This is a genomic window from Vibrio sp. YQ_11, from assembly GCF_043103065.1.
Classification (GTDB): domain Bacteria; phylum Pseudomonadota; class Gammaproteobacteria; order Enterobacterales; family Vibrionaceae; genus Vibrio; species Vibrio parahaemolyticus.
In genome coordinates this window covers 57,672-173,014 of the sequence record NZ_JBICJM010000049.1, presented here as the reverse complement: position 1 = coordinate 173,014, position 115,343 = coordinate 57,672, and the positions used below count along the sequence as shown (strand labels likewise).

Annotated in this window: 111 protein-coding genes (1 of these 111 only partly in view); 64 read left to right on the top strand and 47 right to left on the bottom strand. The window is 45.7% G+C overall.

Annotated features, from left to right (window positions below; all coding sequences use genetic code 11):
- Together ACF8EG_RS21095 and ACF8EG_RS21090 are read left to right on the top strand one after the other, a co-directional pair.
- Positions 1–456, top strand: the 3' portion of a protein-coding gene (locus tag ACF8EG_RS21095) for a 2OG-Fe dioxygenase family protein (RefSeq protein WP_015296577.1). 201 nt of this gene lie to the left of the window's left edge; the window shows 456 of its 657 coding nt (coding positions 202–657); the start codon falls outside the window, past its left edge; its stop codon occupies positions 454–456.
- Positions 440–1,675, top strand: coding sequence for a cysteine desulfurase-like protein (locus ACF8EG_RS21090; protein ID WP_069505069.1), 1,236 nt, complete (start codon positions 440–442; stop codon positions 1,673–1,675). Before ACF8EG_RS21095 ends, ACF8EG_RS21090 begins: the two co-directional genes overlap by 17 nt.
- Before the next feature lie 92 nt (positions 1,676–1,767).
- On the opposite strand, the gene ACF8EG_RS21085 is transcribed toward ACF8EG_RS21090, so the two are convergent.
- A complete protein-coding gene (locus tag ACF8EG_RS21085) occupies positions 1,768–2,592 on the bottom strand; it encodes a DUF2797 domain-containing protein (RefSeq protein WP_025542344.1) in 825 nt (274 codons plus the stop codon).
- A gap of 349 nt (positions 2,593–2,941) precedes the next feature.
- On the opposite strand from ACF8EG_RS21085, the gene ACF8EG_RS21080 reads away from it, so the two are divergent.
- Positions 2,942–4,279, top strand: coding sequence for a GGDEF domain-containing protein (locus ACF8EG_RS21080; RefSeq protein ID WP_069505071.1), 1,338 nt, complete (start codon positions 2,942–2,944; stop codon positions 4,277–4,279).
- 374 nt (positions 4,280–4,653) lie between these two features.
- Here ACF8EG_RS21080 and ACF8EG_RS21075 read toward each other — a convergent pair whose 3' ends face one another.
- The 3 genes from ACF8EG_RS21075 to ACF8EG_RS21065 all read right to left on the bottom strand — a co-directional run bounded on the left by ACF8EG_RS21075 (position 4,654) and on the right by ACF8EG_RS21065 (position 8,845).
- The gene (locus tag ACF8EG_RS21075; protein ID WP_015296581.1) at positions 4,654–6,024 is read right to left on the bottom strand and encodes a DASS family sodium-coupled anion symporter; all 1,371 of its coding nucleotides are present in this window, start codon (positions 6,022–6,024) and stop codon (positions 4,654–4,656) included.
- A gap of 232 nt (positions 6,025–6,256) precedes the next feature.
- Positions 6,257–6,991: a vancomycin high temperature exclusion protein gene (locus ACF8EG_RS21070; protein WP_005462605.1), complete on the bottom strand. Its 735-nt coding sequence runs from the start codon at positions 6,989–6,991 to the stop codon at positions 6,257–6,259.
- 165 nt (positions 6,992–7,156) lie between these two features.
- Positions 7,157–8,845: an NAD-dependent malic enzyme gene (locus ACF8EG_RS21065; protein ID WP_005462599.1), complete on the bottom strand. Its 1,689-nt coding sequence runs from the start codon at positions 8,843–8,845 to the stop codon at positions 7,157–7,159.
- 214 nt (positions 8,846–9,059) lie between these two features.
- Here ACF8EG_RS21065 and ACF8EG_RS21060 point away from each other — a divergent pair, with 214 nt between their 5' ends.
- From ACF8EG_RS21060 to ACF8EG_RS21045, 4 genes are all read left to right on the top strand, one after another.
- Positions 9,060–11,414, top strand: coding sequence for a helicase-related protein (locus ACF8EG_RS21060; RefSeq protein WP_069505073.1), 2,355 nt, complete (start codon positions 9,060–9,062; stop codon positions 11,412–11,414).
- Positions 11,415–11,599: 185 nt separating this feature from the next.
- The gene (locus tag ACF8EG_RS21055) at positions 11,600–12,358 is read left to right on the top strand and encodes a phospholipase A (RefSeq protein ID WP_069505075.1); all 759 of its coding nucleotides are present in this window, start codon (positions 11,600–11,602) and stop codon (positions 12,356–12,358) included.
- A gap of 236 nt (positions 12,359–12,594) precedes the next feature.
- Positions 12,595–12,972: a hypothetical protein gene (locus ACF8EG_RS21050; RefSeq protein WP_005462601.1), complete on the top strand. Its 378-nt coding sequence runs from the start codon at positions 12,595–12,597 to the stop codon at positions 12,970–12,972.
- Positions 12,973–13,352: 380 nt separating this feature from the next.
- Positions 13,353–15,026: an alkaline phosphatase gene (locus ACF8EG_RS21045; protein WP_069505077.1), complete on the top strand. Its 1,674-nt coding sequence runs from the start codon at positions 13,353–13,355 to the stop codon at positions 15,024–15,026.
- Positions 15,027–15,105: 79 nt separating this feature from the next.
- On the opposite strand, the gene ACF8EG_RS21040 is transcribed toward ACF8EG_RS21045, so the two are convergent.
- From ACF8EG_RS21040 to ACF8EG_RS21010, 7 genes are all read right to left on the bottom strand, one after another.
- The gene (locus ACF8EG_RS21040; RefSeq protein ID WP_021449212.1) at positions 15,106–16,209 is read right to left on the bottom strand and encodes a phosphoribosylaminoimidazolesuccinocarboxamide synthase; all 1,104 of its coding nucleotides are present in this window, start codon (positions 16,207–16,209) and stop codon (positions 15,106–15,108) included.
- A 203-nt stretch (positions 16,210–16,412) separates the two neighbouring features.
- Positions 16,413–16,805 (bottom strand): cell division inhibitor SulA, encoded by a 393-nt coding sequence (locus ACF8EG_RS21035; RefSeq protein WP_005462595.1) that lies wholly within the window; start codon positions 16,803–16,805, stop codon positions 16,413–16,415.
- Positions 16,806–17,210: 405 nt separating this feature from the next.
- Positions 17,211–17,396: a hypothetical protein gene (locus ACF8EG_RS21030; protein WP_005462602.1), complete on the bottom strand. Its 186-nt coding sequence runs from the start codon at positions 17,394–17,396 to the stop codon at positions 17,211–17,213.
- Positions 17,397–17,573: 177 nt separating this feature from the next.
- A complete protein-coding gene (locus ACF8EG_RS21025; RefSeq protein ID WP_069494842.1) occupies positions 17,574–18,551 on the bottom strand; it encodes a J domain-containing protein in 978 nt (325 codons plus the stop codon).
- A 76-nt stretch (positions 18,552–18,627) separates the two neighbouring features.
- Entirely contained in the window at positions 18,628–19,287 is a 660-nt protein-coding gene (locus ACF8EG_RS21020; RefSeq protein WP_005495535.1) for an OmpA family protein, read from the bottom strand.
- 187 nt (positions 19,288–19,474) lie between these two features.
- The gene (locus ACF8EG_RS21015; protein ID WP_005462644.1) at positions 19,475–20,170 is read right to left on the bottom strand and encodes a DUF2786 domain-containing protein; all 696 of its coding nucleotides are present in this window, start codon (positions 20,168–20,170) and stop codon (positions 19,475–19,477) included.
- A gap of 212 nt (positions 20,171–20,382) precedes the next feature.
- Positions 20,383–21,063 carry a DUF3334 family protein gene (locus ACF8EG_RS21010; protein ID WP_005462648.1) on the bottom strand — a complete coding sequence of 227 codons (681 nt, stop codon included), beginning with the start codon at positions 21,061–21,063 and terminating at the stop codon, positions 20,383–20,385.
- A 264-nt stretch (positions 21,064–21,327) separates the two neighbouring features.
- Here ACF8EG_RS21010 and ACF8EG_RS21005 point away from each other — a divergent pair, with 264 nt between their 5' ends.
- Together ACF8EG_RS21005 and ACF8EG_RS21000 are read left to right on the top strand one after the other, a co-directional pair.
- Complete coding sequence (locus tag ACF8EG_RS21005) at positions 21,328–24,366, top strand: FAD-binding and (Fe-S)-binding domain-containing protein (protein ID WP_069505079.1); 3,039 nt, start codon at positions 21,328–21,330, stop codon at positions 24,364–24,366.
- A gap of 68 nt (positions 24,367–24,434) precedes the next feature.
- On the top strand, positions 24,435–24,896 hold the full coding sequence (locus tag ACF8EG_RS21000; protein WP_053816315.1) for an isoprenylcysteine carboxylmethyltransferase family protein: 462 nt from the start codon (positions 24,435–24,437) through the stop codon (positions 24,894–24,896).
- 104 nt (positions 24,897–25,000) lie between these two features.
- Here ACF8EG_RS21000 and ACF8EG_RS20995 read toward each other — a convergent pair whose 3' ends face one another.
- The 6 genes from ACF8EG_RS20995 to hutC all read right to left on the bottom strand — a co-directional run bounded on the left by ACF8EG_RS20995 (position 25,001) and on the right by hutC (position 32,438).
- Complete coding sequence (locus ACF8EG_RS20995) at positions 25,001–25,726, bottom strand: DUF3581 domain-containing protein (RefSeq protein WP_025552452.1); 726 nt, start codon at positions 25,724–25,726, stop codon at positions 25,001–25,003.
- Between the two features lie 270 nt (positions 25,727–25,996).
- Positions 25,997–27,532, bottom strand: a complete 1,536-nt coding sequence (hutH, locus tag ACF8EG_RS20990) for a histidine ammonia-lyase (protein WP_020840463.1) — start codon at positions 27,530–27,532, stop codon at positions 25,997–25,999.
- Between the two features lie 11 nt (positions 27,533–27,543).
- Positions 27,544–29,241: a urocanate hydratase gene (gene hutU / locus ACF8EG_RS20985; RefSeq protein WP_005462647.1), complete on the bottom strand. Its 1,698-nt coding sequence runs from the start codon at positions 29,239–29,241 to the stop codon at positions 27,544–27,546.
- Between the two features lie 84 nt (positions 29,242–29,325).
- Positions 29,326–30,348 carry a formimidoylglutamase gene (hutG, locus tag ACF8EG_RS20980; RefSeq protein ID WP_065771086.1) on the bottom strand — a complete coding sequence of 341 codons (1,023 nt, stop codon included), beginning with the start codon at positions 30,346–30,348 and terminating at the stop codon, positions 29,326–29,328.
- Position 30,349: 1 nt separating this feature from the next.
- Positions 30,350–31,600, bottom strand: coding sequence for an imidazolonepropionase (hutI, locus tag ACF8EG_RS20975; RefSeq protein ID WP_069505081.1), 1,251 nt, complete (start codon positions 31,598–31,600; stop codon positions 30,350–30,352).
- Positions 31,601–31,730: 130 nt separating this feature from the next.
- Positions 31,731–32,438 carry a histidine utilization repressor gene (gene hutC / locus ACF8EG_RS20970; RefSeq protein ID WP_024702683.1) on the bottom strand — a complete coding sequence of 236 codons (708 nt, stop codon included), beginning with the start codon at positions 32,436–32,438 and terminating at the stop codon, positions 31,731–31,733.
- Between the two features lie 248 nt (positions 32,439–32,686).
- On the opposite strand from hutC, the gene ACF8EG_RS20965 reads away from it, so the two are divergent.
- Positions 32,687–33,430 (top strand): sporulation protein, encoded by a 744-nt coding sequence (locus tag ACF8EG_RS20965; protein WP_020840467.1) that lies wholly within the window; start codon positions 32,687–32,689, stop codon positions 33,428–33,430.
- On the opposite strand, the gene ACF8EG_RS20960 is transcribed toward ACF8EG_RS20965, so the two are convergent.
- Entirely contained in the window at positions 33,425–34,420 is a 996-nt protein-coding gene (locus ACF8EG_RS20960) for a DUF3187 family protein (RefSeq protein ID WP_069505087.1), read from the bottom strand. The two genes, ACF8EG_RS20965 and ACF8EG_RS20960, sit on opposite strands and share 6 nt — an antisense overlap.
- A 483-nt stretch (positions 34,421–34,903) precedes the next feature.
- On the opposite strand from ACF8EG_RS20960, the gene ACF8EG_RS20955 reads away from it, so the two are divergent.
- On the top strand, positions 34,904–36,103 hold the full coding sequence (locus tag ACF8EG_RS20955; RefSeq protein WP_392419804.1) for a tyrosine-type recombinase/integrase: 1,200 nt from the start codon (positions 34,904–34,906) through the stop codon (positions 36,101–36,103).
- 40 nt (positions 36,104–36,143) lie between these two features.
- Here ACF8EG_RS20955 and ACF8EG_RS20950 read toward each other — a convergent pair whose 3' ends face one another.
- From ACF8EG_RS20950 to ACF8EG_RS20840, 23 genes are all read right to left on the bottom strand, one after another.
- Entirely contained in the window at positions 36,144–36,332 is a 189-nt protein-coding gene (locus tag ACF8EG_RS20950; RefSeq protein WP_225452527.1) for an AlpA family transcriptional regulator, read from the bottom strand.
- A 24-nt stretch (positions 36,333–36,356) separates the two neighbouring features.
- Entirely contained in the window at positions 36,357–36,554 is a 198-nt protein-coding gene (locus ACF8EG_RS20945; protein ID WP_392419802.1) for a hypothetical protein, read from the bottom strand.
- A gap of 38 nt (positions 36,555–36,592) precedes the next feature.
- Positions 36,593–36,961, bottom strand: coding sequence for a hypothetical protein (locus ACF8EG_RS20940; RefSeq protein ID WP_392419800.1), 369 nt, complete (start codon positions 36,959–36,961; stop codon positions 36,593–36,595).
- A 15-nt stretch (positions 36,962–36,976) separates the two neighbouring features.
- Complete coding sequence (locus ACF8EG_RS20935) at positions 36,977–37,213, bottom strand: Lar family restriction alleviation protein (RefSeq protein ID WP_392419798.1); 237 nt, start codon at positions 37,211–37,213, stop codon at positions 36,977–36,979.
- A 20-nt stretch (positions 37,214–37,233) separates the two neighbouring features.
- Positions 37,234–37,404 (bottom strand): hypothetical protein, encoded by a 171-nt coding sequence (locus ACF8EG_RS20930; RefSeq protein WP_392419796.1) that lies wholly within the window; start codon positions 37,402–37,404, stop codon positions 37,234–37,236.
- A 97-nt stretch (positions 37,405–37,501) separates the two neighbouring features.
- Positions 37,502–37,720, bottom strand: a complete 219-nt coding sequence (locus ACF8EG_RS20925) for a hypothetical protein (protein ID WP_392419795.1) — start codon at positions 37,718–37,720, stop codon at positions 37,502–37,504.
- Positions 37,701–37,937, bottom strand: a complete 237-nt coding sequence (locus tag ACF8EG_RS20920) for a hypothetical protein (RefSeq protein WP_392419793.1) — start codon at positions 37,935–37,937, stop codon at positions 37,701–37,703. Before ACF8EG_RS20920 ends, ACF8EG_RS20925 begins: the two co-directional genes overlap by 20 nt.
- A 10-nt stretch (positions 37,938–37,947) precedes the next feature.
- A complete protein-coding gene (locus ACF8EG_RS20915) occupies positions 37,948–38,559 on the bottom strand; it encodes a hypothetical protein (RefSeq protein ID WP_392419791.1) in 612 nt (203 codons plus the stop codon).
- A gap of 242 nt (positions 38,560–38,801) precedes the next feature.
- A complete protein-coding gene (locus ACF8EG_RS20910; protein WP_392419789.1) occupies positions 38,802–39,014 on the bottom strand; it encodes a hypothetical protein in 213 nt (70 codons plus the stop codon).
- Positions 39,015–39,032: 18 nt separating this feature from the next.
- On the bottom strand, positions 39,033–39,287 hold the full coding sequence (locus tag ACF8EG_RS20905; RefSeq protein ID WP_392419787.1) for a hypothetical protein: 255 nt from the start codon (positions 39,285–39,287) through the stop codon (positions 39,033–39,035).
- A gap of 37 nt (positions 39,288–39,324) precedes the next feature.
- Positions 39,325–39,813, bottom strand: a complete 489-nt coding sequence (locus ACF8EG_RS20900) for a hypothetical protein (protein WP_392419785.1) — start codon at positions 39,811–39,813, stop codon at positions 39,325–39,327.
- A 29-nt stretch (positions 39,814–39,842) separates the two neighbouring features.
- The gene (locus ACF8EG_RS20895; protein WP_392419783.1) at positions 39,843–40,586 is read right to left on the bottom strand and encodes a hypothetical protein; all 744 of its coding nucleotides are present in this window, start codon (positions 40,584–40,586) and stop codon (positions 39,843–39,845) included.
- Between the two features lie 2 nt (positions 40,587–40,588).
- Entirely contained in the window at positions 40,589–40,870 is a 282-nt protein-coding gene (locus ACF8EG_RS20890; RefSeq protein WP_392419782.1) for a hypothetical protein, read from the bottom strand.
- Complete coding sequence (locus ACF8EG_RS20885; RefSeq protein WP_392419780.1) at positions 40,871–41,773, bottom strand: exonuclease domain-containing protein; 903 nt, start codon at positions 41,771–41,773, stop codon at positions 40,871–40,873. It lies immediately after the preceding gene.
- A gap of 16 nt (positions 41,774–41,789) precedes the next feature.
- Positions 41,790–42,107, bottom strand: a complete 318-nt coding sequence (locus tag ACF8EG_RS20880; protein WP_392419779.1) for a hypothetical protein — start codon at positions 42,105–42,107, stop codon at positions 41,790–41,792.
- Positions 42,108–42,154: 47 nt separating this feature from the next.
- Complete coding sequence (locus ACF8EG_RS20875; RefSeq protein WP_392419778.1) at positions 42,155–42,493, bottom strand: hypothetical protein; 339 nt, start codon at positions 42,491–42,493, stop codon at positions 42,155–42,157.
- 10 nt (positions 42,494–42,503) lie between these two features.
- The gene (locus tag ACF8EG_RS20870; protein WP_392419776.1) at positions 42,504–42,722 is read right to left on the bottom strand and encodes a hypothetical protein; all 219 of its coding nucleotides are present in this window, start codon (positions 42,720–42,722) and stop codon (positions 42,504–42,506) included.
- Between the two features lie 392 nt (positions 42,723–43,114).
- Positions 43,115–44,080 (bottom strand): hypothetical protein, encoded by a 966-nt coding sequence (locus ACF8EG_RS20865; protein ID WP_392419774.1) that lies wholly within the window; start codon positions 44,078–44,080, stop codon positions 43,115–43,117.
- A 2-nt stretch (positions 44,081–44,082) separates the two neighbouring features.
- On the bottom strand, positions 44,083–44,340 hold the full coding sequence (locus ACF8EG_RS20860; RefSeq protein WP_392419773.1) for a hypothetical protein: 258 nt from the start codon (positions 44,338–44,340) through the stop codon (positions 44,083–44,085).
- Positions 44,340–44,984, bottom strand: a complete 645-nt coding sequence (locus ACF8EG_RS20855; protein ID WP_225452513.1) for a ParA family protein — start codon at positions 44,982–44,984, stop codon at positions 44,340–44,342. The genes ACF8EG_RS20860 and ACF8EG_RS20855 overlap by 1 nt, the downstream gene beginning before the upstream one ends.
- Positions 44,981–45,532, bottom strand: coding sequence for a PadR family transcriptional regulator (locus ACF8EG_RS20850; protein WP_392419772.1), 552 nt, complete (start codon positions 45,530–45,532; stop codon positions 44,981–44,983). Before ACF8EG_RS20850 ends, ACF8EG_RS20855 begins: the two co-directional genes overlap by 4 nt.
- A 559-nt stretch (positions 45,533–46,091) precedes the next feature.
- Positions 46,092–46,412, bottom strand: a complete 321-nt coding sequence (locus ACF8EG_RS20845; protein WP_392419770.1) for a hypothetical protein — start codon at positions 46,410–46,412, stop codon at positions 46,092–46,094.
- Positions 46,413–46,463: 51 nt separating this feature from the next.
- Positions 46,464–47,084: a LexA family protein gene (locus ACF8EG_RS20840; protein ID WP_392419768.1), complete on the bottom strand. Its 621-nt coding sequence runs from the start codon at positions 47,082–47,084 to the stop codon at positions 46,464–46,466.
- A 126-nt stretch (positions 47,085–47,210) separates the two neighbouring features.
- Between ACF8EG_RS20840 and ACF8EG_RS20835 the strand changes: the two genes are divergently transcribed.
- From ACF8EG_RS20835 to pheT, 51 genes are all read left to right on the top strand, one after another.
- Positions 47,211–47,402 (top strand): Cro/CI family transcriptional regulator, encoded by a 192-nt coding sequence (locus tag ACF8EG_RS20835; protein WP_392419766.1) that lies wholly within the window; start codon positions 47,211–47,213, stop codon positions 47,400–47,402.
- Between the two features lie 490 nt (positions 47,403–47,892).
- Complete coding sequence (locus ACF8EG_RS20830; protein WP_392419764.1) at positions 47,893–48,096, top strand: hypothetical protein; 204 nt, start codon at positions 47,893–47,895, stop codon at positions 48,094–48,096.
- Positions 48,093–48,962, top strand: a complete 870-nt coding sequence (locus ACF8EG_RS20825; protein WP_392419763.1) for a helix-turn-helix domain-containing protein — start codon at positions 48,093–48,095, stop codon at positions 48,960–48,962. Before ACF8EG_RS20830 ends, ACF8EG_RS20825 begins: the two co-directional genes overlap by 4 nt.
- Before the next feature lie 2 nt (positions 48,963–48,964).
- Entirely contained in the window at positions 48,965–49,645 is a 681-nt protein-coding gene (locus ACF8EG_RS20820) for a replication protein P (RefSeq protein ID WP_392419761.1), read from the top strand.
- Positions 49,646–49,849: 204 nt separating this feature from the next.
- Positions 49,850–50,098 carry a hypothetical protein gene (locus tag ACF8EG_RS20815; RefSeq protein WP_392419759.1) on the top strand — a complete coding sequence of 83 codons (249 nt, stop codon included), beginning with the start codon at positions 49,850–49,852 and terminating at the stop codon, positions 50,096–50,098.
- Positions 50,082–50,255 (top strand): hypothetical protein, encoded by a 174-nt coding sequence (locus ACF8EG_RS20810; RefSeq protein ID WP_392419758.1) that lies wholly within the window; start codon positions 50,082–50,084, stop codon positions 50,253–50,255. Before ACF8EG_RS20815 ends, ACF8EG_RS20810 begins: the two co-directional genes overlap by 17 nt.
- A gap of 26 nt (positions 50,256–50,281) precedes the next feature.
- A complete protein-coding gene (locus ACF8EG_RS20805; RefSeq protein ID WP_392419756.1) occupies positions 50,282–50,542 on the top strand; it encodes a hypothetical protein in 261 nt (86 codons plus the stop codon).
- The gene (locus ACF8EG_RS20800) at positions 50,539–51,015 is read left to right on the top strand and encodes a hypothetical protein (protein WP_392419754.1); all 477 of its coding nucleotides are present in this window, start codon (positions 50,539–50,541) and stop codon (positions 51,013–51,015) included. The genes ACF8EG_RS20805 and ACF8EG_RS20800 overlap by 4 nt, the downstream gene beginning before the upstream one ends.
- 57 nt (positions 51,016–51,072) lie before the next feature.
- Positions 51,073–51,264 (top strand): hypothetical protein, encoded by a 192-nt coding sequence (locus tag ACF8EG_RS20795; protein ID WP_392419752.1) that lies wholly within the window; start codon positions 51,073–51,075, stop codon positions 51,262–51,264.
- A 10-nt stretch (positions 51,265–51,274) separates the two neighbouring features.
- The gene (locus ACF8EG_RS20790) at positions 51,275–52,258 is read left to right on the top strand and encodes a DUF968 domain-containing protein (RefSeq protein WP_392419750.1); all 984 of its coding nucleotides are present in this window, start codon (positions 51,275–51,277) and stop codon (positions 52,256–52,258) included.
- On the top strand, positions 52,255–52,734 hold the full coding sequence (locus ACF8EG_RS20785) for a VRR-NUC domain-containing protein (RefSeq protein ID WP_392419749.1): 480 nt from the start codon (positions 52,255–52,257) through the stop codon (positions 52,732–52,734). Before ACF8EG_RS20790 ends, ACF8EG_RS20785 begins: the two co-directional genes overlap by 4 nt.
- Before the next feature lie 272 nt (positions 52,735–53,006).
- Positions 53,007–53,843 (top strand): TIGR02642 family protein, encoded by an 837-nt coding sequence (locus ACF8EG_RS20780; RefSeq protein ID WP_392419748.1) that lies wholly within the window; start codon positions 53,007–53,009, stop codon positions 53,841–53,843.
- A gap of 108 nt (positions 53,844–53,951) precedes the next feature.
- The gene (locus ACF8EG_RS20775; protein ID WP_392419746.1) at positions 53,952–54,752 is read left to right on the top strand and encodes a hypothetical protein; all 801 of its coding nucleotides are present in this window, start codon (positions 53,952–53,954) and stop codon (positions 54,750–54,752) included.
- A gap of 8 nt (positions 54,753–54,760) precedes the next feature.
- Complete coding sequence (locus ACF8EG_RS20770; protein WP_392419745.1) at positions 54,761–55,201, top strand: hypothetical protein; 441 nt, start codon at positions 54,761–54,763, stop codon at positions 55,199–55,201.
- Positions 55,202–55,263: 62 nt separating this feature from the next.
- Positions 55,264–56,967: a terminase gene (locus ACF8EG_RS20765; RefSeq protein WP_392419743.1), complete on the top strand. Its 1,704-nt coding sequence runs from the start codon at positions 55,264–55,266 to the stop codon at positions 56,965–56,967.
- On the top strand, positions 56,967–59,054 hold the full coding sequence (locus tag ACF8EG_RS20760; RefSeq protein WP_225452493.1) for a portal protein: 2,088 nt from the start codon (positions 56,967–56,969) through the stop codon (positions 59,052–59,054). The genes ACF8EG_RS20765 and ACF8EG_RS20760 overlap by 1 nt, the downstream gene beginning before the upstream one ends.
- Positions 59,055–59,185: 131 nt before the next feature.
- Positions 59,186–59,464, top strand: a complete 279-nt coding sequence (locus tag ACF8EG_RS20755; protein ID WP_225452492.1) for a hypothetical protein — start codon at positions 59,186–59,188, stop codon at positions 59,462–59,464.
- Between the two features lie 91 nt (positions 59,465–59,555).
- Entirely contained in the window at positions 59,556–60,077 is a 522-nt protein-coding gene (locus ACF8EG_RS20750) for a glycoside hydrolase family 108 protein (protein ID WP_392419808.1), read from the top strand.
- A 4-nt stretch (positions 60,078–60,081) separates the two neighbouring features.
- Positions 60,082–60,318, top strand: coding sequence for a hypothetical protein (locus tag ACF8EG_RS20745; RefSeq protein WP_392419740.1), 237 nt, complete (start codon positions 60,082–60,084; stop codon positions 60,316–60,318).
- A complete protein-coding gene (locus ACF8EG_RS20740; RefSeq protein WP_392419738.1) occupies positions 60,311–60,496 on the top strand; it encodes a hypothetical protein in 186 nt (61 codons plus the stop codon). Before ACF8EG_RS20745 ends, ACF8EG_RS20740 begins: the two co-directional genes overlap by 8 nt.
- A gap of 127 nt (positions 60,497–60,623) precedes the next feature.
- Entirely contained in the window at positions 60,624–61,226 is a 603-nt protein-coding gene (locus ACF8EG_RS20735) for a Gp49 family protein (RefSeq protein ID WP_392419737.1), read from the top strand.
- 129 nt (positions 61,227–61,355) lie between these two features.
- The gene (locus tag ACF8EG_RS20730) at positions 61,356–62,366 is read left to right on the top strand and encodes an ATPase (protein WP_392419735.1); all 1,011 of its coding nucleotides are present in this window, start codon (positions 61,356–61,358) and stop codon (positions 62,364–62,366) included.
- Positions 62,367–62,427: 61 nt separating this feature from the next.
- Positions 62,428–63,633, top strand: a complete 1,206-nt coding sequence (locus ACF8EG_RS20725; RefSeq protein WP_392419733.1) for a DUF4043 family protein — start codon at positions 62,428–62,430, stop codon at positions 63,631–63,633.
- An 11-nt stretch (positions 63,634–63,644) separates the two neighbouring features.
- Entirely contained in the window at positions 63,645–64,022 is a 378-nt protein-coding gene (locus ACF8EG_RS20720) for a hypothetical protein (protein WP_392419731.1), read from the top strand.
- A gap of 54 nt (positions 64,023–64,076) precedes the next feature.
- Positions 64,077–64,526, top strand: coding sequence for a hypothetical protein (locus ACF8EG_RS20715; RefSeq protein ID WP_392419729.1), 450 nt, complete (start codon positions 64,077–64,079; stop codon positions 64,524–64,526).
- Entirely contained in the window at positions 64,526–65,137 is a 612-nt protein-coding gene (locus tag ACF8EG_RS20710; protein ID WP_392419728.1) for a hypothetical protein, read from the top strand. The genes ACF8EG_RS20715 and ACF8EG_RS20710 overlap by 1 nt, the downstream gene beginning before the upstream one ends.
- Positions 65,137–65,766, top strand: coding sequence for a DUF6682 family protein (locus tag ACF8EG_RS20705; RefSeq protein WP_392419726.1), 630 nt, complete (start codon positions 65,137–65,139; stop codon positions 65,764–65,766). Before ACF8EG_RS20710 ends, ACF8EG_RS20705 begins: the two co-directional genes overlap by 1 nt.
- Positions 65,766–68,138, top strand: coding sequence for a hypothetical protein (locus tag ACF8EG_RS20700; RefSeq protein ID WP_392419724.1), 2,373 nt, complete (start codon positions 65,766–65,768; stop codon positions 68,136–68,138). Before ACF8EG_RS20705 ends, ACF8EG_RS20700 begins: the two co-directional genes overlap by 1 nt.
- 2 nt (positions 68,139–68,140) lie before the next feature.
- Entirely contained in the window at positions 68,141–71,107 is a 2,967-nt protein-coding gene (locus ACF8EG_RS20695) for a hypothetical protein (protein WP_392419722.1), read from the top strand.
- Positions 71,108–71,115: 8 nt separating this feature from the next.
- Positions 71,116–72,726 (top strand): hypothetical protein, encoded by a 1,611-nt coding sequence (locus tag ACF8EG_RS20690; RefSeq protein WP_392419719.1) that lies wholly within the window; start codon positions 71,116–71,118, stop codon positions 72,724–72,726.
- Positions 72,727–75,027, top strand: coding sequence for a DUF1983 domain-containing protein (locus tag ACF8EG_RS20685; RefSeq protein WP_392419718.1), 2,301 nt, complete (start codon positions 72,727–72,729; stop codon positions 75,025–75,027).
- Positions 75,028–75,089: 62 nt separating this feature from the next.
- Complete coding sequence (locus ACF8EG_RS20680) at positions 75,090–75,305, top strand: hypothetical protein (RefSeq protein WP_392419717.1); 216 nt, start codon at positions 75,090–75,092, stop codon at positions 75,303–75,305.
- Positions 75,306–75,314: 9 nt separating this feature from the next.
- Positions 75,315–75,701, top strand: coding sequence for a hypothetical protein (locus ACF8EG_RS20675; protein WP_392419716.1), 387 nt, complete (start codon positions 75,315–75,317; stop codon positions 75,699–75,701).
- Positions 75,702–75,704: 3 nt separating this feature from the next.
- The gene (locus tag ACF8EG_RS20670; protein WP_392419715.1) at positions 75,705–76,355 is read left to right on the top strand and encodes a hypothetical protein; all 651 of its coding nucleotides are present in this window, start codon (positions 75,705–75,707) and stop codon (positions 76,353–76,355) included.
- Positions 76,356–76,357: 2 nt separating this feature from the next.
- Positions 76,358–76,828, top strand: a complete 471-nt coding sequence (locus tag ACF8EG_RS20665) for a hypothetical protein (protein WP_392419713.1) — start codon at positions 76,358–76,360, stop codon at positions 76,826–76,828.
- On the top strand, positions 76,828–77,088 hold the full coding sequence (locus ACF8EG_RS20660; protein WP_392419711.1) for a bacteriocin: 261 nt from the start codon (positions 76,828–76,830) through the stop codon (positions 77,086–77,088). The genes ACF8EG_RS20665 and ACF8EG_RS20660 overlap by 1 nt, the downstream gene beginning before the upstream one ends.
- Positions 77,088–78,599 (top strand): ATPase, encoded by a 1,512-nt coding sequence (locus ACF8EG_RS20655; protein ID WP_392419710.1) that lies wholly within the window; start codon positions 77,088–77,090, stop codon positions 78,597–78,599. Before ACF8EG_RS20660 ends, ACF8EG_RS20655 begins: the two co-directional genes overlap by 1 nt.
- 127 nt (positions 78,600–78,726) lie before the next feature.
- Complete coding sequence (locus tag ACF8EG_RS20650; RefSeq protein ID WP_392419708.1) at positions 78,727–91,707, top strand: PLxRFG domain-containing protein; 12,981 nt, start codon at positions 78,727–78,729, stop codon at positions 91,705–91,707.
- A 410-nt stretch (positions 91,708–92,117) separates the two neighbouring features.
- Positions 92,118–94,046 carry a threonine--tRNA ligase gene (gene thrS, locus ACF8EG_RS20645; RefSeq protein WP_005490070.1) on the top strand — a complete coding sequence of 643 codons (1,929 nt, stop codon included), beginning with the start codon at positions 92,118–92,120 and terminating at the stop codon, positions 94,044–94,046.
- A gap of 3 nt (positions 94,047–94,049) precedes the next feature.
- The gene (infC, locus tag ACF8EG_RS20640; protein ID WP_071651979.1) at positions 94,050–94,601 is read left to right on the top strand and encodes a translation initiation factor IF-3; all 552 of its coding nucleotides are present in this window, start codon (positions 94,050–94,052) and stop codon (positions 94,599–94,601) included.
- Between the two features lie 119 nt (positions 94,602–94,720).
- Positions 94,721–94,915: a 50S ribosomal protein L35 gene (gene rpmI, locus ACF8EG_RS20635; RefSeq protein WP_005462620.1), complete on the top strand. Its 195-nt coding sequence runs from the start codon at positions 94,721–94,723 to the stop codon at positions 94,913–94,915.
- A 40-nt stretch (positions 94,916–94,955) separates the two neighbouring features.
- Positions 94,956–95,309 (top strand): 50S ribosomal protein L20, encoded by a 354-nt coding sequence (rplT, locus tag ACF8EG_RS20630; RefSeq protein ID WP_004727974.1) that lies wholly within the window; start codon positions 94,956–94,958, stop codon positions 95,307–95,309.
- A 244-nt stretch (positions 95,310–95,553) separates the two neighbouring features.
- A complete protein-coding gene (locus ACF8EG_RS20625) occupies positions 95,554–95,871 on the top strand; it encodes a heavy metal-binding domain-containing protein (RefSeq protein ID WP_020840470.1) in 318 nt (105 codons plus the stop codon).
- A 477-nt stretch (positions 95,872–96,348) separates the two neighbouring features.
- The gene (locus ACF8EG_RS20620; protein WP_005462617.1) at positions 96,349–97,158 is read left to right on the top strand and encodes a helix-turn-helix transcriptional regulator; all 810 of its coding nucleotides are present in this window, start codon (positions 96,349–96,351) and stop codon (positions 97,156–97,158) included.
- A gap of 323 nt (positions 97,159–97,481) precedes the next feature.
- Entirely contained in the window at positions 97,482–98,270 is a 789-nt protein-coding gene (locus tag ACF8EG_RS20615; RefSeq protein WP_005462636.1) for a TetR/AcrR family transcriptional regulator, read from the top strand.
- A gap of 201 nt (positions 98,271–98,471) precedes the next feature.
- Positions 98,472–100,850 carry an RND family transporter gene (locus ACF8EG_RS20610; RefSeq protein WP_069505089.1) on the top strand — a complete coding sequence of 793 codons (2,379 nt, stop codon included), beginning with the start codon at positions 98,472–98,474 and terminating at the stop codon, positions 100,848–100,850.
- Positions 100,851–100,874: 24 nt separating this feature from the next.
- On the top strand, positions 100,875–101,666 hold the full coding sequence (locus ACF8EG_RS20605; RefSeq protein ID WP_025818209.1) for an outer membrane lipoprotein-sorting protein: 792 nt from the start codon (positions 100,875–100,877) through the stop codon (positions 101,664–101,666).
- A gap of 15 nt (positions 101,667–101,681) precedes the next feature.
- Complete coding sequence (locus ACF8EG_RS20600; protein WP_069505139.1) at positions 101,682–102,854, top strand: hypothetical protein; 1,173 nt, start codon at positions 101,682–101,684, stop codon at positions 102,852–102,854.
- A gap of 174 nt (positions 102,855–103,028) precedes the next feature.
- Positions 103,029–104,174 carry a GGDEF domain-containing protein gene (locus ACF8EG_RS20595; RefSeq protein ID WP_069505090.1) on the top strand — a complete coding sequence of 382 codons (1,146 nt, stop codon included), beginning with the start codon at positions 103,029–103,031 and terminating at the stop codon, positions 104,172–104,174.
- A 285-nt stretch (positions 104,175–104,459) separates the two neighbouring features.
- Positions 104,460–105,443 (top strand): phenylalanine--tRNA ligase subunit alpha, encoded by a 984-nt coding sequence (gene pheS / locus ACF8EG_RS20590; protein WP_005385470.1) that lies wholly within the window; start codon positions 104,460–104,462, stop codon positions 105,441–105,443.
- 18 nt (positions 105,444–105,461) lie between these two features.
- The gene (gene pheT, locus ACF8EG_RS20585; protein ID WP_069490525.1) at positions 105,462–107,849 is read left to right on the top strand and encodes a phenylalanine--tRNA ligase subunit beta; all 2,388 of its coding nucleotides are present in this window, start codon (positions 105,462–105,464) and stop codon (positions 107,847–107,849) included.
- A 181-nt stretch (positions 107,850–108,030) separates the two neighbouring features.
- Here the strand turns inward: pheT and ACF8EG_RS20580 are convergent, their stop codons facing one another.
- A complete protein-coding gene (locus ACF8EG_RS20580) occupies positions 108,031–108,909 on the bottom strand; it encodes an AEC family transporter (RefSeq protein WP_069490526.1) in 879 nt (292 codons plus the stop codon).
- 546 nt (positions 108,910–109,455) lie between these two features.
- Between ACF8EG_RS20580 and ihfA the strand changes: the two genes are divergently transcribed.
- Positions 109,456–109,752, top strand: a complete 297-nt coding sequence (gene ihfA, locus ACF8EG_RS20575) for an integration host factor subunit alpha (RefSeq protein WP_005462650.1) — start codon at positions 109,456–109,458, stop codon at positions 109,750–109,752.
- A 119-nt stretch (positions 109,753–109,871) separates the two neighbouring features.
- On the opposite strand, the gene ACF8EG_RS20570 is transcribed toward ihfA, so the two are convergent.
- Complete coding sequence (locus tag ACF8EG_RS20570) at positions 109,872–110,645, bottom strand: phosphoribosylglycinamide formyltransferase (RefSeq protein WP_005462651.1); 774 nt, start codon at positions 110,643–110,645, stop codon at positions 109,872–109,874.
- A gap of 317 nt (positions 110,646–110,962) precedes the next feature.
- Between ACF8EG_RS20570 and ACF8EG_RS20565 the strand changes: the two genes are divergently transcribed.
- Positions 110,963–111,613, top strand: a complete 651-nt coding sequence (locus ACF8EG_RS20565; RefSeq protein ID WP_005480776.1) for a thiopurine S-methyltransferase — start codon at positions 110,963–110,965, stop codon at positions 111,611–111,613.
- Positions 111,614–111,714: 101 nt separating this feature from the next.
- On the opposite strand, the gene purT is transcribed toward ACF8EG_RS20565, so the two are convergent.
- From purT to ACF8EG_RS20545, 4 genes are all read right to left on the bottom strand, one after another.
- A complete protein-coding gene (gene purT, locus ACF8EG_RS20560; RefSeq protein WP_069505091.1) occupies positions 111,715–112,890 on the bottom strand; it encodes a formate-dependent phosphoribosylglycinamide formyltransferase in 1,176 nt (391 codons plus the stop codon).
- Between the two features lie 147 nt (positions 112,891–113,037).
- Positions 113,038–113,925 carry a cytidine deaminase gene (gene cdd, locus ACF8EG_RS20555; protein ID WP_069505092.1) on the bottom strand — a complete coding sequence of 296 codons (888 nt, stop codon included), beginning with the start codon at positions 113,923–113,925 and terminating at the stop codon, positions 113,038–113,040.
- Positions 113,926–114,289: 364 nt separating this feature from the next.
- Complete coding sequence (locus ACF8EG_RS20550; RefSeq protein WP_024701131.1) at positions 114,290–114,967, bottom strand: LrgB family protein; 678 nt, start codon at positions 114,965–114,967, stop codon at positions 114,290–114,292.
- A gap of 1 nt (position 114,968) precedes the next feature.
- A complete protein-coding gene (locus ACF8EG_RS20545) occupies positions 114,969–115,343 on the bottom strand; it encodes a CidA/LrgA family protein (RefSeq protein WP_005455074.1) in 375 nt (124 codons plus the stop codon).

The window sequence follows — 115,343 nt, the reverse complement described above, 5'->3', positions numbered from 1 at the left end:
ATCAACCGATTTCAGGGTGATGTCATTCGTCAATTTGAACCTATCGAGAAAGACATTTTAGCAAGTGAAGGCTTTCGCGAAATGTGTGCGCTATTCGTGAGCGCGAACCACCTTCCAAATGGTCAAGAAATCGAAATTCACCAGATTCGAATCACTGCATTAGATAGCGAAACGCAGGTCGCGCCAGAAGGTGTGCACCAAGACGGATTTGATCATATCGCGATGGTTGGTGTTGGTCGTCACAACATCATTGGTGGTGACATCATGCTATACAGCAGCCATAACCAAGCCCCATTTTTCCGCAAAGTATTAGAAAACGGGGAAGTGGCGATGTTGGCTGACAGCAAACTTTGGCACAACGCCTGTCCAATTCGTTCTGTGATTGATGACCAAGCAGGCCACATGGATGTCTTTGTATTAACCGCAACGGACAAACGTAATGAACTTCAATCTTAATCAAATCAGAGAACAGTTTCCTGCGCTGGCTCAGTATCATAATGACAAACCAGTTACGTTTTTTGATGGGCCAGGTGGCTCGCAAGTCCCTCAATCTGTGCTTGATTCAATGGTCGGCTACCTTGGGCGTTTTAATTCCAACTTGGGTGGGCATTACTTCTCTAGCCAAGCTACAGTCGATGCCATGCAGGGTGCGCGCGAGTCGGCACAAGCGCTATTGAATGCACCTTCGTCTGGTAATATTGTCTTTGGCGCGAACATGACATCACTGACGTTCCAGTTAAGCCGTGCAATCAGTCGTGATTGGCAAGAAGGGGATGAGATCATTGTCTCAGCGCTTGACCATTACTCGAACGTTTCAAGCTGGCAACAAGCAGCAGAAGACAAAGGAGCGGTAGTTCGCCAAGTTCGAATCAATGAAGCGGACTGCACTTTAGATCTTGAGCACTTACAAAGCCTGCTTTCAGAAAAAACACGTTTGGTTGCCGTGACATATGCGTCAAACACCACGGGATCGATAGTCGATATTCAGCGCGTAGTTGACATGGCGCACGGTGTTGGTGCTCAAGTTTATGTCGATGCCGTGCATTATGCTCCTCACCACTTAGTCGATGTACAAGCGCTGGGCTGTGATTTCTTAGCGTGTTCAGCTTATAAGTTCTTTGGACCGCATGTAGGTATCGCTTACGTGGCTGACCAATGGTTGCACAGCCTTCGTCCTTATAAAGTAGAACCGGCTACGAATATTGGTCCGGGTCGTTTTGAAACGGGGACACAAAGCTTCGAAGGCCTTGCTGGTGTTGCGGCCGCAGTGGAATATTTGGCTCAGTTTGGCGACAACGACTTACCACTTCGTCAGCGATTAGAACAAAGTTACGCGCTTTACAATCAACACGAACAGCGCTTAAGTGAGTGTTTTTTGCAACGACTCGACGCGCTAGAAGGTGTGAAACTCTATGGCATCGAGAGCGAAGATTGTCAGCAACGTACGCCGACGTTTGCCCTAACATTTGACAAGTATTCACCAGAGTTTATCGCTAAGACCTTAGGTGAGCACAATATCTGTGTTTGGAATGGCCACTTTTATGCACTTGGTTTGGTTCGTCAGCTTGGCATTGAAGAATCAGGTGGGGTCGTACGAATTGGTTGTATGCATTACAACACTATTGAAGAAGTGGATATGTTGTTTGATGTGCTAGAAAGCATCCTTGATGCTTAATCTCTCATCGCTCTGAACGAATAAAAACAAAAGCTCGAGCCAATGCTCGAGCTTTTTCTATCTAGGAAGTTTGTATAGCAAAGCAGACGTATCTACGCGCTTACTTCAACTTCGTAAGATGTAAATTTGCGGACGTTAATCACACCGGTATCAAAAATCAGATACTGACCTTTGATGCCTTGCAAAATACCAGTCACAACCGGGTTTTTGTCGAAGTTATGAGAGGTGATTTTCGTTGGGTGTTGCTGAACGGGGTAGCTAAGATCGGTAGTGGTTTCGCTCAGCACCTCGATGGCATCTTCACCAAATTGCTGTTTGATTTCAGCAATTTTGTCTTGTACAAGAGGGAGCAGTTCAGCAAAACGATCTTGTAACTCAATCGGTTCACCATCGCCTTTAAGCAAAGTGCGCCAGTTTGTTTTGTCTGCAATATGCTTTGCCAGTTCCACTTCAATCAAGCCTGAAATATGACGCGTTTTGACTTTGAAAATTGGCAGACCCTGAGTTGCACCTTGATCAATCCAACGTGTTGGAATTTGAGTGTGGCGAGTGATGCCCACTTTCAAGCTTGATGTATTTGATAGATACACGAAGTGATCCACCATACAGTTTTCTTCTCCCCACTGCGGTTCGCGGCATGTGCCTTGATCGTAGTGGCAAGTCTCTGGCTTCATGATGCACATATCGCAGCTCGCAAGCTTCTTCATACACACGAAACAGTGGCCTTGAGAATAGCTCTTCTTGGTTTTCTTACCGCATGAGCAACAAAAAATATTGCCAGTATGCGTCAACGTGAGTGTTTTACCGAGAAACGGTGACAAATCGACTTCTTCATCACCCACAGGAAGACGATAGCTGACGGCACCATCGAGAGAAGCACGCATTTTGTTTAGCGTACCAGTAGCAATTAATGACATGACATTACTCGTTATTGTGTTTTGCGACAGTATATAACGAAGTGCGCTCAAGATGCAGGGTTGACAGGGTTAATAACTGGCAATGTTTCCACAATGAATGACCATTGTTTCTCGTCGCAAAGCATGATGGTGCCTCGCTTGAGTGGTTGTGAATTGCTTCGCAAATAACAAGTAAGTCATCAAATTGGACGATTTTAAACCGTGATAACGGTTCAAAACGCGTTATCATGTATCGGAAATAAGAACCCAAGCCAAAAGTAATTTTGTTTCTTGATAAATGACTTTATTTGAAGTTCGAAATATCATTGAGTACACTGTGTTGTATATAAGTTAAGCAGGTCACTTGCCTATGAAGTGGATACACAAATTAATCTTCGCTCTTTCGATTTGTACGATCAGTTTAGTTGCTCTGTACAGTGTGTTAGGTGATACGCGTAAGCTCGTCATTACACCTGAACAATTCAATATTTATGCTACAAAAGATGCGAGCGAAGGTGGGCTAAGCTCGGCCGATATCACCTATGATGCGCAAAGCTTGGTACTCAATTGTGAGCTAAAAAAAAGCAGTTATGCTTGGCCGTATTGCGGTATCTCGGTTTATACCGATGTTGCGAAGCCAACGCATGGCATCGATCTTTCTAATTACCATACCATCCGATTAAAGCTTCATTATGAAAAGGCGGGAGATGGGCAAAACCCAAGCCATGACCTGCGTCTTTATCTGAGAAACTACAATCCGGAATACTCGAAACCGGATGATGAATACACTATCAAATACAATGGCATGCAGTTTTCTCCATCGAGTTTTAGTGAAACCATCGAGATTCCGATTAAGAACTTACAGGTAATGACGTGGTGGCTTGCGGATAACAAGGTCGATATTGGACATTCTGCGCCAGAGTTTTCGAACATTACGCGTATTGATATTGCCACTGGTTCGGGTGCTGCGCTTGGTCAGCACAAAATTGTGATTGATAAGATCGAATTTGAAGGTGCCTATCTTGCACAAGAAACGTTGTTGTTTGCTCTATTGTTTTCTTGGATGGCTTTAGGGCTGGCTTTCTCTCTGCATGAACTACGGAAAAACAGAGCGGCGTATGAAAAAGCGAAGCGTCGTCATCGTCATCTAGAAAAAGTGAATGGCACTTTGCGCGCGCAGAATTACGAATTTGCCGAGTTGGCGCACCGAGATGCGCTAACCGGAGCGATGAACCGTCATGCTGTACAAACTTGGTTAGAACAGCAAGCACGCCAAGTACGTTGGGGGCACTCGACGTTGAGCATCCTTTATATGGATTTAGATAACTTTAAGAAGATTAACGATAAGTTCGGGCATCAAATGGGGGATGATATTCTGCGTGAATTCGTCATGGTCGTTGCCAGTTCTATTGCACCTGATGACCGTTTGGTTCGTTGGGGTGGTGAAGAGTTTGTGGTTTTCTGTCCAGATACCAATATCGAACAAGCCGTGAAAAAGGCCGAGATGATACGCAAGAATGTCGCAAACCACTTGTGGGTTCATGGTGAGGCGCTTGCTTGCAGTATTGGTGTGGCCCAAATGCAAAATGAGCGGGTAACCGAGACCATGGCAAGAGCCGATGAAGTATTGTATCTCGCTAAGCGTAATGGTCGAAACCGCGTTGAGGTGAACTACGGATTGTTGAGTTGCCAAAAGAATGAGGCATAAATAGATAGCATGACGTTCTAGCGATTCACACTTTTCGTTTAAACGCGCCGTTGTACTGAGCTTATGAAAGCAAAGTATGACGGCTTTTTTGTGTCTACAGTTTGTGTTGGCAGGCTATTGAGTTCGATTGTTCATTGAAGCTGGTATGAGAGTTTGTTCAGGCTCTAAGAGTAAAGGTTGATTGAGCGCTAGGAATTCCCCCCTTTAGAGGGAAGAATGCAAAGTGAATCCGCCAATACGAGGTAAGAAAGAATAAAAAAGGTGGCCAACTGGCCACCAAGAGGGAAACTGCTGAACACCACTTTAGGGGAAGTTTGGGCTATCAATTCGATCACCGTGAACAGCAGTGTAGTGCTAATCGAGTCAGTGTTTCTTTACCAGAACAACCAAGCGAACAGTGTCAGTGCACCGATACAAGCAATGTTTAATACGAAGCCGATTCTCATCATTTCTTTTTGCTTGATGTGACCCGTACCGAACACAATTGCATTTGGTGGCGTTGCAACTGGCAACATGAAGGCACAAGATGCGGCTACCGCGATAAGCGCTGACAGAATCACTGGTGATAGACCAAGTGCTTCGGCAATGGTCGCGAACACTGGTACTAGTAACGCTGCACTTGCTGTGTTACTTGCAAACTCAGTCAAGAAGACGACAAAGGCAACCACAGAAAGGATAGTGAGTAATACACCTGCTTGCTCAAGGAAGCCAGTTAGGCTGTGCGCTAGGAAAACGCTGGTGCCTGTTGCTTTTAGAACGTTACTCAAGCAGATACCGCCGCCGAACAGGATCAGAACACCCCAGTCTGTTGTCTTTTCAATGTCCTTCCATTCGACTGCTCGAGATGCGCCTAGCAGCAAGATGGCACCAATCGCAACCAAGGTGTCGAATTTTGCAAAACCGCCAAGCATGGTGTTGATCGGCTTGCTGAAAATCCACAAAGTGACGGTAAGTAAGAAGATTGCCAGTGTGACCATTTTGCCGTTCGTCCACTCAACAGGTTTGTGGTCAAGTTCAAACTTGTGGCTCAAATCTGGCTTGGTCATGGTGTAAAGAACCAAAATCGCAATTGGCATCAAAATCAAAGAGATTGGCAGACCTAGCTTCATCCATTCCGTGAAGTTCAAACCTACTTCGGCCGCAGCAATCGCGTTTGGTGGGCTACCAACTAGCGTAGCGATACCGCCGATAGAGGCACTGTAAGCAATACCGAGAAGAACGAACAAGAATGTGTTGTGGTTTTTCTTCGCGTCCAGTTTCGTCATGACACCTAATACCAAAGGAAGCATCATCGCGGCTGTTGCTGTGTTGGAAATCCACATTGAAAGACCTGCGCTCACACCGAACAGCATAAATACCGCGACAGACATTCGACCACGAGCAATCAGCAACACTTTGTCAGCGAGTGCTTGGTCAAGTTTCTGCTTGTGCAACGCAGCGGCGAGAGCGAAGCCACCCAAGAACAAGAAGATGATTGAGTTCGAGAAGTTATTCAGTGCTGTTTGGGTGTTAAATACGCCCAAGAAGACGGCAAGCATCGGGATCAGCAAAGCAGTAATGCTGACGTGAATCGCTTCTGTTAACCAAAGAATCGCAACAAAAACTAAGATGCTGATGCCGGTTACGACTTTTGGTTCAAAGGGTAGGGTATTAAACAAGATAATGAACAGCAGAATGTTGGCATTCAAAATCATGCTGTTGCGAGTGAAGAACCAATTCTTCAGTGTCACAGCGAGTGCGGTCATGGGTGTGCTCCTTTTGCATTGCCTTTTTGTCGGTTTTTTATGGCAAGGTAACTGACTTGTAGTTATTTATTGATTAAATGTTACTGCGAATGCGAAGGGCAATTTGGCCTGAATCGTAGGCGAAATAAGAAAATGTGAGGTTGAGATTTAGAAATGGGTAGAACTCTACCCATTTGTTTTTAACGAATTGTTATTCATGTGTGACGTGATGCACGAAAATGGTGCCAGCCGATTATTCTATAGGAATGTTGCGCTCAGCATTTGATGCTTCTGTTGGGTCTTCTACCGCAAGAATTGGCTCTTGAGGGCCAAGGAAGCGTGGTTGCGTATTCATTACGTAGAGATCCAAAAATGCTTTCACACGAGCAAGCAGTTCACGAATTCGCATCGAAGTTTTCTGTTTGTTCGCCGTTGGGCCTGCAACCGCAAGACACTGTGCATCAATATTATATGCATCGGCAATGAACAACGCGCGCTCACAGTGAAAGCGTTGAGTCACGATCAAAAAACGCTCTGAGGCGAAGATCTTTTTTGCTCGCACGATGGAATCCAAAGTCCGAAATCCAGCGTAATCGAGATGGATGACTTCTTCTGGAACGCCGGCTTTAAGCAGATCTCGTTTCATGGTCCATGGCTCATTGTAAGAGCGATGTGCGTTGTCTCCGCTAAGCAAAAACTGTTTCACTTTACCTTGTTTATAAAGCTCGATCGCTGCATTGATACGATGAGTGTAATAGGTGTTGAGTGTCTTTCCGATGTATTTACTCGTACCAAGCACCACCGCAACTTCGTGCTGGGGTATTTGGTCGTAATCGATAAAGATATTGTCTTTGGCCTGCAATGCGACCCAGCGGTCGATGGCAACGACAGACAGGAGGAGTCCAAATAAAGAGATCGACAAAATCAAAGCAATTCGCTTCCACGAACACTTAAGCTTCCACTTTGACCTTATACGAGAAAACAGCAAAACGTCTTATACCCTTTAATAAATGTGTATTCCTCATCATATCTGATAGAAACAAAAAGAGAGAAGCCCATTTATGCCAAAATCTGGTTAGGATGATAAAAAACAGCTTAAAAAACAAAAGCCCCTACAGAGTAGGGGCTAATAATTATACAAGTTGTCTCAAGCTTAGAATGCTGTGCGTTTGTAACGGCGGTAAACTGGCTGCCAGAACGCTTGGTCAATGGCATCGTTTAGCGCTTCGTCTGTGATTTCCAGTGCCACACCTTGCTCGATTGCTTTCTTCGCAACGGCAAAAGCAATCTTCTTCGATACTAGGTGGATTTCTTCCAAAGGTGGTAGAAGTGCACCACGACCATTAATCGCAAGTGGAGAACATGTAGCCAGCGCTCGGCTTGATTCCATTAGCATTTCGTCAGTCACGCGTTTTGCGTTAACCGCTAAAACGCCAAGACCGATACCTGGGAAGATGTAGCTGTTGTTACATTGTGCGATAGGGTAAGTGCGACCTTCGTGAACCACAGGATCAAACGGACTACCCGTTGCCACTAGCGCTTCACCGTTTGTCCAACGGATGATGTCGTTTGGTGTTGCTTCAACACGGCTGGTTGGGTTTGATAGCGGGAAGACAATCGGACGCTTGCAGTGTTTGTGCATCTCTTCGATTACTTCTTGGCTAAATAGGCCAGGAGCACCTGATACACCAATCAGTACCGTTGGTTTCGCGTTACGCATTACATCAAGTAGTGAGAAGCCATTTCCTTCATTTTCCCACTCTTTTGTGTTGCTGTGTTTTTGGACCAAACGCTGTTGGAAATCAAGCAGGTTAGGCATACCTTCTTGTAACAGACCCCAACGATCGACCATGTAAACTTGAGAGCGTGCTTTCTCGTCAGAAATCCCTTCCGATACCATTTGCGCAATGATCGCTTCTGCGATACCACAACCCGCAGAACCCGCACCTAAGAAAGTGATGCGCTGTTTAGAAAGCTGAGTACCCGCCGCTTTACATGCAGCCAGTAGAGAGCCTACGGTTACTGCTGCCGTACCTTGAATGTCATCGTTGAAACAACAAATACGGTCTTTGTAGCGCTCTAGTAGAGGCATCGCATTTTTCTGCGCGAAGTCTTCAAACTGGATAAGTGCATCTGGCCAACGGCGTTGTACCGCTTGGATGAATTCTTCTACAAATGCATCGTAGTCAGGGCCCGTAATACGAGGATGACGCCAGCCCATGTACATTGGATCAGCAAGACGTTGAGGGTTGTTTGTACCCACATCCAGAACGATAGGCAATGTGTAAGCAGGGCTGATACCACCACATGCGGTGTACAGAGAAAGCTTACCGATAGGAATACCCATACCGCCGATACCTTGGTCACCCAAACCTAGGATTCGTTCGCCATCAGTCACAACAATCACTTTTACGTTGTGGTTGGCTGCGTTGTTTAGCAGGTCATCGATACGATCACGGTTCGGGTAAGAGATAAATAGACCACGACCACGACGGTAAATGTTCGAGAAGTTCTCACACGCAGCACCAACGGTTGGCGTGTAGATGATCGGCATCATCTCAGAAATATGGTTTTGTACTAAACGGTAGAATAGGGTTTCGTTGGTATCTTGGATATTGCGCAGGTAAATGTGCTTATCCATGTCGCTTTCGAAACTCTTGTATTGTTGGTAGGCACGTTCTACCTGTTCTTGAATTGTTTCTGTTGTCTCTGGAAGCAGACCTTCTAAGTTGAATGAACTACGTTCTTCAGCAGAAAAAGCACTGCCTTTGTTCAATAGAGGGGTTGCCATAAGAGCCGGACCCGCATATGGAATATATAGTGGGCGTTTATCGTTGTTCATTGGGTGCCTTAATGTAGGGTTGAAGGATGCGCACGAAATTTTAACGGGTTCACCATTTAGTTGTAAACATGCGTTGACGCACATCAATGTAATGTCGCAAAAAAACTCGTTTACCGACGAAAATATCGTCAATATTTGTTGTAAGAGATACCTAAAGCAGGATTTTTTCACTTGGGTATAATGCTCAGCATTATCACAACAAAATCCATTCTTTATGTTTCAACTGCCTATCGATAGCTTACAAGCTGAATTTGACCAACACGTGAAGCACCACCACCTCGTTGTGGAAGCAGAAACGGGTTCGGGTAAGTCAACACGCCTTCCTCTTTGGGCGGCAAAGCACGGACGTGTTTTGGTCATCGAGCCACGTCGAATTGCTTGTACCTCATTAGCTGAGTTTCTTGCGGAGCAATCTGGTGAGCCGATAGGTAACAAAATTGGTTACGCGATCAAGCTGCATGCGTATTTCGACGAGAACACGGAAGTCGTGTTTGTGACGCCGGGTGTAGCGTTGCGTTGGTTTGCGGAAGACAAACTTGCAAGCTTCGACATCGTGATAGTGGACGAATTTCACGAACGTCGCTGGGACATTGATCTACTAACCGCAATTTTGAAGCAAGAAAATCAACACCGCTTGATTGTTACTTCCGCCACATTAGAGGGCGAAAAGCTCGCACATTATCTTAATGCTCATCGTCTTCGCTCAGAAGGGCGTTGCTTTCCCGTCTCGGTAACTCATCGAGTTATAGACAGTCGTCATCTGCCCAATAAAAAAGGGTGTGAAAATGACGTCGTGAAAGCAGTAAAAGAAGCCCTTGAAGATGAAGAAGGCGATATCTTGGTGTTCCTACCTGGTCGCAAAGAGATCACTCAGTGCGCGCAGATGTTACAGCACTTGGATGATGTGCTGGTGGTGAAGCTTCACGCTTCGGTCAGTGATGAAGAGCGACACCGAGCCTTAACCGTTCAAACGCAGCGTAAAGTGGTGCTGGCAACCAATGTCGCGGAAACTTCACTTACCATTCCCAATATCCGTGTTGTGATTGATAGCGGTTTAGAGCGAAGAACGGTTCAGCGCAACGGACGTACCGCTCTAACACTCACCAACATTTCTAAAGCCAGTGCCGCTCAGCGAATGGGTCGTGCAGGGCGCGTAGCAGAAGGCACCTGTATCCGTTTATTTGGCGAGCATGCTCCACTAGAGCTGGTCACGCCACCGGAGTTGCATCGTGAAGAGCTGGTGGAGCCCATGCTGGCGGCGGCGTGTTGTGGTTATCGTTTGTCTGAGCTGCACTTTCTTGATGCGGTTCCAGAAAAGTCCTTGAACGCTGCACTTTCTTGTCTACAGGCTATGGATGCGTTAGATGACAACGGTGACGTAACTGAGCACGGCCAAAAAGTTTATCCACTGCCAATTGACGCGTTATTCGCCGATCTGGTGACTCGTATTCCGACCAAAGCCGAAAAAGAAGCCATGATCGATTTAGCGGCAGCGCTCTCCGTGCCTGCACAGCTGTATCAACTGCAAAGGGGAGAGGCAGCAGAGGCACTAGAGCGAGAAGAACCTTTGGGGTGTGACGCGTCGCTAATGATTCGGTTGGTGCGTGGAGAACAGCTTCCTGCTGTGATTGTTGATACCAGTGTGCTGGAAGAAGCGCAAGGCTTAGCAAAGCAGATGCGGGACGTATTTGAATTGCCTCAATTGAAAGTGGCTTCGCGTTATCGACGAGATCAACTGACTCAAGCGATAGCGGCTTTGCATCCTGAATTGGTGTTTGTGCGCAGAGAGCGTCGCCGAGATGCACTTGGCAATGGTTCGATGGAAATGGTCGTTGGTCGAAACAGTCGTTTTCCGGATAAAAGTGAAGCGGCTTTGGTGCTAGATAGCCACAGCGTACCGGGTAGGGGAGTTAAACAAACGCTCAACCTTGCATCTGTCATGATGCCGATTTCGCTCGAACTCATTAAAACGCTCGAACTGGGAGAGTGGCAGCAAGGTGATACTCAATACGAAGATGAGACTCCGCTAGCAACTATGCACTTAGTGTACGCTGGTCGGACAATATTCACCGAGCATCAAGCGTTACAAGGTGAAGTGGCGATTCAATCTATTGCCGACATGATCGAACAAGAAATGTTGTTGCCAGGCTTTGCTCCATTGCGAAAACAACAAATTCAACACTGGAAAATCTACAACTCCCTAGGTCTGAATACTGAACTGGTGGATAAGAAAGTCATTGATGAACTTTGTTTTTCTACTTGGCTGACTGAACAACTGGCAACGCTCGGCGTTGAAAGTGTTGATGACATCGAGTTGTTCGAGGCCGATGACCTTCCATTTGAAGGCATTCCCGAGTGGGAATACAACGACTTCACAGAGCAGTACCCTCTGAAGCTCGTGTTAGCTGAGCTCAAGCTTGATGTGGAATATTTTGTGTCTCGCAAGTTGGTTCATGTCATCTACACAGAAGGAAATCGCAAAGGTGACCCTAAACGCTGGGAACTTCCTAGATGGGCTGGGTGGAAAGTTCAGTACAAAAAAGCCAGCCGTGTGGTAGATGTAAAATAAGCTTTTTATCAACGAGCTGATAACAATAGAGCTGTGTATCTGCGGCTTATTGTAAAATCTTCAGCTAATTATAAAATCCGGAATGAAAATTGCTTTAACCGCTTTTCCCTTGCTGTTTATTGTCGAAGTTATCGATGATAAGGAATGATATTGCCGCTTTATGGTTTGGCGGCAAAAGGATAACGATGAAGTATAAAGTAATTCCGCTCTTGTTGTGCCCCGTACTTGCTTACGGAAAAGACATTACCCATATCTCAACCTACGAAGACAACTACGTTCTAGGTACATACACCACAGACATCAACCAAAGCGCCTATAGCGAAATGGGCTCAGAGATGGATTCACTGCAAGATTTTGAAGTGAAGTTTCAGATCTCAGCATCAATTCCATTTTATCGCTTCAGCTCAGGCACTGCTTTGATGGGGGCTTATACTCAAAAGTCCCTATGGCAACTGGCAAACTCTGATATCTCCTCGCCATTTAGAGAAACAAACTACAAGCCGCAAGTGTTCTTAGCACATCAATCGAACATGTTGTTGTTCAATCATGTTGAAGCCGGTTACAAACATGAATCGAACGGTCAATCCAGTAAACTGTCACGCAGTTGGGACCGTCTATATGTCGCTGCCGAGCGTTTTTCTGGCCCAGTCGAGTATGGCGTACATGCATGGTGGGTGATTACCACAGAAAATGACGACATGGAAAATTACTACGCGCCTTACGAGTTGTGGGCGAAAGTTTATACCCGTGCGGGCGTGGTCAATACACGCGGTTTTTACAACTTTGCTGATGATAAAGGTGGGGTTGAACTAGGTTACACATTCTATTTCAATGACATTCTTGGTGTATATCTTCAAGGTTACCATGGCTACGGTGAAACGCTGATCGACGATGATCATTCTCAAACTCGTGTTGGGCTTGGTATTAAGCTGATGAATTTATAAGCTTTTGGTATTGACGCCGTCGCTTAAGCCCTGTTTTTAGTTTGCTGTTTGAAATATTAATCAATTGAATGCTTATATATGGCGAAGCTGTGCATCACTTGTTACAAAGCTGGTTTTAATATTTCCTTTTGAATGTAATTAAGGGCATAAAAGACTATTCTTTTATATCCCATTGCTATATCAAAATAGTTGAACGATATTTGGTATATCTCATTTTCGAGTGTCGGGGGCAGAGAATGGATCAACAAGGAAAGACATGCATTGAGTTCGACTACACCAGCTTTTTAGGAGCTACAGGAAGTAAGAAATGGACCTTCTTAGAGGCGTTCGCCACCATTGCGCCCATTTTTGGTTTGATGTGGAAGCAGAACATTGCAGAGTTGAGCCGACCGGAAGATCGACTCTGGGATGCGGCATTAAAATCGATGTCTTCACGTCAAAGTGACGAATCGAACTTAGTTCGTTTAACTCAGCTCGCGAAGCATGAAGGGATAAATGAATTACGTGTTGTCATGCCATATTCACTCGACTCAAAGCAGATTGAATATATTGAATCTCGCAGTAAGTTAAAGGTCGATGCGTCGGAGCAAGATGTTCTGAATATCAAGTTTTAAGCGTGGCCTTCTAATCTCACTTGTACGCTTAAATAGAATCACCACAAAAGCGACCTCTCTGGGTCGCTTTTTTCGTATCTCAAGCGCCATGCATTCCACCTGCTCTGTCTAGCTCATATTATTGATTGGCTTAGTCCAATGCCACTTTTGTTGGAAGTGTGATGAATATAGAGTATTTACGCTTAATTTAACAAAAATGTAACCTTTAGAAATGCAATTGTCATAACTAGCTTCTAACTTAGTGTTTTTAGGACAAATTACCGACCCAAATCATCGGCGCTGTGAGCTCGAATCAATACTCTTTTGTCTGCGGATAGGGAGATTTTTATTCGTTGCGTTATTTGGGCAAAAATAAAAACACAATAAGAAAGGAAGTCAGTATGTCTTTGTCTCGTCGAGACTTTATGAAAGTTGTCTCTTCAACCGCCGTTGCTACCGGTTTAATCGGTTGTGGCAGCGACGATAATGAATCCGTTGCCGTTAGTTTTGAACATGGTGTCGCCAGTGGCGATCCGACTCAAACACAAGTGATTATTTGGACTCGGGTGACTACAGCCGCGAGTTACGTGGATGTGAGCTGGCAAGTCGCATCCGACATAGAGTTTTTAAATGTCGTGCAAAGTGGCGTATTCACTACTGATACAGGACGTGATTTCACGGTAAAAGTGGACGTACAAAACCTCAACGCCAATTCTCAGTACTACTACCGATTTATGGTCGGTGAGATGATGAGTGAGGTAGGGCAAACTCAAACTCTGCCTGAAGATGGTGTAGAAAAAGCATCGATGGCTGTGGTGTCTTGCGCTAACTATCCAGCGGGTTATTTCCACGTTTATCACGAGATCTTAAATCAACATGAACAGTCGCCATTCGACGTTGTGTTACATCTTGGTGACTACATTTATGAATATGGGACTGGAGGTTATGCCAGTGAAGATGCCGCAGCATTAGGGCGTGAACCGAGCAAAGGTACAGAATGTATCACGCTGGACGATTACCGAAAAAGATACGCCCAATATCGTCAAGATGCCGATCTGCAAGCATTACATGCCAAACTGCCCATGATTGCAGTTTGGGATGATCACGAGTTAGCTAATGACACATGGAAAAATGGCGCAGAGAACCATCAGGACGATGAAGGTCGCTTTATCGACCGTCGAGCCGCCGCTGCGGCTGCATGGACTGAGTGGTTGCCAGTTCGTGAGAATACATTCTCAAACATGTTGATTTATCGTCAGTTTTCGTTTGGCAACTTAGTGAATCTCATGATGCTCGATACGCGCCTTGTCGGTCGTGATAAGCCGTTGGATTACTTCTCACTCAGTGCACCAACAATGGAAGCCATCGGTGGGTTAGTTGCTCAATCACGCAGTGCAGACAGAGAGCTGCTAGGCACTGAACAACTTGCTTGGTTGATGAATGAATTCAACACGCACGATGCAAAATGGAACGTTTTAGGCCAACAAGTTTTGATGTCGCGAATGGAGCTACCAAGTTCAGTGATGACGGCGATGTTCCAACTGTTTACGTCAACAGAAGAGAAGAAAACAGAAGCGTTGTTGGCGGTCAATACAGCGATCACGGGTTATCTTGCCGATCCAAGTGCAGATCCCATTTCTCTGCCTTACAACCTCGATGCTTGGGATGGTTACTATGTCGAGCGTGAAAAAGTTTACCAACTGGCCAAGGCAAGCAGTGGCAATTTTGTGTGTTTAGCGGGCGATACTCACAACGCGTGGGCAAGTGAGTTAAAAGATGTGTCAAACAATCCGATAGGGGTCGAGTTTGCGACGAGCTCGGTGAGCTCTCCGGGGTTAGAAGAGTATTTGGCGTTGGAACCGGTGGCGATTGCTCAAATGGAATACACCTTGCCGCATTTAGTCTCCGAGCTGCAATGGGCTGACATCAAACAACGTGGCTTTATGCGAGTGACCTTTACTGCTGATGCCGCTCAATCGACGTGGTACTTGGTGTCGACCATCAAAGACAAAAAGTATCAGGTGACGACGAAGTCGGCGTCTACGACAAACGGCACAACGTTAGATATTATCTAATCTAAACTTGCGAAAAAGTAAAAGTCCGCTCATCAAGGCGGACTTTTTTATTGGCAATTTTCAATCAGCTTTCAGATAGCTAGTCGATCAAACCGTATTCTTTGCTGAGAATTTCGATGATTTCAGCTTTTGGATTTTCGCTTAGCGTAATTGGTTTACCTGTAATTTTCTCGGCGATACCAATGTAGGTTCTTGAAATATCCATCAAAGATTCAACAGGAAGATCGTTATCGCGTGCAAGAGCTTCGCGCTCTGGCATACGTTCTTTGTTTAATAAGATATCTGGGTCAGGGAAGTGGTTAAGTAGGAACTGACGGAAACCTTCTTTCGAGTTTTCAACGATGTTACCTGCTTGGTACTCCTTTGCATCCCAAATACGAGAAGAATCTGGCGTGCCAACTTCATCCATGTAGATCAGCTTTTCATTACCTGCGGCGTCATGAACATAACCAAATTCGAATTTGGTATCGACAAAAATTTGATCGATTTCTTCTAACGCTTGGCTGATAACGTTAAAGCCTTCTTTCAACAGTTTTTCGTACTGAGCGATATCTTCTGCGCTTGAGAAGTTAAACGCTTCATAGTTGTCCACGATATTTTGGCGAGTGATGTTCACATCGTCTGCTTCTGGTACACCAGGAATGCCTTTTAGGATGCCTTTGGTTGACGGCGTCATTAGCAAATTCGGTAGTGCTTTATCTTTTTCTAACCCTTCAGGAAGTTGAATACCACAAAACTCGCGCTCACCATTTGCGTATGCACGCCACATGGAACCAGTGATGTATTTACGGCAGATTGCCTCAATTTTTACCGGTTTTGCTTTTTGAACGATCCAAACAAATGGGTGAGGAATATCTAAGATGTGGCTGTCAGCTAAGCCGTTGTCTTTAAAAAGCTTAAACCAATGATTTGAAATGGCATTCAATGCGGCACCTTTACCCGGTACACCTTTAAGCCCACCTTCACCATGCCAAATACAATCGAAAGCAGAAATACGATCGCTGATCACCATGATGGCCAGGGGCGCATCTGGTGCGACATCGTATCCTTTCTCTTTGATCAGTCGGGCACTGTCTTCTTCAGTTAACCAGTAAACTGAACGAACTTTTCCGCTATGTACGGGTTTGTGGGTGCGAATTGGCAGGTCGTCATTGACGGCAAGTACTTGATTAGCAAGGCTCATTGCGACATTCCTATCATCTTAATCAAACGTCTTAAGGAGAAGATATTCAGCGGAAAATATCAGCTGAATAAATCGAATGAGGGCATCATACCAGAACTATTTTAACTCGCCAGAGAAAAAGCAAACGTTTGCCTCTTTTCTTTAATACAAAAAATGCCCCCTTAAGAAGGAGGCGAGATGCAGGATGGATAACGTCGATCTTGTTAGTGATACTGGTTTACTCTGCCTTCGACGAAAAAGACTTCACATTGATAACGCTGAGCGATGTCACGCAACATGGATTGATTCATAAGAGCAATTTTGTTTGATGCGACAACCGCGCTGGCATTGCCAGACTGAATGGCTTTGATAACGATTTCGACTTCAGAAAGCTGTTGAGACGGCTTCATCTGAATAACGTTTTTGCAGCAAATATTGGAAGCAGTGAGTTGCTCAAAATCAGGACGAGGACACTCAGCCGTAAACAGAATCCATTGTTTTTGCTGTGACAATACTGCCAACTTAGAAAGAAGCTGATCAGACACATCCATTGGTTGAGTGGTTTGTGCCAGTACGTTGTAACGTGAGTATGTACGAGATTGACTTTGTAACTGCATCTTACTGTTCCTTTATACATGCTGTATGTGTATACAGTAGTTTATTTTGGGTATCTGATCAACCCATTTTTACTGATGAGTACGTGAGATAACGCTCACTGATATTTGAATGATTTGTTTAAGATATTGATTTATAATGAATTGCTTTTGTTCTTGATATGTTGGGTATGGATTGAAAAGTGTGAAGTTAGCAACATTATCCGAGTGGTATATACGGGTGTTTACTACTGTATATACAGTGCTTTTGTTGGTGTTATACAGTGGTTTTTGATGGTCGATACAGGTATGAGTCACACGATGAGCATGTTTACGTCGTGATTATGGGGAAGAGATGTGAATCATAAGCGATCAAAAAAGCGCCCTAAAAGGCGCTTTTGAAAATCAGTTCCATTGATTCTAACCGGGTTAGCTCGCTCGCTGTGCCATGCGCTCACGCATTTGCATTTCGCCTTGGTTAAACAGACGAACATCGATCTTCGCCATGTCGTAGCAGGCTTGGCAAGAGTGATGATATTTGCCATCTACATAATCGTGACGAGTAACAAAACTTGGTTTTTTACACCAATCGCAGGTGCCTTCTTCAGTGAACATTGATTTTCTCCCCACCTAGATAAATATGAGTCGTTAGGTGTTATTTTTCGCCGGGCATTATGGCATGAAAAAGAGATTGACGTTAAATGTCTGTTAATTTGTTTGAGAGCGAGATCGATTGCGAACCTTGTTTTACTTAGACTTAAAGCTAGCCATCAAGCGCCCTCTAGTTGTGATTTACGATTTTGTAACATTTTGTGAGATGATTTTAAACGCCTGGTTCAAACGTTTCATTTCTTCTTCACTTCCACGAGTATCTGGATGATAGAGTTTTGAAAGTTGTCGATAGCGGAGTTTCACTGCTTGGTTATCAGGAATGGTTTGTGGTGTGTAACCAAACATCGCGCAGGCAACCGCAACTTTATGATTGTCGGATTGGCTGCGAGTCTTTTTAAACTCTTTGAATACTTTCTCCAACTGACGCTTCAATTGTTTATTCGTGAACTCTAACTCTTTTACTTTTGCATTAAGTTGCTGAGTTTGGTTTGCCTCTTGGGAAGACTGTGCGGCCAAGGCTCGTTGCTGCTTTCTTAGAACTACGCATCCACCGAAGCCTGCTAGAGCGATCACCAATCCACCAATAGCCAACCACATAATCGTGCCATTATCAGACGTTACGGTTGATTGTGGAGCGACAGGCTGCTCTTCTTTTGTCGCTTCTTTATCTAATTCGACAATTTCGGAGACTTGCTTTGCACGCAGTTGATTGAAGCGCTCTTCGAGATAATGATTGTAAGCTTCTTCCGCTTGAGGGTTGGTGTCCGAGGCTAATTGGTACCACGCCTCAACGAGATCGCTGGTGGTGATGTCTTTTTGGTGATGCTGAACAAAGTCCGCTAACAAAAAACCGCGGTCGCGAGGGTCATTCAACGCTACAGAGGTAAACCAATACGTTGCCTGTGGGTAATTGACCGCACCGGTCAATCCTCGGGAATAGTCTTCGGCCAGCTGTTTCTGCGCAGGTAAGTAGCCCTGGCTTGCGGATTGCTCTAGCCAATAGCGAACATCCGATGGCGAATCTGATTTTGGAGAAAGAGCCAGTTGCTGCGCCAGTTCAAATTGTTCTGCTGGGGATGTTGGTGTTTGGGAAGCAAGTGCAGATACAGAAAGACAGCTGCTTAACGTAAAGGATAGGGCGATGGTTTTGAATGACATTGAATGTGTCAGGCCTAGCGTAAGTTGCTAGGCCTGCTCCGGTAATTTTTGTTATTACCGTTATGGTGCTACCAAATTACTTCAGTGGCAAGATCTGGATTTCAACACGGCGGTTGCAAGCACGACCTTCAGAAGTTTGGTTTGAGCAAATTGGATTGCGCTCACCGTAGCCACGTGCAATTGCACGGCCTGGAGCCACTTTTTGAGACACTAGGAACTGACGAACAGATTCCGCGCGACGCTCAGAAAGCGTTTGGTTGTATGATTCGCTACCAGTGCTGTCTGTGTAGCCATCAATGACTAGGCTTGTATCTGGGTATTCAACCAGAATACGAGCAACACCACGTAGAGTATTGTGGATGCTTGCATCCAGTTGGTATGAGCTTGAAGAGAAGCCAATGCCATTTTCCATGCGAAGTAGAAGTTGGTTTTCACCTACACGTTGTACTTGTACGCCAGAGTTTAGCAACGCACGACGTAGCTCTGCTTCTTGTTGGTCAAAGTAATAACCGACGCCTGCTCCAGTAGCACCGCCTGCCGCCGCACCAATAAGAGCATGTTTACGACGTTCTTTTGCGTTATCACCAGTTGCCAAACCGATCGCTGCACCAGCAATAGCACCAATTAGCGCGCCTTGCGTGGTAGAGTTCGTTTCGTATTCACCCGTTGTTGCATTTTGGCGTTGAGTAGCTTGACAGCCTGTAAGAGCTAGCACTAGTGCCAGTGCAATAGACATCTTTTTCAAGGGAAAATCTCCGTATAAAACTGAGGCGAAAGAGTGCCTCATAATGGGATGCGAATTATGAATCAGTAGATATTGATATTTGTTATGCGAAAGTAAGATTGATAGAAAGCTGTGTAAGAATTTTCTTATAACGCTCAATATCAACCCACTGTTACGTATCTAGTTGAGTATGTTGCGCTTACTTCGAGGTGTTGCCCAACATTTTTCTGGCTTGTTCTCCACCGACACCACGGTTTACAGAGACTTTTCTGCCTTTCTTTAATCCGACTTCGTAGTCTTCAGTCAGATTCTTCATGGCTTCTCTTAATTGTTTTTTGAACGTTTCACGGTCGATGTTCTGAAACTCTTTATCAATGTAATCATTGATTTTGTTTGCAGACTCTTCATCTGGTGAGATCACAGGTAGCTTTTCAAGTGCGCCTTCTACCCAGCCAGAAACAAAAGAGTTAACGCGACGAGTCACTTCCATTGAAGACGTACCAGAACCTGCAAAGCTATTACGGAACTGGCCGGTGCTTTCATTCAATTCTCGATAGATGATGTCGAAAGCAAAGGCAGCAAAGATCGCGCGATCGGCTTCACCAATAAACTCAACGCGTTTAAGCCCTTTGTGATTCAACAAGACGGCTTCAACACCAAACTTAGTGTTAATGCCACGAATCACGCGCAATAGGGTAGAACTGATGTTGGACGGCAACAAATGGGAAGATTGAGTTTTTCCCATTTTGATAAACTCAATATCGTCTTTGTCCAAACCATATTTGAGCATAAGGCGATGCGCCATCTTGATGGCGTTTGCCGCCTCATTCACGTTGGCGGAGTTACCCAGTTCCAAACACTTGGCGATTTTTTTCAGAGCTTTTTGTTTATCCATCGACAACCAGTAACGAAAGCAGAAAATTTACGAAGTCAGACATACTACCTTTTTTGACATAAAAACGAAATACAAGGCGAGGTGGAAGTGGTTTCTTCCGAGAAAAAATAAGCCTCGCGAGGAGCGAGGCTAGGCGTTTTTAGGTCGTCTTAATCAGGCGAAACGATATTACCTTATCGAGATGACTTCTCTTGGGATGGCGTGTCTGACGGTTACAAACCCAGTTGGCTCAGTAAGTCGTCAGCGTCATCTTTAGAGTTCGAAGATTCCGACTCTTTTTCTGCCATGTTTTTACGCGCGGCTTCTAAGATGTCATCTGGGTTTTCATCTTCTGCAATTTCAAATTCTTCAAGCTGGATGAACTCTGTTTTGTCCATCGCTAGCTCTAAATAGAAAATGTTGTTGTTCGCGGTCGAGAACGTCACACGACGTGCTTGAGGGCGATCCAAATTGGTATCAACTTGCAAAATTACCTGTTTGTTCAGTGCCAGCATCTTCGGCTGGTTTTGCGTGATGTTGGTTTGCAGTTCTTTACGGATTTTATTGGTAAAGTCACCGACCAATTGGTTCATGAGTTCACCCAATACGTCTGCAACTTCATCAGAAGTATGGGAGATAGCCAGTTCTTCTTCTGGCATGCCCATGTTACGCATGTAGTTGGTGTAAATCTCTAAAGCGGCTTTTGCAGTAAAGTTAATCACTACAAGTCCGGTAAATCCGCCATCAAATAGGACAAAACAGCCAAAATCTGGTTTGAGGCTGGTCTTGTTGATCTTTTGAACCATTGCGGAGTAATTAACTTGAGAAGAGGTGGCCGAAGTAAGAACGCCAGAAACAGACTGGCAAAGTTTTAGAAGGATATCTTCCGTGGTAACAACTTTATTTTTTTTCATTCTGAAAGCTCATCTAGAAACGCGATTTCTATCCCAATGTAAGGCATCAAGCCTCAAAAAATAAAGCATAAGTTTAATTATTGTATTGAGATTCTGATTTGATCGCCTTTTTAAATGTTGTAAAGTGACGAAATTCAAAGAATATTACTCCTCTCACTTTTTTTGCGGCGTCTTGTTGTGCTGATAGCTGCGCTGTATGAGAAATGAGCAAATAATTAGATAACCCGCAGCTGATGGGATCAGCGTCGTAGGGGCAGGAAGCAAATGTTACCAAGATTACACTCGCAAACTGATGTCGATCCTCTTGTTCTTCGTTTTCTGAAAGAGCTTGAACAAGCCGGATTCACTGGCGACATCGAAAGCCAATATTCAAGTCGTTTAGCCGTCGCTACTGACAACAGCGTTTACCAGCAACTTCCTCAAGCAGTCGTCCATCCTCGAACGACTCAAGATGTTTCTCTCATCGGAAAACTGAGCAATCAAGAAAAGTACGAAAGAATCACGTTCTCCCCTCGTGGTGGCGGTACCGGTACAAATGGCCAGTCGCTGACCAAAGGCATTGTGGTGGATTTGTCTCGCCACATGAACAAAGTATTGGAAGTGAATGAAGATGAAGGGTGGGTTCGCGTTCAAACTGGTGTTGTGAAAGATCAGTTGAATGATGCGGTTCGTCCTTACGGCTACTTTTTCTCTCCAGATTTGTCGACCAGCAACCGCGCAACGATTGGCGGGATGGTGAATACCGACGCCTCTGGTCAAGGCTCTCTTAAATACGGGAAAACGTCTGACCATGTACTGTCGTTGCAAGCGGTGTTTGCTGATGGCTCGATTTTGGAGTCTGATTTGTCTCATGGTTATCCAAAAGAAGACGAGTTTGCCGCTACGGCGTTACAAGTGACGGAATCAGTTTGTCGAGATAAACGCCAGCAGATCGTGGATAAATTTCCTCCTCTCAACCGCTTCCTAACGGGCTACGACTTAAAGAACGCGTTAAATGAAGAGGATGACCGTTTCGATATCACACGAGTGCTGTGTGGAGCAGAAGGCTCATTGGCGTTTATTACGGAAGCGAAGCTAAATCTGACGCCAATTCCGAAAGCGCGTACCTTAGTTAACGTGAAATACAACAGCTTTGACTCTGCACTGCGCAACGCGCCATTTATGGTCGAAGCGAAAGCACTTTCTGTCGAAACTGTTGACTCAAAAGTACTTAATCTCGCGAAGCAAGATATTGTCTGGCACACCGTGAGCGATTTGATCACCGACGTGCCAAACAAAGAAATGCTTGGCATCAATATGGTGGAATACGCAGGGCAAGACGAAGAAGAAGTTGCTGCACAGGTCGCGGCGTTAACCGCCAAACTCGATATCATGTTGGAAACAGAAGAAGCGGGCATTATCGGCTACCAAGTTTGTAACGATGTAGCGAGTATTGGACGTATCTACAACATGCGTAAAAAAGCGGTGGGTTTGTTAGGCGCTGCAAAAGGCCGTGCTAAACCGGTCGCCTTCGCTGAAGATACGTGTGTACCACCAGAAAACTTGGCTGATTTCATTGTAGAGTTCCGCGAACTATTAGATAGCAAGTCTCTGAATTACGGTATGTTTGGTCACGTTGATGCAGGGGTGCTGCACGTGCGTCCTGCGTTGGATTTGTGTGACCCGCACCAAGAAGCATTGATGCATGAAGTCTCTGATGAAGTCGTTAAGCTGGTAGCGAAATACGGCGGCCTGATGTGGGGAGAGCACGGAAAAGGTTTCCGTTCGGAATATGGTCCGGAGTTCTTTGGTAAAGAGTTGTTTACTGAGCTTAGACGAGTAAAAGCTGCATTCGACCCACACAATAAAATGAACCCAGGTAAAATCTGTACGCCATTTGATAGCGATGCAGAGTTGGTAAAAGTAACCGACACCAAACGTGGTTACTATGATCGCCAAATTGACGTACAAGTACGTGACAGCTTTAAGCAAGCGATGGAATGTAACGGTAACGGTTTGTGCTTTAACTACGATACCAGCTCGCCGATGTGTCCATCGATGAAAGTGACGGCTGATCGTCGTCATTCGCCAAAAGGGCGCGCTGGATTGGTTCGTGAATGGTTGCGTCAGCTTACTGAGCAAGGTATTGATATTCTTGACCTAGAAAAGCAAACGTTAGAAAACAAAACATCGATCAAAACCATGATTGATCGTGTGCGTCATTCCATTAATCGTCGTCACGAATACGATTTCTCTCATGAAGTTTATGAAGCAATGAACGGCTGCTTAGCGTGTAAAGCGTGTGCGAGCCAATGTCCGATCAAAGTGGATGTTCCAAGTTTCCGCTCCCGCTTTTTAAACATTTATCACTCGCGCTATCAGCGTCCGGCAAAAGATTATTTGGTTGCCAACATTGAAACCATGCTGCCAGTGATGGCAAAAGCACCAGCAGTCGTGAACGGCGTATTGAAACAGTCGTGGGTTAAGAGTTTAACGGCTTCAACAGTAGGGTATGTGGATGCGCCGTTGCTGTCTGTTCCTACGTTGAAACAGCGCGTAGAGTCGCTGACAACGCCGTATGATCTGCAAGCGTTGAGTGGTTTGTCTTCGACTGAAAAGAGCAAGCACGTATTAATCGTTCAAGACCCATTTACCAGTTATTACGATGCGGACGTTGTTGAAGACTTCGTCAAGTTGGTTAAAAAGCTAGGTATGCATCCAGTGCTTTTGCCATTTAAGCCAAATGGTAAAGCGCAACACATCAAAGGCTTCCTACGTCAGTTTAAAGAGACCGCGGCTGATACGGCGAAGTTCTTGGCGATGGTGGCGGACTTAGACATTCCGTTGGTCGGCGTTGATCCGGCATTGGTGCTGTGCTATCGAGATGAGTACGCGGAAGTACTTGGTAGCAAGCGAGGCGATTTCGATGTGCTAACAGCTCACGAATGGCTGTACCCAAGGTTGGAAGCGTTTGAAGCCGCAGAGCAACGGGAAAACCAGGAACCGTGGTACTTGTTTGCGCACTGCACTGAAAAAACCAAAATGCCGAACGCAGAGAAAGAATGGGGCGCTATTTTTGCCCACTTTGGCGCGGTATTGAATACAGTACCGGTTGGTTGTTGTGGCATGGCGGGTACATTTGGCCACGAGGTGGATAAGCTGTCGATGTCGAAAGACATATACAATTTAAGTTGGAAACCAAACCTAGATAAGTTAGATAACGAAAGATGTTTGATTACTGGTTATTCTTGCCGAAGCCAAGTAAAACGCTTTGAAGGAACAAAGCCTAAGCATCCCGTTCAAGCACTGTTAACTTTGGTATAATGACATCAAGCCCAGTCTAACTGGGCTTTTTCCCAATGATGAACATTCCATTTCAAAGGATCTGAACCTTGAGAAAACTTGAACTCAAAGTCCCACCTGTTGCGGTGTTTATGCTGGTCATACTCTTGATGTACGGGCTTAAAGTCTTGACGCCGAGCATGAACATTCGAGTGCCCTTTGTTGAGTTTGTAGTCGGCGCACTAACTTTGTTGTCTGGCTACATGGGGATTGCCGGTGTATATGAATTTCGCAAAGTAAAGACTACCGTGAACCCAGTAAAACCTGATGCAGCATCTTCCGTTGTAAGAACTGGCGTGTTTGCCTTCTCACGTAACCCAATGTACATGGCGTTGTTACTGCTCATCATTGCGGTGGGTTTATGGTGGCAACATTTAGGTGTGGTGCTTTGCGGTGTGTTGTTTGTCAGTTATATGAATCGATTTCAAATCAAACCAGAAGAACAAGTATTGGAAAGGTTGTTTGGTGAGGAATACTTGGATTACAAAAACCAAGTTCGTCGCTGGATTTGAATACCGAGCTGCTATCGACTCATTTTTTAAGTAAAAAGAAAGCCCAACTTAATCGTTGGGCTTCCTTTTTGGTATCCGATTGTTATCGCTAATTCGGCAGTCTGTTACGCTGCCTTAACGAACTTTGCTAGGAATGCATCCTTACGCTCATTAAAGCGGTGTACAAGGTCGTCAACGGCTTCTTGATCGTATGGCTTCAAACCACTCGCTACCATGCGTTTAATACCTTTACCGACCACTTCACCGTCTTCTTTGAATGCGAAGTTCAAAGTCACCACGCCGCGCTTACCATCTACATCAAACGTCGCACCAGTGAAATCCACTTCAGGATGTGTAAGGTCTAAGCGTGAAAATTCCACTTCCATGCTTTCATAAATAACCAGTGGACGCTGACAGTTGATCATCATTTGTTTCTCTTCCATAAGAGGAACCATGATGTGCGGGAAGTTCATGCCAGAAAACTGCACGTAATTTGTTACCACGTGCTCAATAAAAGCTGGGTTGTGGTTGGTATCGCCTTCACGAGACATGTGTAAGTATTCTTTGCCTGCCTCATCTACGACTGCGCTTTCTTTTTCACACTTATTTTCAATATGCAGCTCAATGCCATCATTTACCATGCCAGAGAAACGAAAGCGCATTTTTTGGCTGATGCCTTCTTTACTTAGTAGAACGGCAAATAGCAGGTCGCCAGGCACACAAAAGCGTTTGTTATCTTCATCATGAATAGGGTTGTAATCACCAGCCACGCGCTTAGCAAAGTGACTTGCCTGTTCGCGAGTGAATTGAAATTGATGATTATTGTTTGAAAAATAAGGTGTTAGAAACATAATTATTAAGTAGTAACCAAAACTGTAAGGGATTATATGCGAATATCTGAGTAGCAATGGTCCATCCAGTAGAAAGTTCACTGCATTTTGACAATGTGCACCCAAATCAGCAGATAAACGTTTAAAAACACATGCTTGAATCGCTTATCCATTTATGATGCTAATAAGTGCGTTGTGCGACTCTGATATCACTCACGAATTGTTAAGAGTATAGACACAAAAAAGGCCCCACGAAGAGGTGGAGCCTAGACTGAAGTTTGCTTCTACAGATTAATGTACGCTTGGCAGAAGGTTCTCTGGCATCAGTGCGTTATGTAGAGCAAGTTTCAACAATGTGTTTGCTTGCTCGATATCGGGTGCAAAGTAACGGTCTTTATCGTAGAACGACACTTTTTCACGCAACATCTGTTTTGCAATTTCGATTCGCTCAGACGATTTATTCGGCGCTCTGAAATCCAAACCTTGCGCCGCCGATAGATATTCGACAGCCAGAATGCCGCGAGTGTTTTCACCCATTTCTTTCAGTCTTCTAGCCGCGAATGTCGCCATTGACACGTGGTCTTCTTGGTTTGCTGATGTTGGTAAGCTGTCTACTGAGGCTGGGTGAGCAAGGGTCTTATTTTCACTTGCTAATGCCGCAGAGGTTACTTGAGCAATCATGAAGCCAGAGTTCACGCCACCATTATCGACTAAGAATGGCGGCAGTTTTGATAGCGCGCTGTCGATGAGAAGTGCCATACGACGCTCGGACAAACTGCCGATTTCTGCAATGGCGAGAGCTAAGTTGTCGGCTGCCATCGCAACAGGTTCTGCATGGAAGTTACCGCCAGAGATGATGTCGTTATCTTCTGCAAATACTAATGGGTTATCAGAAACGGAGTTCGCTTCTACTTGCAATACTTCAGCGGAGTTGCGGATTTGCTGCAAACACGCGCCCATCACTTGCGGCTGACAACGCAGTGAGTATGGGTCTTGCACTTTTTCACAGTTGGTGTGCGATTCACCAATTTCACTCGATGTATCCAGTAGGTGACGATATGCCATTGCTGCATCCATTTGGCTACGATGGCCACGTACGCGGTGGATTCGAGGGTCAAATGGGCGACGGCTGCCTAGTGCGGCTTCTACAGACATGGCACCACACACGGTTGCTGACGCGAAAAGATCTTCAGCAATAAACAGACCTTCTAGCGCGAATGCTGTTGAAGCCTGTGTACCATTGAGTAACGCTAAGCCCTCTTTTGGCGCTAGTGTAATAGGCTCAAGACCAGCAATTTTTAGTGCTTCGTAGCCGGATACGATTTGGCCATTGTGACGTGCTTGACCTTCACCAAGCAGCACCGTACTCATGTGGGCTAGGGGAGCCAAATCGCCTGAAGCACCCACTGAGCCTTTTTGAGGAACGCATGGATAAACTTGTGCATTGACCAAATCAATCAACATGTTGATGACTTTCAAACGAATGCCAGAAAATCCACGAGCCAAGCTGTTGATTTTTAAAACCATCATGAGGCGGACGGTTTCATCAGACATGAATTTGCCGATACCCGCAGCGTGAGATAAAACAATGCTTCTTTGCAGCGTTTCTAAGTCTTCCGGTGCAATTCGAGTGTTTGCCAAAAGACCGAAACCGGTGTTGATACCATAGACGGTACGATCTTCCGCAATGACGCGATCGACGACTTGAGTACTTTCTTCAATGCCCGGAATGGCCTCTGAGTCTAAAGTAAGGTTGACCGGGGAACGGCTCACTTGACGCAGTTCGTTTAAGCTAATATGACCTGGCTTTAGCGTTAAATTTAACATCTCTTTCATCCTTACTTGAGCTTCTTCAATTCTTCGTTGAGCATTGGTAAATCCAGTCCTTGCTCGGCTGCACATTGTTTGGCGATATCATATCCAGCATCAGCATGACGCATTACACCCGTTGCAGGGTCGTTATGCAGTACGCGAGCAATGCGTTGAGAAGCATCGTCACTACCGTCACAACAAATGACCATACCCGAGTGTTGGGAGAAGCCCATACCTACGCCACCACCGTGATGAAGTGATACCCATGTTGCGCCGCCAGCAGTGTTCAATAATGCGTTTAATAGTGGCCAGTCTGATACTGCGTCAGAGCCGTCCATCATGCCTTCTGTTTCTCGGTTCGGGCTTGCTACAGAGCCTGAATCTAAGTGGTCGCGACCAATAACGATAGGAGCTTTCAGCTCACCATTTTTCACCATTTCGTTGAACGCTTGACCAAGGCGCTCACGATCTTTCAGACCTACCCAACAAATACGAGCCGGAAGACCTTGGAACTGAATACGTTCACGCGCCATATCTAACCAGTTATGCAGATGTGGGTTGTCAGGAATTAACTCTTTTACTTTTTGGTCGGTTTTGTAGATGTCTTCTGGATCACCAGATAGAGCTGCCCAACGGAAAGGACCAATGCCTTCACAGAATAAAGGACGAATATAAGCTGGAACGAAGCCTGGGAAATCAAACGCATTTTCTACGCCTTCTTCCAGTGCCATCTGACGAATGTTGTTACCGTAATCGAGAGTCGCCGCGCCACGGCTTTGCAGATCAAGCATCGCTTGCACTTGTACTGCCATGGATTTCTTCGCTGCTTTTACAACAGCGGCTTCATCTTGCAGACGCATTTCTGCTGCGTGAGACATGCTCCAACCTTGTGGTAGGTAACCATTTAGTGGGTCATGCGCAGAGGTTTGGTCAGTAACTACATCTGGTGTGATATTACGCTCAACAAGCTCAGAGAAAACGTCGGCCGCGTTACCTAGAAGACCTACAGATACTGGCGTGTCCGATTCGGTGATGATTGCGAGTGCTTCGTCTAGGGAAGTCGCTTTTTGGTCAACATAACCAGTACGCAGACGGTAATCGATACGTGATTCGTCACACTCAACGGCAATCATTGAGAAACCTGCCATGGTGCCCGCAAGTGGTTGAGCGCCACCCATGCCACCAAGACCACCAGTTAGAACCCAGCGACCTTTTGCATCGCCGTTAAAGTGTTTTTTCGCAACTGACACGAAGGTTTCGTAAGTGCCTTGGACGATGCCTTGTGAACCGATATAAATCCAGCTACCCGCGGTCATTTGGCCGTACATCATCAAACCTTGCTTATCAAGCTCGTTGAAGTGTTCCCAATTTGCCCAATGCGGAACCAAGTTTGAGTTAGCAATGAGCACACGCGGTGCGTTTTTGTGGGTTGGGAAAACACCCACAGGTTTACCCGATTGCACTAAAAGCGTTTGGTCATCTTCGAGTCTTTCTAGTACTTCTACAATCTTGTCGTAACATTCCCAGTTTCGTGCTGCGCGACCAATGCCGCCGTATACCACTAATGAATGTGGATGTTCTGCCACATCAGGATCTAGGTTGTTCATCAGCATACGAAGTGGGGCTTCTGTAAGCCAAGATTTTGCGCGCAGTTTATTTCCGTGAGGTGCACGAATTGTTCTGCTTGTATCAAGTCGTGGATCTTGTCCCTGGCGCTGTGTCATTTTCAGACTCCTTTAGTTTCTCGTGATGACCAAGTGCTTGCTTGGTCTTTTTATTCAAAATTCACTTATATTTCAAAGTGATGGTTATTTAATAGGTTGAGGTTTATGTTCTTTCTCCGCCATGGCGTTGGCGATGTCCCAACACAAACGGGCAGCTAAGCGAGCGGTTTGACTATCGACATCGTAATTCGGGTTGTACTCTGCGATATCGGCTAACATAAGCTTGTTTTTGTAGTGAAGAATTCGTTCTAAAAAAGGTGCGATTGTGTCGTAACTTACACCTCTAGCCGCAGGAGCACTTACGCCTGGCGCGGTTGCTGCTGGGAATACATCCAAATCAATGGTGAGATAGAGATAGTCACAATCGTCGATAAAGTGTTGCAGTTGGGTTAGGTGGTAGCTGTGATTCAAGTAATTGAGTTGACTATCTTCTACATACCATACGTTCAGCTCGTCTGCTTTTTGGAACAAAGCTTGCGTGTTGCTGCTGCGACTCACCCCCAAACAGGCGTAATGGAAAGCCCAATCATTACGCTGACAAAAATGATGAATTTGGTTGAATGGTGTACCTGAGCTTGGTTTTACATCCGCTAATGAACTTTCGAACGCGCGCAAATCGAAGTGCGCATCGAAGTTAATGATGCCAATTTTTGGCTTTTTCTCTGGATGATGCGTTTTGAAATATTCCGCTAGACCAGAAAATGATGCCCACGCAATTTCGTGTCCGCCCCCCAAAACGATAGTTGGCGTGTGAGGTAGCGCTTCTGAAATGAGGTTTGCACAGCGTGATTGGCTTTCTTCTAACAAGTCATCATCGCAAACGACAGTCCCAAGATCATAAAGCGGGGCATCTTTATGCCAAGCGAGATTCGCTAGCGCTCTACGAATCAAATCTGGTGCTTTTTTTGCTCCAATTCGGCCTTTGTTTCTCGCAACGCCTGCGTCGGTAGCAAAACCCAGAATGGATACGCCTTGAGAGGCTTTCTCTAGATCGCTTGTTTTTTGATGTTTAACGACGTGGTGAATGCGTTGACCCAATTTGCCATCTTCAGCATCATGACGGCCTTGCCAGTGAAATTTTTGCTGGTGTAAATCTGACTGAGACATATTAAAAGCCTCCGTGTGAAACATATTCACCATTTACTATACGACCTACGAGACGTTTTGCTCCGACTTGGTAACTTAAATCTGCTGGGTGTTCGATATCCCAGATAGCAAAGTCCGCATCGAAACCTGTTTTTATCACTCCTCGTGAGTTGGTGTAGCCAAGTGCTTGTGCAGCATGTTGCGTTACGCCGCGCAATGCTTCTTGTGGCGTGAGACGAAATAGGGTGCATGCCATATTCATCACTAGAGTCAGGTCGGAAAAGGGAGATGTACCTGGGTTTACATCGGTGGCGATGGCCATTGGCACGTGGTACTTCCTTAGTAGCTCAATCGGTGGTAACTGAGTTTCTCTCAAAAAGTAAAAAGCACCGGGTAGTAGTGTGGCTACGGTATCGGATTTCGAAAGGGCGATCACACCGTCTTCATCGAGATATTCGATATGGTCAGCCGAAAGGCCTTTGTATCGTGCAGTCAATTCAGTGCCACCAAGGTTCGATAGCTGCTCTGTGTGGCCTTTTACGTGTAAGCCATATTGTTTCGCTGTCGCAAATACTTTTTCGGTTTGCTCCAAATTAAAACCGATAGACTCACAAAACACATCCACACTGGTGGCCAAGTTCTCCTCTGCGACGATTGGGATGATTTCCTGACAAATATGTTCGATGTAATCGTCTGCGCGACCTTCAAATTCAGGCGGTAAAGCATGAGCGGCAAGAAGGGTAGTTGTGATTTTGACTTTACGCTCTTGTTCTAAGACTTTTGCAGCACGCAGCATTTTTAGTTCGTCTTTGAGCGTCAAGCCGTAGCCTGATTTTACTTCAACCGACGTAACCCCACTTGCCAACAAACCATCTAAACGAGGCAACGCGAGCTCAATTAATTGCTCTTCAGTAGCTGCTCGAGTGGCCTTTACGCTGGAAAGGATACCGCCACCTTGCTTCGCTATTTCCTGATAAGGCACGCCGTTTAAGCGCATCTCAAATTCATTCGCGCGATTCCCCCCGTAAATTAAGTGGGTGTGGCAATCAATGAGTCCCGGCGTCAGAAGTTGACCTTGTAGGTCGATAGTTTGCGAATAGTGTTGAGGAGACAGAAGCGCTTCTATTTGAGGGGTGTCACTTCCAACTGGATGAGCACTGATAGCCGCGATTTTACCAGCTTGAATACCAACACGGGCTGGTGGCGTTGGTAAGTAACCTGCTTCACCTCGTCCCATGCTAACTAATCGGGCATTCTCAATCAGCAAATCCATTCTCTAATTCCTACTTTGATTTGTATCTTTAAATGTATATACAAATGAATAGATCAAAAAGAATGCGGTGACAAGCGTAATGTTGCTAAAATGTGATCAAAACGTAGTGGGAACGGCTATTTATATGCACCTAGAGCAGAACTTTAGAGCTCAGCTTGTACTTGTTACCTGGGTGGTAGAGTAGAGCTGTACTGACCAATTTGTCTTGGCTCCATGTTCTACGATTAAGAAGAAGACAAGGTTCATTGGCCTGCATTTTCAAATCCAGTTTGATGCGATTATCGGGAACAATGGCTTCAACCGTGTGTTCAATCGCGCTCAACGGACAGTTATTAGATAGGTATTGATTAGGAGTAATTTGGGTGAAGTCTTGGTTAAGGTAACTCGGGGCGTACTGGCTGTTTACCCAACGCAGTTCTAACTGAATAGGTGTGCTGTCTTCATAGTGAATGATCTCACTGTAAAACACTGTTGTACCAAGCATTACACCAAGTTTTATTGCAATGCTATCATCCGCTTTTATCGCGACTTGTTGAACTACTTTACTGCTGTATAGGCGTCCTCGGTCACTAACTTCTTCCGCTATATTGCGAATATCTAGTAATGGGGATTCTGATTTCTCACTAGGGTCACAAACGAACGTTCCCAACCTTGGGCGACGCTGTAGTTTTCCTTCATTCACCAAATCTCGTATCGCTTTGTTTACTGTCATTCGGCTTACACCGAACTGTTCAGTCAGCTCGATTTCAGTCGCAATGCGCTGTCCGACCATCCAATCTCCGGAATCAATTTTATCGAGGATAAATTGTTTGATTTGCATGTAGAGTGGCGCAGACATAATGATACCTTTTAAATTGACTATACAAATACTGCTCAATTTAGGTACAAATTGCAAATAGTTATCGACAAATACGACATTTAGATACAAATAACGGGCATTTGCTTGCTGAATGATTTGGCTGATTTGATATTTTTTGAATCGATAATGGAATCAAGCCGTATTCTTGCGGTCTATTGCTTGCAGCTTATAAGGCAATTGTGTAAACAAAGCACAACCAATAAAAACAGTCGCAAAAAAGGAAAGGCATGTTTAAGAAATTAAAAGCATCGTTGGGTATTGGATCTGCAAAAGTGGATACTATTTTGGATGAAATGAGCGTGTTTCAAGGTGCGACGCTGAAGGGACATGTTCATATCAAAGGTGGGGATGTTGAACAGCAGATCGACGCTATCACCATTAAATTGAACACAGAAATGAAAGTTGAAGTGGACGATAGCGTAAGTTATCAAACCTTCACTATCGACCAGCTCAAGGCGGTTGACCCGTTTGTGATTCAACCGAATGAAGAAAAACAAGTGCCTTTCGAGCTAAAACTGCATGATGAAACACCTATCACTGCGGTTAGCGCATTGAAGAACCAGTGCAATGTTTGGGTAGAAACCACTCTAGATATTGATTTTGCCATCGACCCACGAGATCGCGATTACATTGAAGTGAAACCACTACCAGTGGCATCTCGCGTTATTCGAGCGATTGAACAAGCTGGTTTTACTATGGTGAAAGCAGATGTCGAAAAAGGCTTTTTGCGCGGCGGCTCTTTTGCCTCCCGTTCTGGTATCTATCAAGAGCTTGAGTTTCGCAATAGCGGGTTTGTGTCTTCAAAGGAAATTGAGCTGTCTTTCATTTTGGAAGGGCAGGTGATGCACTGTTTGGCTGAAATTGACCGTTCTTTGAGTTTCTCAGGTGATCAATATCGCTCATTCACAGTGCCAATCAATGCCACTGATGCGCAAGTGGCAGCCGCAGTGGCACCAACATTGAGTCTATAAAAACTCGCTTTCCGAGTTAGATGAAAACAGGTGCCGATATCCAATCGTGAATGCGATATCGGTACTGTTATCCATATTTCTCGCATTCTCTATCGCCATGATTTCAAGGGCGGAGTTGCCCATGAGATAGCGATATCCCATCACAATTTCATTTGACGCATCGGCAAATTCTGCTGGCCCCTCAGTGGAACCTTGATACCAGTGGTATTCAACAATAAAGTGGTGCTTTTCCCAAGGTGCATAACGATATCCACCCGCCATTGCAGCGGTGTTGTGGCGGTAAGGTAAATCGAGAAGAGCACGATCGTCAGAACGAAAAGTCATCCCGAACATTGAATAGAAAGCGTGTGCTCCGTACAGATAAGAGTAATTGAGTTGCACGCCTTGCTCAAAGTTACTGCCTTTAAAGGTACCGTGCGCGACTTTGTTATAATAGAGGCTTCCTCCTAGCGAAAGACCATGACGTTCATTTTGCAATATTTGGTATTGAACGTACGTCGAGAGGTTGTTCGCGATGGTTTGGCCTTCGAAGCCGTCTTCCAACACATCATATTGCGGCATTGAGATGTAAAAGCGGTTTTTATCAACTTTATCTCGCCCGTTTTGTCCAATTCCAAATAGGTCATGAAAGCTTTCTGTTAAGCCATCCAGATGATTATCCGCAGCAAATACCCAGCGATAATTGAGTTCCCATTGCCATTGAGAACTGACTTGCCACTTAGCTCCAATTTCTAATTGGTTGTGGTAATAATCCAAAGCGTATTCGTCGGTATGAGCCCAAACACTCGCTATTGTCGCCGAGCCATAAGCTTCTATGTGTTCTGAGGGCAAGCTAAACCCAGAGCGGAGATGGTTGGTATGACTGACCACTTGCATTGGCGATTGAGCGTAAGATCGAAGTGGTCCGTAAAGGTCGTTAGAGGCAAAAGTGGAAGCAGGCAACCAAAAAGCAAAAGCCAATATTGTAGGTTGCCATCGATTTTTCTTCATGATGAATACCTAAATATAGATTACTCAATAAATTAACTATAGTGTCACTCATTGTTTCGTGCTGGCTATTATACCAATGGTGTTTTTCGCCGAGTAGCTTATTTAGTAGTGAACTTTCAATGACAAACTGAAATCGCGCTTTGCAATCTAAATGTGAGCTAGGTACAATCGCTCTTCCGATAGCGGTCCGGTATTCGTGTTACTGAGCGACCTCTATCGCTTCTCAACTATTTATCAACAAATAGCTTCTAAATTTGAATAACATGTGTTGCTTGGTATAAAAAGCGTTCCATTATTCCATTAATATTCATTTCCCTTTAAAAACATTCCTAACCATTCATAATGATATAAAAAACAAAAGCTTTTTCTTTCGCGCTCCTTTCCGTTCCATTCAAAATAATTCAAATCAAATCTTCAAATAACGCTTGCATTCACGCACTAGTTGTACCAAATTTGTACCAAAAATTTTTGGTACAAGGTGTTATGGCAATTACAGATGCTTGGTTACGCTCGATACAGGGTAAACCTTATAGCGGAAAAGCAGAGATCACGTATAGAGATGGAGTAGGGGTTCGCATTAGCCCGAAGGGGAAAGTGACCTGGATTTATCGTGTCAGTTTCTTTGGTAAAGCGATCAAGGTTAAGCTTGGTGAATACCCAGCTATGAAGATACGCGATGCGTTGCGTGAACGTGACGCTCGAGCTGAGTTGGTGACTAAGGGGATTGATCCTAGAAAAAGTTTAACGGCTAAGCGGCAAGAATCACCACAGACTCTTGATGATATCATTGAGTATTGGCTAGAGCACCATGCTAAAGAGAACGTTAAACAGTGGCGCGCACTGCATAAGATGTTTCTCACTGATGTAAGTCCTTATCTGGGTACTTACCCTATCAAGCAGCTTGAGCTGGTGGATTTCATGCCAGTGTTTCAGAAAGCCAAGCAAAGGGTAGGCCCAAAGCATTCTGCTAATTTAATGTCTCGGCTCAAACAAGTCATATCATTTGCTGTACGCCATGGACTCGTGGCTCATAACCCTATTGGTGAGCTGAAAAAACGGGATGTTGGCATACCCTCCGAACCAAAACGCAGCAAACAGAGTGAAGTGGCGGTTCCGGTGTTGTGGCGAGCGATAGACGATCTGCCTATTCATGAAAGCAACAAAAATTTTCTGCGCTTAACTGCGATATTTGCCAATCGACCAAATGAGCTAAGACTTGCCCGTAAAAGAGATTTCGACTTAGCAGCAAGAATTTGGACCGTTCCGAAAGAAAATAATAAGACGAGAAAGAAAGAAGGTGGGGAGATACGTAGGCCAATACCAGATTTAGCGGTAGACGTTATTCGTGCACAGTTTGACCTATGGCCTAACTTTGAGGTGATGTTTCCGCCAGTGGTAGTAAAAAAAGACAGACCAATGGCAGAAAATACACCGGTGGGGTTTGGGGATAAGCTAGGGGAGATGATGGTAACGTTAGGCCACCCAAGGACAACCAATCACGATATGCGCCGTACAGCACGTAATATATGGGAGGCGAAAGGTGTTCCTTACCACGTTGCTGAAACGATGTTAGGGCACAAGGTTCACACCGGTGTTCAAAGTCACTACCTGGACTATGACTACCTGGATGAACAGCGGGAGGCTTATGATATGTGGACAAAAATTTTAAAGCCTAACGTTTAATGGAGGGAGGCAAGAGAGGGGTGCTGTAGTTTTATTGCTATCAAAGCATGTTCTTCTCACGAGCCCAATCCATTACCTGTTTTCGAGATCTCTTTGCCCGGACTATGGCAGCTGGGAATCCGTCATTTTTAGTCCAGCGCCATAGTGTCGGCTGAGAGATGCCAAACATTTCTCGTACTTCTTTGTCACTGATAAGGATTCGTTCGGTTTCTTTAGGTTGAGTGGCCATGTGATGCCTCCTTAGTGCATTTTTCTAATTGGATAATTCGCTTCGATACGCTTTGAGCAATGCGTTGTCTGCTTCATCAAGCTTTCTTACTGCTAGTGATATACGCTTTCTGGATACGCCAGATTGTATTTCTGCTAGCTCATAGGTGAATCCGTTAATGACAACAAGCCTAACGGCGCTGCGTGTTTCTTTGGGTAAGTCCCGATACGAAAAGAGGCTCATTAAAGCCTCTAAACGTTTGCTGGGTATGTAGGGCATCTTTACCCCACAAGAATACGGTGTGGAGCGTCAAAAAAATCGTTGGTATCGCATCGGCGCCACAAGTGAAGCGTATATGGGTGGGTGTTCACGTACTCACTTTTCGGAGGGTGAATCTGGATTACAGCGTCTTGCTCATCCCAAAACAGAGATTTAACAAAACACATTTCCTCCCAGGTTGGTGTTCTATGTGAGAGCGATACGCTAACGTGTTCCCAATCCGCACCATCAGAAGCGATCACTTCTAATGGGCTTTTGAGTTTAGCTGACTTGATTGTAAAGGCTCCATTGTTGCCAAAGGTGGCGTCACTGTAGAAAATATGGCCTTTTTCGTATTTTCTTCTGTATTTTTCAGGTGCTTTAAATGCCATGAAATAATTTCCGTCCTAAATTTCTTGTCTGTTATTCCAAGCGATTGCCGCCTGTCGTCTTGCTCCAAACGGCTTAGTTATCGGACTGACAAAACAACGCTTATTTATACAAGCGACATACCACGTTTCATCACAATCTTGATCTAAAGTCGGTGAAGCTCCGCAGAAGGGGCAAGGCTTTAAAGGCAAACCGCCATCATCCGGTTTGCGCGTCCCGAACACTGGCTGTATCGCCACTACCTTATCTGACATGTTGAGAAATTCCGTCTTGTTTATTCTTCTGTTTCTTCATCAATCAATGGCAAGTAAAGATCTTCCATGTTCGTAAAGTCCTCGTTACCATCTAGCCATACGCAGTTAAAGCCGTTAGATGAGCAAATAACACTATCCATAGCAGCTGCCAGGTCGTCTTTATCAATATACTCATCGTTTAAAACTCTCATTACTTGTTCTTTGAGTTCTTTGATATCGGAATGGAGATTTCGCCTGAATCCATTCATTGAAAATGTAATTGTATTCTGTGGCATATTAGTTAGCTTATTACGTGAATTGAATTACTTGAGGGATAACGATCTCGGTGATGTTCTCACAGCGAACCCACTCAATTTCCCATGCGTCAAACTCGCCCTCTGGCTTTTCTGGCAGCAATCCAAAAAGACGTTCAGGAAAGCTACAGGTAACAACATACTTACGCTCACCCTCATGCATGGCGTACATGTTTCCGCTGAACCCGGTGTTATCAAATTGTTCTGGTGTCATAGTTAGTTTCCGTTGGTTCGTTAAACCAGCGCTTAAGCTGCTCAGCAGTAAGGCAAGCGCAGCCAAAGTGATCTTTACCGCTAGGCTTGAAGTCTGGGAACTCCATAAAGAAAGGAGGCAATAGCTCCCTTTCTTGGCGAGTGTCCAGCCATTTAGAGGTAAGGCCTGGTGCAAATGGACCACGGCCTTTTTTGTCTTGGATTCGTACAACTTGCATTGATTACCCGTTACACGTTGAGCGGCATGAGAACGCCTTCGCCGCCATTAAATTTAAACACATATATGCCTTTCTCGAATCCAACTTTAAGGTCTGGAAGATCCGCAATTTTGTGCGCTAAACCAAGGGACATATGTTGTCCACAGCAAGAAACAGGTTCGTTATAGTTGCCTGTAATTTTCCCACTGCCATTACACCAAGCACAATCCTCAGTAGCTTGTTCCGCTTTTACCTTTCCGGTTTCATCGCAAGTCTTGCATGGTACTTCATATTCATTGAATTCAGTTCTAGCCGTAACCTCACACCATCCTTCGCACTCGGGGCAGGTATCAAGCTTTCCAACTCCATTACAGTGCTTACATGGCTCAAAGGTCATATCTTCCAGCTCTGGAAGTTGAATAAACTCATTAGAGTAAAAATCACGCTCACTGAACAACTTAGATATCCTGTCAACAATTTTTCCGTTGCGTTCAGTTAATTCTAATTCTTGATGTTTATCATCCAATTCAGTTCGAATACAAATGTAGCCATTGGTGTGATACGAATAGTCACCTAATTTGAAAGGCTCCCTTACGTATGGGCGAACATCTTCCTGCTCATTAAATTTGGTTAAATCGACCATATTATTTTCCGTTTAAATTCTGTATTTTTCTTGCTCGGATTCTGGAAGCCTTAGCCATTGACCGAACAATCCCCAAACACGACCGCTAACATTACGCCAGTTGCGCTCATTACCCGTGTTGCGGCGTAGAATTGTTGGCCCTAAATAACTATGCCAATAGAACGTCACGCCCTTATATCTGTAGACTTTAGCCCACGATATATGAATAATTTTCGCCTCTTCCATATCAGCTAGTTTCCGTTCTAGTTTGTGCCGCAGCCCATTTCAAAGATCTCATAACCGAAAGCCTCTCCGAGCACGGTTCCCCTCGCAGCTTCGCCAGCTTCCTGTTCTGTTTCAAATTTTGCTAACTCAGCTTCATTGGTTGCAATGTCAGTACAAAGCATCATTGGTGTATAGTCACCGTTTTGAGTTGTTAGCATTACAAAGAAGTCACCTTTATTGTCTTTAGCCATTTTTATTTTCCGTTTGATTTATTCAAAGTTAACTGAATGCTCTTTAAGAACACCTTTAAGCATTTCTCTTACTTCTTCTGTACAGTGAGCGGAAGCATCAGCCCAAGTAGGCCAACGTCCATTATTTTTAGCAAAGGTGTACTGGTATATGAGTGAGTCTTTGTTGTGTGGTGCCTCTGGTGCATGTACAACGCCACATTCCTGACAAGTGCCTTTTGCTGGCGGTAATATTGACCAGTCTATTAATTGCTCTTTTAAATCTGTTTCTGCCATAGCTGAATTGCCGTTCCTTAAATGCTAGGTTTCCTTGCTAAATTGAATCAAAGGTACTAGGGAGCCAGTGTTTAGGAAGGTTCAATTCGGAGTTAGTTAGCTTGGCTCTTTGCTTCACTGCGAACCAAGCGGCTTCTATATCCGCATTGTTCCCGTATTGTTTGTAAGAGAACATTTTGCTTCTGGGCGTTCCGTTATGCTCATACCAAAAGACGCCATATTGCCAGTATTCCGCAATGCTTCCATCGCTAAGCAGCATGGTTGAACGGGCTTTTCTTATTCTCACTCCAGTGCCAAATCGTCGAAGAATACATAGCCGACCTTTCTTGATGAGGGAAAACCGCTCCAATCCCCAAACCTTTTTTGCTGTAGCAACCTGCCAGCTTCTAGCTGCGCTAAGGCTTTTAAAGGTCTTCTGAAAATTGCCTTCACGGATTTTTGGAACTTTGGCCAAGAAGCATTGATCATTGTTGTTTCTTGCGATCCCATAACCATACTTTCCGCTATCCGATTTTAGTCTTGTCATCGATGTTGGCCTCGCTCTGGTTAACTCAATTAGTAGTCGTAGTTAGATTCAATGTAAGTGTCGTATTCACTACTACAGTTGCCTTTATCAAGTATCAGTTCGGCTCGCATTACATAGGCGTTAAAAATGGCCTTCTCAAAACGATACAGAGGCCCAACACAAAGTGATTTTGATACCTCTTTATCATCCACTTTGACGCTGTATATCTCACCGTGATGAATATCAATCTGGTATTCACATCTATATTTGTCCCGGTCTTCTTCCTTGCTTATATAGATGTGTTTAAATGAACAATCACCATCGATGAAAAGAGTTAAATCATGACCGTCGCGGTCTTCGTCATCATCGCTTTTAACCTGTTCTTTTATCTGTTCTAGAACCCAGGAGAGCGTCAACTGTTCTGGTAGTTCTTTAAACAGTTCCTCCATTTCCTTATCAATAACAGCTTGTAGCTTTTCATCTTGGAAGCGAGTAACTGCAGCATTAAGGCTTTGCATTACAAAGTGGTGATAAGTTGGGAACCTACCTATGTCATTTAAATTTGGAGTAATGGAAGCAGTAATCGCTTCTTTCATTGATTTGGCGATATCGCCGTAGCTTCTAAATGCGTCACTCACTACGTCATCAATCATGCGATCAACCTTTTCAGTAATCGCCTTTTCTAAAGCACCCTCACTGATACGTTGTTGCAAAATCGACCCAAACATTTCTTGTACAGAAACATCACTAGGATTCATTGTTGGTACAAAATTTTCTTTATTCTCGGTTGTCATGGTTAGTTCCCGGTCCGTTTCATTCTGCGATGGTATTTTTGCTTACCTGGCTTAGCCATTAAGCCCTGTTTGCGTAATTCATATGCTCGAGTCATTACGGTGTGAATGGTGCGTTCAAGAGCAAAGCTAACTTGTTCTGGTCCCATTGATGCGTAATTCTCGATAAGGAATTGCTGATCTGTTGTCGTCCACGGCTTGCCCTGATTCCCATGCAAGTCGGGGTGGTAATTCATGCGTCCATATCTGTCATAAGTGACATCGATAGGGGTGTTCGTTGCGTCCATTTAAACCTCTTCGACTTCTAAGGTAAGTGCCTGGCCAGCAATATGTGAGATCATTCTTGCAGTCATTACTGCATCAGAAGTTGCGTCATGAGCGGTTCCCTCCCAAGACAAAGAACAAGCCGCTACGGAGTTCGCTAGCGAAATCGTGCCATACTTGTTTGTAGCTCCAAATCTAGGCACAGCAATGCAGTACATCGTGCACATCGCTCTATTGTTGCGAATCCATGCGTAGCGTTTGGCGTCCTTGTTATCAATGATGCTGCGTAAGAGTGCGTCAGTATCAAAGCGAGCATTAAACGCCGTCCATCCACGCTTTCCGAGCAATTCACTAATTTCCTGCGCTACAACGGAAAAGGGAGGTGCATCTTTAAGTTGTTCTGCAGATATACCATGAACTCGAAAGGCTCCATCAGAGATGGGTTCGTCAGTATGAACGAGTGATTGATAGATGGGTTTGCAATCCTTCAAAGACACAAGTGCAACTTGAATAACAACACCTTCAAGGTCAGTGGTTTCCGTGTCCAATACCAAAATGTCTTGCTCGATAAACGTATTGGCGAGTACAGCTGCTTGGTTGTAGTCGCTGTTATACTCGTTTTGTTTAACCAACTTGATTGTTGCTGCCTTTTGAGCTTCCGTTCTAGGTTTTGAACTAAGAGGGCGCATAGGTACGCATTGCTCAAGACGAAAGCACTCTATCTTGCCTCTACCGTAGGGGTTCTTGTAGCTGTATTCCGAAACTGCATTCTTTTCTGGCTTAACTCGAAAGATTTCTTTTAGCGTTGATTGGTTGTGCATCTTCGTTGATAAGTCTGCAGCTTTAACGGCTTCACGGCGAGCTTCAAAGCTCATGCCCTCAAAGCCTTCAATTTTCTTACAGTAAAATTCTAACGTGGTTTCCATTAGTAATACCTTGCTGTTAGCCATTGAGCCTGCAGCGATAATTAATCACTGAGTACACCAGAGAAATGCTGATATCCATTTTCTCGGCAATGGCTTTTGGTTTGATGTTTTCTTCATTTAGGGCGCGACACAATTCGATGTCGTGATTTGAGGTCTTAGCCAGGTGATGATTTTCACCGTACCTCTGCAGGTTAACGCCGATGCGTCTTGCTCTGCATTTTACCGATACATACGTTCGATTGAGTTGTTGCCCCATCTCTTGTGCGGATAGCTGCCCAGCGTGGTTTGCAATGAATTGATCCTCGGCCAGCGTCCAGGCTTTGCGTTTCTTCATGAATTAGGCCCATGAAAAGGGCATCGATGTGATGCCCTGGTGAGTGATTATTCGGCTTCTGGCTGGTACAGCTCCAGCTCAATCTCAAAGAAATCAGCTACACGTTCGAAGTCTTTAGCGGGAACTCTCATTGACATGAACTGTGCGGAACTGAAAATCGGATCTATCCCTATCCATTGCTCTGCTTCGTTGCCTTCTCCCATGACGTATGACTCGATTTGGTCACGATAGAAAGGGACATTAACGCTGAAATAACCCTCATCCTCGCATGAATCAAGCTGGCCAGTAGGAACTACATAAACGCTAAATAGGCGGCGTTGCTTTTTAAAGTGCGCCCCGCAAAAATCCAGCACTTCGGCATCACACTCTTGTATTGTTCTGCTCATAGCGGTGTCCTTACACAATAAGTTTGATTCTAACGATTTGCTCATCATTGCTATCGTAGCCAGCAACAAAGCTCGGTGAGTTTTGATTTAGCCAGACATCAGCGTAGTTAACGCCTTGCATGGTTTTTACTCTCTGTACCACTAAATCGAGAGCCATGGCGTGGTTGCGTTTGAACTGCGCCGCTTCTTCGGACGATGAGAAGGTAATACCTTGATTGCTTACGTTCATGTTACCCCCTCAGCTTTGGTGAGATGTTGTGAAAGCCATGTTTACGGCAATGCTCATACCATTGTTGGCGAGGTAGGGTTAATAGCTGTTTGCGTAGTTGTTCGAATGTAGATACACTTAACTGGTCCATAAAAACCTCTCGGTGGTTGTTTTACATGGTCATTAAGCCTCTTTAACGTTTGGTCGCGGTCGAGAGGCTTTGCTTTTTCTAGAGCGAGTGTTCCTGCTCTATCTTCTTCTGCTCGAGTAAATCCTCAAGCTTTCGGCGCGCTATGCGCTTTTTGACTTGCTTGGGTGTCGGCTTACCCGCTGAATAATCATCTTTTGGTTTTGGCCTGAAATGCCGGGGATGATAAACGTCCAATCTGTCATCATTCATAATTTGGGTTTCTCTAGCTTGGGTAGTTACCTTCGTCCAATGTTCCAGCGTCCTGCAGATATTCTGCAGTGTTGTAGATATCTAAATCCTCCAGGGCAATACTTCCGTGCTGTACAACGTTAACTTTGTATAGCCAGCGTTGGGCGATTTGCGCTGCTATTGGGGATGGGTGGAGTAACACTTTGTTTGCGATGTCTACGCTACGTTTGGTTATGGTGTTCGTTTCGTCGTATGAAAACTTACTAAACGACACTTTATGATCGCTACCAATAGCAGCTTGACGCCATATACCTCGTGAGTCTGTGTAGATTAGTGTGTATGCCTTTCTAGGTGCCTTCTTACCTTCGATTTTTACGGTTAACTGATTTGGCAGAAGGAATAGCGCCTCGCCGTTCTCAGCCCAAACGGTTGCCATTTTAAATTTCGCCAACTCGTTTGCTGATACGGTAAGGCTTGCGGCTAGTGTCTTTTTGTCGCTCTCGAGCTTAGTGATATCGTTACGAAGCTCTTTGTGGCCTTTTTCCAGATGCTCACATCTGGTCTTGAATTTATCGGCTGATTCTTTTGAGCGCTTAACTTGAGCTTTGGCTTTTTTATGGTCTTTCCTTTCGACTTCTAACTCGCGCTCGACCTTATCTAAGCTCTTGCTAACCCTGTCTAAATCTACTTTGGTGTTGCGATATAGGGCGCTCTGACGCTCAACTGCTCGGAGAGCTGTCTCTGCCTGAGTTCGCCAGGTTCTCTCACGAGTGGTTAAGGTGTCCACTTGAGCTTTGAGCTCTTTGACTTCCTGATCGCGTTCCTCAAGCGTATCGAATAACGTGTCTGACTGGTCACATTCACGGTTCCAGGCGTGACTAATTTCCTGAACCAGTGCGTTGAGAGCTGTGTGAGGCATACCGGAGTTAACCGCTGTAGCTAGTGACTCGATACACGTTGGCATATCAGGCGGTAAGGTTACGTTAGGCATAGTAGACATGATTACCTCTTGTTTAGCTTGTCTCTGACTTTACTTACTATTTCTTTGTCGCTCATTTCTTCAAAGAGCTTATCCAGGGCATAATCGACGATTGCAGAAACTGAGCCCTGGCGGTGTGCCGCAACCAGTATTGGGTATAAGTCCTCAAGCTTCTCGTCGTTATCCGCACCAATGCTGTAGCTTCGCTTTACACGGTTAGCGTTACTTTGCTTGGTTGGTAGTTTCTGAATATCTTTATGGTCAATTGCACTACGTACCATTACATGCGCTCCTTAAATTCGTTGAAAAACTCATGAAAGTTTTGATGCGCTTTAGAGCTAGGGTCTGACTCTGCAACGGTTAACCCTTCACTAAACAGGGAGCGGAAAGGTTTGTAAGTGAATAGCCAGTTATCGAGCAGGTTCATACCTTCCTGTTTAAGCATCTCTGCAACCTCTTTTGCATCATCCATCGTGCGCAATGGCGCGCAGCGGTTAAGCACGTAGAGGTCTTTTAGATTTGGGTTATTCCATCGAGCGGTTTCTATCTGGTCCATGTAGGCCGGTAGAGTATCGATATCGAGCTGGCTTGGTTCGATAGGGCATAGAGAAACGTCTGCAACTTTCAGCGCTGTCACCATCTCCTGAGTAAGCGCCCCGGCAACATCGACGATAACAATGTCACAGCGTTTAGCTAGCTGCCTTAGTGTGCGAGAAACATCATCAACCTGAATGACGCAATCAACATGCGCCAGGTCAGCTCTGTCTAATGCCTCTCTCGAATGAAAGAACTTGCTAAGTGACAACTGCCTGTCAGCATCTACGCAAATAACGTCCTTTCCTTCCTGGGCGAACGCGACCGCCATGTTAGCGGCAATGGTGCTTTTCCCTGGTCCACCTTTTATCGAATCTATGAGTACAATCATTGGTTGTCCTTTTGGTCGGCGATTTCACGACACTTCGCTATGTATTTTATTTTCCCTATCCAGGCGAGGTCGATTTCTGCGATTTGTATCTGACGCTCTAAGAGCAAAGACATAAGCCAGTCCCTCTCGTAGGTAGACGACTTCTTATTCTTCATTTCTTCTATGTGAGCTTCGCGCTTTTCTTCGTAGTCCGTTAAAAGCTGTTCGGTTAGTTCAAAGGATTGGGTTTTCGCTGCTACGATGTGTGCCGCTAACTTATCCCTGATAGGTGGCAGGCTATGAGCGTCCTGAGATAGTCGGGCCAATTGCTCATGGCCTTGCTTGGTTAATTGGTATTCCTTTCGGTCGGGCTTTCCAACTTGTGGAACTACGGTATGAGTGACAAGCCCGGACGCCTCAAGCTTTCCTAGTTCTCGGTATACCTGCTGGTGGCTCGCTTGCCACATGAAAAGCTTCAAGTCGTTTATGATCTTGGTTAGGTCATATCCAGTGATAGCTTTGCGCTCGTTAGATTTCAGTGTGGCTAGAACTAGAGTGGGTAGATTCATTGTCTTTCCTGGTCGTTATTGTTTTCGCTGCTTAATTTGTGCTGTTTACTTTAATTCGCTACAGCATTACGACGCCCCGTAACAATCGCTACTTGCTGGGGTGTATTACTGGATTACTGCGGCCATCCAGTGAGGCGATTACATAAATTGTTAAAGAGCAAAGTCAGAAAGTCATACGTTCTCACACGCTTACGGTAGAAGGGTGTGATTATCAGAAGGTAGGAAAGTGAGGGAGTAGTGAGGTGAGATACTAAAACCGTAATACTATCGCTTACTAACCATCTGAATCGCTGACAATTCGTTGTTGAGCAAGCAGAAACAAAAACGCCCACTTGCCATTCAACACAGCAAGTGAGCGTATAGATGAAGTCACTAAACCGCGTTGGTTTAGTTATAAGTTAAATTATATTTTAAATATAAGCAAGGTTATTTTTAAATTTCATTGGCATTCATTGGTTTTAATTTTACGGCCATTATAAGTAGTGAATACCCCAGAAATTAAAAAACCGCCTCAATGGGCGGTTTGAAATGGTTCGTCTAGACGAAGAATTTATCCTAACTAAGTGGTTGTAATACCTTGGTCGATTAACCAGTCTTCTAGAGCGATCATCTCTCTGTATTCGGGAATGCGGTTATCGTCCGGTAGTTCTAGCGCCCTTAAATCTTCAAGTCTACGTAATTTTTGATAGGTAAGTGACATGCACGTCTGAGTGTCGTCATCGTACAACCTGTAATGATGCTGCCCTTGATACTCCTCTCTAAGCAGTTTGTCATATTGGTCTTTCTGTTTTCTGAGTTCATCTTTCTTGCTTGATTCGCACATCATGTAGGTAAACAGCGCTCCTACAATCAGTGTTGTGACAATTCCCAATACATCCATTTATTTACCTTATTGCCTCTCAATTACTGGCCGCTACAGCGCTCTGCCTGGCTAGAACTCCTTATATACAGCAACGACCTTTCCGACAATCACGCTGTCCTTCGTGAGCTCTTGGAATCTCATGTCGAGAGGGAATTCAGAGTTAAGGGCATGTAAATATTTCTTCCCCTCAACTTCGCGGTACTGCTTGAATGTTGCTTCATCGCTGCCATTAATCCTTGCTACAACGTAGTCCCCATTTGAATACGCTTGCTCAGGATCGACAAAGATAATGTCTCCTTCCATAAATCGAGGTTCCATTGACTCACCTTTAATGCGAAGGGCAAACGTAGATGAGCTACAAACCTTAGAAGCAGGGTAGTACTCATAACTTTCGAATGTCTGATCAATACAAGCGAAATTGCCAGCTTCAACATAGCTGATTAAAGGGTAGTAATTAACTGGTGGTTTTGCGTCTTCTAGGCTGATGTCAGCCCGAGCGTTGGACGTAAGGGTTTCGGTTGTTACCCCTAACGCTTTTGCTATTTCGGGTAGCTTTCTACTGGATGTAGACTTTCCCGAGACTAAGTGACTAATTGTTACCTGGGAAACACCAGAAGACTTAGCTAATTCTGCCTGAGTGATCCCTTTAGCTCTCATTATTGAGAGTAAGTTTTTCGATAAAAAGGACATGCGTTTTCCCTTTTTCTTTCAATGATATAGAGCGCAATCATTTGCATCAAATAAGATTTGTTATTGATCTCAGATAAGTTGGCTTATATTATTAGGTGGAGTTTCAACAAGAGGAGGAGGGTTATCATGACTTATGACAGTGTGATTTCTTATTTTCGAACTCAAGCAAATGTGGCGATAGCACTAGGAGTGAAGCAGCCTGCCGTTGCTCAATGGAAACGTAAAAAAGGGGGGCTTATCCCTGAGCTACAGGCTCGGAAGCTAGCAGAGAAGTACCCAGAATTAAAATTCGATGCCAGTGCGTATCAAAATCACTGATAGGGGATTAGCGGCTTCTATTGGTGACAGTTTAAAGCTGGTGGTAATAGCGTGATTGCACTCGCGTTATGCCAATACCGGCAGGGTTAGGCCATTTGCACGATGGTTAATTGGAATTTTCAGCGAAAACACTTTGGAGAGATGGTAATGAGCAACTAGGAAGTTAGGAAGTGCACACAAATAAAAACCGCCCCTTGCGGAGCGGTATAGGCAATCCTGTTCCAAGTCTCGACCACTTGGAGCGACAACATACTCTAGCTGATGCAATTAGCTTGGGGGAACGCCCCGCACCTTTTGTATTAGCAAAGAACATCGTCAGCAGCAAAAGTATAGCTCGTCTATTCGCTGTTGCAACAATACATACGTCGGTAAAGGCAATTATGAGAATAAACTTACAGCCACATCTTTTTATGGGGAGTCTAGACTACCCAAAAATTAACAATAACACAAGTTTTGGCACACAAACCCTATGCAATTGGGAGGATAAGTAATGGCTAGATTTTCTGCTGCGTATTTTGATTATGAAGGTCAAGAGCTAACAACCGGTGGTTTCTCGCTACTTACCCATTCTCGCTATAAGGCTGTGGTAGACGCTCAGTGCATTACAGGCTTCATGTTGATTTTGTTTTCTAAGAGTTTTTTCGTTCTGGGTAAGGACAAGGCTCGTTTGGTTGTAGGGAGTTCGAAAGCATGAGCCGCACCGCTAACGACTGGGCTTGGGGGCTGGATATTAAGCCAGCCAGCCTGAAATTACTGCTCCTTTCAATGGCCGACCGTGCTGATGAAGATCATTGTTGCTTCCCTAGCATTCCACGCCTTGAGAAAGATACAGGTCTGAACAGAAAAACTATCATGTCGAGCATCAATAAACTGATCTCTCTTGGCGTTATTAAGGATACAGGGGAGCGTAAGGGCATGACTCGCAGAACAAAGGTTTACAAACTGGTAGGTGTTGAAAGCGACATGAATCAGATCGACGGCAGGAACTTACCTGAAAATAAAACAGTACCGAAAACGGAATCATCCCAAAAACGGAACCATCCCAAAAACGGAATCATCCCAAAAACGGAACCATCCCAAAAACGGAATGATACCGAAAACGGTACTTTGAATAGTCCCGAAAACGGTACTTTGAATAGTCCCGAAAACGGTACTCAGAACCAGTCATTAGAACCAGTCATAGAACCAGATAAAAAATTAATACAAAAAAAACGCAATTCTGGGCCTGAGAAAATTCCGGTACCGGATTTGGATTTTTCCGTGCTGGGTGAAATCACGCCTGAGCAGATTCAAATGATTTTGCGTATCCGTAAATCAAAACGGGCCAACGTCACTCAGAACGTGCTGAACCAACTCGCCAAGCAGTTTGGGCTTGCAGCCAGGAACAACGGACTCAGCTTGCAGGAATGTCTTGACGAGTGGGAGTACCGTGGCTGGCAGGCTTTCAAGGCCGAATGGTTATCCAAACCTGGCAAGGGCTTGAGCCTGAGCGAACTCAACGACGACACAAGTTGGATTGATGGTATGGACCTTGATGAACTTGGTTTTAACGGAGTATAGCCATGAAGCTGGTAGCGAACGTAGCTCAGGGGTTGAGCGTAGTGCAGGGTCATCACGCCACTCACCACGAGGCGAGAACGGACGACACGCAGCAAACTGCCAGCCATGTGAACCAGATATTCAAGGAGCTGCTACAGGCTTGTCCTGCATGGAATGCTCGATTTGAGAGGCACCCGCAAGAGCTGGCAGACCTCAAGCGAAGTTACCTCAAAGGGCTTGCTGAGAGCGATGTACGTGACCTTCGGGAGATTCACTACGGGATACGCAAAGCTCGAGCTAGCGATGGTGATTTTTTCCCTAGTGTCGGAAAGTTCATTTCGTGGTGTAAACCAAATATCGAAGATTTGGGGCTTCAAACGGCGCGTGAGGCGTTTAACAGAATTTATGAGTACAACGACACGGATTTGCGCTTTCGGCTGCCTACGGTGATTCTGGCGACGTTTAATCAGATTAATCATTGGGACTTAACTCACTTACCACAGGACAAGTTATTCCCGATATTTGAATCTCAGTACGAGAGAATTATCAGGCGTTACGCAGCTGGCGAGGACATAACGGCACTTTGCCCTAAAGCGTTACCAGAACCAAAGCAACGCACAAGAACACAAGATGAAAAGGAGCTCGCCCGTAAGAACGGCATAGCGAAGATAGCCGAACTGAGAGCGAAGCATTTTGGAAGGTAAGTTGAAGTGACACTACATGAAATTTACCCAGTGCCGTGACTCGATGATAGAGACGTTAGAACGCAACGAACTATTAGGAATAACCAAACAGTTCGCCAGGCAGTTTGGCGTTAAAGATATCGCGGTAATTGAAGGGGATGCTTGTCAGTACATTGGCAAGCGTCCAACCAAGATAACCAAGGTCAGTTGGCCACAGGAAGTACGATGATTAAAGATTACGATGTAGTAAGGGTAACGAATATCGACTACGACGGTCGGTTTAGAGTCGAAAGCGCCCGGAATCTCACTGTTTTGCCTGGAGATACTGAATTTAGTTTAGTTGCAGTGGTGTATCCATTGGATCGACGATCGTTTGTTTCTTACGTGAGGGAACAGCATGGCTACAAGGGTGTGATAGATGAGCTTGTTGTTCAGGCAAAGCATTTGGAGGTAGTCAATGAGCAAGACATTTGAGAGTAATGGAGAAGATAAAGCCCTAAAAGCCGCCCTTGAAAACCTACGTGACGCAATCCAACAAGCTGAACAGTTTGGTCTTGTTAGAACAGAGAGCGGTCAAGTTATTACTGGTGCAGTCTCATCTGATGATGGAATTGTTTTAACTGAAAACTAAAAGGAACCTAAGGAGTGAGTTTACTAATGAGTTTATTTCAGTGTGCTGAGTGCGGGTGTTGTGAAAATACCGCTGTATCTAACTGGTTCCTTCGTATGTGTGAGAGTAAGCCTCCCATCTGTTCAGCTTGTGATCCTGATATTGGAGAGTGGCATGGCGAGTTCAAGCGCGTGTTTCTACCTAAGGAGATGTTTAAGACCAACAAGCAAGGGAACTTAGAGCACATAGAAACGGGTGATACGGATTTCTCTAAGTATGAGATTGGACAGGGGAACAATGAACAGTGAAGAAACCAGTGCTATTCGAACCAATCTCTCTAGACAACACCAAGAGCGAGTATGAGAAGAACCTGGAGCGCGGTAAGACCTGGATGGAATGTGGCTTAAAACCATATGAAGGGGAGTTCCCAGAGCTGGACCTAGAATCTATCTGGTATTGTCCGGAGTGTAGAGAGCTAGACAGGCCGTTAAAGCTATCCCCCGATAGATTGAGAATATCCTGCAGCAATCCAGCTTATGTCAACGCTGAGGGACCGTGCGAATATTCTTACTCAAACGCTGCAGGGAGAGAGAAGCATCAAATATTCTGGTCTAAGGGCTTTGAATTGCCATTGAGCCGCACACAGCTCATAGAGGGCTGGATAGAAACAAAACAGAAATATATTAAGTACACCAAAAAAAGAATCGAACAATCCAAGCAGGACATTAAAAACCTGGAACAAGAGATTGTGGACTTAAAAGCTCAGTTACTAGAGCTATAAAAACAACGTCTTCACACCTAGCTAGGTGATCATCAAAATAATCAGAAGGGTATTAAATTGGATATTAGTATATCAGCGACGTCAAAATTAGCGTACACAGCGGCATATTGCTTTGTTAATCGCACACACTTTATTCGTGAAGGTAAGCGTTACCTTGTAACCAAAGCAGATTTAAAGGGCGGCCGCACCGGTCGATTGTTCCTTACGCTCGAGCCAGTAGGCTTTTCTATTCCAGACCACACACGTTAGGAGTAGAGCAGTGCTAATCCTTAATGTTGATATTGTGCCAACGCTTGGCGCAGCTGTTCTCCCATTAAAGGGGTTCGAAGACTCAATTAAAAAACTGCTGGTGGATGGTCAGATAGGTATTGTCTCTCCATCAATGACGGTTGTTCCGAAAGCGCAAACGCTGAAAGGCGCGCTCAGTGAAGATAATTCAGAGCTGGTGGCTTTCTTTAGTCACCCAGACGTTCAAAAAAAGATGGTCCCGACTTCTACCTATGTTGACAGGCTAACTGCCTGTCAGCTGTCTGACGGTGGCTATTGTGATCGCAACTTAAAGACCAGACGAACGGGTGAGGGCGCGATTCGCCTCTGTTGGCATCACGATAACCTGGCTGATGATAGCAATCAGGCGTTTAATATCGCCAGAAACAATTCTGTCCGGTTTGGTCTGCGTGATGTGGCTAGATTGTTGTATGGGGACGCAAACCGACCCGTTACTATTGTTGATATCTGCTGGTGGGCTGTAAGAAACGATGTGTTTACCCTGCTGCCTGAGAAAGTGTTGGAGTCTCAGTTTGAACGAGAGCTCAATGCAGCGCGAAGAACGGCTGTATTTAACAGTAAAGTTTCAAACGAGCGCTACCAGGAGCCAATCAAAGAAACGCTCAAGCGTTATGCCGGGCCAGTAATTAAACTCGCGGTGGACGATGAGCCGCCAGCGTCCTTTATGCGCAAGCCAAAAATGCTTACCTGGCATAGCGAGAAGTATCTTAAATTCGTTCGTACCCTTCCTTGTCGTCAATGTGGTTGTGAGGCAGGGATAGCACATCACCTCATCCAACACGGTGAGGGAAAGATGGGCGGCAAGGCGCACGACATATTTACCTTCGCTCTTTGTAATCAACATCACCAGGAGCTACACCGGGGCGTTGACGCATGGGAAAAAGTTCACGGCACCCAACTTTGGCACATTAAAGAAACGATTAAGTTAGCGTTTGGCATGGAGGCTTTGTCATGAGTTTATCGATATCAAGACAATTGGACCTACATAACTTGGCTAGAGGTAAAAGTACATTACCATCCACAACGTATAGCCCGGACAGTCGCCGTAAAAAGCCAGTTCATCGAGAAAAGTACGAGCAAATCGCCCTGATTGAGTGGGCTGATGAGACGATTATTAATGGTGTTTTGGTTGGTGATTACCTTTGTCATATGCCTAATGAGGGCAAAAGGGGGCCTCAATCGGCGGGGGATTTTGTAAAAATGGGGGGGCGGAGGGGTTATCCTGACCTGTTGCTTGAGATTGCTGCCGGTGGTTACCATGGCCTAAGAATTGAACTTAAAGCCCCAATTCCTCACGATGCCGCAGTAACCAAGGACCAGGTTAAATGGCTTGAGAGACTTAGGACTCAGGGATATAGGGCAGAAGTGTGTCGCGGATTAGAGGAGGCTAAAGAGCTTATCAGCGAGTATCTAAGTGCTTTGTCCATGTAGGATATCTCTGACAAAATAAGCGAGTTAATTATAGGAAAACACTATAAAAAGCTTATTTTTTGATCGCTTTTTGTTCAAAGAGAATTAATAACGAGTAATAAGTGTCATAAAAGTGTGATTTTTAGGCCATAATTGGTATTCACATCACAGCAATGTGATCTATGTATCAATATCATCCCCTTCGAAGTGTTTTCGCTGAACATTTTAATACCCAAATGGAGGCCAGCCGGTGCAACGGTTGGCCTTTTTTTTTGCCAGTAAGGAAGCGTGTAATGGGGAATAAGGTCGAAATGTTAACGTTATTAAATGCTGCTCGAACCATGAAATGGGAACAAAAACCATCATCTGGCGGCCCATCAAGAGAACAAATCCTAGGCGCTGTAGGAAGTGCTCAACGGGCAAATCCTCTTGGTATTGCTCTTATCTACGCTAAACATCTGCATGACGCGCACGCTTTATCTCTCCTTACTCATCACATGACCGAATCCGTAGAGTTCGCGGCTCCGATAGCTCGCTCTGGCGTTAGTCTGGAATTCATAGAAGTTGAGTACCTAGCTCATTTGGTGCTCGCTGATATTACTTCACGCCTGGTTGAGAGCCAACGTCGTCGTGTTGAGTCTGCGTGGAAGCGATACTCGATGCGCGGTGAGCGTTCTAAGAAAACCATTCAATCACTCTCCAAGTCGTTACGTTCGCTCGAGCGAGCCAGGGAAACCAAAACTGCTCAGGCAGGGATTGCAGAGATTACTAAGCAAATTAATAGCCTGGAAAGCCGAATCGAAGCTGAGCGCCAAAGCATTGCTGAATATGCCAGGAATAAAGCTGAGGAGACGTTGAACTGTCCTAAGTGCAAAGCAACGGGAACCATTCAAAAGACTCAAACACCTTGTGATATTTGTGGTGGTGTTGGCTCTTTCAGACTTAAAGACGATGAGCTCAAGCGTTCATTTCTTTCTGAGTTTCGCTCGCAGCGTGATAGCTGGCCGAAGATATCAGGCATTGCAGCCAGCTGGCGCGATTTGTTATTCGAGTACGAGAAAGAAGCTCAATCACTGCTAGATAAGAGATTAAGCGCCGAATATGACCACGCTGAAGATAGAGTCAGTTAGCATGAATCTTGATTGACTTCGGGAACTGGGGTACTCTTTTCCAATAATGCACAAGTCTAAATTATAAAGGTCGCCAACTGGCGGCCTTTTTTCGTTATAGGGGTTTTTATGGCTCGCCGCGATTGGTCAAAGCTACAAGCAGAATACGAACAAGCCTTCAATGAAAGCGGAATTACGATTAAACAGTGGTGTGACAAAAAGCGCATTAATTACAATACTGCGCGCCGCTATCTTAAAGTGATCACTAAAAGTGATCAGTCAGAAGAAACTAGCCCAAATCTGCGCACTCCCACACAAGACACACCCAAAAAGCAACCCGCGAAACCGCAAAATGGTGATCAGAAAGGGGAACAGGGAAAGAGTGAAAAGCCAGAGAACGCAAGGGGCGAGAGCGATTCTGCGCAAAGTGATCAGTTAAACTGCGCACAAACTAGTGATCAAAGTGATCACTCTGGCCGCTCTACGCCAAATCCACAACGAAATCACCTCGGACACTTCATGCCAAACAACACTGTTTCGCAAAAGCACGGCGCTTATGCGAGACGCCTTGGTGACCTGGACGCAATCTTTGATGCGAGTAAAACCGTCATCGATGACGAGATTGAAATGTGCCGCGCTCGAACCATGATCGCCATGACTAAATATGGTGAGATTGAATCCGAGTTACAGGACGAGGGGCTTGGTGTAGTCGAGCGAGTTAAGTTGTATGAGCTTTGGAAAGAAACGGATATCGCCATTGATAGAAACGTGGCCAGGATTGAGTCACTACTTAAAACAAAGGCTAACGTTCGCAAGTCAGAGCTCGAATCTGAACGCTTAGCGTCAGAGCAAGCCGGTTTGGGTACCGCTATTGCTGATATTGTTGCCGAGGTTCAGGCCATGGACTCGAACGGCTTTGTTGTTCACTAAGGAATAAAATGATGGATGAGATTTATCAGAAGGTTCGCACCTGGGCCGAAGTGCGTGATTTCTTCACCGAGAGTTCGCCAAAGGCTCAGTTTGTTAAGTTGATTGAAGAATGGGGAGAGATTCCCCAAGACCCTAAAGACGGCGTAGGCGATTCGTTGGTTGTTCTGATTATCATCGCTGGTTACTTCGGCTATGAGCTTGAGAAGTATGTGCCAATCGTGACCGATAAGAGTGATATTGAATTACTCGGCAACCTGGCTAACGCGATCAATAAAGACCTTGACCCGCTTGAAGCTATTAGAAAAGTTTACGCTCGCCTACATACGATACCTGTACAGCACGGATTTGGTATGTACGCTTGTCTGGCACACGCCTTTTCTGTCATCGAGAACCGCCAGGGAAAAATGATTGCCGGTACCTGGGTGAAAGAATCCGATATCCCAGCATGATGATTGTTATTGTTTCAAGTTTAAAGGTCGCCTGGTGCGGCCTTTTTTGTGCGCGTTAGATAATGGCAATAGATATAAACGTTAACAACGATATTGCTTCACTCTCCCCAGAGGACCGCGCATATCTGCTAAGTAAGCTTAGTGACAAGTGGTGGCGAATAAACAATCTCTACAAGATTGAGAACGAAGACGGCGAACTCGTTACGTTCAAGTTAAGGCCAGCTCAGGCTTTGTTGTTCAAGATGATGGGACACAAGAACATCATCTTAAAAGCTCGTCAGCTTGGCTTCTCTACTGCAATTGATATTTACCTGCTTGATGAAGCGCTTTGGAATACGAATCTCAAGTGCGGCATCATTGCTCAAGACAAACAAGCGGCGGGTGAAATCTTCCGAACCAAGATTGAGATCCCTTACGACAATCTTCCTGTTTGGCTCAAGCCAGCACTACCAACCGTTGAACGCAAGGGCGGCGCTAACGGTGGTCGCATGGTATTTAAGAATGGTTCATCCATTCAAGTTGCTACCTCATTCCGTTCAGGAACGGTCCAGCGGCTCCACGTATCGGAGCACGGGAAAATTTGTGCCAAGTATCCGCAAAAGGCCAAGGAAGTTAAGACCGGTACGCTCAATGCAATACATAAGAACGCAATATGTTTTATTGAATCGACTGCAGAAGGTGTTGGTGGTGACTTCTATACCATGTGCCTACGTTCTATGGAGCAACACAAAAGCGGCGTAGAGCTATCGTCCGAGGACTATAAGTTTCACTTCTTTGCATGGTGGCAAGATCCCAAGTATCGAATGCCATTACCAAGAAACGGCTTGGTAATGCCAGTGGCCATGCAGGAATACTTTGCAGGCGTAGAAAAGGCGATGAACTGCAAGCTCGATGATGAGCAAAAGCAGTGGTATCTCGAGAAAGAATCAGTTCAGGGCGAGGAAATGAAGCAAGAGTTTCCGTCTACTCCGATGGAAGCGTTTCTTACTTCTGGCCGTAAAGTCTTTAACCCTACGCATGTCATGTCTGCAGAGTCAGACATTCTTTCGCCGTTCCTGGTCTACGACATGGAGCCAGTGACAGGCAACCTTACTCGTGTTCATTCGATAGATTCAGACGACCCATTGAGACTGCAGCGTAACGCAATGAACTTGCTCCTGCAGTGGGAAATGTTTGATGAGGATGAGGAATACGCAATTGGCGTCGATATTGCCGAAGGTTTGGAGCATGGCGACCGAAGCAGTATTGATATCGTCAAGAAATCAGACGGCGAACAAGTAGCGCATTGGTTTGGGCATGTTGACGTGGATATGTTGGCTCATATTGCGGCGCATCTAGGCAGAATGTACGGCGAGGCTTACATCATGCCAGAGCGAAACAACCATGGTCACGCATTCATCCAAAAGCTAAGAGAAATCTACCCAACTCAGCGCATCTATTCAGAGCAATACCTCGACCGTGACAACGACAACGAGACGGTCAAACTCGGCTGGCTTACCACCAAGCACAGCAAACCCATTCTAACCGAGGGCATGAAAACGCTATTTAAAGGCGGCGTGTCCGGGATTCGATGGATTGGGACTATCAGCGAATTCCACTCATACGTTTACGACAAGAAAGGCAGCATGAACGCTCAAGAAGGTTGTTTCGATGACCAAGTGATGAGTTATCTACTTGCGCAGGAAGCACGAGCAAGGATGCCTATTCGCGTTAAATCCGAAGACCTCAAACGAGATCCATCATCCAACCACTGGCAGACGAAATAATGATGTTACATGCACAACCAAACGAGTTTATGACTCGAATTATGTCGGATATCGACGGACAACCGGACTGGCGAACCGCCGCAAAAGTTGCAATGGCGTACTATGACGGCGACCAGTTGGACCCAGGCGTTAAAGCTAAGCTAAAGGAGCGCGGTCAACCTGCAACAGTTCACAACCTCATAGCACCGACTATCGACGGTGTATTAGGTATGGAAGCTAAGACCCGTACTGACCTGTTAGTTTCGGCAGATGATCCTGATGAACAAATGGAATTGTTAGCCGAAGCGGTTAACAGCGAGTTCGCTGACGCTGCCAGGCTAGGGCGATTGGATAAAGCTCGAAGTGATGCTTATGCGTCACAGATTAAAGCAGGCGTTGGTTTCGTTGAGTGTTATCGCAATCCCAATCCGTTTGGACCCAAGTACAAGATAAAAGTAGTTCCTCGTGACGAAGTGTATTGGGACTGGTTCAGTGTTGAGCCTGATTGGTCCGATTGTCGCTGGGTGATGCGTTATCGCTGGATTGATATCGATGAGCTTAAAACTCTCGTACCAGAAAAGGCTAAGATACTGGACTTTGCTCGCAATGACTGGCGTGGTTTTGTTGACGTAGACAACATTGAAGGTATCGACCCGATGCTAGTGAATGCTCATGATGCTTTCAGTAATTGGTCACGGGACCATTCCGAGTACCTATCACATAATCGAGAACGCATACGACTGCAGATCGTTTATGTTCGACACATCGAGCGAAAGCCAGTGCTTGATACGCTGGACGGTCGAGTGATTGAGTTTGAAAAAGATAATCTGGCACACGCTATGGCGCTAGCAATGGGACGCGCCGAAGTTCGCCTGGCTCAAGTGAGCACCATCAAAGAGGAATGGTATGCAGGGATGTACCACCTTGGGACTAAAGATTGTGAAGCACCTAACGGGATGTTTCCGATTGTGCCTTTTTGGGGGTTCAGAAAAGATAGCAGCGGTGAGCCATATGGCCTGATTGCTCGCTCGATTCCCGCACAGGATGAGGTGAACTTTAGACGAATCAAATTGACCTGGTTACTTCAAGCCAAGCGCGTTCTTATGGATGAAGACGCCACAAATATGAGCCAGCAACAGGTACTTGAGGAAGTAGAACGCCCTGACGGTTTGATTAAGCTGAACCCTGGTCGTAAAAATCAAAAATCGATTAGTGAAGTGTTCCAGGTGCAGCAAGACTTCAACATTGCAGCCCAGCAATTCAACGTCATGCAAGACTCGATGAAGTTGATTCAAGACACGATGGGTGTTTATGGCGCGTTCCTTGGTCAAGACTCCAATGCGAGCTCCGGTGTTGCCATTGCTAACCTGGTGGAACAAGGCGCAACCACACTCGCAGAAATCAACGACAACTATAACTTTGGCTCGCAAATGCTTGGTGAGTTATTGCTTTGCTACATATTGATTGACTTGAAACTTCAAAAGGACCGGCCAATCGTTATCAATCGCGAGGACAAGCGCAAGCGCAAGACCGTGGTTATCAATGAAGTTGGTCAAGACGGCTTAGTGACGAATGATATTAACCGACTGAGAGCGCACATTGCATTGGCTCCTATCCAACAAACTGCAGCGTACAAGTCACAGCTAGCTGAGCGCATGATGATGATCACCGCTCAATTACCGCCAGAAGTGCAGATTTCAGTTATTGACCTGGTACTCGAGCTATCAGACGTACCAAACAAAGAAGAATTCATGGAGCGTGTTCGTGGTGCGTTGAATGTGCCTAAAGATGTTGAGGACATGTCAGAGGAAGAACAAGCAGCCATGCAAGCAGAGCAGCAACAGCAACAGCAGTTGCAGCAGCAACAACTTGAGCTATCAATGCGAGAAATGGCCGCGAAAGTATCCAAACTTGAAAGCGAAGCGAAGAACATTGCCGCCAAAGCCGAGCGAGAGGTGGCACTCACAGAGAGCCAGCGCTTTGATGACGCTAAGACCGTTGCGGAAACTAAGCGTATCACTCAAGAGATTGAGCAACTAAGTCAGGAAATGACCGTTGTTCAAAACCAAATGTTGCAATCCATTGAGGGAATGATTGACCAGATGTGATTTTAACCCGTTGCGCATGGAAAAAAACTGGGGTAGTATTTTCCCATAGTCAAAGCTGCCTCTCGAGGTGGCTTTTTTTCTTTGTGGCCCTATCGGTTTTAACTGGTGGGGCTTTTTTATTGGGGCGGCACATGGCAATTAGCGATGAAGCAATGAAGACAGTAACCTTTTTGGGGACTGCCGTATCCGTACTTCTTTCCGTTGGTGGCCTGGCTTACTCCGCTGGTCATCTTACTAATCGTGTAGCCAATCTTGAAAAACAAGACCTAGTACATGACACGCAAATCGCCAAAGCAGACAAAGAGAGCGATGTTATTCGAGAGCAGCTGAATAACATAAGCACTCAACAAAGCGTAATAGCCAATGATCTCAGTTGGCTAAGACGCTATCTCGAGTCTAAAGACAAGTAATCCTACCAATCCTTAACAAACGTCCCTATCGGGGCGTTTTTTTATGCCTGGAATTTATGACCAACACCATCACCAAAAGGGTAATCAAAGCATGTTTGATTTAGCGTTTGAGCGTGTAGTTCTGCACGAAGGTGGCTTTCAGAATGACCCGCACGATCGCGGTAACTGGACAACAGGCCGAATTGGTCACGGAGAGCTAAAGGGAACCAATCATGGCATATCTGCCATGACGTATCCGCATTTAGACATTGAAAATCTAACTATTGAGCAGATTCGAGCAATCTACTTCGAAGATTGGTGGCAAGCGCTAGGTATGGAGCGATTCAGACCTGCCATGCAATACCAGCTGTTTGATGCTGCGGTTCAGCATGGCTGGCACCGTGCAGCTAAAACATTGCAACAAGCGGTTGGTGCAAAAGAGGATGGAATCGTTGGTCCTAATACTTTAGCCCTGGTGCGCCAAACGGAATTAAATGATCTTCTAATGCAGTTCATTAGCGCCCGTATCGATTATTACACAGCGCTCGACACTTTCATGATGTACGGCAAAGGTTGGATGCGCCGAATCGCAGCAGTTCTCCGTATTGCCGCTTTAGATAACGACCAGGAGTAAAACCATGATGACCGAAGTTATTTCAGCACTAATCGATTACCTACTTACATTGGGCCTTGAACCATACGCCATGATTTTCTTGTCGCTGAGTGTATTTCTCTCTCATATCGTGCAGTACCTACCACTTACTGTTACTGAAAAGCTCCCTAATTGGGTGATGGTCCTAATCAATATATTAGCGGCTAAGCATGGCGCTGTTTTATCCGCGCGCACAGACATTAAGGGAAACCGGATTGAATGAGCTACTTAAAACCATTGCCCTCATTATCCGTGGTTGGATTAAAGAGCGGAACAAGCAAAAAGCCGCTAAGAATGCCAATGATGTTGCTGGCAACCTGGCTAATGGTGGCAGGGTGCGCAAGTCAGAGCTCACAGCCTCCGAGTTGGCCACCAAATCTAAACATCACTCTGATGAGTGATGGTGGTGTCTGCTTTGACAAGGAATCAGCCAGTCGGCTCAGTGACTTTAAGACTCAGTTAGAAGCATGGTGAGAGAATCCTAATCTCTCACTGTAGCAAGGTAGCAAAGTAAGAAGGTATTCAAGTATGACGGTATCAAAGAAATACCCAACCGTGGAAAAGTCACTGATTGACTCCCTGGTTGAGTCTCTAGTTTTTGAATTCGAGCGAGTAGGCGAGACAAACACAACGGTTTGTTATGCCTTTTTGCCGAACGGCTTTCGTGTTGGCCACGGTGATAGTGCGTGTGTAGACCTGCGTAATTACGATTTTGATGAAGGTTGCTATTGGGCGAAAGAGAATGCAATTGCTGATGCAAAGCAAACACTATGGCAAGTGGAAGGTTACTTGCTGAAAGTCACTGGCTACACAAGTGACACAATTCTCAACGTAATGACCAAGGAAAGAGACATTGCGCCAGCGGCTAGCGATGTTGGCCCTTCCTGGCGTGAGTATAAAGGACGTCAAATTAATCGCACCGCTTACGAGATTAAGGACAGCGATAAGATAGTGAGCAAGTCTGCAACTTACACTGGCGGTCCTTCTAAGAGCTCAATTGAGATCGACGGTGAGGCGTTTGATTTCGTTCACTACGAGCCGGCTAAGCCTGGTGATTTCATTTGCTACCTGGATGCAACCGATATTTATCACGTTCGCCGTAGCGTGATGCAGCAGCGCAACTTTTTATAACTATAACTGACGAGCCATATCTCCAGTTTTGCCCCGCCTAGTGTGGGGCTTTTTTGTATCTGGGCCTGAGCGCTTTCTCGAGAGTGTTCAGGCGCAGAGACAGCGATACGTCTAACCCAAGGAGACAAAATGACAATTGAACACAACGACGATATTGAATTAACCGGCAATGAAAGCTTGGAAGATCTTGAGGCTCTACTCGATGGAATGGAAGTAGAGGGCGTTGAGACTGGTTCGGTTGACGAACCAAACCATGACAACCCTCAAGGGAATACATCTGACGTTTCAGAAGGCGAAACAGACGCAGCCTCGCCAGCTGCGGAAACTGACGATATCCAAGCAGGTGTTTTGGCTAAAGATGGAAAAAACATCATTCCTTTCGATGTTTTGGAAAAAGAACGCCAGGAAGCCGCCCGACTCCGCGAGGAAAACGATGCGCTTAGAGCAAGAGCAGACCAGGCCGGCAAGCTTGAGAAGCTGATTGAAAAGCGCAACGAGCAGTTAGCGGAATTTGGCGTTGAACCCGAAGATTTACCGGAAGACTTGGTACTCGACGATGCGAAGCTGGAAGAGTTGAGAGAAGACTATCCAGAGATGTACGCCTATATCGCAGGACTCAATAACAAAATTGAGGCCGCGTTAGGCCAGCAATCGGCAGTTCAATCTCAAGCTGAACAGAAAGCAGCGCCAACCGAACCGACTACGCCTACCAATAACGCTCCCGACCCTGAGCTTGAAAGAGCGCTTCAAGGCAACGCAGACATTAGCGGATGGTTAAAGGAAGGTGGCGACCGCTGGAAGATGGCCCAGCATGTCGATGAAGTTTTGTCTTCTGACCCTGAGTGGTCAAACCGCAATTATGCCGAACGATTTGAGGAGGTGAGTAAGCGAGTCCGATTAGCTTATGGCGAGCAGCCGCGACCAAGCGCTAAAGATGCGCTCGATGCAGCAGCAAGAAAAGCCGACCAAGCGAAAGGCAGTTTACCCGCTTCACCGAGTGAACTCGGCAACACAAATCGCGTAGGCGATTCGGATTTAATGAATCGAATAGAAAACGCAACGGATGAAGAAATGTACTCATTACTGGACGGACTAAGCGAAGCCCAGATAGAGCAGGTTCTTTATAACGCTGGATTCTAAACGATTTCGTTCAAACAAAGCCCTGGCAGAAATGCCGGGGCTTTTTTATTGGAGTTAGAGTATGACTACTATTACTAAGGGCGTAAAAATCCAGGAAGCCGCCCTGCTAAAAGCCACACTACGTGGTAAATCTTTCTGTAACCTATTCACGGAAGACGCGCCACAAAACGTGCAAAGCGCTAAAAAAGGCGTAGAGCAAACTTCACCACATGCCCCGATCGTTCGTGTTAGCGACCTATCAAAGACCGCTGGTGATGAAGTCGATATGCAAGTGGTTCATGGCCTGTCTAAGCGTCCGACAATGGGTGATCGCCGTATTGCTGGCCGCGGTGAAGGTCTAGAGTTCGCAGACTTCGCACTGAAAATCAACCAAGGTCGTCACCAGGTTGATTCAGGCGGTAAGATGAGCCAACAACGTACTAATCACCAACTACGCAAGCTGGCACGTACTCTGATGCCAGATTACGTCAACCAACTGCAAGACCAGGTAGCAACCGTTCACCTGGCTGGTGCGCGTGGTGACTACTATTCAGACGATATCATTGTTCCGCTAGCGAGCGATGATGAGTTTGCCGAGATCATGGTCAATGATGTAACCCCGCCAACGTATGATCGTCACTTCTTTGGTGGTGATGCGACTACCTTTGAAGGTCTAGACGCAGCGGATATCTTCTCCATCGAAACGCTAGACAACCTAAACCTTTACATTGAAGAAATGGCGCACCCACTGCAACCAGTTCGCTTTGCTAAAGATGAACTGGCTGGCGATGAGCCGTTTTACGTGCTGAACGTTACACCACGCCAATGGGCTGATTTCTACAGCTCGGCAAGTGGTAAAGACTGGCAAGCGCTAACTGCACAAGCAATGACTCGCTCACGCAACTTTAACCATCCGGTTTTCCGTGGTGATTGTGCAATGCGCGGTAACATCTTGGTCCGTAAGTACAAAGGTATGCCGATTCGCTTCAATACAGGCTCAACTGTAGATGTGAGTGCGAATAACAATGACGCGACCGTCGCTCAAGTGACCGCTGGCACAACCATCGATCGCGCAATGCTGCTTGGTGGTCAGGCGCTTGCTTACGCTTGGGGTAAAACTCAAGGCGGTCAAGAGTTCCGTTACCACGAAGAAAAAACCGATGCCGGCAACCGTGACGAGGTAACAGTTTACTGGATGAACGGCTCTAAGAAGATCCGCTTTAAAGACAAAGCTGGCCGTATCAACGACCACGGCGTTATGGCCCTAGATACCGCAGTGTCTCAATAAGGAGCTAATCAATGAAGTATCAAAGCGAAACTTTCCATAACCGTGTGTACGTCGGCGCACACGGCAACCTCTCTTTAGAGTTTGCAAAGCTAACCGCTAAAGCGGCGCCAGCTGGTGATGTATTCCAGGTTCTTGAATTGCCAATCGGTTTAAAAATCACTGGCGTTCGCCTGTTTACTGATGGTCTTGGTGCCGGTGTTACGGCAGACGTTAAGGCTGGCGAAGTCAGCTTGATTTCAGCTGAAGATGTAGCGGCAGCAACCGCTCTAGTCACACCAATTAAGCCGGTGTTCGTCGATGAGAAATCACCACTAACAGTAACCATCGGCGGCGCAGCTGCGACCGGCGAGCTGGATGTGATGATTGAGTACGTGAACGTAGGCTACTAAGCCAAACGACAAACCAGAAAGGGGCCGCTCGGCCTCTTTTTTTTGGAGTAAAGCATGAGCGATAAAATTTCCATTGTTTACATTGGCCCTAAGCCACGAAAAAAAGACACCATCACCGGTTCGCGCCTGGTGTTTCCTCAAAACAAGCCAGTAGCGGTTGCGTCAGACATTGCCTATCAGCTACTTGACTTCCCTACGGTATGGATTCAGGAAACTGAACTTGAGGACCACCTAAAGATTGAGGCCGAACGTGAAGCCGAGAAAGAACGTCAGCAAGCAGCTGCAAAGCAAGCGGCACAGGCAGCAGCGGAACAAGCGTCAATGGTGGTCACACTTAAAGGCGAAGAACTTGATCTTGCAAAACTGAATTCAGCCAAGCTAAAAACGCTGATCGCAGCGAACGAGCTTGATGTTGCAGCCAAAGGCGCGCAAGAGTCAGTTGATGACTTCCGCCTACGTGTTCGCAATCACATTCGTAATCTCGAAACTAACGAGGGCGAATAATGAATACCGTCCTCGTCGAAACCTTTATTCCTAAACTGCGTCAGCTGGTCAATGTGTCGTTACCTCCACTGCTTAACGATGCGTTGGTCCAGGCAGCGCAAGAGTTTTGCCGAGAGTCAAAGCTAGTGCGTTACACGCGAAAACTTGCCAGCGTTAATCAAAACGATGTAATCGCCGTGGTGGGCAGCTCAGAGTTAAACGGTATCGGTGAGGGCGCTTTTCGAGCGTGTGAGGTGTTCAGCGTCATCCAGGCTGCATCAACCTCTGATGCTCTACCTATGGCACTTGGCTCTGAGTACAACAAACTTAGCCGTGACACGCTGATGTTTAACATTGATGCGCTCGATGTGGATGTGGCTTGCGCGCTTGAGCCGGCACCAGGCAGCACACATTTGCCCGAAATCCTTTTTGATGAATACGCGCAGGGCATTTGCTACGGCGCGGCTCACCTTCTTCTCATTCAACCGGACTCGGATTGGTTTAATCCGCAACTGGCTCAGGAATATCGCCAGTGGTTCCAGGAGTCCATTCGTAAGGCTTATCGATTTTCAGTCGAATCAGGCAATACATCCAACTTTGTTAATCCAATACGCAACAGGGAGTTCTTCTGATGTCTACCACCGTTAAAACGTTAATTGACCGCATTTCTCGTGATTTGATTGACCTCCGCAATGTGCGCTGGTCCCGAACTGAATTGGTCGACTTCCTGAATGATGCGATTGCGAGCATCGTTATTCGTCGTCCTGATTTAAGTCGCGCAACCGCAACCGTGACGACTAGCTCTAATGTCGTGGCATTACCGATTGATGCCTACCAAATATTAGCCGTCAACCACGTTGGCAATGTGGCTGCACAATTTGTTGATATCAACAAGCTAAACCAACTGTACCCGGACTGGCGCACAACACAAGGCGCGCCAGTATGCTGGACGAGAAATGAGATGGACGAAACCACACTGTTTCTATATCCATCACCGACCGCTGATGTGGATGTAGAGTTGGTGTATTCGCGTAACTTACGTGTCAACGAGGAAGAAAACCCATTCCCGTTGCCAGATATTTACGAAGGTACGGTTGCTGATTTTGTCATGTACCGCGCTTATAACAAGGACTCACAGAACCCGAACGAAGGGAATAAAGCGCAATTGCACCTCCAAGCATTTGCCACGGCATTGGGTGATAAAACCGCGTCAGACAATGCGAAAGCACAAATGATCAAACAGAGTGAGGTCGCACGATAATGACTCAGGAGTTAGTTGAACAGGTCATTTCGCTGACAGACAAGACCTCACAATTACTCGCGATCTACACTCAAGAAGCTCTGACACTGAAAACCAATGTCGCTAAAACTGCTGAAAATGCACTATCTTCACAAGCTGCATGGGATGCGATAGAGGTTTTAGAAAGTAATGCGAAGCAGTATGAATCACTAGCATTACAACACAGGAACTCTGCCGAAGCGTTAACTCAATTAGCGACCTGGGAGCAATTTAAAACGGACTGCGAATCAGCATTAGAGCTTGCGACAGTCGAAGCGTCGAACAGTGGTTCGTTTAGTGAAGCTTCCGAAGCTTCCGCCGTAGCAAGTGAAGAATCTCGCGTAGCATCAAGAAAAATCCAACTCGCGCTATCAAATCTGCTAACACAAGTGTCGGCACTAACCGATCAAGCCGCTGCTTCGGCAGCAAAGGCACTTCAAGTTGCAACGTCAGCAGTTGTGTTCCGTGGCGTGTGGGATGCCTCCTCGGGCGAGTTCCCAACGCCGCTTGGTGAGGATGTGACGGATTATTTTAAAATTTCTGAGCCTGGCACCATGACAGATGGCACCAACACGCTAGTTGTAGAGGCTGGCGATAGTATTTACTGGAACAGCACGGATATCGTCTGGTTTCGAGAAAAAGGCGTTGATGCAGTTACATCCGTCGATGGTCAAACCGGTAAAGTGCTCATCGACAAATACTCAAGAGAAGAAGTCGATAATCGGCTTGCGCTATTAATTTCGAAAATTAACACTAAGCAGCGTGACCTTAATTTGTTGAGTGAACTCAGTGTTGGATCTCAAGTGTTTGGTCGCAGCGTCTATGTGTTCAATGGTGAAAATACCTATGTGTCGATACCTGACATTGATATGATCGAAGGTGAAAGCATAACCTTTGTTTATCTGGCTACGTCTAGCGAAGGTACTCAAGCATTTTTAGTTAATGCGCTCGATGAATCGTTAATTTATATCGAAGATGGGTACCTTTTCACGAAATATTGTAGCGGCTCTATCAATGGCGTAACGATCCAATCTGGCGTGACCGTTGCGCCAAGTACCGGCGGCGCGTACCAAATCGAAATAACGCTCGATAGCGCGCAAACTTTTAATACCATTGGTTCTACGTCTCTTAGTCTCGCCATGTACGATGTGGAGTTTCTTGCGGCCAGTGGTCAACACTTGTATAAGCTTGACGATGGTTGGGATGCGAACCCGGTTATCAAGGACAGCTACGAGACCACGATTAGCTCACTAACGCTGAATGGTAGCTCGAATCGGATTGATATACCGGCGCTTATCCTGTCTGGCGAGTTCAGTGTCGAAGCGACGATTAACACCGATGTTGTCGGATATAACAACATAGTTTCTAACTTGGGCACCACGAACTGGATGGAGGTGTCGGGTGATGGTTATTTCAAAGCTCGAGTCGCTGGTAACGATACACGACTAACGTTTGGTGGCTCGCCGCTTTTAGCAGATGGTGTCGATCATACAGTTATTTTAACTCGACACGCTGATAACACATTCACCTTAACAGTAGACGGCACGGAATACGCCGATGATGATGGATTGGTCGAAGGTGGCGATTTCATCATCGAAACATTAGGGGCATTTGGTGGCGCTGGAGATTATTTCTCCGGTACGCTGCGTGATGTAAAAAGCAAAGGTAGCGAGTCTCGACATTACCCGATTAACGATGGGTGGTCAGCCAATCCAGTTATCCAGGATTTGATCAGTGGCCAAGACGGTACCCTTATCAACGGTACGGTGGATAGCTGGACCACGACGACAGTATATCGTCATGGTACGACGGTCAATTTTTCTGAAAACGGTTGGGTGGAGACGAGCGATTCTAACTGCAGCTCAATCAAGTTGTTTGGTGGTAGCTCAGAATTTGCGTCTATTCGTAAATACGTCAATACGGAAAATGCCGGAATGCTTGAAATTGATAACGGTGGTAAAACCATCAATCTCATTGGCGAGTTTCGACTAAATGGAGAAATCTTTACCGGCACTAACAGCAAAATTGTTAACTTGGGTGATGTAACGGCAAGCATAGCTATTGATAGCTCACTCGCTGGTGTTCATTGTGCCAGATTAACTGAGGATACCGCCGCAATTGCACTAACTGGTGATCTTGGTTCGTCCAACATTATTAGCCTGATGTTGGTCCTTGAACAAGATGATGTGGGGGGTCGCTCCGTAACATTCCCAAGTAACGTAAAGTTTCCGAACGGGCTCACGCCGCGCCTTTCATTCGAACCAGGTCAAATCGACATTATTAACCTGGTGAGTTTTGATGAAGGCGTGACATACCTTGGCGCTATGGCTGCTGGTCAGTTCGCGGAGGTGTAACCATGTTCTTTAATACAATGGCGAGTGGCTCCGTTCAGCGTGAAATTATGAACATGGTCTGGGGTTTTGAACACTTTTTGGATGCGCATACCGGGAAAATCCCAACCGATGCAACCGAAGAAGAAATGAGTATGTTTGTAATTGATGAGGCTGGCCTTGTCTGTAACGAACTGCATTATCTCGATAAGGGTGGTAATGGTACGCCGAGCGGCACTTGCACCTCAGAAGCCCAATCTTTTCATATCTTAGGATATATATGGCTGTATAAAGCAACCGGCAATCAGTATTTTCTGGATAGAGCGAAATATTTTTGGCAAGCATACTTTGACTATCTATATCTTGGTGCGCCACTGCCCAAAGATGAAAATCAAATTCTTCATGCTCATTGGATGCTGAACATCAAGCGAGAGTTTCCAAGTGCTTACCCGAATAATTTCGATGATGGTAGCGCGGCTGGCTTCTTGGGTGAAGAAATCGAATTCACAGACGGTGTAGCTTACATTCCCCACGGCGCGCCGTACTACGGAGAACAATTGCAACTCGCGTATCAAGCCTTCAATCCTGATGATCTCTTGGTTTATTCGTCAGTGAAAGCGAGTGTTGCAACGCAAATGTGGGAAGATGCGAAAGCGTATCAAGTCGCTAGTTTTATCAATCATCAAGGATGGAAGCTCGATTCTAGTGGTGATCGCATTGATGAGATTGAATACCCTGACGAAGAAAAAGGCCGAGTTGAACTTGGTGGTGTGTTTGTGAATACCGTTGGTGAAGGAACGCAACTACCAGACGAGACGATAACCGGAACAATGAAGCTGTGTTTTTCGTGCAACAATGGTGTGCTAATCAGACAAAAAGATCCGTTTGACCCTAGACCTGTCTGGGCTCCGCTGGTGGAAGGAACGCAAGGAAATGCGGCTGATGGTGAGGAATGGTTTATGGATTCCTGTTTGCTGCTTTGGCAAATTACCGGCGAAGACAAATATCACATTATGTATAAAACGTGCTTAAACACGTTAAAAGGCTACTGCTCGATTGATTCAAACCTGAGAATTTTCCGTAAAGACCCTCTCGCTCGCTCGCCGCACACGGATGGTATTTCTTATACGTTCTCGTATCCAACCGAGCCTGGCGCGGCAACGCTTACACGTATCCAGCATCCAATGACTCATCCATATTTTGGCTGCATTAAAGTGGATTGTAGTACAGCAGCGGAAGATGAGACCGGCAAGCACTCAACCTGGTTAGAAAACTCGGGAACTTGGTACAAAGTTGCGCCAACATCAAAATTATCCTGGGAACTGGCGGCAGAAGTGCCAGAAAACGTATCGATGCGTTACACGATTGAAGTCGCAGAAGTCAAAGACGACTCTGGTGTAACTAAGGTGTTCCGCTGTCCTCAATTTGAACAAATTTCGTTAGACACAACGTTAACCACTTTTAATGTCGAACTTAATGGAGCGTGTACGGTTACGGAAACCTCGCCGCACTTTGCTAACTGTTTTTATGACGAAACTATGGCCGAAGTGACTTGGAGAAAGGTTGTCGTAGACGGTAATACGATGTGGTATCGAGCGCTAGAATGGAAGCCTGATATCACTAAGAATGGTGAATGCTGGCTCAATACTGAGAATCTTGCGTCTCACATTGCTAATGGCGTTCAAAGCTTAGAGATCATCAAGTATGACAACGTGGCAGCAAACAAGTCTGGGTGGCATAACACGCTGATTGAGTTTGAAGCTGCGACAGGTGAGCGTTATCGCGTTAACCCTGGTTGGACTTCCATTCCTAATGATCAACCTAACACCATTATTTCTAAAGACCTAAGCAATATAAATGCGGTACCAGCCATTAATGGAGTTAAGTATTGGGAAGCATTTGACGCAGCAACGTCCACTTGGGTACGTCTGGCCGCTTCGCTAGGAAATCCGGTAGAGAGTTTAGAAATAGTGAGCATGAAACTCACGGATATCACGCATCCTTCGCTGGTCATTCCTACACATTCGCCAACAGGCTTTTCGCTGGTCGGTGTTAACAACTTTCATGAGGAAGCGTGGGATAGTTCGAAATACATTTATGTGCTTCGCAACACCATCGAATTTTATAAGCCTGATCTCACAACCGACCGTCCGATTGTGTATGTCGGTAATGCTACGCTCATCGATATTCTTGAAGATCAATTGGCTTACACGCCTGGTTTGGTGCCTTTTTCTAATAACTGGCAACCAGAAGCGAATGCGTATTCAAGCTGGCGAGGCATTCCATACCTTGGCTATCAATATCCAGTCATATTTCGAGAAGATCCATTGCATTGGAACAATATGTTGAATTGTCTCTATGACTCGCAACAAGATTATCCTAACGGAGCACCTGGACGGCCACTAGGTCCTCATAGAAGCGCTTATATCTGGAATCGTCCAGATAACATTACTTATGGCACGGCTGATACGTTTACCGATTATTTTTGGGGCAGTTCAGAGCCATGGGATGGTTATCAGCCTCGCATTACGTGGGCGATTGGTCGGGCTTATTACGACCAGGTAGTGGTGCGTAACGAAGAAGCCGACTCAAGACTGGTCGAAATGATGAGTAATTGGATCAGTTTTTTGTATGACTTTCTTATTGCCAACGACAATCAATTTCCAACCGGATTTAAAAGTGATGGAGTGCCATTTGATGATGGTTGGAATGGCCACATGATCGCGAACTACATCACCGGCGTAGCGTTGGCGTTAATCGCTGGTCACGAAGATTTGGATGAAAAAGGCGAGTATATCCTTGATACCGCAATCGCGTCTTTTAACAGTGAGTATTTTGTTTCACCAGGCGATGGAACGCATCACATGAATGGGTGTTGGTCGTCCTGGCCTGAAGGTGGCCAGTTCTTCGGTTTTTGGGCTGGAAATATTTATCAAGCCTTTGGTACGTATCTGATGTACCAGGCAACCAAGCAAGGTAGAAAGACGTACTAGAGGTTTATATGTTAATCAACGTTTCAACAATGAAAGGCAAAACGCCAAGACTCGAACCTCATTTATTATCGGATGACTCCGCGACGATAGCGATAGATTGCCAATTCGAGCGTGGGATTGTTGCTCCAGTTCTTGATGATAGCTTGGAATCAGTCACGCTACCCATTACGCCAGTCTCGATGTTTCTCTATGAAGATTCGTATTGGTTCACGTTTGCTAATCGCGTTAGCGTTATTCCTAACCCAATGGCTCAAGATCCATGGCAGCGAATCTATTGGACCGGTGAAGGTATTAAGCCGCGAGTGACTGCAAACGATATAGCGACCAGTGACGAAGCTATGCCGGCAGCATGGTATGATCTCGGTGTGCCGTCGCCAGTTGTACCGCCTATGGTTGTAACTATTGATGATACCACCGGAGAGGAACCGCCAGAAGGCGAGCTGCCTGAGTACGATGACGAGGACCGAGTTTATATTCAAACTTATGTCACTCGGTTTGGTGAGGAAGGCGCGCCAGGTGATGCAAGCGTATCAGTATTAGTCACTAAGCCCGGCTCAACGTTAACGATTTCTCTATCTCAGCCTGGTGCCAATACTCACAACATTACACATACGAGGCTTTACCGAAGCGTGACAAGTGACGGTGTTGGTGACTTCTTGCTGGTTGCAGAGTTGCCGATCTCTCAAGCGGAATACATCGACTCTGCGCGAGATGTGACCGGAGCCAGCCTGGAAACTTGGGATTATTCCGTGCCGCCGTCAAACATGCAGGGTTTGTGTAACATGGCGAACGGCATATGCGCTGGCTTTGCGGGAAATGAGGTGATGTTTAGCGAGTCGTACCTGCCTTATGCTTGGCCAGAAGATTACCGCAGTACCACGGATAGTGAGATCGTCGCCATTGCACCGATTGAAACGTCACTTGTTGTGGTCACAAAAGGTAAGCCTTATCTGTTTTCAGGCGTGACGCCCTCAACAATTACCGGTGGCCAGATTAACCTGGAGCAATCCTGTGTGAGCGCTGAATCGCTTGTTGTTGTTAACGGTATGGCGATGTATGCCAGTCCTGATGGGTTGGTATCGGTTGGTAGCGGCAGCGCAACGGTGTTGACCGCTCCGCTGATGACTAAGGAGCAATGGCAAGCCTACAATCCAAGCACGATTAAAGCCTGGGCAAATGAGGGTAAGTACATTGCTCAGTACGATAACGGAGCGTTTATTTATGATCCGGTTAGTCAGTCTTTCATTACGCTAAGTGGTTCGTGGGATGCTGCATACAACGATTTGCATTCCGATGCGCTATACCTGGCTAAAGGGACTGAGCTTTATCGATGGAAAGGTAGTTCAACAGAAAAAACCATGACCTGGCAGAGCAAAACGTTTCTAACTCCGCTCGATGTTTTGCTTACATGCTCTCGTATTCAATCTCCCAACCCTGAAAAGCTCGCTATTGAGTTTTATGCCGATGGTGAATTGGTGTATTCACTGGCAGCGGGGGAGTTAACTAGCGAAGCGTTTCGGCTTCCTCCGGTTCGCGCCAGTAAGTGGATTGTGAAAGTCACCGGTGACACTAAAGTCGAGCGTATCTTGTTGGCTACATCGATGCAGGAGCTTGGTTAAATGGCGAAGAACAAAACTCCTTTCCGTGCGGGTCGAACGTTAGATGCGCTGTATGAAAACGTAGAGATCCTAACCGGGCAGCGTGGTGGAGACTACAAAGCGGTTACTTCGAAAGAGGTTTCAGCGTTAAAAGGAACAGTGAGCACAATCATTCGTGGTGGTATCACTGGTGGCAGTGGCAGTGGGAGTGAGGAGATCATTGAGCGGCCCCACGCGCCCGTTAACGTACAAGGGTTTGGTGGTTTTAGTTCGGTTCTTTTATCCTGGGATAATCCAACATTTCAAGGGTACGCCCATGCCGAAGTATGGCGCAGCGCCTCGAGAAACCTGTCACAAGCGGCGCTCATTGGCACTACACCGGCTACGGTGTTTTCTGATGTAGTCGATTTGGGTACAGGTTACTATTACTGGGTAAGATTTGTTAACAAAAATGATGTAGCTGGCGCGTATCACGATGTAGCTGGTATCTATGTTGAAACCAGTCCCGACATTGGTGGGATCATTGATGATTTAGCTAATCAGTTAGTCAGTTCTGATTTATTCCAAGCGCTACAGTCTGATATTGACACGAATCGCACCGACCTTGACCAAGCCGAAGCTGAACTCAATTCTTCCATTGATGCGGCTAAAGACGCACTAACCGCTGCGATTGCTCGCGTTGAGACTGAGCGAAAAACCGCTGATGCTACAATGAGTGCCTCCATCACAGAGCTTGAACAAGTGGTGAGTGACGGAGAGGGTTCGCTTGTCCAGCAAGTCGCGCAAATCCGAAGCGATTTTGAGAGTGCGGATGAACAAATATCCGCTGACATCACCGAGGCAAAAAAGGTATTGACCGATGCCGATAGCGCGATTGCTGAACGTGTCAATGCAGTTGAAGCGGATTTTAAAACCGGTGATTCACAATTAGTCAGTTTACTAAAAGAGCTAGAGCGTGTAACCGCTTCGGTCAGTGAAGTGATTGCAATGGCGGTTCGTCAATTAAACGTAGCGTACCAAACCGTTTCAACGGGTGAAAAGTTAGTTGTTGATGCGAAAATCACTGAGACGCAAAAAGTTATAGCCAACGCCGAACAAGCCCTAGCGCAGCAAATAACCGAGCTTGAGGCGTCATTTCAGACCGCTGACGCAACCATCAATGCAACAATTACCGAGCTCGCTCAAACTGTTTCCACCGAAGACCAGGCTCTATCTGAACGGATTGATACAACAAGCGCCACGATTAACGGTGTTAGTGCCACGGTATCAAGTCACAACCAGGCAATCGCCAACATCGACAGTAACGGCTCTGCTGCTTATCGTGCCATGTGGACACAAAAAGCGAGCGCTGGCCAGGTTACGGCAGGTATCGGCTTGTTGGCCGGTTCTGGTGGCGTGAGTCAAGTGGTAGTTTCAGCTAGTCAGTTCTTTGTTTTCAATCCGAACTCTCCCACCACAAAGACGCCTCTTTTCGCAATCGACTCAGGGAAAGTAGTCATCCCAGAAGCGCTGATTGAAAAGGCGACTATTCAAATACTCAACGCCCAGACAATCACCGCCGATTATGTTCGGTCTGGTATTTCCATCACATCGCCGGCGATTAATGGTGGCACTCTTACCGGTGCGGTATTAAAAGTGGGGGCTGGTGGTCCTTATGCTGGCTATCATTTCTATGTTAATTCCAGTGGTACTGCGTATCTCAATAACGCAACGGTCAAAGGTACCGTTGTGGCGACAGGCGGTAGTTTTAGTAATGTCGTAATCAACGAAAACTGCACAATAAGAGGGACGTTAGATGGTGCTGACGGCACTTTTTCCGGTACCGTTTATGCGGAAAACATCGTCGGGGATATCGCGTCAATGAGAGAATATGCGTACAACTATCGTAATTCGACGGCTGATGTTAATGCGAATACTTGGTTGAACGTTGTTACTGTCAATATCGATAGTGCAAGACCATATGCTCGTAAATTGATAATCGAACCTGTCAGTAGCGGATCGATATTCGTGAACATGTATGTAGCATATTCAGGTTGGTATAACTGTACGTATAGATTAGTGGGCCCAACTGGTACGGTTCACGCGACATACACGTCAAAGCATCAAATCGGTGGCGGTACACCGTTATACAACATCAACCCATCGGTTGGTCGAGTATTTGCTGAGATAGCCGCAAACGCACCAGCGGGAGCATATCGCTTGCAATTCTCTTGCGATAGAGACGCAGAGTATATCTTTGTTGATTACAATGATGCATGGGAAGAACGACGAAACCACATCTTGCTAGTTAACCTGTTCAAAGACAGTGGTGAACTTAGCTAATCAAAGACTCCTTCGGGAGTCTTTTTTTGTATCTAAATACTCGTATTACACGAGGGATACAAATGGCAAAGATTACACACAATATCACTGAGATTCGCGGTGATACGATTTTCAGTCCGACTTGGTTCATTCTGCTTTTACCTGCATACTCAAACCTGACAGGTAATGTGTCGGTGACGTTGGAGCACGCTGGAACCTTGGATAAATATTGTCGTGTTACGGTAGATGCATCCAAAACAACTTTTGCGTCTCATCGTACAGGTGGATTGTGGAGTTAATTAAAACGCATGTTTAGAGTGAACTATGAAGATTATCGAGATAGGATATTTCCTATCATCGAGCAATCCGCCAGTCAAAGCGGATGCGACTACGCAAGTGATTTAAATGACGCCCTGCTTTCTGGCAGGGCGTTTTTGTTTGCAGATGTTGACGCCTTTATCATCCTAGAGCCGTATGGGGGCGATAAAGTACACATAGCGTTTGCTTACTCGTTTTCTTCTGGCCGTGCTTCCCATTATCAGCCAGAGGTCGAGCGCCTTAGCCGGTTGATTGGCGCAAAGGTCGTTACGTTTGAAACCGTGCTATCTGGTGCGTTCGCGTACCTGGTCAAAAAGATCGGATACAAAGAAACCGGCAGACAAGGCCGTATCGTTACATATGCAAAGGAGCTTTAGTTTATGGGTGGAAGTAGTAACAAGGTAGAAGAAACCGCCGCCGAAAAAGCAGCCTCAAAGGTTGCCGTGGAACAATGGAACCTCTATGACAGTGAGTTGAAGCAGTACGAAGATGTATTCATGCAGCGTGTTGATAACTTTAATTCTGAATCCAACATGGCCGATGCTAAGGCTTCGGTTGACCTCAATTACAACAAGAACTTTGGTGAAGCCCGGAGTCAAAGCGCCACAAATATGGCGGCGCAAGGCATAGACCCATCGAGCGGTAAATTCAAAGGTGCGCTGAGTGATATTACGCTGGACCAGTCGTTAACTCAGGGAGACGCCATTAACCGAGCTCAGGTAAATGAGCAGGATAATTATGTCGTTGGCCAGCAAGATGTTGTTGCGATTGGTATGGGTCAAAAAGCCGAGGGGTTAGCGGGGATGGATTCTACGGCGAGCTTGTCAGCGAGTAAGTCTGCGAATGATGCCGTCAGTTCGTTTAACCGTCGTAGCGCGAATGCTCAGTTCGTTGGTTCGCTGGCTGGGATGGGAGTGGCGTCGATGAGTACACCAAACACCAATACGTTATCAACTTACGAGCAAATGCAAGCTGGTTCGTCCAATGGATACGCGCCTATGGGTGGTGCTAGCAGTTACGGGATGGAGTAATTATGAGTAGAGACGATAGTAATGCGAATCGCCTTGGGCAAAAGTCCGTGTTCGGCAAGCTTATTAGTACAACCACGAGTGATGTTAGCGCGCCGGGACAAATAAGCGTGAGTAGTAAAGCCGCAACGAACTACGCGAATGTCACCCGGGCGCAGTATGACGACTGGTTAGAGCGGTTTTACCCTCGTCAAAAAGAACTCATGGATTCAACGCAGACTGGTGCGCTTCTCAAAGAACAACTTGCTAGAGTGGATGACAATTTTGATTCTGCAAACGAGGCAGCGCAAGTTGCCAACAGCAATCAGCTGGCTAGGTATGGCTTAGCAGCCAGCCAGGATTCAACCGCTCAAGCGAAAAGTTCTCTAGCTAATGTAACCAGTAAGAACAGCTTGCGAGAAAATGAGAAAGAACGAGCCTTGTCGGTATTGAGTGGTTCTGGCAAATCAAACTTGAGTCAATTAGAGGTGTCGTAATGGGATACAGTTTATTGCAGTTAGGTGCAGATACACGCAAGCAAGCGCTTGCTGGTTTAGAGTCGTCAGCATCACGAGAAGAACAGCGCGATCAGCTAGAGCAAAACCTTAAAGATGCGGCTAAAGCGAAAAAACTAAGCTCTGTCACGATGGGTGCTGGTATGGGTATGGCAATGGGTGCTCAAGTGGGTAGTGTTGGTGGTCCAATGGGCGCAGCGATTGGTGCGGCAGCTGGTCTGGTATTGGGAGAGTTATTCTAATGGCATTAGACACAAGAGGCGCAATGGATGGTCTGTTACGAGGCTATTCAACAGTAAAGAACATTCAGAATGACGAAGAACGTATGCAGATGCAGCGAGACGGCATTAAAGAAAACAATCGTCGTTACAGGGAGAGTCGCAACGATACCCTAGCGCGCTATGCGATTGATGATGAGCGTTACCAAGCTGAACAGAAGAAAGAAGCCGAACGTTACCAGAGCGAGCAAGAGCGACTTAAAGCCAATGATAAGCTCGATAGGCAAGTCAAAACGGCTCAGTTATCCAACTATCAAGCGGAAGCGAAGCATAACAATGTTAAGTTTAACCGCGAACAAAAGCTAAACTACTTGCAAGATAACATGCCGCTCATCCAAGACGGTGTTCGACGCTTCATGGAGACTGGCGAGATTGATAACATCTTTGACAATGATTACGTCAAAGGTGGCGCGTATGATCCGAGACGCTACACACCGGCCATTGTTCGTGCTGCGTATGATGTCGAAGCCGCTATGCCAAAAGTGTTAGCGGGGGAAATGGATTATCGGGATAAACACTTTACCACGAGCCTAGGCAAGCTCCTGGAGCAAAATGTTAAGCAGGGCATTGGTGATAAAGACGAAGCAACCGGAAAGGTGATCAAGGATAAAGAGTATCTAAGGCATGACTTTGTTGCGGATATCGACCCAAACCGCGAGGGCGATCAGCCAGGTGTTGTGGTGGGTATGAAAATCACCTATGAGGATGGTTCAACCAAAAACGCCCCGGTCACAGAAGGGCGAAGTACGTCGCCTGATGATGCGGTCAAGGTTATTCCATTAGATCGTTTTATGGGTGAGGTAGCCGGTCAAATCAAGCAATCTAAGCAGTTCTTTACCAGTACTCACTATAACAATCTGTTTGGTGCGAAAGATAAGAACAGCAAAGAGATGGAGAAAGAATATCGCCAGGCACTGATTGACATTGCTCAAGACGAATCCAAGGCATTATCTGAGCTAATGAGCCCGACCGAGGAAGAAGTTGCCGCGGTTAAACGCCAGTTCGAGGAGCGCCGTACCGTGGTAAATGGCATCTACGGCAAGGTCACTAAGACAGACAATCCAGGACAGACACCAGGACAAAGTAACACTGCAGTCATGTGGGCTGGTAATGACGCCACGAAAGCTCAGTTCTTGCAGGAATTGTCCAGCTCACAAAACATTGATCCGAGTGGTCTATCTGCCGCGCAATTGGATGATTTGTATCAACAGGTGGTGGCCGCTAGAAATAAGCAATCTAGAGACAAGGCGAATGAGCAGAAGTTGGCAAATATACAAAATCAGCGCCGAGAGAACGGACAGCAAACGGCGACAGTTCCAGATCTGGAAACTAGCGAACCAGGGAAGCCAGCAACCAGTTTGCAGGATGTAATTTATAGCGACAACCTGGCGAGCATCGAGCAATTAGGCAAAGAACAGTACCAAGAAGACAGTAATAACCTGACCCGATTACGAGATTACCCTCGCGTGTGGTAGTCCCTTTTATCTGGTTCGATTAACGGAACTGTGGTACGTTTTACCACAATACAACCAGTCTCTCTATCAAACCGCTGCCCCGAAAGGGGTGGCGGTTTTTTTATGCCTATAAAACAACGGAGCCCCTATGCAGGACAAGCAATTGTTAGGCGCGAATCCTAACGATAAATCGACCGTATCTGCGACCTCTGATATGTCGCAATCGTTCATCCCTCAAGATTTCCAATTCAAGCCAGTCAAAACCCCTCACAAAGATCTCGATGTTACAGCCGGTGACACGCTAAAAGCCGTGGGTTCTGGTGCGCTCCGTGGTGTGGCGGGGATTGGTGAACTGTCAGAAAACCTTTTCGGTGTGGGTGAAAGTCTTCGTGACCTGGCGAATTCTGGCGCAGATGCGCTAACGTCAAGCATGACAGAGGACGGCCAAGCCGCCGTGTCTTCACGCTTACTGGAAGATAATGAAAACGGCAATCCAACCTTTTCTGATGCAGCTGGCGACATCGATGTATGGGCGATGAAAATTGCAGACGGCCTAGGCTCATTGGTGACTAACTTTGCTGGTGGTGGTGGTGCTGGTTTTGCGGCAAAGGTAGCGCTCAAAAACACCATTGCTAAATCGATGCTGAAAAAAGGCTTTGGTAGTAAGGCCGCAGGTCAAATCGCAGACAAGGCTATATCACTTAGCGCTGGTACTGGTGCGGTAGCAACGGGTATGGGTACCTCTCTCGGTGGTGCGAGTCTCGATGCGTACAACGCGACAATGGAGCTTGATTCGGGCTGGTTGGCCGAGAACTCAGATCACTTTAAGCAAACAGCGCTAAGACTGTCTGAGCTACCAGAGAACCAAGGCAAGTCGGCTACTGAGATATTCGACCAGGCAAAAGAAGAAACGGCACGTTACGCCAGTGCGCAAATGTCAACGGACCCAACAGCAATTGCAGCCTCCGTAGCGGGTGCGATGGGTGACAAGTACCTCTTTGGCGCGCTGCTAGGTAAGATGGGTAAAGGTGCGGTATCTGGTACGGTCAAAGGTGCGATCAGTGAGGGTGGCACTGAGTTTATTGAAGGTTACGGACAAACCGTGGCTCAAAACCAAATCGTTGGTGATGTTACCGGTCAGGATATCGACCCGACCGAAGGTGCAATGTCTAACGCCCTGGAAGGTATGTTGATTGGTGGTGCATTAGGTGCGCCGATTGGCACGGTTGGTGGTGCGATATCTAAACGTACCGAAAGCGATGATGACCAGGACACAAACCCGCCAGCGGCAACACCGGCTCCTGGTGTAGATAGTGAGCCAGTAGCCAGCACTGAACCGCAACAGCCGGCACAGGAACCGCAAGCAAGAACCAGACGCCCGTTGTTTAATGGTAACTCGGTTCAGAATCATTTGTCTGATGCGTCAAAACTCAAAACTGAATTGTCGAAGTTGCGCCCGAACAAGCGTAACCAGCCGTTAATTGATGAACTGTCTAGCGGCCTGGACCGTTACACGAACACGCTCAGTCAAAACCCGGACCTATCACCAGAAGAAGTGCAAGCCGCGCAACGTGGATTGCAAAACATCTTCACTCAGTATCAACAAGTGTTTACGCCTGGTGCAAGTTTCGAGTCGATTTACGGTGGGCAAGAAGCAAGTTCGCAAAGTAACAATGTAGCAACGTCGGAAGGTGCGAACGTAGTAAGTGAGCAAGGTGAGAATAAAGCACCTTCGCAAAGTGCTGCGAATACAGCTACGAATACAGCTACGAATACAGCTACGAATAGTGCTACGCATACTGATGTTGTCATGCAGCAACAGCGCATCGATGCAAAGATTAAGCAGCTCCGAACGGAAAAGCCAGACAGTCAGGATGTTGCATACCTGGAAAGCACAATCCAAAACTATGGCACGGCATTAAACACGCCGCAGCCAGAGTCCTCTCTGCAAGCCTTAAAAAGTCACTTAGATATCGTAGAGCAAGCGGTAGATGGTGAGTTAAATCGTCCAAACACAAATCAAGCAGCAAACCAGGGAGATCGCCTGGCAGAAAGACGCAAGGCAACACGCCAAGCGTTAGTGAACAAAGGAGTTTTGCCAGAGCGAAATAGTGACCAGGAAGTTATCGACCTGGCTCGCGCCTGGGACCCAGATCGAGCTCAAGAGATTGAAGCTGAGTTGCGTTCTGATTCAATAAGCGAACAAGAGGCTAACGCGCTCGAGGCTGAGTATATCAATATGGCATCGTCTGCCAGCGCTGCTGGTGTTGACCCGACGACCACTAACTTTGATCGCCGTGTTGAGGCTAATCGTCAAGATATGGCCAATCGAGAGAAGCCGGTCGAACGAGCAGCAAGAAAAGGTCAGGAGTATGACTTTTCAGACACAATCACGCGCCGTAGAAAAGCTATCCGTGAAGAAATTCAACAATCAATGCTGCCAGAGGACCGAGCCGATAAGCGCAAGCTCGAACGCATGGTTGACCTGGAATATGCGCGCCAGTACCCAGGTGAGGAAGTTGAAACTGCCGAGCAGAGTGATACCGGCTTAGAGCAGTTTGAGCAGCCAGAGTTTAACCGAGCAAACTCACAGCGCGCAATCGAAAGCCGAGCGCAACAGGCATCCAATGCGGCTAAGGTGAGAGAGTCAGAGCTCGAGCGTGAATCTCGAGAGCCTGGTCCTGAAGAAAATCCTAATTGGTTTGGCACCAACCCACGCACCGGTGAACGCACCACTCGTAGCTACATGCGTGATATTACTAATCGTGAAGCGCAATCACAGTTAAGCGAAGATAAAGCCGAGAGTGAGAGAATTGAAACCCGCCAGGCAAACCTAACCAACCGCCGTGAACAATTGGCCGAGCCGGTATCGGGCTTTAGTCAGCGTCCTAACTCAATGAAAATGCGTGAAGACGGCAAGAAGCCAATCAGAGACTTTGCAGGCATCAACTCGAAAACAACACGAATGTCTAAGCGTTTGCGTAAGCGCCTGAACAAAGCAAAAGGCTTTGATACGGATACCGTGCTCAATGAACTGCAAAATCACGAGAAACGCCTTGCTGCTTATGAGCAAGCCGCCAGAGACCGAGCAGAGCAAGAAGCCAATAACCCAGAGAACATCAAGCGCAGAAAGAGCGCTGAATCCTTGTTCCAGGAATACATTAGCGATCCAGAATCGAAAGAGTTTGCAGAGAGTGAAATCACTCGCACTATCCGTAACATTGCTAACTCTCTTGAGCAGTCACCGTCAACGGTCCTCGAGTTCGACGGCCAATCTATGCCGGTTGCTAAGGTTCGTGCGCAGCTGGCGAATGGTGTTCGCACCCTGGCAGAAAAGTACCTGGGCAAGACAGCCGCCATGATGGAAGGTGCGCGCCAGAAGAAATCCCAGCGTGATATGGAAGCGGTCAACGAACGTAACCGTTCAGCCAAGCAAGACGAGCTCCGTTATTCTTTCTCTGATGCGCGTAACCGCACGAATACGCCGCGCCGAACCAATCAAGATGAGTCTGGTGAGTCTGGATTCGCTCCAAATCCAGAAATTGAGGTGATCCCAGGAGTTGAGCATTTAGGTCAATCAAATGATAACGACAACTCTTTATCCAAACTCCGTGAAGACGGATATGAGATGGTTGTTACTCAGCGTGATGGTATGTTTGGCGACAAGAATGTCAGCGATGCACGAGAAAACCCTGGCAATTACGTCACCACCCAATCAAGCCGTGGGCCATACACTCTTTGGAAAAAGCCGAAACCGAACATTGTCGAAGCCGCTAAACAGGTTATTCGTGATGTGATCGAAAAGAATGGAGGCCCCAAGCCGAGTATGAAGGGGGTTCGCAATGCGTACCGTGATGCAGGGTTCACGGCGAAAGAGCTCCAAGAGGCGCTAGGTGAGCAGTCAATTTCAGCATTTGAAAGTCAGGTTAAGAAAGAGGTAGCCGAGCAGCTAGCCAAAGAAGATGCGACTGTATCACCATCCGAAGGTAATGAAGTGCGACAGTCGGAAGGTGATAGCAATGTAGACTATGAAAAACTATATGATCTGGTTAGACAAGCATCGAACGAATATCCAGACAATGATTATGTCGTTGCAATCAAAAACTTTGGCTTAGTAAGTAGGATTAAAGAGCATTATCCAGGCGTTAATGTGTCAACCATTATTGAACAGGCTGGTGGAGTGTCAAAGTTTAAAGAGGTCTTTGCCGATGAAAGAACCTCAAAGCAAGAAGGTGAGGGCGTAGCAGGGTCGGAAGGTGATGCGGTAGGAGGTGGCGATGGTGCGAACACAATAGCGATCGCCAGTGGTGTTGCTGAGTCTGATGTTCGTGGGCATGTTGAAGCTGGTGGAACGGTCCAGAACGGCGATAAGTCATATAGCCTCAAAGAAACCAATCACGGTTGGGTAGTGCAAGAAACCTTTGAAATGAATGGCGGGCTTCACGGTCTTGAGCATGGTGGTAACTTGCTTCAAGGTGGGTTCACCAAAGGTCAGGCCGTGGATAAGTTGTGGGATAAGGTTCGTTATAGTATCCCGGATAGCCAAACAGATGCACAAGACCAGGATTCTGGCCAAAACCAAGAATCTAATGAAATCAAACCGGTAGATAGCAATATTTCTCTACTAAACGCGATAAAAGGTCGCGTTAAATTTGGCTTTGAAATTAAGAACAATAACGACTTAAAACGTTTAGCGGCTAAGTTGTTTAATGTGGATAAAATCTCAGAAGTAACCGGCATACAGCTCAAGAAAGTTCAAGAAGCCTACGAGACGGTTAAAATTGCTCACCGCCGCCATATGGCTACAAAAGTATTAAGTAAGAACAATACCCCGGCTAGCGTGAAGAACGTATTCGACAAGATGGTTGAGGAATACGAGTCTCAGCCACGATTGAACGCTCGCAGTGCGAATAGCGCCAAATTGCAAGCGTACAGTACGCCAGCGCCGTTATCTTTACTTGGTAACCTGGTGGCAAGCATCGATGCAAACACAACAGTCCTTGAGCCAACAGCAGGGAATGGTCTGTTATTGATGACAGCTAAACCAGGCAATACTTTTGCAAATGAACTGGACCCAGTTCGTGCCGAGTCGTTACGCTGGACCGGATATCCAACCACAACGCTAGACGCAACTGGCAATCCATTAACTAATGGCATGATGAGCGATAAGGTAGATCGTGTTATCACTAACCCGCCATTTGGACCGTTACGCGACGAGAACGGAAAGCGAGTTAAATACGAGTTCACCAGTGCGCACGGAAAGGAACACAAGATAGGCGAGCTGGATCATATGATTGCTTATCGCGCCCTGGAATCTATGAAGTCAGACGGTAAGGCTTACTTAATCATGGGAACTAGCCGGGAAAAAGGAGATCTTTCAGTTAATCATCGTAGTTTCCTTAACTGGTTGTTCCAAAACTATAACGTTACAGACTACACTGAAATTGATGGTAAACTGTATGAGAAACAAGGTGCAGCTTGGCCGATAATGCTTATCGCAATTGATGGTCGTGCCGCAGCTCCAACTGGCAGATTTGCCCCGGTAGACAGTCAGTTTGTACGCCACAACTCATGGGATTCGCTATATGACCACTACAATGAAAAAGGTTTACTGGATACCAAATCATCCAGATTTGAGCACATCGTCTCAAGCCCTGCTATTGTGCGAACTGGATATGCGTCGTCAGCTTCCAACGCTGGATTGGACAACAATGATGCAGGAACTCAAGGAAACGCTACCGTACCTAATTCAACAAGCACCAATGCCGGTACGCAACGAGATCAAGATACTGATGGATCTACCAATGGAGACGGACGCAACGGACCCGCAGAACCTAGCGAATCAAATAATGGAAATAGCGTATCTAACTCAAGCGGAGAAGTATCACGACCTGGACCAGTATCCGCAGAAAGTACAGAAGGAACTACCGGACGACCTCAAGCAAGCACTCAGCGACCTGGACCTACAAACAGCGGTAGACCTTCTGCTGTAGAGGGTGACGAAAGACCGGCGGCCAATTCAAAGAGCCGCCAAAACAAATTCCAATCTACGTACAGCTCCGCTTCCACTGGCCACAACGAGAATATCCTTACTCCATCCAATATTGAGTATTACACCACTAAGGCGCTAGAAGACCTCACCAAGCAAACTGGCGGCATTGACCAATACGTTGCTGACAAGCTTGGCTATGACTCAACAGACGATGTGCACGATGCGTTTATGGGCCTCCAGGCTGACGGCGTAGCCCTGGCGGTCAATGCTATCGAGCAAGGCAAAGCTATTGTTATTGGCGATCAAACCGGTGTAGGCAAAGGGCGCCAGGCTGCTGGCGTACTCCGCTATGCTATGGAACAAGGCAAGATCCCGGTTTTCATCACACAAAAACCTAACCTGTTTACGGATATGATGGATGACCTGGCCGACATTGGCGTGAGTGACTTCACTCCGCTTATCATGAACGCCGACGAAGGGATTAAACGAGTAGATAACCCTGGTACCACAAAAGAAAAATCATACTACAAGCATAAACACAGTGCGGCCAAACTGGCTCCGCTGCTACAGCACATTAAAGACACTGGCTCTATGCCTGATGGTTACACCGGTCTGTTTTTGACTTACTCGCAAATCAGCTCAGATAAGAAAGGTATTAAACGCTCTGTACTTAATTCCCTGGCACCTAATGCCGTCATGGTTATGGACGAAGCGCATACCGCAGCCTCGGGCAAGGATTCTAAAGCGATTGTTGGTGAGTTCTTCCAGGGCAATGAAAAGAACGGCGGTTTAGGCTATGTCGATAAAGTTGACGGCCTGGTTTACCTTTCCGCTACGTATGCCAAGCGTCCAGAAAACATGGCGCTATACAAACGTACTGACCTTGGTCAAGCAGCTGGTGGACGAGACATTACCGAAGCCATTGAGAAAGGCGGCTACGGGATGCAAAACTACATTGCCGCTAAGATTGCTGAAGCTGGCCACTACGTTCGTCGTGAGCGAAGCTTTGACGGCATCGAGATACGCGACGAGATTATCACTGCTGATGATCAGCTTGAAACCTCCTTTGATGCTGCCACGAAAGCCCTGCGCACAATTCAAAGCCTATCTAGCGCCTGGGCTAACTACGTAGAGTCTGAGCTCGCGCAAGATATCGCCATTGAGTATGGTTTAGATACCAACGTAGCCGGCAACAAGGCCGATAAAAACATCAATGTAAACTCGTTTAGCTCGGTGGTTCACAACTACATTTCCCAGCTCACGCTCGGATTGAAAGCTGACAAGATCGCAGACCTGGCAATCGACGCCATTAACCGTGGTGAGAAACCAGTCATAGCGCTAGAAAATACGCTAGGCACTGCACTAAACGACTACATGAATGATAACGGCCTGAGCTTTGGCGATAAGCTTGGTAACTTGAATTACGGCACGTTCCTAAGCCGTACCATTGATGGTGTGCTGGCGTACTCGGTGAAAGAGCCAGGCGCGAAAAAAGGCGGAAAGATAAAAGTCAGCATCGATGACGTTAGTAGCCCGTTGGTGGTCGCGCTGTATGAGCAAGCGCAGCAAGCCGTTGCCGAAATGAGTAACTTTGATATCCCGGCGAGCCCAATCGATCACATGCGCTACCGCATCGAGCAAGCCGGTCACAAGGTGGCAGAAATCACCGGGCGTGATGCCATGATTGACTACAAAACCACGAAGCTGAAAAAGCGTAGCACTCAAGAGATTAAGGACCGTCGCGGTTCAGTAGATAAGTTCAATGCAGGTAAGCTCGATGTGTTGATTCTTAACCAGGCTGGCTCAACGGGCCTGTCTATTCACTCTCGTAGCGATTACCAGGATACGCGAACCCGATACATGATTGTCGCGCAACCAAGTTTGGACATTAACACTTACATGCAGATGCTTGGCCGTGTTAACCGTACCGGCCAGGTGGTGGTACCTAAATACGCGAACGCCTGGTTAGACCTGCCAAGTGAAAAGCGCCCGGCAGCGGTCTTGTCTGGAAAAATGGCAAGTTTGAACGCCAACACCTCGGGCTCTACAAATACGGCGACCTCGGTTAAGTCGTTCGACTTGTTAAACAAGTACGGCGATGAAGTAGTAGAAGCATATGTGGCTGACAACTTTAGCGACTTAGTTGAGTACAGCCCTGAGTTTAACAAGGTTGGCCTCCAGGAATCGCCGGCTAACTGGTTCTTGGGTAAGTTGGCTGTGTTGCCTGTCAATATGCAGCGTAAGGTGTTGGCAGAGCTTGATGAGGCCTATTCAGAGAAGATCACGTATCTCAATGCGACAGGGCAAAACGACCTGGACCTAACTGAGTTGGACCTGCAAGCCGAACCGATTGAGCAACAAGTTCTTGTGGAGGGTGATGATTCTCGAGGCGTATTCTCTGAGCCTGTATACCTCACAAAGATTAACGCCAAAGCTCCTGGCAAGGCACCATCCTGGAGTGAAGTTGAAAGCGCCCTTGCTGACAGTGATAAACAGGCGATTGATTCTAATATTGAAAATGCAGTTAGCCAGGCAAACGAGTACCTAAGTAAGCTCGAGGACCAGGTTAAAAAAGCAAAAGAAGTGATCGATGATGCAGTTAAGCGCGGAGTCGATACCACGAAAGCAACGGAAGCTCATCAAAAGGCACTCGATTCGCTATCAGCCTACAAGGACCGTATTTCAGAATACAAGCGCACAATGAGTGGCGCACATGGCTTGAATGTGAATGTCACGCTAAGAACGCCAGGCGCAGAGGACCGAGTATTAACTGGTGTTATCATTGATGTTGTTCATGAGTCTAAAACGGGCGACCCGCTTGCCAACTCCAAAACCAAGTTAAAGGTGATGGTAGCAGATCGCAGTAGAACGATACCGCTTAACTACAAACACTTTACTGATTCAACAATCACTCCGGTCGGTTACTACACAACCAATGAGCATATGAAGCTCATCTTTAATCGCCAGGCTGAACTGCCTCAACAAGAAATCCGCTACGTAATGACCGGTAACTTGGTTATGGCTAACGACCAGACGATGAGGAACGGAAACATTATTCCTTTCACCACCAAAGATGGTCGCGTGATTCAGGGCATGTTGTTGCCTAATAGCTTTTCGCCAGATACGGACATACGCACTCAAATCACTTCAACGCCTCAAGAAGCACTAGAGTGGTTGAAGCAGACTAATAACCGTGAACTTTCTTCGCTTGGCCTTTCGACTGAGAAAGGGGATGCTTTATTGCGTAAGCGCCATGACCTTCGCAATGGAACTCACTATGTTCTAGAGCTGCCTAAGTCGGTATCGAAGGGTATGAAGTATTGGGGCAATCCAGACGTTGAGGCGGTAATTGGTGAACAAGCGCTGTCAGGTGGTGGCACCTTCACTACGCGCATTGATGAGTCTGACCTGGATGCTATCGTTGCGGCATTTGACGGCATTGAGCCACTTAATATTCGCAACACGGCTCAGGCCGAAGACTACAATCGCATTAACGGTATCGAATCAGACAAACCAACAGCGTCAAACATCTACTTCTCTAGAGGTAGTACGGATGCAGGGCGTACCAGGGTGAAAACCGGCGAGCGGTCCCTCAGCGCTGGTGGCAAACGAGCCGCCGTTGATACGGCAGTTAAGACGGCGATGAGCAAGCTCGGCATTAATGATTTCACGCTCTCTTTTGAAACGGTCGATACGGAGGCGCAACTTCCTGATTACATAAAAGAGTACATAGACGCATCCAATGCCAACGGCCAGGTATACGGCCTGTATGATGGGAGAAAACATAAGGTCTGGGTTGTCGCTGAAAAACATAATAAGCCTTCTGATGTAGAGCAAACCATCTTTCACGAGGTTGCTGGTCACGTTGGTTTGGCTCGCTTGCTGAAAGAAGCAGGAGCGCAGCCAGATATTAATACTTTAGCTATGCAACTAGGCGGCATCAAGGGAATTGCCAAATTTGCAGATGAAAACGGGATTAACTTAACTCCTTACCTGGATACGGCCAAAGGATTGACCAAGGAGCAAGCTGAAAACATGCTGGTGCATGAACTCGTCGCTCACATGGCAGAGAAGAAGAAGTTTGCTAAACCAATCCAACGTATGTTGGCTAAGGTTCGCCGTTTCTTCCGTGATCGTTTGGGCTTTATCTGGTCGCCTAAGTTCAACAATGATGAGTTGATGGACCTGGTGTTTAGAGCAAAGAAAACCCTTGAGACTCCGCCACCTCGCTCTCGTGAATACGTAACGGATGATGCGCTATTCTTTTCACGAGCTCGAGAAACTACCGGAAAACCAGGGTACCAACCAAATATGAGCGCTGACCAGGCGCTCGCTAAACGACAAAGCAAGCTCATGCACAGTATCAAACAGGCGTTATATAACGCGCCTGTTATTGGTCAAACGCTCGATAAGATGGGCCGCTCCAAGTATGCCCTGCTGACGTTGCGTCAGCTGGGTGAGGTTGCCGGTTGGGTGAATAAGCCACTAGGAAAGCTGGTGGATAACTACCTGGCTGAAATCAACAAAATGACGGCGACCCAAAACACCCTGGCAGAAGAAGCCGCGACCATATCTCAAGACCTGAGTGATTGGGCCAAAAAACACCGAGCTGATTCCGATCAGCTCTTTTCTTTTGCTCATGATGCTACGTTGGCAGATGTGGACCCTTCTGACGCTTTCCAATCCAGGAAAGAAGACTTAGAAAAAAGCATGACCAGGAATGAGCGTATTCTTAAAGAGGAAGGGGGTGTAAACAGTGAACGTGGTGCTAAGGCGTTTGAGCAACTACAGGAAGACAGAAAAGCCTACGACAACGAAGACAATCGCCGCCGTGAGCATATCCGCTTGCGGAATGTTTGGGGTACGCTGAACCCTGAACAGCGCCGACGATTCCGTCAAATGCGTGACCATTACGTTGAGCAATCCGCAAAAATGAATGAAGCGCTCGAGAAGCAAATTAACCGTGCGGTAGAAGATACCAAAGTTCGCAAAGCTATGATTGCTGAACTACGCCAGCAACAAGAGAGAGCCGCCAAGGGGCTTTACTTTCCGCTATCTCGCCATGGCGATTACTGGATTGATTTTGTTGATGAGAACGACGAACGCCAGTTCATGATGTTCGAAACGAAAGGCGAAATGGAGCTGAACGCTCAAAAACTCCGTGACGCTGGCTTTGATATCAACACGGGCATGAAAGCGCAGTTCAATGAGGTCCAGAAAGCCTCACTTCCATTTGTCGCTGATGTAATCAAAATGATCCGCTCATCACACATGAACGAGCTTATGAAAAACTCGTTAAGTGATGAAATCTACCAAATGTATTTACGCACTCTGCCGGCTCGCTCGATGAGACGTAATTTTATCCATAGGAAGGGGGTGGCAGGTTTTAGCCAGGACGCGATACGCGCCCTCGCTGACCAGGGCTTTAAGCAATCACGCCAACAAGCTCGCTTGGATCACATGGATATCCTGGATAATCACCTGGATGGAATTCAGAAGTACGTAGGTAAGTATTACGAAACCTACGGCAATGAAATGCCTCACAAGGTTGAAGCCGACCGAATGGTTGAAGAACTCAACCAGCGCCATGAATGGGTAAGAAACCCGGCTCGCAGTTCTTGGGCTCAGAAACTTACCGGCCTTGGCTTTGTCTGGTTGCTCGGTCTGACGCCAGCTGCCGCCCTGGTCAACTTAACTCAGCTTGTACAGATAGCAATTCCGGTCCTGGGCTCCCAGCATGGCATGGCCAACGCTTCAAAAGAGATTGGTATCGCTTCGAAAGAATTCTTTAAAGCTGTATCGATGAAAGGACGAAATAAAGATCATGGCTTCCTGGCTAACGTGGTGAAAGGGCAGGACAAGCAAGCGCTTATCGAGGCAATTCGCCAGGGCGCTATCGACACTACTCAGGCCGCAGACCTTATGGGCCTTGCTGAAAACCCGAACGCGAAATACTCAGGCACCTGGAACAAGGCAATGAATATCATCGGCTTCTCGTTCCACCATGCCGAAGTGTTTAACCGTGAAGTTACGTTCCTGGCTGCTTATCGCCTGGCTAAAGAGAAGCTAGGCGACCATGATAAAGCGGTAGACCAGGCAATCAAAGATACCTTCGACTCGCACTATGATTACTCGAGCTTAAACCGAGCTCGATTTATGCAAAGTGATATTGCCGCAGTGGCTTTACAGTTTAAGCAGTACAGCCAAAACACCACGTACTACCTATGGAGCAATATGCTGAAATGGCTAAAGGGTGAGTCTCCAGAAGTAAAAGCAATGGCTAAAAAGCAATTGCTTGGCACCCTGGCGAGTACCTTTGTTATCGGTGGTGCCGGGGCGTTGCCTCTTACCTTCCTGATGACCGCTATTAATGCCGCAGAGGATATTATCGGTGATGACGATGAGCCATTCGACGCAGAGACGGAGCTAAAAGCTATGCTGTCTGGTGCGTTTGGTAAAGACGCTGCTGCGCTGATTTGGCATGGCTCGCTCCCTAGCATTGGTGGCCGTATCTCTTTGGATGATTTGTGGGTTCGTAGTATCGACCGAGATATTGATCCAGACAAAGCTTACATGGAGTACATGAAGCAAGCTGCCGGCCCTGTTCTTGGTGGTATTGCTCTAAGTTGGGCGCAAGGTTTGTCTGATATGACAAATGATCGCTTTGCTCGAGGTCTTGAACGTATGCCACCAAAGGCAATCAAAGATATCTTGAAAACCGCTAGATTCATTAGAGAAGAAGGGATAACAACGCGAACTGGCTCAGAGGTAGTTGGTGACTTGAGCGGTACGGAGCTAATAGGCCAGGCAATGGGCTTTAGTGTTGGTCGCGCAAATATTCAATACGATGAGAACAACGGTATTAAGAACTATGAGTTACATGTTCAAAGACGCCGCCAGCGATTAGTCAACGCTTACTACACAGCATTTAGATTGAAAGATAAAGAGTCAATCAAAGAGGTGATGAGCAAGATTAAGCGATTCAATCGTTCTGAGTACGGTCGATTAAACCCGATCTCCAATAAAAACTTAATGCAATCCATCAAGGCGAGACAACGCAACTTAGCCAGAACAGCGAACGGTCTGCAAGTCAGCCCTAAACTTCAAAGGCTGGTGGCTGAGTACGATGTGTTTTAACTAATGAAAAAAGGCCCCTGACATGGAGGCAGGGGCCTAAACAAAAAATACACTTGATGTATATGTACAAACAACGTGTAAACGTCAGTTGGCTAGTGAGACCGGCTTAATTGTCTCGTGAGGTATTATCTCATTGAAATATAAAGTCGGCAACTCTATACCACGCTGATTGGTATGTTCTGCCTGTATGCTCTAGTGGGCTGTCTACGCGAGATATTTATCCTTGTTATTTCATGACTATTCATTAGAATGCTTTCGGATACAAAGCGTTGTTGCATCCGTATTTGTACCAAGCTTTGTACCAAAAATGATTTTTACACATCAAACTCTCTTATAACTAATTGATTAATAAATGGTTATAAAAAATTCAAGTGTTGCTTGGTATGCAACACCACTGTAAAGGACATAGCATGCCTATTATTACTCTTCCTGACGGTAGTCAGCGTCAATTTGACAACCCAGTATCTACAATGGAAGTTGCGCAATCGATCGGTCCCGGTCTTGCAAAAGCAACGATTGCTGGTCGTGTTAACGGTAACCGCGTTGATGCGTGTGATCTAATTGAAGAAGACGCAAGCCTAGAAATCATCACAGTAAAAGATGAAGTTGACGGTCTAGAAATCGTTCGTCACTCTTGTGCTCACCTTCTTGGTCACGCTCTAAAACAGCTATACCCACAAGCTAAAATGGCGATTGGTCCTACCATCGACAATGGCTTCTACTACGACATCGACCTAGACGAGTCTCTAACGCAAGAAGATCTTGAAAAGATCGAAAAGCGTATGAAAGAACTTGCGAAAACCAAGTACGAAGTTGTTAAGAAAAAAGTAAGCTGGCAGGAAGCACGTGATACATTTGAATCACGTGGTGAACCGTACAAAGTGGAAATCCTAGACGAAAACGTATCTCGCGATGATCGTCCGGGCCTATACCACCATGAAGAATACATTGACATGTGTCGTGGTCCTCACGTTCCTAACATGGGCTTCTGTCAACACTTCACTTTATTGAATGTTGCAGGCGCTTACTGGCGTGGTAACAGCGACAACAAAATGCTTCAACGTATCTACGGTACTGCTTTCCACGATAAGAAAGCACTGAAAGCGCACCTAACTCGTCTAGAAGAAGCGGCGAAGCGTGACCACCGTAAAATCGGTAAGCAATTAGACCTATTCCACATGCAACAAGAAGCACCGGGTATGGTGTTCTGGCATCACAATGGTTGGTCTATCTTCCGTGATCTAGAAGTGTTCGTTCGTGACAAACTAAACGAATACGATTACCAAGAAGTGAAAGGTCCACTAATGATGGACCGCGTTCTTTGGGAACGTTCTGGTCACTGGGATAAATACGCAGACGCGATGTTCACAACTTCTTCTGAAAACCGTGAATACGCAATCAAACCAATGAACTGTCCTGGTCACGTTCAGATCTTTAACCAAGGTTTGAAATCGTACCGTGATCTTCCGCTACGTATGGCAGAGTTTGGCTCATGTCACCGTAACGAACCATCTGGCGCACTACACGGCATCATGCGTGTACGTGGCTTTACTCAGGATGACGCTCACATCTTCTGTACTGAGAGTCAAATCCAAGAGGAAGTAACAAGCTGTATTAAGATGGTTTACGATACGTACCAAACATTTGGTTTTGACAACATCGTAGTGAAACTGTCTACTCGCCCAGAAAAACGTGTAGGTTCAGATGAAATCTGGGATCAATCTGAAGAAGCATTGAAACAGTCTCTAGAATCAATGGAAATTCCATACGAGATTCAAGAAGGCGAGGGTGCATTCTACGGTCCTAAGATCGAGTTTACGCTATATGACTGTCTAGACCGTGCATGGCAATGTGGTACAGTTCAGCTAGACTTCAACCTACCAGGTCGCCTAGGTGCAACTTACGTAGGTGAAAACAACGAACGTCTTGTTCCGGTAATGATTCACCGTGCAATTCTAGGTTCTCTAGAACGTTTCATTGGTATCCTTATCGAAGAATATGCTGGTTTCTTCCCAACTTGGTTGGCGCCAGAACAAGCAGTTCTTATGAACATTACTGATAAACAGTCAGGTTATGTTCAAGAAATCGTACAAAAACTACAAAAAAGTGGAATTAGAGCTAAAGCGGACTTGAGAAATGAGAAGATTGGCTTTAAAATCCGCGAACATACTTTGAAGCGTGTACCGTATATGCTTGTTGTTGGTGACCAAGAAATGGAAGCTGGCGAAATTGCAGTACGTACTCGTAAAGGCAAAGATCTTGGTAAATTTAAAGTGGATGACTTCATCGCATACATCCAAGACGAGATCTCTAGCCGTAAGCTCAATCTGGAGGAATAAGCTATTAAAGGCGGAAGACGTGGCCAACAGCCGGTAAAACAAAACCCGCACCGTATCAACGGTGAAATTCGTGGTATTCGTGAAGTTCGACTAACAGGCGCTGACGGTGAATCAGTTGGTGTTGTATCGATTCAAGAAGCCATTGCAGCTGCTGAAGAAGCTGGTATGGATCTCGTTGAGATCAGCCCTAACGCCGAGCCACCAGTTTGTCGTGTGATGGACTATGGTAAGTTCCTCTTCGAGAAGAGCAAATCTGCTAAAGAGCAGAAGAAGAAGCAAAAGCAGGTCCAGATCAAGGAAGTAAAATTCCGTCCTGGAACTGATATTGGAGACTATCAGGTAAAACTACGCAACCTGACGCGTTTCCTTGAAGAAGGCAACAAAGTGAAGGTAACAATTCGCTTCCGTGGCCGAGAGATGGCACACCAAGACATCGGTGTCGACGTTCTAAACCGCTTGAAAGAAGACACTGCAGAAATTGCTGTAGTAGAAGCTTTCCCTAGCCGTATTGAAGGTCGTCAGATGATCATGGTGCTAGCCCCTAAAAAGAAGTAATTAACGGCTCATAAAGTAATTGAAACCCAGCCGTTTCCCTTTGAATAAAAGGTAACGGATGGGTTTTGTTCGCCCTAATTACATTGTTTATTAAACTACTCAATGCGGAGTTATTCATCATGCCTAAGATGAAAACCAACAAAGGTGCTGCTAAGCGTTTTAAGAAAACTGCTGGTGGTATTAAGTACAAGCACGCTACTAAACGTCACATCCTGACTAAGCGTACTACTAAGAACAAGCGTCAACTACGTCCAAATGCAATCCTTCCACGTTGTGAAGTGGCTGCAGTAATCCGTATGTTGCCATACGCTTAATTCTTTTTAGTTATCAATCGTTTAGTTTAGGAGAAGCATAATGCCTCGCGTAAAACGTGGTGTACAAGCTCGTGCACGTCATAAGAAAGTTCTAAAACAAGCTAAAGGTTACTACGGTGCACGTTCACGTGTTTACCGCGTAGCTTTCCAAGCAGTTACTAAAGCTGGTCAATACGCTTACCGTGACCGTCGCGCTAAGAAACGTCAATTCCGTCAACTATGGATTGCACGTATCAACGCGGCATCTCGTCAAAATGGTCTATCTTACAGCCGTTTCATCAACGGTCTTAAGAAAGCATCTATCGAGATCGACCGTAAGATCCTTGCGGACATCGCAGTATTCGACAAAGCTGCATTTGCAGTTCTAGTTGAAAAAGCGAAAGCTGCTCTTTAATTAGCAGTTTAGGTTTAAGGAAAGGAGAGCATTTGCTCTCCTTTTTTATTATCTGTAATTTCTCTTCTGTGTGTTTTTTACTTGTTTGCATCACTTCTGGTTACACTCCTCTCACATTGAATACTTTCAATAAAGGTACTCATGCACAGCCACTTCTATATAACTTACTAACACTATCCTGATTTCATATTTAAAGGCTTGGTGGTAACGTACTGTACTTACTTCATAGCATTAAGGGCACGACATGATTTACACAACAACAGATACGATTCCAGGCAAGGAAATAGCAGAAGTTAGAGGAGTGGTGACGGGCAACGTTGTTCAATCTAAGCATATCGGCAGAGACCTAATGGCTGGTCTAAAAAGCATTGTTGGTGGAGAGATCCGCGGATACACCGAAATGATGACCGAAGCACGTGACATTGCTATTCAACGTATGGTCGAGCAAGCGAACCAGAAAGGCGCCAATGCGATTGTAGGAATTCGCTTTACTACAAGCTCAATTGTCGATGGTTCATCTGAAATCCTTGCTTTTGGTACCGCTGTAAAGCTCGTGGAATAGATTTGCTTTTGATTGGCGAGGCACATTGGTTCTTCGCCTTCTTTAGACGCTCCCTCAAGTGGTTTGAGTAAGCCATGGCTTCACTCCAAAATGTTAAAAAACTCAAATTCTAATCCTAGGGCTTTATTGGTATAACTTTTTTGTTAGTGTGAATTTTTATTCATTTACTTGGCTGGGTTTAAGTAGGGTAAATATTCTAAAACTAGTTATGTGATCTGGTTTTATCTTCTTGTTTTAATTATTTAAGCCATACAAATTGCGATCAGGTAAACTGATTTTATTTCTTTTATTATTAAATGACTTAGATATATATAACCAAGTTCAATGTCTGTTGAGTTATGTCATTTGCGTGCTGAATGCTGCTGTTGGTATATTAATTCAAGAATTTATTATAAAAATATGAACTTATAGCTTGCTAATAAGCTCTAAATTGTTACAAATACTATAAAGCTGTAACATTGCCAAAAGGAATAGTAGATGAGAGATCTGACTCCCGAATATTTGCTAGCCGCTTTACGACAAGCGATTAAAACAAAGGGGCTAACATATCGAGAGCTATCTGAAAAAATGGGCATGCCACTGTCCACTTTTAAGAGACATTTAACCAGTACCAACCTCGCGCTAGATAAACTGCTTGAATACTGTCGTGCGATTGACTGTACATTGGATGAATTGCAAAAGTTAGCCAATCAGTTGCAAGGTGAAGATGAAGATTATTTTAGTCGAACACAAGATGAAGTGTTTTTTCAGTTCCCACATCTTTACGATTTTTATCGTGAACTGAGGATGTTGCGCGGAAAAGATGGATACACCATTTTAAAGAAGAAATACGATTTATCAGAGCAAAGCATGTCTGATTATCTGGGTGCACTAGAGTTGCTAGACCTTGTTTACGTAGATGAAAACAAAAGTATTACGTTGCACGGCCCGCTGTACTACAGCTACGCAGAAAACTCGAAGTTAAACGATAAGTACACCGAGATAATCAAAGAGCAAACAACGACACATGATAAATGCGTTCGTGTTGCTTTGGCGCGAATGAAAATTACGGAAGAACAGTTGCTGGAGCTTGAAGATCAAGTAGCGAAAACGGTGATTGATTTTCACTCGAAGAATGTTGTCGCTGAAAACTTTAATGTTTCCGACTTCACAAACGTCGTTCTACTTGCTGGGCCACATCAACCAGTGACATTCTCTGATGGAATTGTAGAAACAGAATCTCGTTTTATTGACGATATTCGCTACGCAATTGCAGCAGCAGGGGATAAACCAAGCCTTTCAATTTAATCCACTTACTTATCTCTCAGAGCCAATGGCTTGCATCTTAGGTATTGGGAAATATCGAGTTTGTAAGCTCTTGGCTTAACGTCTATCTCTCGCCTAAATCTTCAGCACATCAGTTTGTCTAGCCTTTGTTTTTGCATTTTAATGATAAAACTATAGATTTTTGTAATTTTTTGTTATGGATAAATTCATACTTGTAATGTTTGTTTTTTGAACTATTATGACGAAGTGTCAATTGTGACGGTTCGTCAAAAATGGTGACGTTCCTGTTTTACATAATCGTGTTACAATTATCAGGAGTGTGTGGGTATACGGATCAAAGGATTATGTTTAACTTTCGCTGTAAAAAGGATGGTAAGCGAGACGGGTGTCGTGTCTCGTCCGGGCTAACCAAAAAGCAACAAGCGATTGCGGATAGAGAAGTTGAGCTTATTCAACTGGCTAAGTCACTCGTCCAAGAGCAGGGGTTTGCGAACCTCACTATGGATAAGCTGACCTCGGCTAGCTCTTATTCTAAGGGCACCATCTACAATCATTTTTGCAGCAAAGAAGACGTAATACTTGCGCTTTGTATCCATTCGTTAAAAAGCGAAGCGATATTTTTCGAGCGCACGGCAAACTTCGATGGCAATACTCGAGAGAAAATTATTGCGATGCATGTAGGCTATCGTATTTACGCTCGAATGGAGCCAGTGCTGTCGACTTGCGCGATTGTAGCTAAAACGCCTTGGGTGTTGGAAAAAGCATCACCTGAACGTTTGAATGAGCTGAATCGGCTAGAAGAAGAAGTGATTTCCGGTGCAGATGCGTTGGTAAATAATGCAGTAGAGTGCGGAGATCTAAAGTTTTCTCCTGCTATAGGTGCGGATGCTATTGTGTTTGCTAACTGGTCTATCGCATTTGGTTCTAACGCGCTTGCGCAAAACGCATCGAATAGTCGCTGTATACAACGAATCCAAGACCCATTTTCTGTGTTGCACAATGCGAATATGTTATTAGACGGCTTAGGTTGGGCGCCACTTTCTACAGAGTGGGACTATCGGAAAACCTGGCGTCGAGTAGAACAGGAACTCTTTAGCGAAGAGATTGCTTACTTAGAAACAGTGAACCGCTAAATCGGTTACAGAAGCCAATCCAAACGATGATTGGCTTTTTTATCACACTAAAGTGACGAATCGTCAATATCTGACTTAAAAGATGATGCTTAAGGTGAAGAACCTAGAGAGGCATTTGAAAAGTTACGTAAAAACTAGAAAACAGCGCTGGCTGATTTTTTTAGTTTTTAAATTTGACGAAACGTCACAAAGGAGAGTGTGATGCCACACCGTAAAGCTCAGCAACACCAAGGAATTGGTTTGGGGAAGAAACCCACCAAATACAGTTTGCTCGTTCTACTAGTAACTATTTTCTTGATTATTGTCGCTACAATAGGAGGTAAAAACCTGTATTTCAGAGGAGATTACGACATTTTCTTTGATGGTACTAACAAGCAACTGCTTGCGTTTGATGAAATCCAAACCACGTTCGCAAAAACGGACAACCTTGCCATCGTCATCGCGCCTGAAGATGGCGACATTTTTACCCCGCAGACCTTGTCTCTTATCCAGAAAATAACAGTCGACGCTTGGCAAGTCCCATACTCGAGTCGTGTTGACTCTATCGCTAACTATCAACACACAGAAGCCTTTGATGATGATCTGTTGGTTGAAGATCTTCTATACAGTGAATACGAACTGACCCCAGAACGAATTTCCAAGGTCAAAAGCATTGCACTCAGTGAACCTGTTTTAAAAAGCGCATTGGTGTCAGAGAAAGGTGATGTCACCGTGGTGAATATTACCGTCCAGTTGCCCGAGATGGATAAGACCGCAGAAGTGGAGGAGGTGGTGTCGAGTATCAATGCCATGATTGACCGCTACCAACGCGCGTATCCTGACGTGACTTTTCATAAAGCGGGCATTATTGCTATGAACCACGCTTTTATGACTGCCGCGCAAGATGACAGCTCGACATTAGTGCCAACCATGCTCGTTGTGATTTTGGTCTTTTTGACTATCATGCTGCGTTCCATTCTAAGTGTGATAGCGACGCTGATTGTCATCATTGGTTCTGTGATGGCGACCATGGGCATTTCCGGTTGGGCTGGAATGTTCTTAAGCACAGCGACGGTAAACGTTCCAACGTTGATCATGACGCTTGCGGTTGCTGACTGTGTTCATGTGATTGCGACCATGCGTCAATCAATGAAAAACGGGTTCACGAAAGCGCAGTCAATCGAGCGCAGTATCGCTTTGAATTTCGTGCCTATTCTGATTACATCCGTAACAACCGCGATTGGCTTCTTGATGATGAACATGTCCGATTCTCCTGTCCTGCGAGACTTCGGTAACTTGTCTGCTTTAGGTGTTATGGTCGCCTGTTTTCTTTCCGTTACCTTGTTGCCGGCGTTGCTCAAGTTGCTGCCTATCCACGTAAAAATGGAAACGTCACAAGACCAAAAACATGTCATGGATCGCTTAGGTGACTTTGTGGTTTCGCAACGAAGAGCCTTGTTGCCACTTTCGGTTGCTGTCATTGTCGTGTGCGCGAGTCTTATCCCACTTAACAAGGTGAATGACGAATCGGTAGAGTACTTTGGTCAACGTAACGAGTTTCGTCAGGCTGCTGATTTTATGGAAGAGCGAATCAGCGGTATGACCAACATCAGCATTGCGATTAAAACCAACGAGTCTCAAGGTATTGCCGCTCCTGGTTTTCTTAACACGATAGGTGAGTTTTCTAGTTGGCTACGAGACCAACCTGAAACAGACCATGTGGCGACATTGGCAGATGTTTACAAGCGTCTCAACAAGAACATGCATGGTGATGATGAGGCGTATTACTCGCTCCCTCAAGAGCGAGAGCTCGCAGCGCAATATCTACTGCTTTACGAAATGTCTTTGCCGTACGGCCTAGACCTCAATAATCAAATTAACGTCGATAAATCCTCGATCAAAATGGTGTTGACCGTGGCAAACCTCGGCAGTGTGGAACTGGTCGATTTAGAAAACAGAATCTATCAATGGTTTGCAGAGCATGCCCCTCAGTATCAAGTGGTTGCATCAAGCCCGTCATTAATGTTCGCCCATATTGGAGAGACGAATATGGCGAGCATGCTGTCCACTTTACCGATCACGCTTGTTTTAATTTCTGCCTTGCTGATTTTTGCACTTCGCTCCGTGAGATTAGGGCTAATTAGTTTGATGCCCAATATTGCGCCAGCGGTCATTGGCTTTGGTTTGTGGGCACTGATATCGGGTGAAATCAACCTCGGCTTATCCGTTGTTGTGACATTGACGCTTGGGATTGTGGTCGATGATGCCGTTCACTTCCTTTCCAAATATCAAAGAGCGCGCCGCGAGGGGCAAACTGCAGAGCAAGCCGTTCGTTACGCCTTTCATACCGTTGGCCGCGCACTGTGGATCACTACGGTGGTTTTAGTGGCAGGTTTTTCTGTATTGGCAATGTCTAGCTTCAGGCTGAATGCGGATATGGGGCAGCTCAGCGCCATTGTTATCTTCATCGCTTTGGTTGTGGACTTCTTGTTCCTCCCAACCTTACTAATGCTATTCGATAAAAAAGCGTACTTACAAGAAGGTCCGTCTGATAACGCGCGTTTGAAAGAGTCGTCTACCATCACGGCAACTCAGTCATAACTCAGAATTAAAAGGAATTGAACCATGAAAAAAATGAACCACGTATTACAAGTTTTGATGTTGTCGGCTTCGCTAGTTGCATCGCCATTCACTTATGCGAATGAAGAAAAAGGGCTGGAAATTGCTCAGGAGCGAAAAGCAAGAGATGAAGGTTGGGGCGACTCTATCGCAACTATGGAGATGATTTTAAAGAACGCACAAGGTGAAAGCAGTACGCGCCTTATGCGATTGAAATCTCTCGAAGTTGAAGGGGATGGCGACAAAGGGCTGACCATTTTTGACCAGCCTCGGGATGTCACGGGCACGGCTTTTCTCAACCATTCTCATACCATTGGTGCGGATGACCAATGGTTGTATTTACCTGCCTTAAAGCGAGTAAAGCGAATTTCGTCACGTAATAAGTCGGGCCCGTTTATGGGAAGCGAGTTTGCGTATGAAGACTTGAGTTCATTTGAAATCGAAAAATACCGCTTTAACCACCTCAAGGATGAGAAGTTCAACGGGCAAGACGTATTCGTTCTAGAGCAAATCCCAACGGACAAGAACTCCGGTTATACCAAGCAGGTAGTATGGCTTGACAAGGCGCATTATCGCCCTCTCAAAGTCGAGTTTTACGACCGAAAAGGCGCGTTATTGAAAACTCTAACTTTCGCTAATTATAAGCAGTACCTCAATAAATATTGGCGTGCACATACCATGGCAATGACGAATCACCAAACTGGCAAAAGCACAGAATTGAACACTAGCGATTTGCGTTTTCAAACAGGGTTGGAAGAGAACGACTTCAACAAAAACGTGCTCAAGCGAGTTAAATAAGGGAGTGGTATGAATATGGGCAAAGGAGTAAACCAACTTGGCGGAATACTCGCGATGTTGGTAACGCCCTCGCTGTTCGCATTTGAGCTTGCGGGGCAATTGAATGTTGAGCATCGACAATTTCTCTCTCACGGGCTGCAAGGGCAGAGTAAAGGCCAAAGCTCTGTTGTAGTTCAGCCTGAATTTTACTGGGACTTCCAAAGCGGAGATAGTAGCTTCACCTTCACACCGTTTTTTCGAGTCGATAGCCTCGATGATGAAAGAACCCACGGTGACATTAGAGAAGCGCTTTTTCTCACGTATTGGGATGATTACGAGCTTAGAGTTGGGATCAGTAAAGTGTTTTGGGGCGTCACCGAGTCCGCGCATCTGGTTGATGTTGTGAACCAAACAGATGCCGTGGAAGCGGTTGATGGCGAAGATAAACTGGGTCAGCCAATGGTACACTTTACGGTGATTAAAGATTGGGGCGCTTTTCATGCCATGGTACTTCCTTATTTTCGGGAGCGTACTTTTGCTGGTCAAGACGGACGTTTACGTACGGAGACTGTTGTTTCTGACAACGCTATTTATGAATCGAGTAGGGAAGAGAAACACATTGATGTGGCATTTCGATATTCCAAAATGCTGGGTGATTGGGATATTGGTTTGAGCTATTTGTACGGGACCAATCGAGATCCCTATTTTCGATTCGAGCAAGATGAACTCAAACCATATTATGCGCTGATGAGTCATGTCGGTATTGATGTTCAAGGCATTGTCGGAGATTGGTTATGGAAGCTTGAAAGTGTATATCGAGATAGTTATGACCATCATGTTGGCGTGGTGACGGGTTTCGAATATACCATCGTCGGCGCTTTTGATACGGTTTGGGATGTCGGCCTTATTGGAGAGTACCTCTATGATAGTCGGGGAAATAACGCACAGAACATCGGTCAAAATGATGTGTTTGCAGGTGTCCGCTTTGCCTTAAATGATGAGGATGGAACTGAAATTCTCACTGGGATTACGCAAGATTTGGATAACTCAGATGTTTATAACGCAAAGTTAGAAGCCTCTAGCAGAATATCGAACCATCTGAAGTGGCAAGTTGATGCGTGGTTATTTAAAAATAATACGCCGACAGACTTACTTTATTTTGCTCGAGACGACGATTTTATTGAGCTCTCTATACAGTATTATTTTTAGATTTGCTGAATTGCTTAGCGAAAATAATCCATCATGGAGATCTTTGTCATTATTTTGACTACTCAGTGAGGCGTTAGAAAACTTTTATCGTTACTATTCCCTATATTTATTGTGGTATTTCAGGTTGCGGCATGGTGACTTGATATAGACTCGTCGATATTGGGAGTAGTAACGTTGAATTCATTTCGTTGGGACATCTATTTTGAAACAGGAATCGAAGATGTTGACGATCAGCACCAGTATCTCGTTGAGTTTATTAATAAGTACGGCAAACTTTTGACGCGAAACACGATTTCGATAGCGGATATTCAGAGCGCGTTATTTGAACTCTCTCGTTACGCCGAATTTCACTTCAAAGAAGAGGAAAATTTAATGAGAGAAGTGGGGATTCATCACGAGCATCTCCAAAAGCATATTCAAGTACATCGCACTTTTATGGGCGATATTGTCAGCATGCAAAGTTTTATTAACGAAGATAATCGGCAATCAGCGGAGCAGTTGTTGGATTTTCTCATTCATTGGTTGGCGTACCACATTCTTGGCATCGATCAAAATATGGCGAAACAGATCAAAGCCATCGAACGAGGCGTTTCTCCTTTAGAAGCTTATCGCGAACAAGAGCAACAAGCTAACGCGTCTACCGAGCCATTACTAGAAGCACTCAATGCGCTGTTTTCTCAAGTGTCCGAACGTAATCGTGATCTCTTAAAACTCAATTTGGAATTAGAAGAAAAAGTAGAAGCAAGAACGAACCAGCTGTTAACTGCAAATAAGCAGCTGGAAGCGCTGTCATTAACGGACTCATTAACTCAACTTCCTAATCGACGCAGTGCAATCAAAACGTTGAAAAAGGTTTGGGATGACACGGAGCACAAAACACTGCCTTTGGTTTGTATCATGATTGATGCGGATTATTTTAAACAAGTCAATGACACGTGTGGGCATGAGGCCGGGGACTTGGTGTTAATCGAGCTTGCACAAGCACTTAAATATCATTTTCGTAGCGATGATATCGTGTGCAGATTGGGAGGTGATGAGTTCTTTGTTATTTGTCCAGACACAGGATTGAACGGCGGGTTACATGTTGCGGAAATGGTAAGAAAACAGGTTTCTCAAATGCTCGTTCCAACGTGTTATGAACCGTGGAGAGGGAGCATCAGTGTTGGTGTTGCAGAACGAACAGAAAACATGAGTACGTACACCGATTTGATTCGCGCAGCCGATGAATCCGTTTATTTAGCGAAGCAAGAAGGTAAAAATAGAGTTCGGGCTGTTCAAAAGTACATAACGCAAGAGCCGGTTTCTGTCCGACAAAACTAATCAGTTCAGAATGATTTGAATGGTGAGATTCTGCTACCAAGTTAATGCATTTTCCCCTTCTATCTTTCTAGGCTTATTTATGAAACTGGTGCTTGTTACACAAGCGCTCGCACACTGTTAAGTTCCATAACAGTGCTTTTTTTACGTTTTTGTGTTCTTTTTATTCAATAACCTCTTCTTTTCATAATTCAATTTGGCATTGGTGTCTGGTTTGGCTACTATGTACAGCTATCAAAAAACCAATCACTCCCTTATGGACACTACCAACAGGTAGATGAGGAAACGATGCAACATCTAGAAGAGATCATTGCTAGCGCGAGCACTGCAATTGAAGCTGCCGAATCGCTAGTCGCACTTGATGAAGTGCGTGTTCAGTATCTGGGTAAAAAAGGTGAGCTAACTGCTCAACTTCAAAGCCTAGGTAAATTACCACCAGAAGAGCGCCGTGAAGCTGGTCAAGAGATCAACAAAGCGAAAGGCGTAGTTCAGCAAGCTATCGCAGCTCGTAAAGACGCACTACAACGTGCAGAGCTTGAAGCGAAACTAGCAGCAGAAACAATCGACGTAACACTACCAGGTCGTCGTATTGAAAACGGTGGTTTACACCCAGTAACTCGTACTGTAGAGCGTATCGAGAAGTTCTTTGGCGAACTTGGTTTTAACACCGAAGCAGGCCCAGAGATCGAAGATGCATTCCACAACTTCGATGCGCTAAACATCGCCGCTGATCACCCAGCGCGTACTGACCACGATACTTTCTTCTTCAATCCAGATTTGATGCTTCGTACTCATACGTCAGGCGTACAGATCCGTACGATGGAAAATGGTAAACCACCATTCCGTTTCATCGCACCGGGCCGTGTATACCGTAACGACTACGACCAAACTCATACCCCAATGTTCCACCAAGTGGAAGGTATGCTAGTTGATGAGAACGTAAACTTTGCTCAGCTGAAAGGCATTCTGCACGATTTCCTATGCAACTTCTTCGAAGAAGAAGTAGAAGTACGTTTCCGTCCATCTTACTTCCCATTCACTGAGCCTTCAGCAGAAGTAGACGTGAAAGGCAAAAATGGTAAATGGTTAGAAGTACTAGGCTGCGGTATGGTTCACCCGAACGTACTACGTAGCGTAGGCATCGATCCTGAAAAATACTCTGGTTTCGCATTCGGTATGGGTGTTGAGCGTCTAACAATGCTTCGTTACGGCGTGAACGACCTACGTGCGTTCTTCGAGAACGACCTTCGTTTCCTAAAACAGTTCAAGTAATCCAGAGGGTTCATCAACATGAAATTCAGCGAATCATGGCTTCGTGAGTGGGTAAACCCTGCGGTTACTACTGACGAGCTAACTCACCAAATTACAATGGCCGGCCTAGAGGTAGACGACGTTCTTCCTATTGCTGGTTCTTTTACTGGCGTTAAAGTCGGTCACGTTGTTGAATGTGGTCAACACCCAGATGCAGACAAACTGCGCGTAACTAAAGTTGATGTTGGCGAAGAAGAGCTTCTAGACATCGTTTGTGGCGCGCACAACTGTCGCCAAGGTCTGAAAGTAGCAGTAGCAACAGTTGGTGCTGTTCTTCCAGGCGATTTCAAAATCAAAAAAGCGAAACTACGTGGCCAGCCATCTCACGGCATGCTTTGTTCATTCACGGAACTAGGTATCGACGTTGAGTCAGACGGCATCATGGAGCTAGCAGAAGACGCAGTAATCGGTACCGATTTCCGTGAATTCCTAGGTCTAGACGACGTAACAGTAGACGTAGACCTAACAGCAAACCGCGCTGACTGTTTCAGCATTCGTGGCCTAGCTCGTGAAGTCGGCGTACTTAACCGCGCTGACGTGACTGAGCCATCAGTAGAAGCAGTAGCGACTTCAATCGAAGACAAAGTGTCTATCGAAGTGAAAGCACCTGCTGCATGTCCCCGTTACCTAGGTCGTGTGGTTAAGAACGTAAACGTTCAAGCTGAAACGCCACTATGGATGCAAGAGAAACTGCGTCGCTGTGGTATCCGCTCTATCGATCCTGTAGTAGACATCACTAACTATGTTCTTCTAGAGCAAGGCCAACCAATGCACGCGTTCGATCTAGCGAAGATCGAAGGTGGCATCGTAGTTCGTATGGCGGAGCAAGGTGAGAAGCTAACACTTCTTGACGGCAGCGAAGCAGAACTAAACGCAGATACATTAGTTGTAGCTGACCACAACAAAGCGCTTGCAATCGCAGGTATCTTTGGTGGTGAAGAGTCTGGTGTAACAACTGAGACTAAAGACGTTCTACTTGAGTGTGCATTCTTCGCGCCTGACCACATCCGTGGTCGTGCACGTAGCTACGGTCTGCACACTGATTCTTCAATGCGTTTCGAGCGTGGTGTGGATTACGCACTACAAGTGAGCGCAATGGAGCGTGCAACTCAGCTTCTAGTTGAGATCTGTGGTGGTGAAGTAGCACCTGTTGTTGCAGTAGAGTCTGAAGCAGACCTACCTAAGCCAAACAAAGTTGCTCTACGTCGTACTAAACTAGACAACCTACTAGGTCACCACATCGCTGATGCTGACGTAGTAGAAATCCTAGAGCGCCTAGGTTTGACTGTTGAAGCTTCTGAAGAAGGTTGGGTGGCAGTAGCGCCAACATGGCGTTTCGATATCGCTATCGAGCAAGACCTGATTGAAGAAGTTGGCCGTATCTACGGTTACGACAACATTCCTAACCAAAACCCAGCAGTAGCACTTAAGATGCACAACCACGTTGAAGCGGATCTTCCACTGAAACGCGTTCGTGATCTTCTTGTTGACCGTGGTTATCACGAAGCAATTACTTATAGCTTCGTTGAGCCTGAGCAGCAAAAGCTCGTTGTACCTGGTGTTGAGCCTCTAGTACTTCCAAACCCAATTTCTGCAGACATGTCAGCAATGCGTCTTGGTCTTATCCAAGGTCTGTTGAACACGGTTGTTCACAACCAGAAGCGTCAACAGCCACGCGTTCGTCTATTCGAATACGGCCTACGTTTCATCCCATGTGAATCTGCAGAAAACGGCATGCGCCAAGAGCCTATGCTAGCGGGTGTTATCGCTGGTACTCGCGGTGAAGAACATTGGGATATCGAAACTAATACGGTTGATTTCTTCGACCTTAAAGGCGACCTAGAAGCAATTCTAGAGCTATCTGCGAACGAAAAAGCGTACTCTTTCACTGCAGCTAAGCATCCAGCACTTCACCCAGGTCAATCTGCGGCAATCATCGTAGACGGCAAAGAAGTGGGCGTGATCGGTACAGTTCACCCTGAGCTTGAGCGTAAGTTCGGTCTAAACGGTCGTACAATCGTATTCGAAATCGAATGGTCTGCAATCAACAGCAAAGTGATCCCAGAAGCGGTAGCACTTTCTAAATTCCCTTCAAACCGTCGTGATATCGCGGTAGTAGTGGATGAAGCTGTTGCATCTGGTGACATCGTCAACGCTTGTCTAGAGCAAGGTGGCGAGTTCCTTAAAGATGCGAAGCTGTTCGACGTTTACGTAGGTAAAGGCGTTGAAGAAGGTAAGAAGAGCTTAGCTATCGCTCTGACTCTACAGTCACTTGAGCGTACGCTTGAAGATGCAGACATCGCTGGTGCGGTTGATGCTATCGTTGCTCACGTATCTGAGAAGTTTGGGGCAGCTCTGCGCGACTAATTAACGCAGCGTAACAAACTTTTTAAGAGACTGAAAACCCTGCCAAGTTGGCAGGGTTTTTTATGCCTATTCCACACATACAACCATAGATTGTGAAACAAGATTACATAGAAAGATTGTGTCGAAAATCCAAACCTTCAGGTTTGCCTACCAACAGCAACGATGGACTCTCAAGATTCACTTAAGCCAACGACAGTGTGTAACTTAGGAGCAATGGCAACGTCAATACGCTAAGGAAGTTCCCAAACAACACCATGGACGCCACTGTCATCGGTTCGATGTTCAGTCGCTCTGCAAATAGATAATTCATGACCGCCGGAGGGAGCATGGTGAACAGCACCATCATTTGTAGTTGCATGGTTGGTAAAGGAACAAGCCAATAAATGATTGCAAACGCGATTGCGCCAGTCGTTAACGATTGAACGGTACACAAAACGCCAACTTTTAATCCATCCAGTCTTAGATGACACATTTGTGAGCCAAGAGAAAGCAGCATTACCGGAACAGCGGCTTGCCCTAGTAGTGCTGTTGCTTCATACAACGGTGTCCACGCGCCAATACCTGATAAGTTCAAACATAATGCGAGCGATGCCGATAAGAAAATTGGCATCTTTATGATTTGTTTCAATGGATTCCCGTTACTTAACAACATCACACCTACGCTGATATGTAAGCAAGCTGATACTACAAACAGCAGTACAGCAGAAGAAAGGGCAACTTCGCCAAATGTATAAGTGAACAACGGTATCGCAAGGTTCCCGCTATTTCGAAACATATGAGGTGGAGCCCAAGCTTTAAATGTTAGCCCAGTGATTTTACAAATCGGAATCATGAGTAACCCCGGAATTAAAACCGCAATGATGGCGGCTAAGAGTAGGGGGCCTTGTTCAGAGTCGAGCGGCATGCTCACTAATGAGGAAAACACCAGAGCTGGCGTGAATACATCGATATTAATTCGATTTATAGGGCGAAAATCAGGTTTGATATAGCGCCCGACAAGATAGCCCACACCGACAAGAGCGAACACAGGAAAAAGAATATTAATGATCTGATTAATCATGGTCGCCTTAGTGTATATGAGGTAGATGTGCGCTTAGTTGGTTAATCAACTAAGTGGTAATCACAGTATCAAACCTTTATGCATTGCGTCATGGTGAAACAATGAGAACCGTGGATTAAATCAAGCTTTCTCAAAGCACATTAGCTATATGGAGTGGTCGTACCTTTGAACTAATTGTTACGTATCAAGTTACATACAAATCACTGAAATACCGACAAGTTTTATGTCATGTGTCTGTAAAATAGCCAATCTCTGATATTTTTATTAAATAGTGATTAATGTTGTTTTGTTATTATTGTTTAGTCATATTGACTGGATATTTTTTGTAATTAAGCATTCACTAAACAAAAAATATTGAAATGTCGCTATTTAACAATAATTTATACATCGGCATTCCTTTTATTCGCAAAGAAAAAAGTTGGCGAAAATCATAAGCTTGTCATACACTTCCTGATGTAACCCCGATATGTTGTTGAATTGGTAGGGTAAAACTGCTCTGGCGCTACACTAGGTAGCATTGTTTAACATAGCTTTGAGGAAAGTTTTATGGCGCTCACAAAAGCCGAATTGGCAGAAAACCTGTTTGATAAATTAGGATTTAGTAAACGGGACGCCAAGGAAACGGTGGAAGTGTTCTTTGAAGAGATTCGTAAGGCACTGGAAAGTGGCGAACAGGTAAAACTGTCAGGTTTTGGTAACTTTGATCTTCGTGACAAGAATGAACGACCTGGTCGTAACCCGAAAACCGGTGAAGATATTCCAATTACTGCTCGACGTGTAGTTACGTTTCGCCCGGGCCAGAAGTTAAAAGCTCGTGTAGAAAATCTAAAAAAAGAACAGTAAAACCAATCAAATAGATCACGCTTAGTCGTGGTCTTTTGTTATGTATGAAATTTGATGTTTCATACAAACGAAAACCACCGCATTGCGGTGGTTTTGTTGTTTCTCAGGCTGCGTTTTGTTTATGCCGCTTCTAAATGCGTCGTTAAGTAAGGCTGCCATGCTTGTTGGTATAAGTTTTTCGCTTGGCTACGCATATTCTTAATGGAAGCCATTTCAATCTCGCTTAGATTTCGCTTTTCCATTGATGCTTGACGTTCAAGCTTTTGAATTTGCTCATACAGGTCGTGTTCAGGACCATTTTTTACATCCGCAATCGCTTTTAAGTGCAGCTGTACTTCTGCAATCAAATTCGTTTTTGGCAAACGGACTAACAAGTTCAGATCACGGTAGCCAGAAGGGCCAGGTTTCTTAAAGCGGTTTTTGACTTTAACGATAGTTGTTTCGCGCTCTAGCGTTTCGTAAATAGAGACCAAACTTGCCACATCTTCCGCCACAATAGTCGCACGAGCTAAGTCAGTAATGCGTTCTACTTGGCCATCCAGTTCATGTGCGATTTTTTCTTCGGCGCGATGTTTAGATTTTACGCCAGCGAAATATGGCTGAGCATCGTTGAGTAGGGCGGTACTTTTACAAATGGTTTCAAGCTCGAATTGGGCTTGATGCGCTTTGCTGTAAAGAATATCGAAATCTGAATAAGGCTGGGTTGGACGAGAGTCGATGGATTGGATTCCATACAAGCCGCTAAGGCTGTGTTTAAATAGTTTAGAACAAACCTCGTTTTGACTAGGGGAACGATTTTGTTCATTACTTGGGGCATTAGGAAGTGCGGCGAATGCCGGCGCACGGCTTAGTACCAAAAGCATCAATGCTGTAGTACGTAGAAATAAGCTCATTCACTCTCCTTAACTTGCTTGCACTTAGAAAATGGGAACGTAAAAGTCGCTAAGACTGGGCAAATTAGGTACTAACTTATTTATGGGGACTTTCCGAAAGATCCCAAGGCTAAAAATTAACCTTTTGGAGGAATCGTGCGTTAGATCACCATTTCTCTTTTCTTTATTCTGCATAGAGAATAAAGAGTTTGTTCTCCAAGGAACGATGACATCCTATCATCGCAGTATTAACCAAAGATGAACGGCATAGACAAATTTAAAAAAATCATTAGTCTTACCCCACAAAACGAAAATCAGCCAACAAGTAGAAAGTAAGAATGAGAGATCAAGAATTTTGGCACAGTAAGTGGGCCAGTAATCAAATCGGTTTTCATTTGGAAGATGTGAACCCTCTATTGCCAGCGTACTGGCACCATGCGAATCCGAAACGTGAAGACAAAGTCTTGGTTCCTTTGTGTGGTAAGTCTGAAGATCTCGTTTGGTTAGCAACGAAACATGATTCTGTGGAAGGGGTTGAGCTGAGTCAAATAGCGGTGCGTTCTTTCTTTGCTGAACACTTTTATACACCAACTGTGACCCCAATTAGTGGTATGCACGAGTTGTATCAGTTTGATGAACTGTCGATTTATACTGGTGATTTCTTTACTGCTCCAGTTTCTCAAGCCGATATCGTTTATGATCGCGCTGCGTTGGTGGCTTTGCCGCAAGATATGCGAGAAGAGTACGTAGCGCGCTTGAAGCAGCTTTTGAATCCGGGCGGTCGTATTTTGCTTGTGACATTGAACTATCCGCAAGAGGAAATGGCTGGTCCTCCATTTAGTGTGCCATTGGAAGAAATTCAACAGTTGTTTGCAGGCTACAAGGTAACATGCTTAAACGTCGATCAAGCTGATGAACATCATCCAAAGATCGCGAAGAAGGGTTTAAGCCGCTTCTCTGAAGAAGTGTACTTAATTGAAGCTCAGTAAGACGATTTCCGTACTAGTGAGTTTATAAATAGAACTCGCAAATAAAAGAAAAGCGCAGCGATATAAAGCTGCGCTTTTTTTGATTATTGAGAACTCAAAGATTAGTAAACGATTTTTACTTTCTTTGCGTTTTCGACCGCGTCTTGAACAGACTCTTCAATAGCTTTACGGCGAGTTAACACGACACCCAAACGACGACGACCATCGATTTCTGGTTTGCCAAATAAGCGCACTTGAGTTTGAGGTTGCGCTAAAGCCTTCGCAACGTTGTCGAAACGAATGTCCGTTGATGTGCCTTGACCTAGGATCACCGCTGATGCAGAAGGGCCATACTGAACGATTTTGTTAATCGGCATTCCAGTAAATGCGCGAACATGAAGAGCAAATTCGGACATTTCTTGAGAAATCATCGTAACCATGCCAGTGTCATGCGGACGAGGAGACACTTCATTGAAAATAACCTTGTCACCTTTAACAAAGAGCTCTACGCCGAAAATACCGTACCCACCTAAAGCGTTTACGACTTTCTCTGCCGTGTACTCTGCTGCTTTGATTGCATTTTCCGACATTGCTTGTGGCTGCCATGATTCACGGTAATCACCATCTTCTTGACGGTGACCAATTGGCGCGCAGAAGTGAACGCCGTCCACTGCTCTAACGGTCAACAAAGTAATCTCGTAATCAAAATCGATAAAGCCTTCAACGATGACTCGACCTGCGCCAGTTCGGCCGCCTTCTTGTGCGTAGTCCCATGCTTTTTCAATATCGTCTTCCGTTTTGATGACACTCTGTCCCTTGCCAGATGAACTCATGACAGGTTTGACCACACATGGGATACCTACGTGCTCTACTGCGGCTTTAAAGTCATCGTAGTTGTCTGCAAATCGGTAAGGGGAGGTGGATAGGTCTAGTTCTTCTGCGGCTAAGCGACGAATGCCTTCACGGTTCATGGTGAGCTTGGTCGCTTTCGCAGTTGGCACAACATTCAGGCCTTTCTCTTCAAGCTCGACAAGTTTATCGGTCGCGATAGCTTCTATTTCTGGAACAACGTAAGCTGGCTGCTCTTTGTTTATGATCTCTTCTAGAGCTTTACCATCCAACATATCGAGCACGTAGCTACGATGAGCGACTTGCATCGCAGGTGCGTCTGCATAACGGTCACAAGCAATCACTTCTAGACCTAGTCGTTGGCATTCAATTGCCACTTCTTTACCAAGCTCACCAGAGCCTAATAGTAATACACGGGTAGCATTTGCGCTGGTTGCAGTACCGAACATAGTGTTCCCTTACAAAATAAAGTGATGAGACAGAAATTGCAGGGGATCATACTGATTTTTCATTGCGAAGCAAACGTTTGCTTGTGGTTTTTTGTCAATAAAAAAGCTCTACATGTTGTAGAGCTTTTAATGACATATTAGTGAATTTTATACGTTAACAAAACTGACGGGAATATCTGGGTTTAGCGCTTCTAACGAAGACTGTGTGTCTGCTAGGTGACTGATTTTACCCTCAGAGTTTTCAACTAGAGCGGCAGCCTTAATGCTGTCGAAGGTTTCGCCTGCCAACAACACTTGAATCAGTGCTACTTGCAGCGGTGGAAGGCTTGGGTTAAATGCGGCGTTTTCTGCATAAGCACCTTTAAACACACGACCGTTCGCGAGCTCTAATGCCAAACCACTGAGGTTATTGGTATACGGCGCATGGCTCATGTTCATCGCTTCGACGGCTTGTTGAATCAATGCGTCTTCATCATCACACACAAATTGGTGTTTTACTTCGGTCATCAAACCAGACTCAATACCAAGGTCTGCTGGACCAAAAGCTTCTGGTAAGTATTCATGTAATGACTTTTCGTCGCGCTCAGGTAGCTGAACTTTCAACTCTTTAGCAGTCGACAGTTCGTTCATAAACTGGCGGCAGTGACCACAAGGGCTAAAGTTGATGGTGATGTCTTTGACACCGTGTTCGCCTTTCATCCAAGCGTGGCTAATTGCAGATTGTTCTGCGTGAACAGTTTGGCCTAACTGAACACCAAAGAACTCCATGTTTGCACCAAAGTACAGACGGCCAGACAAGCCTCGAACAATTGCACCAACATAGAACTCAGAAATAGGAGCGTAAGAATATGCAGCGGCAAAAGGAAGTAGAGCAACACGCAGCTCTTTATCTGATAGGCTGGTAGCTGAAAGCAATTGCTCAAACTGCTGCGCTGAAAGAGTAGCATCAAAATCGTCGGCTAGGACGATAGGAGCAAGTTGTTTTGAAAGTGCTTCAGGAGCGCTTGCTAGCGCCTGTTCAATGCGACTTTTCATGTTGAATCCTTGTTATTGCATGGACAGTTATTCTATGCAAAGGAGAGAAATGTTCCGTGCTTTAGATCACGTTAAATAATGCAATTGATATTTCTGTTACATAATTAGAGTGAGCTCACACATGTATTCGATTGCAATCGTGTTGAGCGTTAACTTCGTCTCATAAATAACTATATCAATGGATATTCATATACCCAAGTAATGAAAATATGCTAGCAGCGAAAGATAGCGTTTAGTTATGAATCTTGTTGGGACACGTTAGATGGGAAGTGTGCTTTGTAGCGAAAATCGTTTTCAACAGCGTACTACGATGAGAAAAGGAAAGTGACGGCCTGTCGGAGGGAGGACAGACCGTCACAATGACTTATTGATATAGCCAGACTGCTAAACCAAAAAAGCTCGGAGCGAGAATGGAAGTGATGATGCCGCATAGCACCAACGCTAACGATGAAAACGCTGCGTCGACAGGTTGTTTCTCTGCGCAAGTTGCAGTACCCAGCGCGTGCGATACTGTGCCCATCGTCAAACCGCGAGCAATTGGATGCTTAATGCCGATTAGGTTGTAGATTGGGTACGCCAAAATAGCGCCAAGAAGACCTACGATCAGTACTAAGATTGCAGCGACTGCCGCTTCGCCACCAAGGTGGCTTGAGATTTCCATTGCAATCGGAGTGGTCACTGACTTACCTACTAGGCTCGCGATTAAACTGATGTCAGCTTTAAATGCAACGGCGATGAGGGTTGTGGTTGCCATTGACATAATACTACCGAGCGTACAAGCAAACGTGATGATTCGCCAGTTGGCTTTGATTTGAGGAAGTTGCTCGTACAAAGGGTAAGCCAAAGCTACAACAGCTGGTTGTAGTAAAAAGCTGATGCCTTCGTTGTCGGCGTAGTATGTCTCAAACGGTACATTGAGGTACGTTAATAAAGGAATCAGTACTGCAATACTGATCAACAAAGGGTTTGCAAGTGGGCTGTTGATCTTAATTGCGATTTGGCGAGCAATCAGGAAAACGACAATAGTGACAATTAACCACATATTAATGTTTCTCCTTTAGCAAGTAGTCCAGTAGCCAAGCAAGGCTGACCAAGACAATGAGTGAACCACCGACTGCACTAGCTATGATTGGCAATGCATTCGCAAGTAGCATATCGAAGTGCTGCATGAGTCCCACACTGATTGGGACAAAGAGTAAGATCATGTAGCGAATGAATAGCGTTGCGCCCGGTTTGACCCAATCCACTTTGACAAGGCCAAGTGTCATGGAGAAAAACAGTACAAGCATACCGATGACGCTTCCGGGAACAGAAACGCCAGTGAATTTTTGAATAGTAATTCCGATTCCAAGTGCTCCCATGATGAGGAAGAGGGAGATGAGCAGTTGGATCAGTTGTAAGAATCGATCTTTTATCAT

Excerpts from the sequence above, each read along its gene's own strand:
- hutC (WP_024702683.1), bottom strand. The coding sequence starts at position 32,438 with ATGTCTGCGCCACTCTACATGCAAATCAAACAATTTATCCTCGATAAA.
- ACF8EG_RS20920 (WP_392419793.1), bottom strand. The coding sequence starts at position 37,937 with ATGCAAGTTGTACGAATCCAAGACAAAAAAGGCCGTGGTCCATTTGCA.
- hutH (WP_020840463.1), bottom strand. The coding sequence starts at position 27,532 with ATGTTAAATTTAACGCTAAAGCCAGGTCATATTAGCTTAAACGAACTG.
- ACF8EG_RS20550 (WP_024701131.1), bottom strand. The coding sequence starts at position 114,967 with ATGTGGTTAATTGTCACTATTGTCGTTTTCCTGATTGCTCGCCAAATC.
- ACF8EG_RS20610 (WP_069505089.1), top strand. The coding sequence starts at position 98,472 with ATGCCACACCGTAAAGCTCAGCAACACCAAGGAATTGGTTTGGGGAAG.
- ACF8EG_RS20770 (WP_392419745.1), top strand. The coding sequence starts at position 54,761 with ATGATGGATGAGATTTATCAGAAGGTTCGCACCTGGGCCGAAGTGCGT.
- ACF8EG_RS20580 (WP_069490526.1), bottom strand. The coding sequence starts at position 108,909 with ATGATTAATCAGATCATTAATATTCTTTTTCCTGTGTTCGCTCTTGTC.
- ACF8EG_RS20570 (WP_005462651.1), bottom strand. The coding sequence starts at position 110,645 with ATGAGCTTATTTCTACGTACTACAGCATTGATGCTTTTGGTACTAAGC.
- ACF8EG_RS20955 (WP_392419804.1), top strand. The coding sequence starts at position 34,904 with ATGGCAATTACAGATGCTTGGTTACGCTCGATACAGGGTAAACCTTAT.
- ACF8EG_RS21010 (WP_005462648.1), bottom strand. The coding sequence starts at position 21,063 with ATGAAAAAAAATAAAGTTGTTACCACGGAAGATATCCTTCTAAAACTT.
- ACF8EG_RS20855 (WP_225452513.1), bottom strand. The coding sequence starts at position 44,984 with ATGATTGTACTCATAGATTCGATAAAAGGTGGACCAGGGAAAAGCACC.
- ACF8EG_RS20545 (WP_005455074.1), bottom strand. The coding sequence starts at position 115,343 with ATGATAAAAGATCGATTCTTACAACTGATCCAACTGCTCATCTCCCTC.
- ACF8EG_RS20945 (WP_392419802.1), bottom strand. The coding sequence starts at position 36,554 with ATGAGCCTCTTTTCGTATCGGGACTTACCCAAAGAAACACGCAGCGCC.
- ACF8EG_RS21020 (WP_005495535.1), bottom strand. The coding sequence starts at position 19,287 with ATGTCTATTGCACTGGCACTAGTGCTAGCTCTTACAGGCTGTCAAGCT.
- ACF8EG_RS20900 (WP_392419785.1), bottom strand. The coding sequence starts at position 39,813 with ATGACAAGACTAAAATCGGATAGCGGAAAGTATGGTTATGGGATCGCA.
- ACF8EG_RS20835 (WP_392419766.1), top strand. The coding sequence starts at position 47,211 with ATGACTTATGACAGTGTGATTTCTTATTTTCGAACTCAAGCAAATGTG.
- ACF8EG_RS20960 (WP_069505087.1), bottom strand. The coding sequence starts at position 34,420 with ATGAAGAAAAATCGATGGCAACCTACAATATTGGCTTTTGCTTTTTGG.
- pheT (WP_069490525.1), top strand. The coding sequence starts at position 105,462 with ATGAAATTCAGCGAATCATGGCTTCGTGAGTGGGTAAACCCTGCGGTT.
- ACF8EG_RS20690 (WP_392419719.1), top strand. The coding sequence starts at position 71,116 with ATGTTAATCAACGTTTCAACAATGAAAGGCAAAACGCCAAGACTCGAA.
- rplT (WP_004727974.1), top strand. The coding sequence starts at position 94,956 with ATGCCTCGCGTAAAACGTGGTGTACAAGCTCGTGCACGTCATAAGAAA.
- ACF8EG_RS20720 (WP_392419731.1), top strand. The coding sequence starts at position 63,645 with ATGAAGTATCAAAGCGAAACTTTCCATAACCGTGTGTACGTCGGCGCA.
- ACF8EG_RS21085 (WP_025542344.1), bottom strand. The coding sequence starts at position 2,592 with ATGTCATTAATTGCTACTGGTACGCTAAACAAAATGCGTGCTTCTCTC.
- ACF8EG_RS20895 (WP_392419783.1), bottom strand. The coding sequence starts at position 40,586 with ATGACAACCGAGAATAAAGAAAATTTTGTACCAACAATGAATCCTAGT.
- ACF8EG_RS20820 (WP_392419761.1), top strand. The coding sequence starts at position 48,965 with ATGAAGCTGGTAGCGAACGTAGCTCAGGGGTTGAGCGTAGTGCAGGGT.
- ACF8EG_RS20710 (WP_392419728.1), top strand. The coding sequence starts at position 64,526 with ATGAATACCGTCCTCGTCGAAACCTTTATTCCTAAACTGCGTCAGCTG.
- ACF8EG_RS21080 (WP_069505071.1), top strand. The coding sequence starts at position 2,942 with ATGAAGTGGATACACAAATTAATCTTCGCTCTTTCGATTTGTACGATC.
- ACF8EG_RS20965 (WP_020840467.1), top strand. The coding sequence starts at position 32,687 with ATGTTTAAGAAATTAAAAGCATCGTTGGGTATTGGATCTGCAAAAGTG.
- ACF8EG_RS20725 (WP_392419733.1), top strand. The coding sequence starts at position 62,428 with ATGACTACTATTACTAAGGGCGTAAAAATCCAGGAAGCCGCCCTGCTA.
- ihfA (WP_005462650.1), top strand. The coding sequence starts at position 109,456 with ATGGCGCTCACAAAAGCCGAATTGGCAGAAAACCTGTTTGATAAATTA.
- ACF8EG_RS20905 (WP_392419787.1), bottom strand. The coding sequence starts at position 39,287 with ATGGCAGAAACAGATTTAAAAGAGCAATTAATAGACTGGTCAATATTA.
- ACF8EG_RS20825 (WP_392419763.1), top strand. The coding sequence starts at position 48,093 with ATGAGCCGCACCGCTAACGACTGGGCTTGGGGGCTGGATATTAAGCCA.
- ACF8EG_RS20840 (WP_392419768.1), bottom strand. The coding sequence starts at position 47,084 with ATGTCCTTTTTATCGAAAAACTTACTCTCAATAATGAGAGCTAAAGGG.
- pheS (WP_005385470.1), top strand. The coding sequence starts at position 104,460 with ATGCAACATCTAGAAGAGATCATTGCTAGCGCGAGCACTGCAATTGAA.
- ACF8EG_RS21065 (WP_005462599.1), bottom strand. The coding sequence starts at position 8,845 with ATGAACAACGATAAACGCCCACTATATATTCCATATGCGGGTCCGGCT.
- ACF8EG_RS20620 (WP_005462617.1), top strand. The coding sequence starts at position 96,349 with ATGAGAGATCTGACTCCCGAATATTTGCTAGCCGCTTTACGACAAGCG.
- ACF8EG_RS21035 (WP_005462595.1), bottom strand. The coding sequence starts at position 16,805 with ATGCAGTTACAAAGTCAATCTCGTACATACTCACGTTACAACGTACTG.
- ACF8EG_RS21090 (WP_069505069.1), top strand. The coding sequence starts at position 440 with ATGAACTTCAATCTTAATCAAATCAGAGAACAGTTTCCTGCGCTGGCT.
- ACF8EG_RS21055 (WP_069505075.1), top strand. The coding sequence starts at position 11,600 with ATGAAGTATAAAGTAATTCCGCTCTTGTTGTGCCCCGTACTTGCTTAC.
- ACF8EG_RS20660 (WP_392419711.1), top strand. The coding sequence starts at position 76,828 with ATGGGATACAGTTTATTGCAGTTAGGTGCAGATACACGCAAGCAAGCG.
- ACF8EG_RS20745 (WP_392419740.1), top strand. The coding sequence starts at position 60,082 with ATGATGACCGAAGTTATTTCAGCACTAATCGATTACCTACTTACATTG.
- ACF8EG_RS20650 (WP_392419708.1), top strand. The coding sequence starts at position 78,727 with ATGCAGGACAAGCAATTGTTAGGCGCGAATCCTAACGATAAATCGACC.
- hutG (WP_065771086.1), bottom strand. The coding sequence starts at position 30,348 with ATGTCTCAGTCAGATTTACACCAGCAAAAATTTCACTGGCAAGGCCGT.
- ACF8EG_RS21060 (WP_069505073.1), top strand. The coding sequence starts at position 9,060 with ATGTTTCAACTGCCTATCGATAGCTTACAAGCTGAATTTGACCAACAC.
- ACF8EG_RS20875 (WP_392419778.1), bottom strand. The coding sequence starts at position 42,493 with ATGAGCAGAACAATACAAGAGTGTGATGCCGAAGTGCTGGATTTTTGC.
- ACF8EG_RS20685 (WP_392419718.1), top strand. The coding sequence starts at position 72,727 with ATGGCGAAGAACAAAACTCCTTTCCGTGCGGGTCGAACGTTAGATGCG.
- ACF8EG_RS20735 (WP_392419737.1), top strand. The coding sequence starts at position 60,624 with ATGACGGTATCAAAGAAATACCCAACCGTGGAAAAGTCACTGATTGAC.
- ACF8EG_RS20910 (WP_392419789.1), bottom strand. The coding sequence starts at position 39,014 with ATGGCTAAAGACAATAAAGGTGACTTCTTTGTAATGCTAACAACTCAA.
- cdd (WP_069505092.1), bottom strand. The coding sequence starts at position 113,925 with ATGAAAAGTCGCATTGAACAGGCGCTAGCAAGCGCTCCTGAAGCACTT.
- ACF8EG_RS20995 (WP_025552452.1), bottom strand. The coding sequence starts at position 25,726 with ATGTTTCTAACACCTTATTTTTCAAACAATAATCATCAATTTCAATTC.
- ACF8EG_RS20655 (WP_392419710.1), top strand. The coding sequence starts at position 77,088 with ATGGCATTAGACACAAGAGGCGCAATGGATGGTCTGTTACGAGGCTAT.
- ACF8EG_RS20675 (WP_392419716.1), top strand. The coding sequence starts at position 75,315 with ATGTTTAGAGTGAACTATGAAGATTATCGAGATAGGATATTTCCTATC.
- ACF8EG_RS20775 (WP_392419746.1), top strand. The coding sequence starts at position 53,952 with ATGGCTCGCCGCGATTGGTCAAAGCTACAAGCAGAATACGAACAAGCC.
- ACF8EG_RS20850 (WP_392419772.1), bottom strand. The coding sequence starts at position 45,532 with ATGAATCTACCCACTCTAGTTCTAGCCACACTGAAATCTAACGAGCGC.
- ACF8EG_RS20950 (WP_225452527.1), bottom strand. The coding sequence starts at position 36,332 with ATGGCCACTCAACCTAAAGAAACCGAACGAATCCTTATCAGTGACAAA.
- ACF8EG_RS20940 (WP_392419800.1), bottom strand. The coding sequence starts at position 36,961 with ATGGCATTTAAAGCACCTGAAAAATACAGAAGAAAATACGAAAAAGGC.
- ACF8EG_RS20805 (WP_392419756.1), top strand. The coding sequence starts at position 50,282 with ATGAGTTTATTTCAGTGTGCTGAGTGCGGGTGTTGTGAAAATACCGCT.
- ACF8EG_RS20625 (WP_020840470.1), top strand. The coding sequence starts at position 95,554 with ATGATTTACACAACAACAGATACGATTCCAGGCAAGGAAATAGCAGAA.
- ACF8EG_RS20870 (WP_392419776.1), bottom strand. The coding sequence starts at position 42,722 with ATGAACGTAAGCAATCAAGGTATTACCTTCTCATCGTCCGAAGAAGCG.
- ACF8EG_RS20750 (WP_392419808.1), top strand. The coding sequence starts at position 59,556 with ATGTTTGATTTAGCGTTTGAGCGTGTAGTTCTGCACGAAGGTGGCTTT.
- purT (WP_069505091.1), bottom strand. The coding sequence starts at position 112,890 with ATGTTCGGTACTGCAACCAGCGCAAATGCTACCCGTGTATTACTATTA.
- ACF8EG_RS20845 (WP_392419770.1), bottom strand. The coding sequence starts at position 46,412 with ATGGATGTATTGGGAATTGTCACAACACTGATTGTAGGAGCGCTGTTT.
- ACF8EG_RS20880 (WP_392419779.1), bottom strand. The coding sequence starts at position 42,107 with ATGAAGAAACGCAAAGCCTGGACGCTGGCCGAGGATCAATTCATTGCA.
- ACF8EG_RS20935 (WP_392419798.1), bottom strand. The coding sequence starts at position 37,213 with ATGTCAGATAAGGTAGTGGCGATACAGCCAGTGTTCGGGACGCGCAAA.
- ACF8EG_RS20680 (WP_392419717.1), top strand. The coding sequence starts at position 75,090 with ATGGCAAAGATTACACACAATATCACTGAGATTCGCGGTGATACGATT.
- ACF8EG_RS20600 (WP_069505139.1), top strand. The coding sequence starts at position 101,682 with ATGGGCAAAGGAGTAAACCAACTTGGCGGAATACTCGCGATGTTGGTA.
- ACF8EG_RS20695 (WP_392419722.1), top strand. The coding sequence starts at position 68,141 with ATGTTCTTTAATACAATGGCGAGTGGCTCCGTTCAGCGTGAAATTATG.
- ACF8EG_RS20755 (WP_225452492.1), top strand. The coding sequence starts at position 59,186 with ATGGCAATTAGCGATGAAGCAATGAAGACAGTAACCTTTTTGGGGACT.
- hutI (WP_069505081.1), bottom strand. The coding sequence starts at position 31,600 with ATGGATTTGCTGATTGAGAATGCCCGATTAGTTAGCATGGGACGAGGT.
- ACF8EG_RS20615 (WP_005462636.1), top strand. The coding sequence starts at position 97,482 with ATGTTTAACTTTCGCTGTAAAAAGGATGGTAAGCGAGACGGGTGTCGT.
- ACF8EG_RS20785 (WP_392419749.1), top strand. The coding sequence starts at position 52,255 with ATGAGTTTATCGATATCAAGACAATTGGACCTACATAACTTGGCTAGA.
- ACF8EG_RS20780 (WP_392419748.1), top strand. The coding sequence starts at position 53,007 with ATGGGGAATAAGGTCGAAATGTTAACGTTATTAAATGCTGCTCGAACC.
- ACF8EG_RS20730 (WP_392419735.1), top strand. The coding sequence starts at position 61,356 with ATGACAATTGAACACAACGACGATATTGAATTAACCGGCAATGAAAGC.
- ACF8EG_RS21030 (WP_005462602.1), bottom strand. The coding sequence starts at position 17,396 with ATGTTCACTGAAGAAGGCACCTGCGATTGGTGTAAAAAACCAAGTTTT.
- ACF8EG_RS20715 (WP_392419729.1), top strand. The coding sequence starts at position 64,077 with ATGAGCGATAAAATTTCCATTGTTTACATTGGCCCTAAGCCACGAAAA.
- ACF8EG_RS20830 (WP_392419764.1), top strand. The coding sequence starts at position 47,893 with ATGGCTAGATTTTCTGCTGCGTATTTTGATTATGAAGGTCAAGAGCTA.
- ACF8EG_RS20760 (WP_225452493.1), top strand. The coding sequence starts at position 56,967 with ATGATGTTACATGCACAACCAAACGAGTTTATGACTCGAATTATGTCG.
- ACF8EG_RS21025 (WP_069494842.1), bottom strand. The coding sequence starts at position 18,551 with ATGTCATTCAAAACCATCGCCCTATCCTTTACGTTAAGCAGCTGTCTT.
- thrS (WP_005490070.1), top strand. The coding sequence starts at position 92,118 with ATGCCTATTATTACTCTTCCTGACGGTAGTCAGCGTCAATTTGACAAC.
- ACF8EG_RS20885 (WP_392419780.1), bottom strand. The coding sequence starts at position 41,773 with ATGGAAACCACGTTAGAATTTTACTGTAAGAAAATTGAAGGCTTTGAG.
- ACF8EG_RS20890 (WP_392419782.1), bottom strand. The coding sequence starts at position 40,870 with ATGGACGCAACGAACACCCCTATCGATGTCACTTATGACAGATATGGA.
- ACF8EG_RS20925 (WP_392419795.1), bottom strand. The coding sequence starts at position 37,720 with ATGACACCAGAACAATTTGATAACACCGGGTTCAGCGGAAACATGTAC.
- ACF8EG_RS20670 (WP_392419715.1), top strand. The coding sequence starts at position 75,705 with ATGGGTGGAAGTAGTAACAAGGTAGAAGAAACCGCCGCCGAAAAAGCA.
- ACF8EG_RS20860 (WP_392419773.1), bottom strand. The coding sequence starts at position 44,340 with ATGGTACGTAGTGCAATTGACCATAAAGATATTCAGAAACTACCAACC.
- ACF8EG_RS21005 (WP_069505079.1), top strand. The coding sequence starts at position 21,328 with ATGTTACCAAGATTACACTCGCAAACTGATGTCGATCCTCTTGTTCTT.
- ACF8EG_RS20865 (WP_392419774.1), bottom strand. The coding sequence starts at position 44,080 with ATGTCTACTATGCCTAACGTAACCTTACCGCCTGATATGCCAACGTGT.
- ACF8EG_RS20810 (WP_392419758.1), top strand. The coding sequence starts at position 50,082 with ATGAGCAAGACATTTGAGAGTAATGGAGAAGATAAAGCCCTAAAAGCC.
- ACF8EG_RS20815 (WP_392419759.1), top strand. The coding sequence starts at position 49,850 with ATGATTAAAGATTACGATGTAGTAAGGGTAACGAATATCGACTACGAC.
- ACF8EG_RS21045 (WP_069505077.1), top strand. The coding sequence starts at position 13,353 with ATGTCTTTGTCTCGTCGAGACTTTATGAAAGTTGTCTCTTCAACCGCC.
- ACF8EG_RS21015 (WP_005462644.1), bottom strand. The coding sequence starts at position 20,170 with ATGGATAAACAAAAAGCTCTGAAAAAAATCGCCAAGTGTTTGGAACTG.
- hutU (WP_005462647.1), bottom strand. The coding sequence starts at position 29,241 with ATGACACAGCGCCAGGGACAAGATCCACGACTTGATACAAGCAGAACA.
- ACF8EG_RS20765 (WP_392419743.1), top strand. The coding sequence starts at position 55,264 with ATGGCAATAGATATAAACGTTAACAACGATATTGCTTCACTCTCCCCA.
- rpmI (WP_005462620.1), top strand. The coding sequence starts at position 94,721 with ATGCCTAAGATGAAAACCAACAAAGGTGCTGCTAAGCGTTTTAAGAAA.
- ACF8EG_RS21050 (WP_005462601.1), top strand. The coding sequence starts at position 12,595 with ATGGATCAACAAGGAAAGACATGCATTGAGTTCGACTACACCAGCTTT.
- ACF8EG_RS20915 (WP_392419791.1), bottom strand. The coding sequence starts at position 38,559 with ATGGTCGATTTAACCAAATTTAATGAGCAGGAAGATGTTCGCCCATAC.
- ACF8EG_RS20930 (WP_392419796.1), bottom strand. The coding sequence starts at position 37,404 with ATGAGAGTTTTAAACGATGAGTATATTGATAAAGACGACCTGGCAGCT.
- ACF8EG_RS21040 (WP_021449212.1), bottom strand. The coding sequence starts at position 16,209 with ATGAGCCTTGCTAATCAAGTACTTGCCGTCAATGACGACCTGCCAATT.
- ACF8EG_RS20705 (WP_392419726.1), top strand. The coding sequence starts at position 65,137 with ATGTCTACCACCGTTAAAACGTTAATTGACCGCATTTCTCGTGATTTG.
- ACF8EG_RS21075 (WP_015296581.1), bottom strand. The coding sequence starts at position 6,024 with ATGACCGCACTCGCTGTGACACTGAAGAATTGGTTCTTCACTCGCAAC.
- ACF8EG_RS20700 (WP_392419724.1), top strand. The coding sequence starts at position 65,766 with ATGACTCAGGAGTTAGTTGAACAGGTCATTTCGCTGACAGACAAGACC.
- ACF8EG_RS20565 (WP_005480776.1), top strand. The coding sequence starts at position 110,963 with ATGAGAGATCAAGAATTTTGGCACAGTAAGTGGGCCAGTAATCAAATC.
- ACF8EG_RS20665 (WP_392419713.1), top strand. The coding sequence starts at position 76,358 with ATGAGTAGAGACGATAGTAATGCGAATCGCCTTGGGCAAAAGTCCGTG.
- ACF8EG_RS20605 (WP_025818209.1), top strand. The coding sequence starts at position 100,875 with ATGAAAAAAATGAACCACGTATTACAAGTTTTGATGTTGTCGGCTTCG.